Origin of the sequence: Planomicrobium soli (assembly GCF_003014655.1) — a bacterium.
Classification (GTDB): domain Bacteria; phylum Bacillota; class Bacilli; order Bacillales_A; family Planococcaceae; genus Planococcus; species Planococcus soli_B.
On the sequence record NZ_PYAT01000002.1, the window covers coordinates 115,343 to 230,685 of the forward strand.

Annotated in this window: 105 protein-coding genes, 1 pseudogene and 1 riboswitch (2 of these 107 running past the window's edge); of the genes and pseudogenes, 36 read left to right on the forward strand and 70 right to left on the reverse strand. The window is 43.4% G+C overall.

What is annotated here, in order from left to right; genetic code table 11:
* Positions 1-579, forward strand: the end of a protein-coding gene (locus tag B0H99_RS02820) for an EAL domain-containing protein (RefSeq protein ID WP_106532122.1). The gene continues 642 nt to the left of window position 1, outside the view; only the last 579 of its 1,221 coding nucleotides appear in the window; its start codon lies beyond the left edge, outside the window; its stop codon occupies positions 577-579.
* A 48-nt stretch (positions 580-627) separates the two neighbouring features.
* Here B0H99_RS02820 and B0H99_RS02825 read toward each other — a convergent pair whose 3' ends face one another.
* The 8 genes from B0H99_RS02825 to B0H99_RS02860 form a co-directional block, all read right to left on the reverse strand.
* A complete protein-coding gene (locus tag B0H99_RS02825) occupies positions 628-1,728 on the reverse strand; it encodes a sugar ABC transporter substrate-binding protein (RefSeq protein ID WP_106532123.1) in 1,101 nt (366 codons plus the stop codon).
* A gap of 17 nt (positions 1,729-1,745) precedes the next feature.
* Positions 1,746-3,305: a response regulator gene (locus B0H99_RS02830; RefSeq protein WP_106532124.1), complete on the reverse strand. Its 1,560-nt coding sequence runs from the start codon at positions 3,303-3,305 to the stop codon at positions 1,746-1,748.
* Positions 3,298-4,746, reverse strand: a complete 1,449-nt coding sequence (locus B0H99_RS02835) for a sensor histidine kinase (RefSeq protein WP_106532125.1) — start codon at positions 4,744-4,746, stop codon at positions 3,298-3,300. Before B0H99_RS02835 ends, B0H99_RS02830 begins: the two co-directional genes overlap by 8 nt.
* The gene (locus B0H99_RS02840) at positions 4,743-5,720 is read right to left on the reverse strand and encodes a sugar ABC transporter substrate-binding protein (protein ID WP_106532126.1); all 978 of its coding nucleotides are present in this window, start codon (positions 5,718-5,720) and stop codon (positions 4,743-4,745) included. Before B0H99_RS02840 ends, B0H99_RS02835 begins: the two co-directional genes overlap by 4 nt.
* A 165-nt stretch (positions 5,721-5,885) precedes the next feature.
* Positions 5,886-7,061, reverse strand: a complete 1,176-nt coding sequence (locus B0H99_RS02845; protein ID WP_106532127.1) for a sugar ABC transporter permease — start codon at positions 7,059-7,061, stop codon at positions 5,886-5,888.
* Positions 7,062-7,074: 13 nt separating this feature from the next.
* Positions 7,075-8,595, reverse strand: a complete 1,521-nt coding sequence (locus B0H99_RS02850) for a sugar ABC transporter ATP-binding protein (protein WP_106532128.1) — start codon at positions 8,593-8,595, stop codon at positions 7,075-7,077.
* Between the two features lie 89 nt (positions 8,596-8,684).
* Positions 8,685-9,824: a sugar ABC transporter substrate-binding protein gene (locus B0H99_RS02855; protein WP_181313554.1), complete on the reverse strand. Its 1,140-nt coding sequence runs from the start codon at positions 9,822-9,824 to the stop codon at positions 8,685-8,687.
* Between the two features lie 201 nt (positions 9,825-10,025).
* The gene (locus B0H99_RS02860) at positions 10,026-10,889 is read right to left on the reverse strand and encodes a PPK2 family polyphosphate kinase (protein ID WP_106532129.1); all 864 of its coding nucleotides are present in this window, start codon (positions 10,887-10,889) and stop codon (positions 10,026-10,028) included.
* A gap of 241 nt (positions 10,890-11,130) precedes the next feature.
* Between B0H99_RS02860 and B0H99_RS02865 the strand changes: the two genes are divergently transcribed.
* A complete protein-coding gene (locus B0H99_RS02865) occupies positions 11,131-11,976 on the forward strand; it encodes a DUF4097 family beta strand repeat-containing protein (RefSeq protein ID WP_106532130.1) in 846 nt (281 codons plus the stop codon).
* An 80-nt stretch (positions 11,977-12,056) separates the two neighbouring features.
* Here the strand turns inward: B0H99_RS02865 and B0H99_RS02870 are convergent, their stop codons facing one another.
* The 7 genes from B0H99_RS02870 to B0H99_RS02900 form a co-directional block, all read right to left on the reverse strand.
* Positions 12,057-12,557 (reverse strand): SRPBCC domain-containing protein, encoded by a 501-nt coding sequence (locus tag B0H99_RS02870; protein WP_106532131.1) that lies wholly within the window; start codon positions 12,555-12,557, stop codon positions 12,057-12,059.
* A 286-nt stretch (positions 12,558-12,843) separates the two neighbouring features.
* Positions 12,844-13,842: a 4-hydroxythreonine-4-phosphate dehydrogenase PdxA gene (gene pdxA, locus B0H99_RS02875; protein ID WP_106532132.1), complete on the reverse strand. Its 999-nt coding sequence runs from the start codon at positions 13,840-13,842 to the stop codon at positions 12,844-12,846.
* Positions 13,829-15,124 carry a four-carbon acid sugar kinase family protein gene (locus B0H99_RS02880; protein WP_106532133.1) on the reverse strand — a complete coding sequence of 432 codons (1,296 nt, stop codon included), beginning with the start codon at positions 15,122-15,124 and terminating at the stop codon, positions 13,829-13,831. Before B0H99_RS02880 ends, pdxA begins: the two co-directional genes overlap by 14 nt.
* A gap of 14 nt (positions 15,125-15,138) precedes the next feature.
* Positions 15,139-16,131, reverse strand: a complete 993-nt coding sequence (locus B0H99_RS02885) for a 2-keto-3-deoxygluconate permease (protein ID WP_106532134.1) — start codon at positions 16,129-16,131, stop codon at positions 15,139-15,141.
* Between the two features lie 158 nt (positions 16,132-16,289).
* The gene (locus B0H99_RS02890; RefSeq protein WP_106532135.1) at positions 16,290-18,002 is read right to left on the reverse strand and encodes a sigma-54-dependent transcriptional regulator; all 1,713 of its coding nucleotides are present in this window, start codon (positions 18,000-18,002) and stop codon (positions 16,290-16,292) included.
* A 282-nt stretch (positions 18,003-18,284) separates the two neighbouring features.
* Positions 18,285-18,860, reverse strand: coding sequence for a hypothetical protein (locus B0H99_RS02895; protein ID WP_106532136.1), 576 nt, complete (start codon positions 18,858-18,860; stop codon positions 18,285-18,287).
* A gap of 70 nt (positions 18,861-18,930) precedes the next feature.
* Complete coding sequence (locus tag B0H99_RS02900) at positions 18,931-19,371, reverse strand: Ohr family peroxiredoxin (RefSeq protein WP_106532137.1); 441 nt, start codon at positions 19,369-19,371, stop codon at positions 18,931-18,933.
* Between the two features lie 208 nt (positions 19,372-19,579).
* Here B0H99_RS02900 and B0H99_RS02905 point away from each other — a divergent pair, with 208 nt between their 5' ends.
* The 3 genes from B0H99_RS02905 to B0H99_RS02915 all read left to right on the forward strand — a co-directional run bounded on the left by B0H99_RS02905 (position 19,580) and on the right by B0H99_RS02915 (position 22,640).
* Positions 19,580-20,269, forward strand: coding sequence for a hypothetical protein (locus B0H99_RS02905; protein WP_106532138.1), 690 nt, complete (start codon positions 19,580-19,582; stop codon positions 20,267-20,269).
* A 303-nt stretch (positions 20,270-20,572) separates the two neighbouring features.
* A complete protein-coding gene (locus B0H99_RS02910; protein WP_245894363.1) occupies positions 20,573-21,706 on the forward strand; it encodes a CapA family protein in 1,134 nt (377 codons plus the stop codon).
* A 310-nt stretch (positions 21,707-22,016) separates the two neighbouring features.
* Positions 22,017-22,640, forward strand: coding sequence for a cell wall hydrolase (locus B0H99_RS02915; protein WP_106532139.1), 624 nt, complete (start codon positions 22,017-22,019; stop codon positions 22,638-22,640).
* A gap of 294 nt (positions 22,641-22,934) precedes the next feature.
* Here B0H99_RS02915 and B0H99_RS02920 read toward each other — a convergent pair whose 3' ends face one another.
* Positions 22,935-23,384 carry a DUF6376 family protein gene (locus B0H99_RS02920; RefSeq protein WP_106532140.1) on the reverse strand — a complete coding sequence of 150 codons (450 nt, stop codon included), beginning with the start codon at positions 23,382-23,384 and terminating at the stop codon, positions 22,935-22,937.
* A 155-nt stretch (positions 23,385-23,539) separates the two neighbouring features.
* The gene (locus tag B0H99_RS02925) at positions 23,540-25,465 is read right to left on the reverse strand and encodes an alkaline phosphatase D family protein (protein WP_106532141.1); all 1,926 of its coding nucleotides are present in this window, start codon (positions 25,463-25,465) and stop codon (positions 23,540-23,542) included.
* A gap of 258 nt (positions 25,466-25,723) precedes the next feature.
* Between B0H99_RS02925 and B0H99_RS02930 the strand changes: the two genes are divergently transcribed.
* Positions 25,724-26,872 carry a YeiH family protein gene (locus B0H99_RS02930; protein WP_106532142.1) on the forward strand — a complete coding sequence of 383 codons (1,149 nt, stop codon included), beginning with the start codon at positions 25,724-25,726 and terminating at the stop codon, positions 26,870-26,872.
* Positions 26,873-26,913: 41 nt separating this feature from the next.
* Here the strand turns inward: B0H99_RS02930 and B0H99_RS02935 are convergent, their stop codons facing one another.
* The 5 genes from B0H99_RS02935 to pgeF all read right to left on the reverse strand — a co-directional run bounded on the left by B0H99_RS02935 (position 26,914) and on the right by pgeF (position 32,055).
* Positions 26,914-27,537, reverse strand: a complete 624-nt coding sequence (locus B0H99_RS02935) for a LysE family translocator (RefSeq protein ID WP_106532143.1) — start codon at positions 27,535-27,537, stop codon at positions 26,914-26,916.
* A 71-nt stretch (positions 27,538-27,608) separates the two neighbouring features.
* Positions 27,609-28,712: an NAD(P)/FAD-dependent oxidoreductase gene (locus B0H99_RS02940; RefSeq protein WP_106532144.1), complete on the reverse strand. Its 1,104-nt coding sequence runs from the start codon at positions 28,710-28,712 to the stop codon at positions 27,609-27,611.
* Between the two features lie 17 nt (positions 28,713-28,729).
* The gene (gene metC, locus B0H99_RS02945) at positions 28,730-29,911 is read right to left on the reverse strand and encodes a cystathionine beta-lyase (RefSeq protein WP_106532145.1); all 1,182 of its coding nucleotides are present in this window, start codon (positions 29,909-29,911) and stop codon (positions 28,730-28,732) included.
* Positions 29,908-31,029 (reverse strand): methionine biosynthesis PLP-dependent protein, encoded by a 1,122-nt coding sequence (locus tag B0H99_RS02950; protein ID WP_106532146.1) that lies wholly within the window; start codon positions 31,027-31,029, stop codon positions 29,908-29,910. The genes metC and B0H99_RS02950 overlap by 4 nt, the downstream gene beginning before the upstream one ends.
* Before the next feature lie 76 nt (positions 31,030-31,105).
* Positions 31,106-31,211: riboswitch (SAM riboswitch) on the reverse strand.
* Between the two features lie 85 nt (positions 31,212-31,296).
* Complete coding sequence (pgeF, locus tag B0H99_RS02955) at positions 31,297-32,055, reverse strand: peptidoglycan editing factor PgeF (RefSeq protein WP_106532147.1); 759 nt, start codon at positions 32,053-32,055, stop codon at positions 31,297-31,299.
* A 71-nt stretch (positions 32,056-32,126) separates the two neighbouring features.
* Between pgeF and B0H99_RS02960 the strand changes: the two genes are divergently transcribed.
* Positions 32,127-32,654 (forward strand): DinB family protein, encoded by a 528-nt coding sequence (locus B0H99_RS02960; RefSeq protein ID WP_106532148.1) that lies wholly within the window; start codon positions 32,127-32,129, stop codon positions 32,652-32,654.
* A gap of 59 nt (positions 32,655-32,713) precedes the next feature.
* Here the strand turns inward: B0H99_RS02960 and B0H99_RS02965 are convergent, their stop codons facing one another.
* From B0H99_RS02965 to B0H99_RS02985, 5 genes are all read right to left on the reverse strand, one after another.
* Positions 32,714-33,772, reverse strand: coding sequence for a Gfo/Idh/MocA family protein (locus B0H99_RS02965; protein ID WP_106532365.1), 1,059 nt, complete (start codon positions 33,770-33,772; stop codon positions 32,714-32,716).
* A gap of 9 nt (positions 33,773-33,781) precedes the next feature.
* A complete protein-coding gene (locus B0H99_RS02970) occupies positions 33,782-34,756 on the reverse strand; it encodes an ABC transporter permease (RefSeq protein ID WP_106532149.1) in 975 nt (324 codons plus the stop codon).
* Positions 34,749-36,260, reverse strand: a complete 1,512-nt coding sequence (locus tag B0H99_RS02975; protein WP_106532150.1) for a sugar ABC transporter ATP-binding protein — start codon at positions 36,258-36,260, stop codon at positions 34,749-34,751. Before B0H99_RS02975 ends, B0H99_RS02970 begins: the two co-directional genes overlap by 8 nt.
* A gap of 422 nt (positions 36,261-36,682) precedes the next feature.
* Positions 36,683-37,669 carry a substrate-binding domain-containing protein gene (locus tag B0H99_RS02980; RefSeq protein ID WP_106532151.1) on the reverse strand — a complete coding sequence of 329 codons (987 nt, stop codon included), beginning with the start codon at positions 37,667-37,669 and terminating at the stop codon, positions 36,683-36,685.
* A 120-nt stretch (positions 37,670-37,789) separates the two neighbouring features.
* Positions 37,790-38,779, reverse strand: coding sequence for a LacI family DNA-binding transcriptional regulator (locus B0H99_RS02985; RefSeq protein ID WP_106532152.1), 990 nt, complete (start codon positions 38,777-38,779; stop codon positions 37,790-37,792).
* A 201-nt stretch (positions 38,780-38,980) separates the two neighbouring features.
* Here B0H99_RS02985 and B0H99_RS02990 point away from each other — a divergent pair, with 201 nt between their 5' ends.
* Complete coding sequence (locus B0H99_RS02990) at positions 38,981-39,949, forward strand: sugar phosphate isomerase/epimerase family protein (RefSeq protein ID WP_106532153.1); 969 nt, start codon at positions 38,981-38,983, stop codon at positions 39,947-39,949.
* Between the two features lie 112 nt (positions 39,950-40,061).
* Here B0H99_RS02990 and B0H99_RS02995 read toward each other — a convergent pair whose 3' ends face one another.
* Positions 40,062-40,532 (reverse strand): hypothetical protein, encoded by a 471-nt coding sequence (locus B0H99_RS02995; RefSeq protein ID WP_106532154.1) that lies wholly within the window; start codon positions 40,530-40,532, stop codon positions 40,062-40,064.
* A 230-nt stretch (positions 40,533-40,762) separates the two neighbouring features.
* On the opposite strand from B0H99_RS02995, the gene B0H99_RS03000 reads away from it, so the two are divergent.
* On the forward strand, positions 40,763-41,674 hold the full coding sequence (locus tag B0H99_RS03000; RefSeq protein ID WP_106532155.1) for a GNAT family N-acetyltransferase: 912 nt from the start codon (positions 40,763-40,765) through the stop codon (positions 41,672-41,674).
* Positions 41,675-41,770: 96 nt separating this feature from the next.
* On the opposite strand, the gene B0H99_RS03005 is transcribed toward B0H99_RS03000, so the two are convergent.
* Both B0H99_RS03005 and B0H99_RS03015 read right to left on the reverse strand, forming a co-directional pair.
* Positions 41,771-42,967 (reverse strand): M14 family zinc carboxypeptidase, encoded by a 1,197-nt coding sequence (locus tag B0H99_RS03005; protein ID WP_425440376.1) that lies wholly within the window; start codon positions 42,965-42,967, stop codon positions 41,771-41,773.
* 309 nt (positions 42,968-43,276) lie between these two features.
* Complete coding sequence (locus B0H99_RS03015) at positions 43,277-44,077, reverse strand: SDR family NAD(P)-dependent oxidoreductase (RefSeq protein ID WP_106532157.1); 801 nt, start codon at positions 44,075-44,077, stop codon at positions 43,277-43,279.
* Between the two features lie 194 nt (positions 44,078-44,271).
* On the opposite strand from B0H99_RS03015, the gene B0H99_RS03020 reads away from it, so the two are divergent.
* Positions 44,272-45,579, forward strand: coding sequence for an acetamidase/formamidase family protein (locus B0H99_RS03020; protein ID WP_106532158.1), 1,308 nt, complete (start codon positions 44,272-44,274; stop codon positions 45,577-45,579).
* Positions 45,580-45,628: 49 nt separating this feature from the next.
* Here B0H99_RS03020 and B0H99_RS03025 read toward each other — a convergent pair whose 3' ends face one another.
* The 4 genes from B0H99_RS03025 to nhaC all read right to left on the reverse strand — a co-directional run bounded on the left by B0H99_RS03025 (position 45,629) and on the right by nhaC (position 49,658).
* Positions 45,629-46,189 (reverse strand): DUF6155 family protein, encoded by a 561-nt coding sequence (locus B0H99_RS03025; RefSeq protein ID WP_106532159.1) that lies wholly within the window; start codon positions 46,187-46,189, stop codon positions 45,629-45,631.
* 78 nt (positions 46,190-46,267) lie between these two features.
* Positions 46,268-47,497 carry a MalY/PatB family protein gene (locus B0H99_RS03030; protein WP_106532160.1) on the reverse strand — a complete coding sequence of 410 codons (1,230 nt, stop codon included), beginning with the start codon at positions 47,495-47,497 and terminating at the stop codon, positions 46,268-46,270.
* A 107-nt stretch (positions 47,498-47,604) separates the two neighbouring features.
* On the reverse strand, positions 47,605-48,084 hold the full coding sequence (locus B0H99_RS03035; RefSeq protein WP_106532161.1) for an NUDIX hydrolase: 480 nt from the start codon (positions 48,082-48,084) through the stop codon (positions 47,605-47,607).
* Between the two features lie 146 nt (positions 48,085-48,230).
* The gene (gene nhaC / locus B0H99_RS03040; RefSeq protein WP_106532162.1) at positions 48,231-49,658 is read right to left on the reverse strand and encodes a Na+/H+ antiporter NhaC; all 1,428 of its coding nucleotides are present in this window, start codon (positions 49,656-49,658) and stop codon (positions 48,231-48,233) included.
* Positions 49,659-49,911: 253 nt separating this feature from the next.
* On the opposite strand from nhaC, the gene B0H99_RS03045 reads away from it, so the two are divergent.
* Entirely contained in the window at positions 49,912-51,690 is a 1,779-nt protein-coding gene (locus B0H99_RS03045; protein WP_106532163.1) for a choice-of-anchor I family protein, read from the forward strand.
* 67 nt (positions 51,691-51,757) lie between these two features.
* Here B0H99_RS03045 and B0H99_RS03050 read toward each other — a convergent pair whose 3' ends face one another.
* Positions 51,758-52,390: a CPBP family intramembrane glutamic endopeptidase gene (locus B0H99_RS03050; protein WP_106532164.1), complete on the reverse strand. Its 633-nt coding sequence runs from the start codon at positions 52,388-52,390 to the stop codon at positions 51,758-51,760.
* Positions 52,387-53,199 carry an alpha/beta fold hydrolase gene (locus B0H99_RS03055; RefSeq protein ID WP_106532165.1) on the reverse strand — a complete coding sequence of 271 codons (813 nt, stop codon included), beginning with the start codon at positions 53,197-53,199 and terminating at the stop codon, positions 52,387-52,389. Before B0H99_RS03055 ends, B0H99_RS03050 begins: the two co-directional genes overlap by 4 nt.
* Positions 53,200-53,546: 347 nt before the next feature.
* Between B0H99_RS03055 and B0H99_RS03060 the strand changes: the two genes are divergently transcribed.
* The 3 genes from B0H99_RS03060 (at position 53,547) to msrB (ending at position 56,127) form a co-directional block, all read left to right on the forward strand.
* Positions 53,547-54,233, forward strand: coding sequence for a hypothetical protein (locus tag B0H99_RS03060; protein WP_106532166.1), 687 nt, complete (start codon positions 53,547-53,549; stop codon positions 54,231-54,233).
* Positions 54,234-54,442: 209 nt separating this feature from the next.
* The gene (locus tag B0H99_RS03065) at positions 54,443-54,973 is read left to right on the forward strand and encodes a TlpA family protein disulfide reductase (RefSeq protein ID WP_106532167.1); all 531 of its coding nucleotides are present in this window, start codon (positions 54,443-54,445) and stop codon (positions 54,971-54,973) included.
* A 38-nt stretch (positions 54,974-55,011) separates the two neighbouring features.
* Positions 55,012-56,127, forward strand: a complete 1,116-nt coding sequence (gene msrB / locus B0H99_RS03070) for a peptide-methionine (R)-S-oxide reductase MsrB (RefSeq protein ID WP_106532168.1) — start codon at positions 55,012-55,014, stop codon at positions 56,125-56,127.
* Between the two features lie 98 nt (positions 56,128-56,225).
* Here msrB and B0H99_RS03075 read toward each other — a convergent pair whose 3' ends face one another.
* The 5 genes from B0H99_RS03075 to B0H99_RS03095 form a co-directional block, all read right to left on the reverse strand.
* On the reverse strand, positions 56,226-56,657 hold the full coding sequence (locus B0H99_RS03075) for a VOC family protein (protein WP_106532169.1): 432 nt from the start codon (positions 56,655-56,657) through the stop codon (positions 56,226-56,228).
* A gap of 242 nt (positions 56,658-56,899) precedes the next feature.
* Positions 56,900-57,685 (reverse strand): hypothetical protein, encoded by a 786-nt coding sequence (locus tag B0H99_RS03080; protein WP_106532170.1) that lies wholly within the window; start codon positions 57,683-57,685, stop codon positions 56,900-56,902.
* 179 nt (positions 57,686-57,864) lie between these two features.
* Positions 57,865-58,398, reverse strand: coding sequence for a YcxB family protein (locus B0H99_RS03085; RefSeq protein ID WP_106532171.1), 534 nt, complete (start codon positions 58,396-58,398; stop codon positions 57,865-57,867).
* Between the two features lie 27 nt (positions 58,399-58,425).
* A complete protein-coding gene (locus B0H99_RS03090) occupies positions 58,426-58,815 on the reverse strand; it encodes a DUF4181 domain-containing protein (RefSeq protein ID WP_106532172.1) in 390 nt (129 codons plus the stop codon).
* Between the two features lie 115 nt (positions 58,816-58,930).
* The gene (locus tag B0H99_RS03095) at positions 58,931-59,992 is read right to left on the reverse strand and encodes a ketopantoate reductase family protein (protein WP_106532173.1); all 1,062 of its coding nucleotides are present in this window, start codon (positions 59,990-59,992) and stop codon (positions 58,931-58,933) included.
* Positions 59,993-60,352: 360 nt separating this feature from the next.
* Here B0H99_RS03095 and B0H99_RS03100 point away from each other — a divergent pair, with 360 nt between their 5' ends.
* The 7 genes from B0H99_RS03100 (at position 60,353) to B0H99_RS03130 (ending at position 67,765) form a co-directional block, all read left to right on the forward strand.
* Positions 60,353-60,745 (forward strand): hypothetical protein, encoded by a 393-nt coding sequence (locus B0H99_RS03100; protein WP_106532174.1) that lies wholly within the window; start codon positions 60,353-60,355, stop codon positions 60,743-60,745.
* A gap of 746 nt (positions 60,746-61,491) precedes the next feature.
* Positions 61,492-61,968, forward strand: coding sequence for a hypothetical protein (locus B0H99_RS17740; RefSeq protein WP_181313555.1), 477 nt, complete (start codon positions 61,492-61,494; stop codon positions 61,966-61,968).
* Between the two features lie 835 nt (positions 61,969-62,803).
* Entirely contained in the window at positions 62,804-63,814 is a 1,011-nt protein-coding gene (locus B0H99_RS03110) for an STAS domain-containing protein (RefSeq protein WP_106532175.1), read from the forward strand.
* A 144-nt stretch (positions 63,815-63,958) separates the two neighbouring features.
* Positions 63,959-64,870 carry an oxidoreductase gene (locus tag B0H99_RS03115; protein ID WP_106532176.1) on the forward strand — a complete coding sequence of 304 codons (912 nt, stop codon included), beginning with the start codon at positions 63,959-63,961 and terminating at the stop codon, positions 64,868-64,870.
* Between the two features lie 104 nt (positions 64,871-64,974).
* Positions 64,975-65,328 (forward strand): hypothetical protein, encoded by a 354-nt coding sequence (locus tag B0H99_RS03120; protein WP_106532177.1) that lies wholly within the window; start codon positions 64,975-64,977, stop codon positions 65,326-65,328.
* Positions 65,329-65,485: 157 nt separating this feature from the next.
* On the forward strand, positions 65,486-66,397 hold the full coding sequence (locus B0H99_RS03125; protein ID WP_106532178.1) for a DMT family transporter: 912 nt from the start codon (positions 65,486-65,488) through the stop codon (positions 66,395-66,397).
* A gap of 480 nt (positions 66,398-66,877) precedes the next feature.
* Positions 66,878-67,765, forward strand: coding sequence for a fructose bisphosphate aldolase (locus B0H99_RS03130; protein WP_106532179.1), 888 nt, complete (start codon positions 66,878-66,880; stop codon positions 67,763-67,765).
* An 82-nt stretch (positions 67,766-67,847) separates the two neighbouring features.
* On the opposite strand, the gene B0H99_RS03135 is transcribed toward B0H99_RS03130, so the two are convergent.
* Positions 67,848-69,050 (reverse strand): aminotransferase-like domain-containing protein, encoded by a 1,203-nt coding sequence (locus B0H99_RS03135; RefSeq protein ID WP_106532180.1) that lies wholly within the window; start codon positions 69,048-69,050, stop codon positions 67,848-67,850.
* Between the two features lie 183 nt (positions 69,051-69,233).
* On the opposite strand from B0H99_RS03135, the gene B0H99_RS03140 reads away from it, so the two are divergent.
* Positions 69,234-69,722 carry a BsuPI-related putative proteinase inhibitor gene (locus tag B0H99_RS03140; RefSeq protein WP_106532181.1) on the forward strand — a complete coding sequence of 163 codons (489 nt, stop codon included), beginning with the start codon at positions 69,234-69,236 and terminating at the stop codon, positions 69,720-69,722.
* A gap of 177 nt (positions 69,723-69,899) precedes the next feature.
* Positions 69,900-70,115 (forward strand): TM2 domain-containing protein, encoded by a 216-nt coding sequence (locus tag B0H99_RS03145; protein WP_245894365.1) that lies wholly within the window; start codon positions 69,900-69,902, stop codon positions 70,113-70,115.
* A 48-nt stretch (positions 70,116-70,163) separates the two neighbouring features.
* Here the strand turns inward: B0H99_RS03145 and B0H99_RS03150 are convergent, their stop codons facing one another.
* The 7 genes from B0H99_RS03150 to B0H99_RS03180 form a co-directional block, all read right to left on the reverse strand.
* Positions 70,164-72,140: an FtsX-like permease family protein gene (locus B0H99_RS03150; RefSeq protein WP_106532183.1), complete on the reverse strand. Its 1,977-nt coding sequence runs from the start codon at positions 72,138-72,140 to the stop codon at positions 70,164-70,166.
* Entirely contained in the window at positions 72,133-72,900 is a 768-nt protein-coding gene (locus tag B0H99_RS03155) for an ABC transporter ATP-binding protein (RefSeq protein ID WP_106532184.1), read from the reverse strand. Before B0H99_RS03155 ends, B0H99_RS03150 begins: the two co-directional genes overlap by 8 nt.
* Before the next feature lie 290 nt (positions 72,901-73,190).
* Positions 73,191-74,207: a sensor histidine kinase gene (locus B0H99_RS03160; RefSeq protein ID WP_106532185.1), complete on the reverse strand. Its 1,017-nt coding sequence runs from the start codon at positions 74,205-74,207 to the stop codon at positions 73,191-73,193.
* Positions 74,200-74,910 carry a response regulator transcription factor gene (locus B0H99_RS03165; protein ID WP_281258856.1) on the reverse strand — a complete coding sequence of 237 codons (711 nt, stop codon included), beginning with the start codon at positions 74,908-74,910 and terminating at the stop codon, positions 74,200-74,202. The genes B0H99_RS03160 and B0H99_RS03165 overlap by 8 nt, the downstream gene beginning before the upstream one ends.
* Positions 74,911-75,049: 139 nt before the next feature.
* Positions 75,050-75,652 (reverse strand): DJ-1/PfpI family protein, encoded by a 603-nt coding sequence (locus B0H99_RS03170; protein ID WP_245894366.1) that lies wholly within the window; start codon positions 75,650-75,652, stop codon positions 75,050-75,052.
* 145 nt (positions 75,653-75,797) lie between these two features.
* Positions 75,798-76,151 carry a helix-turn-helix domain-containing protein gene (locus tag B0H99_RS03175; RefSeq protein WP_106532187.1) on the reverse strand — a complete coding sequence of 118 codons (354 nt, stop codon included), beginning with the start codon at positions 76,149-76,151 and terminating at the stop codon, positions 75,798-75,800.
* Between the two features lie 66 nt (positions 76,152-76,217).
* Positions 76,218-76,877 (reverse strand): hypothetical protein, encoded by a 660-nt coding sequence (locus tag B0H99_RS03180; protein ID WP_106532188.1) that lies wholly within the window; start codon positions 76,875-76,877, stop codon positions 76,218-76,220.
* Between the two features lie 227 nt (positions 76,878-77,104).
* On the opposite strand from B0H99_RS03180, the gene B0H99_RS03185 reads away from it, so the two are divergent.
* Positions 77,105-77,659, forward strand: a complete 555-nt coding sequence (locus tag B0H99_RS03185) for a sigma-70 family RNA polymerase sigma factor (protein WP_106532189.1) — start codon at positions 77,105-77,107, stop codon at positions 77,657-77,659.
* The gene (locus B0H99_RS03190; RefSeq protein ID WP_106532190.1) at positions 77,656-78,636 is read left to right on the forward strand and encodes a DUF4179 domain-containing protein; all 981 of its coding nucleotides are present in this window, start codon (positions 77,656-77,658) and stop codon (positions 78,634-78,636) included. Before B0H99_RS03185 ends, B0H99_RS03190 begins: the two co-directional genes overlap by 4 nt.
* A gap of 46 nt (positions 78,637-78,682) precedes the next feature.
* Here B0H99_RS03190 and B0H99_RS03195 read toward each other — a convergent pair whose 3' ends face one another.
* From B0H99_RS03195 to B0H99_RS03210, 4 genes are all read right to left on the reverse strand, one after another.
* Positions 78,683-79,024: a hypothetical protein gene (locus B0H99_RS03195; RefSeq protein WP_106532191.1), complete on the reverse strand. Its 342-nt coding sequence runs from the start codon at positions 79,022-79,024 to the stop codon at positions 78,683-78,685.
* Between the two features lie 189 nt (positions 79,025-79,213).
* Positions 79,214-80,014 (reverse strand): hypothetical protein, encoded by an 801-nt coding sequence (locus tag B0H99_RS03200; RefSeq protein WP_106532192.1) that lies wholly within the window; start codon positions 80,012-80,014, stop codon positions 79,214-79,216.
* A gap of 615 nt (positions 80,015-80,629) precedes the next feature.
* Positions 80,630-82,063 (reverse strand): glycosyltransferase family 2 protein, encoded by a 1,434-nt coding sequence (locus B0H99_RS03205; protein WP_106532193.1) that lies wholly within the window; start codon positions 82,061-82,063, stop codon positions 80,630-80,632.
* Between the two features lie 12 nt (positions 82,064-82,075).
* A complete protein-coding gene (locus B0H99_RS03210) occupies positions 82,076-82,918 on the reverse strand; it encodes a glycoside hydrolase family 16 protein (protein WP_106532194.1) in 843 nt (280 codons plus the stop codon).
* A gap of 690 nt (positions 82,919-83,608) precedes the next feature.
* On the opposite strand from B0H99_RS03210, the gene B0H99_RS03215 reads away from it, so the two are divergent.
* From B0H99_RS03215 to mug, 3 genes are all read left to right on the forward strand, one after another.
* Entirely contained in the window at positions 83,609-84,997 is a 1,389-nt protein-coding gene (locus tag B0H99_RS03215) for a bifunctional metallophosphatase/5'-nucleotidase (protein ID WP_106532195.1), read from the forward strand.
* 283 nt (positions 84,998-85,280) lie between these two features.
* Positions 85,281-85,412, forward strand: a complete 132-nt coding sequence (locus B0H99_RS18120) for a hypothetical protein (protein WP_281258857.1) — start codon at positions 85,281-85,283, stop codon at positions 85,410-85,412.
* A gap of 18 nt (positions 85,413-85,430) precedes the next feature.
* Complete coding sequence (mug, locus tag B0H99_RS03220) at positions 85,431-85,958, forward strand: G/U mismatch-specific DNA glycosylase (protein WP_106532196.1); 528 nt, start codon at positions 85,431-85,433, stop codon at positions 85,956-85,958.
* Between the two features lie 82 nt (positions 85,959-86,040).
* On the opposite strand, the gene B0H99_RS03225 is transcribed toward mug, so the two are convergent.
* The 4 genes from B0H99_RS03225 to B0H99_RS03240 form a co-directional block, all read right to left on the reverse strand.
* On the reverse strand, positions 86,041-87,447 hold the full coding sequence (locus tag B0H99_RS03225) for an LVIVD repeat-containing protein (RefSeq protein WP_106532197.1): 1,407 nt from the start codon (positions 87,445-87,447) through the stop codon (positions 86,041-86,043).
* An 867-nt stretch (positions 87,448-88,314) separates the two neighbouring features.
* On the reverse strand, positions 88,315-89,292 hold the full coding sequence (locus tag B0H99_RS03230) for an Abi family protein (protein ID WP_106532198.1): 978 nt from the start codon (positions 89,290-89,292) through the stop codon (positions 88,315-88,317).
* Between the two features lie 119 nt (positions 89,293-89,411).
* On the reverse strand, positions 89,412-90,902 hold the full coding sequence (locus B0H99_RS03235; RefSeq protein WP_106532199.1) for a BCCT family transporter: 1,491 nt from the start codon (positions 90,900-90,902) through the stop codon (positions 89,412-89,414).
* A gap of 630 nt (positions 90,903-91,532) precedes the next feature.
* On the reverse strand, positions 91,533-92,048 hold the full coding sequence (locus B0H99_RS03240; RefSeq protein ID WP_106532200.1) for a hypothetical protein: 516 nt from the start codon (positions 92,046-92,048) through the stop codon (positions 91,533-91,535).
* Positions 92,049-92,231: 183 nt separating this feature from the next.
* On the opposite strand from B0H99_RS03240, the gene B0H99_RS03245 reads away from it, so the two are divergent.
* Positions 92,232-92,603 (forward strand): YhfM domain-containing protein, encoded by a 372-nt coding sequence (locus B0H99_RS03245; RefSeq protein WP_106532201.1) that lies wholly within the window; start codon positions 92,232-92,234, stop codon positions 92,601-92,603.
* Positions 92,604-92,749: 146 nt separating this feature from the next.
* On the opposite strand, the gene B0H99_RS03250 is transcribed toward B0H99_RS03245, so the two are convergent.
* The 5 genes from B0H99_RS03250 to B0H99_RS03270 form a co-directional block, all read right to left on the reverse strand.
* Positions 92,750-93,259: a pyridoxamine 5'-phosphate oxidase family protein gene (locus tag B0H99_RS03250; RefSeq protein WP_106532202.1), complete on the reverse strand. Its 510-nt coding sequence runs from the start codon at positions 93,257-93,259 to the stop codon at positions 92,750-92,752.
* Positions 93,260-93,416: 157 nt separating this feature from the next.
* On the reverse strand, positions 93,417-94,487 hold the full coding sequence (locus tag B0H99_RS03255) for an ABC transporter ATP-binding protein (protein WP_106532368.1): 1,071 nt from the start codon (positions 94,485-94,487) through the stop codon (positions 93,417-93,419).
* A complete protein-coding gene (locus tag B0H99_RS03260) occupies positions 94,484-96,226 on the reverse strand; it encodes an ABC transporter permease (protein ID WP_106532203.1) in 1,743 nt (580 codons plus the stop codon). The genes B0H99_RS03255 and B0H99_RS03260 overlap by 4 nt, the downstream gene beginning before the upstream one ends.
* Positions 96,227-96,263: 37 nt before the next feature.
* Positions 96,264-97,295, reverse strand: coding sequence for an ABC transporter substrate-binding protein (locus B0H99_RS03265; RefSeq protein ID WP_106532204.1), 1,032 nt, complete (start codon positions 97,293-97,295; stop codon positions 96,264-96,266).
* Positions 97,296-97,814: 519 nt separating this feature from the next.
* Positions 97,815-98,354, reverse strand: coding sequence for a DUF1697 domain-containing protein (locus tag B0H99_RS03270; protein ID WP_106532205.1), 540 nt, complete (start codon positions 98,352-98,354; stop codon positions 97,815-97,817).
* Positions 98,355-98,575: 221 nt separating this feature from the next.
* Between B0H99_RS03270 and B0H99_RS03275 the strand changes: the two genes are divergently transcribed.
* Positions 98,576-99,082, forward strand: a complete 507-nt coding sequence (locus B0H99_RS03275; RefSeq protein ID WP_106532206.1) for a DUF2798 domain-containing protein — start codon at positions 98,576-98,578, stop codon at positions 99,080-99,082.
* Between the two features lie 301 nt (positions 99,083-99,383).
* A pseudogene (locus B0H99_RS17980) lies at positions 99,384-99,506 on the forward strand (short chain dehydrogenase); the annotation flags it as partial.
* 207 nt (positions 99,507-99,713) lie between these two features.
* On the opposite strand, the gene B0H99_RS03285 reads toward B0H99_RS17980, so the two are convergent.
* Complete coding sequence (locus B0H99_RS03285) at positions 99,714-101,453, reverse strand: ABC transporter ATP-binding protein (protein ID WP_106532207.1); 1,740 nt, start codon at positions 101,451-101,453, stop codon at positions 99,714-99,716.
* A gap of 204 nt (positions 101,454-101,657) precedes the next feature.
* Here B0H99_RS03285 and B0H99_RS03290 point away from each other — a divergent pair, with 204 nt between their 5' ends.
* The 3 genes from B0H99_RS03290 to B0H99_RS03300 are packed head-to-tail and all read left to right on the forward strand — an operon-like array spanning position 101,658 to position 106,406.
* Positions 101,658-103,034 carry an ABC transporter permease gene (locus tag B0H99_RS03290; RefSeq protein WP_106532369.1) on the forward strand — a complete coding sequence of 459 codons (1,377 nt, stop codon included), beginning with the start codon at positions 101,658-101,660 and terminating at the stop codon, positions 103,032-103,034.
* A 13-nt stretch (positions 103,035-103,047) separates the two neighbouring features.
* Positions 103,048-104,562 (forward strand): ABC transporter permease, encoded by a 1,515-nt coding sequence (locus B0H99_RS03295; protein ID WP_106532208.1) that lies wholly within the window; start codon positions 103,048-103,050, stop codon positions 104,560-104,562.
* 35 nt (positions 104,563-104,597) lie between these two features.
* On the forward strand, positions 104,598-106,406 hold the full coding sequence (locus B0H99_RS03300; RefSeq protein ID WP_106532209.1) for an ABC transporter substrate-binding protein: 1,809 nt from the start codon (positions 104,598-104,600) through the stop codon (positions 106,404-106,406).
* Positions 106,407-106,596: 190 nt separating this feature from the next.
* Here B0H99_RS03300 and B0H99_RS03305 read toward each other — a convergent pair whose 3' ends face one another.
* Positions 106,597-107,139: an NUDIX hydrolase gene (locus tag B0H99_RS03305; protein ID WP_106532210.1), complete on the reverse strand. Its 543-nt coding sequence runs from the start codon at positions 107,137-107,139 to the stop codon at positions 106,597-106,599.
* A gap of 235 nt (positions 107,140-107,374) precedes the next feature.
* Here B0H99_RS03305 and B0H99_RS03310 point away from each other — a divergent pair, with 235 nt between their 5' ends.
* The gene (locus B0H99_RS03310) at positions 107,375-107,893 is read left to right on the forward strand and encodes a sigma-70 family RNA polymerase sigma factor (protein WP_106532370.1); all 519 of its coding nucleotides are present in this window, start codon (positions 107,375-107,377) and stop codon (positions 107,891-107,893) included.
* Positions 107,886-109,220, forward strand: coding sequence for a DUF4179 domain-containing protein (locus tag B0H99_RS03315; protein ID WP_106532211.1), 1,335 nt, complete (start codon positions 107,886-107,888; stop codon positions 109,218-109,220). Before B0H99_RS03310 ends, B0H99_RS03315 begins: the two co-directional genes overlap by 8 nt.
* Positions 109,221-109,412: 192 nt before the next feature.
* On the opposite strand, the gene B0H99_RS03320 is transcribed toward B0H99_RS03315, so the two are convergent.
* From B0H99_RS03320 to B0H99_RS03345, 6 genes are all read right to left on the reverse strand, one after another.
* Positions 109,413-110,270, reverse strand: a complete 858-nt coding sequence (locus B0H99_RS03320) for a YitT family protein (RefSeq protein ID WP_106532212.1) — start codon at positions 110,268-110,270, stop codon at positions 109,413-109,415.
* Between the two features lie 330 nt (positions 110,271-110,600).
* Positions 110,601-111,578 (reverse strand): SPFH domain-containing protein, encoded by a 978-nt coding sequence (locus tag B0H99_RS03325; protein ID WP_106532213.1) that lies wholly within the window; start codon positions 111,576-111,578, stop codon positions 110,601-110,603.
* A 33-nt stretch (positions 111,579-111,611) separates the two neighbouring features.
* On the reverse strand, positions 111,612-112,382 hold the full coding sequence (locus B0H99_RS03330; protein WP_106532371.1) for a TPM domain-containing protein: 771 nt from the start codon (positions 112,380-112,382) through the stop codon (positions 111,612-111,614).
* A gap of 5 nt (positions 112,383-112,387) precedes the next feature.
* Positions 112,388-113,416, reverse strand: a complete 1,029-nt coding sequence (locus B0H99_RS03335; RefSeq protein WP_106532214.1) for a TFIIB-type zinc ribbon-containing protein — start codon at positions 113,414-113,416, stop codon at positions 112,388-112,390.
* Positions 113,417-113,464: 48 nt separating this feature from the next.
* A complete protein-coding gene (locus tag B0H99_RS03340) occupies positions 113,465-114,184 on the reverse strand; it encodes a PspA/IM30 family protein (RefSeq protein WP_106532215.1) in 720 nt (239 codons plus the stop codon).
* 245 nt (positions 114,185-114,429) lie between these two features.
* Positions 114,430-115,343: the 3' portion of an SDR family oxidoreductase gene (locus B0H99_RS03345; RefSeq protein WP_106532216.1), read on the reverse strand. The gene runs 106 nt beyond the window's last position; 914 of the gene's 1,020 nt are visible here — the last part of the coding sequence; the start codon falls outside the window, past its right edge; its stop codon occupies positions 114,430-114,432.

Below are 115,343 nucleotides of genomic sequence, written 5' to 3' on the forward strand. Positions count from 1 at the left end.
CAGCTCTACTTCGCCTGGAAACATGGCGGCCATTATTATCAAGGATTTTATTTAGCAAATCCGGATTTCAACTTTTTATCAACTGATTTTGTATCAGTCGATGTCGGCGAAAAAGTAAAGGCGTTTGTGCAGTTGGAAAAATCCCGTGTTGAAAGTCGGTTGGCATTTACGCTGGCTTGTGAGGAAAAAATAAAAAAACTCTCAACTCAATGGCAAGGGCCTGAAACGGCTGATGCTTTTATAGAAGTGGCGAAAAATTCCTTCGATGATGAAAGTTTCCGTATTTATATCTGCGACAGCAATGGCCAGCAGGTTTCTTCAAACTTTAGAAAACGGCTCCAGGTGTGGGAAACAGAAAAGGATCAACAAGGTTCTCATTGGGCGTTTCGCCCCTATTTCCTGGAGAATACGATGCATATGAAAACCTGGCACAAAGGCATCCTATCTGACACGTACTCGGATATAGAAACCGGTGAGATGGTCCGTACTTTCAGCTATCCGTTGTCCGACCAGTTTTTTTTATTTATTGATATCAGTTACGCTTTTCTGTTGGAAAATGATTATTTGTATTTCCAGTAAGATAGAAAAGAGGTGCAGAGGAATCGATCGGTCTCCTCTGCGCCTCTTTTACTTTTCTTCTTTTCCGTAAACGTCTTCTTCCGAATGAAATCCGTCCGCGATAATGGTGCTGTCAATATTGGCTTGGTCGACGGCAATCGGAGGCAGCAAAATTGCCGGCACTTCCACTTTTCCGTTGTTGATCTCTTGTCCAGCGGTTACGCTGCCTCCTTTTGCCAGCCGGACGACAAGTTCAGCTGATTCTTTTGTCAGCAATTTTATCGGTTTGTATACCGTCATGCTCTGAGTGCCTTCAACGATCCTCCGCACACCAGCGAGTTCCGCATCTTGCCCTGCAACCGGAATTTTCCCCGCTAGCCCTTTTGCTTCAAGTGCTTTGATAATGCCTGCTGCTGTAGCATCGTTCGCTGCAATAACTGCGTCAATTTGACTGCCGTTAGCTTCAAGTGCGGCTGCCATATTCGCCTCTGCATTGGCAGGCGACCAATCTTTTGTCCATTGGTCATATGTGACTGTGATTTTCCCGCTCTCTATGAAAGGCTTCAATACGTTAAATACGCCTTTTTTTAACAGATGGGCATTGTTGTCCGTGTCTGCGCCGCCAATATAGACATAGTTCCCTGCCGGAACCAGTTGGGTCATCGCCATAGCCTGCAATTCTCCCACTTTTTCATTATCAAAGGAAACGTACAGATCAACATCGGCATTTTTTATCAAGCGATCATATGCAATAACCTTGATGCCGGCTTTATGGGCTTTGTGGACAATCGCTGCAGTGGCTTCCGCGTTATGCGGCACCACTACCAAAAGATCTACGCCTTCACTGATCATGGATTCCGCCTGGGAAATTTGCAGAGCATCGTCTCCATTTGCTGCCAGTATCTCGATTTCCGCCCCTAATGCTTCGACTTCTTTTTTAAACAAGTCCCTATCTTTCAACCACCGCTCCTCCAACAAGGTATCCATGGAAAAACCGATTTTAATCTTTTCATTTGCAGCTCCAGCCTTTTTCACCTCAGTAGATGGTTCGGGGGAAACTTTTTGCTGGACTACTCTTTCACCAATTTCGTCCTCCTGGCATGCGGATAAAGCAAATATCAAAGCAAGCAAGAACAGCACAACTTTAAAGCCAATAGAAAACCGTCCCATCGGACTCCCCCTTTCTGTTATTTCTCCACAACGGGCAGACTTTTTTTGCTTAGCAGAGTTTTTCTGTATTCTTTAGGGGAAACCGCTACTATTTTCTTAAAGACTTTGCTAAAGTAGTTTGGTTCGTGATAGCCCACCTCAAATGTGATTTCCTTGATGCTCTTTGCGGGATCGCCAAGCATTTTTTTCGCTTTCTCAATTCGGCATTCTGTCAGAAAATCGATATAATTGACGCCCAATTTTTCTTTGAACATTTTACTGATGTATATTGGGCTGAGTCTCACTTTTTGAGCCAAGGCCTCCAGCGAAATATCTTTATGGGAATGTTCCATGATGTATTGTTTGATTTGATAAATGGTATCCACTTCGAGATTGCCATAATGAACAAAGTAGGACTGCTTCATGCGCTCCAGCAACCGGCTCGTTTCCTGCCGAAGTTGCCAGTAGTTTTGTGCATGGAAGGAAAATAACGGTTTATCGGCCTCGATACCGATCTCGTCCATAACCCTGGAAACAATCCACAGCAATTCCAGAACATGCTGCTGCGTTTGCAAGAGGTCCGCTCCTTCGTTCTCATAGCATTGAATCAAGTCAAGTGCATAAAGGGTGACTTGTTCCCACTCCCCCAGCCGGATTTGGTCGAACAGCTCTTTTTCTCCAAACTTTGCCAGATGCCCGCACTTGGTATTTCCTGCAGCCGGGACATCCGAATAAAAACGATATTTCACTGAAAGACTTGAATCCATTGTAGCAATCAAAGACTCCTGGTACGACTGCCGAATCTGGTCAAGTGAACCACAGACATTTCCGATGCCGATAAACCAGCCGGTCTCTCCGTCCGCTTTTGCAACAGATAGAATTTCATTCGCTAAAGAAATGGCTTGCGAACGAAAAGATTTCCCTGCTTCCCGGAATACGATAATGGGCAGCTGGCGGCCATATAAAGCACCGACCCAGCCGCTTTTTGTTTGGCGCACTTTTTCTTTGATAGCCGAATAATGGTTTGCTGAGCCTTCCATCAGCAATACACTCATGACAAATTTTTCATTCGTCGACTGGATATCAAGCATTTCAACCAACATATCCAAATGCACTTCATGGACATGATCAAACAGCAATTGTGTGACCACATCTGTTTCAACGAGCGTCAGCGCTTTTTGCAGCGCATCCTGCTGCAATTTATTGACGGCCAAAACTTTTTGCTCTTCTTCGTTTTGGTTCAGTACTTTGCCGACTGTTGCGATGATTTCACTCGCTTTGCTCGGTTTCAATAAATAATCTTTTACGCCAAGCTTAATCGCTTGCCGTGCATAATCAAACGTGTCAAAAGCTGTCACCATGACAAATTTGATAGCGGGATTTTCGGCACTGATCTTTTCAACCGCTTCCAAGCCGCTCATGCCTGGCATCTTAATGTCCATCAAGATTAAATCCGGCTTGAATTCCCCTACCATTTCCACTGCAAGTTTACCGTTTTTGGACTGTTCAATGACGAGATTTGGATAAGCTTTCTGCAAAATCATCTGCAGCCCTTGACGTTCGATTTGTTCGTCATCCACAATTAGGAGTTTAGTCATTTCCGTCATTTCTCCTCTTTTTCGGTATTTTCAGCCTCACGTTCGTCCCTTGCCCTATGACGCTTTGAATTTCAATCACGTCTTCCTGGCCATAGAAAAGGCGGAGCCTCTTAACAACATTGCTGAAACCAATTCCTGTCGACTGACCCTCGGTTTGTCCAGAATCGCCTCTAAGGATTTGCTGGATTTTTTCTTTCGCCATTCCTTGTCCGTCATCTTCGATCTCAATCGTTACTATGTCCCCGCTGTCTAAAATGCGAAACCAAATATTTCCGCCGTCCTCAGCTGGTTCGATTGTATGGATGACGGCATTTTCAATAATCGGCTGCAAGGTCAATCCTGGGATTTGGACACCTAAAAAAGATTCTTCGATTTCCATATGCAAGTGCAAACGTTCTGTAAATCTTGCTTTTTGGATTTCCATGTATTGTTTCAAAACAATCACTTCTTCGTGAAGCGTCACCGGCTTATCCAAGCGTTTCAAGTTATAGCGCAGCAAGCCTGCCACACTTACAAGTAAATCACTCGTTTCTTCTGCACCTTCTAAGTAGGCTTTTTTGGACATGATATTCAGTGTATTGAACAGGAAATGAGGATTAATCTGATTCTGCAGGCTTTGTAGTTGGCTTTCCTTCAGCAACAACTTGTTTTGTTGAAGTTCATGTTCAAGCTGCGCTTTTTCCTGTATCTCCAAGAATAAATTGTTGATATTGACCCGCATCCGGTCAAACGTTTCAGCAAGAAATGAAATTTCATCGTTGGATTGAACTTTGATTGGCAAATCGAACCTTCCTTTTGCCAATTCATTAGCGGACTGAGTCAACTTCTCAACCGGTTTTGTAATGCTTTTTGAAAACCAATATGACATCAGCAGCAACAAAAAAGTTATAAGCAATAGCAGCCAAATTCCCAGGTTTTTTAGTTCATTTGATTGCTCGATGATTTGCCGGTAAAGGCGTTCATATGTTTTCAATTCAGTATCGATCAACGTCAGCGTCGTTTCAGATATATAATTCGAGATGCGCGTCGCTTCGGAAAACTCGTTTGCTGAAGCTTCGGTTTCCTGCTGGTTCTGATACATAAACGACCGCTCTGTTGTTTCCATCAAACTGTCTATTAAGTTCATATAATTAGCCATCACGAATTCGTTGTCTTCATTTTTCAGGATGAGGATATCGCCTTTCGCATTTTGGACGTCTGCTTTACTGGCATTCAACTGATTCAGATTTGCTTCAGACGGCTGGAGCAAATAGTCATTCAAGTCGGTAATAAGTGCTTGGCTCGCGACCGTCACTTCGTTCAAGCTTAAATATCGCTGCAATATAGCATTGTATTGATCCTGCGTTTTCTGATTGTAATACGTTAGTGCAGTCCAAATAATCGCCATGATGAACAACACTACTAAGGTAAGCGACCATATTTTTTTCTGGATTCTGTTCATCGCGCTTCCTTCTCTTTCAGCATCCGAATATCGGTAAGAACCCCTTCTTTATCGAAAGGAACCGATTCATCCCTCAGCCATTTAGTGATCAACTCAACGCTTACAGTTCCCATCATTTCCGGGGATTGTCCGATAACGCCATCAAGCTTTCCTTGTTCCAGCAGCGGCAAAGAATCCGATCCATCATCGAATGAGTAAATATAAAACGGCTCGACCTGGAAGCGTTTGCCGATTTCTTGAACCATCACCCCTGTAAAATCAGCATTGACTGCAACAAAAGCATCGGCGTCAGGGACTCTGTTCAATATATCTTGTGTTGTTGCTATAATCTGCTCTCTTGAATCGAGGGTCTCAGCATTGACCAATTGAACATCCGGATAGTCTTTCAATATATCCGATATGCCGCGGAGCCGCTGCTTTTGATAATGTTCTTGCTGGCTGTCGCTCATCAACACAACTTTGCCCGCTGAACCCATATCAGCCAGCAATTGCTTGGCTATCATTTGCCCAGCCAAATATTGATCGGAACCTACATAAGTCCTTCGTAAGCTTTCTTCTATTGGTGCATCATTAGCTATCGTAATAATTGGGATATTATAAAAAGATGCTTTAATCTTCGTCAATTCATTGAATGCTTGTGAATTCATGCCTTGAACAATAATGCCATCCACTTTCGAATAAATTGCAACCTCGATTTTCTCCAAAAAGTCTTCTTGGTTATTGCCATAGCTTCCCCATACTTCCAGGCTGACGCCTTCTTTTTGCGCTTGTTCCCGAGCCCCTTGTGCTACTTGGTTCCAGAAAGGCGTATCCAAGTTTTTGGTGATAAGGATCAAGCGATGCTGATTGACTGGTTCAATGGCATGTTCAGGCATTTCCCAATCCGAACGAAATACTTTTTCCGCCGACTGAAAGGTAAAATAAAAAAGGACGACGCCTAAGAAACTCAATAAAACTATGCCTGTTTTTCGCAAGTTGAGTGTCTCCTTTTTTGAATAGTTAGTTATTTTCATCATACCACACGCTAAAGCATGCACAAGACCTTCTTAGCCTTTTAGTCCTATAAATGGTTTAGACAGAAAGAATTTGATGCCACTAAAAAACAGAAAGACCAGATACAGCCTTTCTGTCCCCAAAATCTATCCTCTTTTTCTGCGGGTCATGACATCAAATATTACCGCTGCGGCCAGTACACCACCCCGGATAATGTATTGATAGGAAATCCCAACCCCCATCAAGTTCATCCCGCTTGTTAAGGATGCCATAACGATCGCCCCAATGATTGCTCCAGTTACCTTGCCGACGCCTCCGGCAGAAGATACACCACCGACATAGGCCGCAGCAATAGCGTCAAGCTCAAATAGTGTGCCGGCAGTCGTGGTGGCTGACTGAAGACGGGAAGTGAATAATATACCTGATAGCGCAGCCAGCATTCCCATTGAACCGAAAACGATATACGTGATTTTCTTAACATTGATTCCGCTCAAATGGGCAGCTTCCGGATTGCTTCCGACTGCATAAATATGCCGGCCAAGAACGGTTTTCGTTGTTAGGAAATGATAGATGACAACTACTGCCAGCATAATGACGACCGTCCACGAAAACCCATTATAACCTGCTAAAATCCAAGTGATATATGCTATAACAGCCGATACAAACACTAGCTTCAATGTGAAAATCCCTTTAGATACTACATCGAATTGATACTTGATTTTGTTTTTGCGATTAGAAAATTCACTGTAAATATAAAGCAGAATTCCGACCAACCCGATGATCAATGACAGCAAATGCAAACCGTTCACTTCAGCAAGGGATGGGATGAAGCCGTTGCCGAGCGCATTGAATTTCTCGTCATTTACAATGATTGTACCGGTTCTCTCTGTAACTTGAAGCAAAGCTCCTCTAAAAATAAGCATGGCCGCCAAAGTCGCGACAAATGCCGGAATGCCGATTTGAGCAATAAGAAAGCCATTGAACAAACCTGCAAAAATCCCGAAAACGAGAATTACAGGAATGGTGATATACACCGATACACCCATTTGCGTCAGGAAAATCGCTGCAATTGCCCCGAGAAAACCTGCCGCAAATCCGACCGATAAGTCAATGTGCCGGATTACAATGACGAGTGTCATCCCGACAGCCAACACCGCGATATACCCTGCAGAATCCAGTAGATTGCTGATATTGCGCGAAGACATGAACAAACCATCCGTTAAAATCGAAAATGTCAGCAAGATGACGAATAGTGCAATATACATCCCGTAATCCCGTATATTTTCTTTTATTAAAAATTTCGCTTCATTGAATAAAGCCACCGAATATCCCCCCCTATTGCGTCGCAAGCTCCATAATTTTTTCCTGGCTGGCTTCATTGATCGCCAGCTCGCCTTTAATTTCCCCTTCGCCCATGACATAAATGCGATCACTCATACCGAGCACTTCCCCAAGTTCCGAGGAAATCATGATAATGCTCAGGCCTTCGCTGATCAACTTATTCATGATCGTATAAATCTCGAACTTCGCCCCTACATCGATGCCTCGCGTCGGCTCATCAAGAATCAACAGTTTCGGTCCTACAAACAGCCACTTGCCGATCGACACCTTTTGTTGGTTGCCTCCGCTTAGATTGCCGACATTCTGTTCCAGTGAAGACGCTTTAATGTTGATCGATTTTTTATACTCGCCTGCCACTTTGATTTCCTCGTTGTCATTAATAATGCCGTTTGAAGAAATGCCTTTCAGGTTCGCTACAGTTACATTATTTTTTATGTCTTGAAGCAAGAACAGGCCATTGCCTTTACGGTCTTCCGTTACATACGCAATACCGGCTTTGATGGCATCTCTTGTATGCGGCAGCTTTTTTAGCTTGCCGTTCCACAATAATTCTCCGCTCAGCTTGTAATTTTTAGGATTCCCGAAAATGCTTAGTGCCAGTTCGGTGCGGCCAGACCCCATCAATCCCGCAACACCAACTATCTCCCCTTTTTTAATATGGAAATCCACATTTTTCACGACATTTCTGCCGAGCTCCACATCATAAGCGTTCCAGTTGAACAACTGAAGAATGTCATCACCGATTTTCTTGTCAGGCCGTTTTGGATAGATGTCTTCGATTTCTCGCCCAACCATGTTTTTAATAATGACACTTTCAGAAATCGGCGCTTCAGTTCCATCCAATGTGCAAATGGTTTTTCCATCCCGCAGCACCGTCGCTTTATCTGCAATGGATATAACTTCTTTCAATTTATGTGAGATCATGATGCATGTAATTCCTTGTTTCTTCAAATCCTTCAACAGGTTTAACAAGTTTTCGCTATCGTCTTCGTTAAGGGCGGCAGTAGGTTCATCCAAAATGAGCAGCTTCACATCTTTGCTCAACGCTTTCGCAATTTCTACCAGCTGTTGCTTTCCGACACTCAAATCCTTCACATGCGTCTCCGGATTGACGTTCAACTTAACTTTCTGAAGCAATTTCTTGGACTGGACAATAGTTTCATTCCAATCGACAAAAGACCCGCGCTTTACTTCATTGCCGGCAAAAATGTTTTCATAGACAGTCAAATCCGGGAAAAGTGCAAGTTCCTGGTGGATGATCACTACACCTGCTTTAACACTATCATTTATATTATTGAACTCTTGCGCCTTCCCTTCATAGATAATATCGCCTTGATATGTACCATAAGGGTAGACGCCGCTCAATACTTTCATCAGTGTAGACTTTCCGGCTCCATTTTCACCGATCAAACAGTGGATTTCGCCTTTCTCCACTTTAAAGTTAACGTCACTAAGCGCTTTAACGCCTGTAAACTCTTTTGAGATTCCTTTCATTTCCAAAATGTGATTGTTCACCGTTATCCCTCCTTCACGCAACCGTAAGAGCAATAGCGAAATAGTGATAGACGGATCCATCACTATTTCGAGTATTGCTATGGGCATTTTTATTGCAATCCAGTAAACTCGCTTGCTTCATAATAGCCGGAATCCACAAGCTCTGCTTTTACATTCTCTTTGTCGACAGTGATGACATCTGTTTGTTTCGCTTTTACTTCAACAGCTCCATTGTCGTAAGAACCTGTTGTTTCTGGCTCGTTCCCTTCAAGAACGGTTACAGCCATATCCATTGCATCTTTGACCAATGTGCGAACGTCTTTGAAGACCGTCATCGATTGCTTCTCATCAATAATGTATTGAACAGAAGCTTTTTCAGCATCTTGTCCTGTAATGACGTAATTTGTCACTTCATCGTCTGATGCAAAAACATCTGCGATTGAACGGGCTGTCCCATCATTCGGCGCCAATATGGCTATATCACCTTTCATATCTGCACCTACACCAGTCAAGTGAGTTTGAGCTTTGTTTTTCGCTTCATTCGGATCCCAGTTTGTTGTTACCTGGCCCAACACTTTACCGAGTTGATCACGGGAAAGTTCTGCAGTATCTTTTAATGCTTCTGCTTCGCTTGAGTTTGCGATTTTAAAAGTACCGTCCGCAACTTTCGGCTGCAGAACACTCCATGCTCCTTGGAAGAATAAGAATGCATTGTTGTCAGAAGAAGCCCCAGCATACAAGTACAATGGCACGCCAGAACCTTCGGCGTTGTCGACCAAGTATTGAGCTTGCGCCGCTCCAACAGCCAAGCTGTCGAAAGTTACATAGTAATCCACTGCTTCAGTATCTGTAATCAAGCGGTCATAAGCAATAACGGTAACATCATCTTTTTTAGCGGATTCCACTGCTGCAGCAGCAGCTGCCCCATCGTGCGGAGCGATGATCAAAACTTTGATTCCTTTGTTCAACAAAATATCCACATTTTCTTTTTCTTTTGCAGAAGATCCTTGGCTGAACAGAATTTCAGTTGAATAATCCGTTTCAGCAAGTGCATCTTTAAAACGCTGTTCATCTTGTACCCATCTCGGTTCATCTTTAGTAGGCAATACGATTCCAACGTCGACTTGGCCACCCCCGCCACCGCCGCCTTCACTGCTGCTTCCGCTTCCTCCTCCGCCGCACGCTGCTATAACAAGAACTACCGCCATAAGCACTAGCAGAAGAGAGAACTTTTTCCGTGTATTGACCATTTCCATTCCCCTTTCGATCAGTAATTTGTTTTGCTACAAGTTAATTATATCCCGGCCCTAAAATTATGTAAGCGCTATCAATAGCAATCTTTTAGCATCACCTATACTTTCTTAATATTTAAAAAGCTATGGCAAAAGATTGCTATTTCGACACAAAAAAGCCGCAACGGCAGGGAATTCCCGTTGCGGCTTAAATTTATTTTATTCTTCCTCTTCCAGAAGCTTGATTGCTTCATCCAGTTTTTCTTTTTCCTCGCCGGATATTTCAGGATATTGCGGATCGATTTTTTCCAAAAGCTCCACCATGACTTCTGCAACGATATACCGTGAATACCACTCATCATCAGCAGGCAAAACATACCATGGCGCATATTCGGTTGAGGTATGATCCAATATATCTTCAAAAATGTGCTGATAGCCGTCCCAATGCTGCCGCTCTTTTATATCGCTAAACGAAAATTCCCAGTTCATATCCGGATTTTTCATGCGTTCAAGCAGGCGTTTCTTCTGCTCTTCTTTCGATACGTTGAAAAAGAATTTAACAACGGGAAAGCCGTTTTCCACTAAGTATTTTTCAAAATTATTGATTTGTTTGTACCGAATCGACCAAATTTTTTCATCGATCAATTCATCTGGCAGCGGCGTTGATTCAAGCAAATCATGGACACGCGGTGCAATGACCTCTTCATAATAAGAGCGATTGAAAATGCCGATTTCTCCACGGGCTGGCAATCCTTTATGGAAGCGCCATAAATAATCATGTGCCAGCTCTTCGTCAGTCGGTTTCTTGAATGAGGTAACCTTAAGCCCTTGGGCAGTCAAGTTGGAAAAAATATAACTGATGGTTTCATCTTTTCCTGCAGCATCCATTGCTTGCAGTACAACCACGATTCCTTTTGACTCTTCTGCTTGCAGCTTCAAGTGCAGTTCTTTCAGTTTCTCGAGGGTTTCAGGAATCAGTTTTTCTCGCACTTCCTTTTCACTCTGTACGTTTACCTCTGATGTTGTATAAGTTGTTAAATCCACTTTTTCGTCTTGCTTCACTAAGTATTTACTTGTATCCATTAGAACCCCCCTTACTTTTTTTAAGCATCTGTCGCTCTTGTTATTGCCGAAACTATAAGATTAAAAACCTTTTAACAACTTTTTGCTCGTTATATCTTCCTTCTCCTCGCTTCTTTTCCATCTTTTTAACACTTTATTGATAAGAGTTACGATATCATTTATACTTTTTTAACCATACGAAATGTTTCAGTAATTTCCATTTATCCTAGGCAGCAGCTTATATAAAAGAGGAGGAAATTATATGATAGCTTTAAAAGGCATTACCCTTCTTATCTTAAGCCTATTGCTCGCTGCTATTGCTTTTGGCATCTTTAGGTACAATCCCTTTACTTTAGCTAATGAAACATCAAAAGAAACAATAATTGATGAAGAGGTAAGAAATATAGAAATCACCACCGAAAATACAGCAATTCTTCTCCTCCCGTCTGAAAATGCAAGCACCGAGATCAAAGTTACTGGAGATAGAAAAAATTTTAATTTGAACACCTTTGTACAAGAAAAAAACTTAGTGATTGAAACTGAAAATAAAAATCCATCCTCTAGTTCAACTACTGAAAAGCTTCCACTATTGACTGTTTATGTTCCACAGCCGAACATAGTGTCGCTTACACTAATCAACATAAATGGAAGCATAGAAGCCCGTGATGTTGAAGCATACGAGATTGGAGCGGAAACTGACAAAGGAGATGTGGATTTTCAGAACTTGTATATGAAGTATATAGTTGCTAAAACAAGCAATGGCAATATAAAGATGAAGCATGCAGAGGCTCAGCTGATAAAAGCAGTGGCCATGGGAGATATCCATGTAGAAAATACGTTTGGTTCGTTTACGGGAATATCCTCAAATGGAAACATCGATGTAGTTTTGGATGAAATTATGAATTCCATGGACTTAAATGCGGAAAATGGCAGTATTTCGGTTCAGACTAAAGAATCTTTGTTAGATGCAAAAGTTGAATCTGAGGCACAAAACGGAGTAATCGATATTTTGGGAGAAAGCGATGCTAATTTAGTATACGGAGAAGGCTCTTATCTAATTAAATTGAAAGCAAATAACGGAGATATCCTTTTTACGAACGAGGAGTAAACACTTCTCTTCTATAATATATAACGTTAAACGGGTTGGACATTTATAATACAAAGTCCAACCCGTTTCGCTGCTTAATATCAAAATTCGTTTAAATATGCCTCCAAACGATCAAATGTCTCGCCCATCCCTTCAATAGCTCCCATTTCAACCACTTTCTGCAGTTCTTCTTGAGTAGAGAAAAGCGTGCGGCTAATAATTTTTGTGCCGTTGCCTTCCTCTTCGAAATCCGTGGTGATTTTCATAACAGGCATACCTTCTGCGTCATTGCCATTCTCGTCAGAAAAAGCGTCTGTGTAAACAAGCCTTTCCGGTTCTACGATTTCCTCGTATACACTTTTGCCCCACGCCTCCTGCCCATCATCCGATCGCATGCAATAATGCCAGACTCCTCCAGGACGAACATCCATTTGATAAACAGTAGTCTTCCAGCCGATTGGCCCCCACCAATTTACAATATGGTCTCTTTCTGTGTACATGGAAAAAACCAGTTCTCTCGGGGCCATAAAAAACCGCTCCATAATCATTTCATGCCCTTCAACTCTTGTAACTGCAGCGTTCGATTCGTTATTAGCGGTCATCGAATATTCCTCCTCATTACTTGTTTAATGCTAGAGGCAAGCAGCGGTTAAGACGGATTTTCCTCCTTCCCTTGTTTTTGAATTTCTTTTAAATAATTATCCAATTGATCAAACCGATTTTCTTAAAGGTGCCGATAAATTCCCGGCCATTCCTGTAAATAATAATTTCAATAGTGTTTTCATGACTTAAATATACTCAAAAAGAACTCTCCCTTCAATTAATATTCAGATTTTTCAAAAGAAAACCGTTTAGGGTTCTTTCCCCTAAACGGTCTCAAATCTCACTTCAATTTTTCGGCGCAAGTTCAACTGCTTGGCGCAGAGCCTCAACTAAGCTTTTTTCATCTGCAATGCCTGTTCCCGCAATATCAAATGCCGTGCCATGATCAACGCTTGTACGTATGATCGGCAAACCAACAGTAATATTAACACCCGACTCCAGTCCAAGAACTTTGATCGGTGCATGCCCTTGATCATGGTACATCGCAACAACAATATCAAAATCGCCTCGTCTGGCGCGGAAGAAAAGCGTGTCTGCAGGAAGCGGCCCTTGAACATCGATTCCTTTGGATACCGCTTTTTCTACTGCAGGAATAATTTTCTCTTCTTCCTCCCCATAGCCGAACAAGCCATTTTCACCCGCATGCGGGTTTATCCCGCAGACTGCGATTTTCGGGTTTGCAATTCCGGCTTTTGACAGCGTATCGTGAGCCAATTGAATAACATAGAAAACGCGCTCCGGATTGATCATGTTAACGGCATCGATAATGCCGACATGTGTTGTCACATGGATGACTTTCAAATCAGGGGCAGATAACATCATCGAATAATCTTTCGTGCCGGTCAATTCAGCCAAAATTTCAGTATGTCCCGGATACATATGCCCGCCTTTTTGCAATGCTTCTTTATTTAACGGTGCAGTACAAATAGCATCGATTTCTTTGGCATTTGCCAGGCTAATTGCTTTTTCCAAGTATTTGAATGCAGCATTTCCGGCCTCGGCCGATACTTTCCCGATCGGAAGGTCAGCCGATAATAAATTCAAGTCGAGGCAATCTATACTTTCTTTCTCAAACAATGCTTCAGAAGGGTTGTTTATTCGGCGAATCTCTTTCGAGCTGCCTGTAAATTGTTTTGCCCGTTCTAAAATCGATGCGTCGCCGATGACAAACGAACGGCTTGTCTCATGGACAATATCGTTTTCAAAACTTTTTAAAATGATTTCAGGGCCAACGCCGGCTGCGTCTCCCATCGTAATTCCGATAATCGGTTTATTTGCTTGCATGCAACCCCGCTCCTTTCAAATAATCAACGGCGTTGACAAGAGATTTTTTATCGCCAAATCCTCCTGCCTTCGTAATCGCCACTAATTCTCTATTGTTCCATCTTACCATTCCAAGAGGCACTCCCGCTTCTACTTCAAAGCGCAGCTCCATATCCGGAATGTCCAATACATTGCAAATATCTTTGGCAGTATCGCCGCCTGTCATAATAAGGGCATCGAATTGGACCAAATGCAAAGCAGATTCGACCAAGCGCCCTAAACCTTTTGAGATTCCTTCCCCGGTTCGGTTTACTGACCAGCCGTTTGCTCTGGCCCAATCACCGACATTATCCCGGTTTGTTTGAGAACCGCTAACATAAATAACGGCACTGTCCCACTCTTCAGACTCAGTCAAGCTTACCAGTTCATGGCCAGCTTCCATTGGATCTTTCAATAGTTTCAACGGATCTATTTCAATCATTTTCGTTCCAGACCTGGCTTTCAGTACTTCTAATTGCTCTTGGGTTTTGGCTGATAAGCTGCCAGAAACAACCAATACGTTACCAACAGGATGCTCCAATGAATTCGCTTGATCACTTTGAACCAAATCCATGTATAGATGGTTGATCAACCCTGCAGAGCCGGCCCATCCGATAGAAAGGCTTAAGTTTGCTTCGATTTGTGCAAGCACCGGGAAATCTTCGTCTTTCACAACGTCGCAGACTATCCATTTTACGCCTGCATCCACTTGTTCAAGTACCCACTTTTCGGGGTTGGCTGCATGTAAAACGTTACGGCTTAAAACAGCCGTTCGAATCTTTTTTTCGGCAAGCAACTCCGGGATATGGCTATGCAAAACCGGCGTTTTTGGATCTTTGGCAAATTCAGTTTCTGACACGGGAATTCCATTGACGTATAAATTTCCGCCATCTACAGTCCGCCCCATACTCGGAAATGCTGGCGCGACAAATATTACATCCATTGCCGCTGCATCTTGCATCGCCTTCAATTCAGCGGCCACACTGCCACGAAGCGTAGAATCCACTTTTTTATAGAAAGATGTAACACCGAGGCTTTTCAAACGTTCAATCTCCTGATGAACAGCTTGGTAAGCCTCTTTTGGCTTTAAAGCCCGACTGGCGGTATCCACGATCCATACGTCTATGTCTGAATCTGATGCAATTACATGTTTTGCAGGATCCGCCAATAGAACACGGGATTTCAATCCTTTTTGCGCCAATCGAACGCCGCTGTCATTCGCTCCTGTAAAATCATCCGCAATGATGCCGATCTTAGTTGCCATAGTCCGCCACTCCTTTAAACACCTTTTCTCATCAGGTTTCCGTTATTAAAGCTAAAGCCCCTTTTTTCCAAGCGTTTCACTAAAAACGCAATGTATAGCGGCAGTAAAATCGCTGTTGTTACAGTTGAAGCTGCAACCTGTACAGTTGCAATATCAACCATCGAAGCGAAACTTGCATTTGCCGCCGCGATAGCTGCCGGCGTCGCTACCGCATTGCCGGCTGTCGAACCTTCTGCAGCTCCAACAATCGGATTCCATTTTAATGCTTTAAAAATAAAGTATCCGGCGGTCCCTGTGATGAATACTGTCATTAAACCTAACACAATCCCTCCAAGTCCGCCTTGGATAATTGCATTGAAGTCAATGCCCATTCCAAGAGCAAAGGCAAAAAACGGGATAAGTATCGAACTTCCTTGATCTAAGAAAGAACGCATATCTTCATCCAAGTTTCCGAGAACCATTCCGATCAATATTGGCAACAAGACGGCAATGAATGTAATCGGTGAAAACAATCCTTCAACAAACCCCATAAAACCGAAAATAACTAAAGCCACCATAGTTAAGAATGGTCCATCATTTAATGCCAGCAAAGAGTAAGCGGCACGGTCATCTTTTCCGCCATATTGGCCGACAAGTGCCATGTACAATCCGCCGTTGCTGTTGGTCATAGCAGCAATAACAGCAATCGGTGCTATGCCAAGCCATAATCCATTGTCACCGGCAAACATATAAGCGATAAGCCCGACTGCTGCACCAACCACCCATTTAGTCGTTAATAAAGTTGCTCCTTTTGCAAGGGACACACCAAACATTCTTACATTGATTTGTGCTCCGGTACAAAGCAGGAATAATGCAATGAGAGCGCTTGCACTATCGACAAAAAGTGCCTCTGTAAATCCGCCAATCCGCAGTAGATTCGGTGCAAAAGTATTTATTGTAGCTGCCAAAAGCAATGGAACGACCATCATTCCGCCTGGAATCCGATCTAGCGTTGCTTTAATCTTCATTATTTACTCCCTCTTTTCTTTAATATGTTTTAGAAAACGCTTTCACCTATCACTATAAAACATTCGTTTTAAAAAGCAACGCTAATTATCTGATTTTTAATAAATAAAATAAAATAGTTTAAAAATGCAACACTTGATCAACTAAAAAAAGCGCAAACTTATTCTTTAAGTTTGCGCCATAAGGTTGCCCGATTGATGCCTAATCGTTTGGCAGCTTTGGTTTGATTGAACTCTTCTTCTTTTAGAACATGTTCAATCACTTTCTTCTCTATTTCTTTTAGCGTATCTGTTTTATCGAATGCCAAGCTTCCTCTATTCTGACGAACAGGAGAATCGTTTGGCACCTTGAGCAAAGCACTTTTTTCAATCACGTAATCCCTTTCGATAACGGCTAATTTTTTTACATATGCCTTTAATTCGTCCAGATTACCGTTCCATTGCATTTTTTTCAGCTCGTCCATTGCATCATCCCGCACTTTTACTGCCTGTGTTCCGAAGGACTGATGAAATTCCGTCAAAAACTGGCGGACAAGAAACTCGACGTCGTCTTGCCGATCAGCCAATTCCGGCAATGTGATGGTGAAAGATTCATGTATTCCTGCTTCCTGTAAAGATGCAGCGGTTGAATCTAAAAACGAGAAGATTAATTGCACATTCCTGCCTTCAACTATCGACAGCAATTCGGGAATTTTGCGCATTGCTGTATGATCTGCATGCGAAGGAAACTCCAAGACCAAAGTAGACATTTGGAGAAAGGCGATTTCCTCCAGTGCATCTCCAAGCACATCAACAGGCAACACAACAAAAGCTCCTTTTTTCCGATGATAAGCATGCACATACCGCGCTAAAGACTGTTTTCCTGTTCCTGGCTTTCCAATAAGTACAAGCGGCTTATTACCAACTACCGGTTTCTCAAGCAACTGCTTGATCGCTCTCATCTCTGGGCTTTCCGCCACTAAAGAAGGCAGATGATTGACTTCCTCTATTATCACCCCGTTCAACTTTTGAACAGAATCAAAAAGGCGTTTAAAAAAGAACGAAATAACTTTTCCATCGCGGTCACTGAATGTATCTACCCGGACGCTATAGGGCTGTTCCCCGTCGTAGAAATTCTTTAAGGTAAAAGAATTTGCATGAGCTGCCTGTTTATATAAATCTTCCATTTCTTTCTTGGTGAGAGGTGTGCTTTCAAAGGAAGTCCAATTTTCAAACAGAACATGCCCTTCTTCTGTCGCAATAAGAACATCCTGTTCCCGCTTTTTCAATACTTGCCGCATAATCCTGAGCAATTGCTGGTTCTTCTGCTGCGACCTAAAAAGCCGGCGCGCTTCTTCAAGAGATTCCAAAATGGCTTCCCGGCCGGATTGAATCAATAAACCATTTAATCCAAATTCGGCAGCGGCGTTGATGGTCACCACATCTCCTAATATCCGTGTAAAGCCCTTCGCTTTCAGCTCAGCCAAAATCGGATCTACTTCGGAAGCATTCGTGATGGTCACGACTTCCAATTCAATTTCCAGTAAACTGACGATTGATTTGGCTCCCAATGTAATATTGGAGAAGCCGACCAATGCCTTTTTCTCTTTCGAGTGGCCGCTTGCCAGCATGATAGACCGCAATAAATCATATCCTGATATATGGACATCGATAACTGGCAATGCCATCGATTCACGGATCAGACTGGCTGTTCCTCCGCGGCTAATTATGATATCGATTCCTTGCTTTTCCATCTCATACGCCAATTCCAACCCTTTTTCCAAATTCCCTACTTTTGCAACAATCTCCAAATCGACATGTTCTTTCTTTAACTCTTCAATCATCGGAACCATCGCATCGTATGGTGATATGAAGCCTATGCTGATTTTTCGCATCACGACAGTCCTCCTCTGCAATTCTTTTCCTAATTATAACCATGTAAAGGAATGGATAAGCAATCATAATCAGCCATGAGGCATAAAAACCATCACTGGTCCGACATTTTCTGCGGCGTTTTTGATTAGAGGGCTTGCTTGAAAAATGGCATATTTTTCCGCAAGTCGTCTCAGCCCCTATACCAATCAGATAAACCTGTTTCTTCTTTTTTCTTATATGTCCCTAAATGCCAAAATGAAAAGCCGCTCACACAAAAAGATTTTGCGAGCGGCTTTCGTTTCCTATTGGTGCTGCATCGTATCCACTACCTTTTCCGATTTCACTCTAGCAAGAAGAGCATTCGCTAAAGCAAATCCTGCTGCTATTGCTACAATCATCGTTATAAGCGAACCCATCACTGTCAATTTAACGGCCATCAGGAAAAGAATGCCGACAGTTATCATTGACATACTGGAAACCGATGTCCAAAGTACACGATCTCTGACTTTACTCAACAGTTCCGCAGATGGAGTTGACTCTGAATCGGCCTCCGCAGCACTTAAAATGCCTTTCAAGCGCCGCAAATTGATGACTGGACCTAAAAAGCTATTGGCAAGTAGCGCCGCCAGCGATACATTGATCCAAGCTATGCCCCAGCCCCATGTTGAAAACACCAAATAAAACGCAGGCACCAAAATGATTAACGTACTTAACGGAAACAATGCGTCAATTTTGACGGCCAATTTCGACCATAAACGGATTCCGGCAGTGTCTTTTGCATGCAGCATGGAAATCATTGAAGCAGCTAAAATCGCGATTGCCATAAACATGATAACTGCTCCCAGTATATGAAGAAATAAAACGATATTGTAAATCATTTTTCTCTTCTCCTTTAAATTCATAAGCATACTTTAATAACCGCTTCCTACCATTAATGTTGACTTAGGTTCAAGCAAGCGCCTCATAAACTGCAGCTGCAATAGTCGTTTCAACATTGTTGCTCATTGCTTTTGAAAACGGGCATACTGCATAGGTTTTGTCCGCTAAAGTCTGCACCTCCTCTTTGTTCAATCCTTTAATCGCCACTTCCAGCTGAACGGCCAATTTGAAGCTGCCGTCTGCCGGGTCAGGATGAAGTTCAACGGTTGCAGTTGTCATCGGTTCCCCTGTTATGCCTTCAGCTCCCATAATTCTGGCTAATATGAAATTGAAGCTCGTACAATAGCCTAGCGCTAAAAATTGGCCTGGATTGCTCCCGTCCCCGCTTCCCCCCAATTCTTTCGGATGAGCAACTTTCGTAGAAAATGAACGATCCGTCAAAAAACTGATTCCTTCCGGTCCGCCGACATTGGTCGCTGCTGCCTGAAAGACAAAACCAGAACCAGCCATTTTCAACATCTCCTCTTATGGTATAAATTCGATTCTATTATACGCCTTTGAACGTTCATCCTCCATAAAAATTCTAAAATTTCAGAAATTATTTTTATGGAGGTTTTAAGAAAAATAAATTTTTTAATTATTTAGTCTAATCTATTTTTTTGTGTTAAGATAGCTTCATTCATCTCATCCTTATAAATCAGGCTAAGGGGGCCATCACATGACTCAAAAACTGGATACACAGAAAAAACTGATAGATACATTATTGGAAGTTTCAGAGAAAAATGGCCACTATATTGTTGCCGAGCCTTTTAATATTTACTTGCGCGATCTTCAATATTCGTTCATCTATAAGAATTATTCAGTTGAACAAATTGAAGAAATGATTGTTATGAATTCAATTCCCTCCATCTTATGGGAGGAAGCTGAGAATCCACCGGTTGAAATTGCCAATCCCCTCCTTCAAGAAGTGACGGAAAAATATAAAATAATCCATAAAATTATGGAAGTAGTCGATACGAAGAATATTAATTTTCTTGGTCAAAATTACAACATCTTTTTCAAAGTCGATACAGACGAAGATTTGATTGAGAACTTTTCTGTAGATCAATTGGGGAACATTCTTGATCTAGTAGAAAAGCATGATGAAGTTAGTTCTCTTAAAGAAAAAGATCGACAGCCGGAAAAAGAAATGGACGCCTGGTGGCGAAAAAACAGCCCCTCGCGTGCTCTTAAGATTTTGCCTACCGACAGCATGGAAACGGTATACGGCAAAGCGAAAGCAGTACTTGAAAAAACTCCGCGCAATTCGCCAGCATATTCCAAGATTTTTGACTATATGAATGATCTTTACGAAATGATAGAAGCCAGCGAAAAAGAACACGAAAGCTGCGATGAAACACTCACATAAAGAAACGTCCTGGAATTTAGTTTCCAGGACGTTTCTTTATGTCATGATTCAAGTGTATTGATTTCATATATGAATCACATTAAGCAGTCTATAATTTTCACTCCAGTTACTCGCTATCAAATTTCAGCATCCCCTCATCAAGGACATATTGACTAATGACATTAAAATCTTCTGGTCTTTTCTACTCCTTTAGAGTACGATATGAATGAAGTTGTACATAAAATAAGCCAAAAAGAAGAAAATTGATAACTTACCACCTCTTCCTGTGAGTTATCTTACCTATTCTTCCGTAGGAGTGAAACTGTGAAGCTGGTCAAATTATTTCTTTTATCTTTTCTGCTGCTTTTTCCCATGCTCGGAGCCTGCACGATGAACGACGGAGATGCTTCAAATAAAAGCACGAAACTGAACACCCGTAAAACCCCTGTAAGTATTACACCCGAAGAAATATCAAAGACAACAACCGCTTCTTTGTCCGCTGTAGGCGACATACTGATCCATGATTCGTTGTATTGGGATGCTGAAACAGAAGATGGATATGATTTTAATCCGATGTTTGCAAAAATCAAATCTCACATGGAAAAATCAGATATTACCGTCGCCAATTCTGAAAGTATTATCGGCGGAAGTGAAATTGGCGTATCTTCCTATCCTTCTTTCAATAGCCCATTTGAAGTAGGAGATGCATTGAAAGCTGCTGGAGTAGATGTTGTTACAATGGCCAACAATCATACGCTGGACCGTGGCGAGAAAGCGATTGCCAATGCTATCGGGTACTGGGACAAGATTGGAATGATCCATACCGGCTCGGCATTATCAGCAGACGAAAGCGCTCGAATTGCAACAAAAACTGAAAACGGCATCATTTTTTCTTTCCTTTCCTATACGTATGGGACAAACGGCATCCCGACACCTATAGGGAAAGATTACTTGGTCAACCGTATCGACAAAGAAAAGATTAAAGAAGAGCTAAACCGTGCTAAAAAGCAATCCGATGTGGTGGTCTTAAGCCTGCACTTTGGCCAAGAGTATGAACGTATGCCAAATCCCGAGCAAAAACAATTAGCGCAATTCGCAGCTGAACATGGGGCAGATATCATATTAGGCTCCCATCCGCATGTACTGCAGCCGGCAGAATGGATTGAAACCGCTGATGGCCGGAAAAGCTTCGTAATATACTCACTTGGCAATTTCATTTCCCATCAAGAAGCGCTGTATCGAAGAATCGGCGGCATCGTCCACATTACTGCTGAAAAAACGGTTGATGCCAATGGAACAAGCATCCATTTGAAAGAACCGGCATTTACAGCTACTTATGTTAAAAGTGATGACAATAAAAATTTTGAAATCGACTTATTGGCGAATGTAGATCCCAAATTAAACGAAGACATTCAAAAACACCTTTCTACTTGGACAAACGATATTGCCTTCGAATAAGTTATGCAAAAATAAGCGTATTGGAATTAGTTCAATACGTTTTTTTACTAGAAGCACTTTTAGTATCGCTTCTTCTAATGATTAACATTGATAAATTATCAGAATTGAATATAACAGCTTGTCAAAAATAGTTATTTATACTTAGTAATATTCGTTTTTCTTTGATAATAGTTTTATTAAAAAGGTTAAACCTGCCTTTTGTACTTTTAATTAGGCTAAATCAAGTAAGTCTGTTGGATATAAATATGATATTCAAACTATTATACTGATACAAGGTTCTATTGTTGGAAAGATGGAAAGGAGAGAAAGAATGAAAAGGTTAAAGATAGTTGTAATGGGATTAGTATTAATCGGATTTTTTGGTTTTTCTCAACTTGAGGCTTCGGCGAACGCTTCTGACATGCACAACGGTTCTACTGGACAAAACGTGAACAATTTGCAATCGACTTTGAAAAAGATGGGGTATTTCCATACAGGTGTTACAGGATATTACGGCCCTATTACTGAAACTGCAGTTACAAAATTCCAGCGGGACTTTGGCATCCCTGCTACTGGCTACACCGGACCGCTTACGCGCGGCATGATTGAAAAAGTACATAGGATGGCACGCGTCGTCCATGGGGAAGCACGTGGTGAAAGCTATACCGGGCAAGTGGCGGTAGCTGCGGTGATTTTGAACCGTGTCGATTCTCCACATTTTCCAAACACGATTTCCAATGTCATTTTCCAGCGCAACGCCTTTACGGCAGTAAATGACGGCCAATATTGGCTGACGCCGAATGCTTCTGCTTATCGGGCTGTTAAAGATGCCATGCTAGGCTGGGACCCTTCTTCAGGAGCGACATATTACTATAATCCGGCCCACGTTTCTGACAACTGGATTTTCTCGCGTACCGTTATCAAACAAATTGGCAAGCACCATTTTGCCTATTAAAAAAGCTGCCCCTATGGGCAGCTTTTTTAATAGGCTGTCGAGAAACATTTTGATAGCTTTTTCATTTCGCTCCAGGCGGAAGCTTTCCGCGGGCACGGCCTCAGCTGCTTCACTCGCGCTGTTCCGCTGGCGTCGCCGCCTTGCGCTCCATTTAGAAATTAGAATCCACTTGAATTGAAGCAAAAAACCAATTAAAAAGAAGCAGGGCGAGAACCAATAAGAGTCGACTTCTTAGAGGGAACAGTACTTTATCCATCCTAACCTCGTGATAAAGTTCCTTAAGAAGCTTTTTTCCTATTGTCCGACTAGATCTCTAATCTGATCGACGATGTTTTTGATTTCTCCTAGAGATTTGAATGCTTCATTATTTTCCAGCACAGCGGGATCCAGTGTGCCATCTTTTATGTTGTTCAAATACAAATCGATGCCTTTGATAGCATTCTCATTTTGGGTTACCACTTGTTGGTGAAGGTCAGCCGCCATTTCCGGCGGTTGCAGTTCATTAAACTCTTCTATATTGGTTTTCATTACTTGCAAACTGGCTTCCAATTCCGTAGCCGCTTCTTTGTTGCTGACTGCTTGCTGTGCAAGGGCAGGTGTATCTTTTGCAAAAATCGTTGCTTCATTCGCAAATTCCGTTACTTCAGTGGCGTAGGTCAACGTATTATTCGCTCCTTCTATAACAGAGCACCCGCTAAGAAATGAAATGACAAGGATTAAAAAAGCGATAGATGTTTTCTTCAAGAAAACTCCTCCGTTCTAGTTGCTATTCAATTGAAGTATAGCATGAACAAACTCACTTAGTGAAAATAGGGCATTCCGCTTTCCCGGATTTCATTAAGCCATCCTATACATTATCCATCGTCATTGTACGGGCTAGGATATCCCACCCGTTCAGGTCAGGGCGATTGTGTATCTTTATAGTCGCTGGTTGCCGCTTTTGTCGCAGGACGGTCTTTGTTTGCCCCTTTATCCAGTTTTCGCAGAATAAAAAGAAGTGCGCCTATTGTGCTGATGAAAAAGGAGAGTTCTGTTACCTCTTTTTTTATTCCTCTGCTGTATATTATGTTGATTTCCACTTTGCCGTTCGGGATTTCGCATTGAAACAGCAGTGACTTCTCAGTTGAATGTGTTTCAATAGTCTTTATTCCGTAGGCTTTCCAGATTGCCTTTGTATTGTATAATTCCAATACCGCATACCCATGGGATGTTCCATCCAACAGCTTGATCCACGGATTGTACCGTTTCATTATTTTCTCCAGCGTACGAAAAGTAATATTCCGTACATTCTTATTTTCTTGCCCTTTATCGGGAGCAATTTCACTTACCAGTTCTACTGCAGGAGCCACCGGCACTGAACCTGATGCATTCTTCAATCGGCCAAGAAATTTTTGGGTCGGATGCTGGATATGCTCGTGCGGATTCAAAGAAGTGACCGATCCGACCATCAATTCGACACCGAACTTTGACGCTTTATCTTGGGAACTATAGTCCGTCTGAAGATAAGAAGCTTCGAACGTATGAAAATCTCCGGTCAACGCAATGAAATTTTGTATATTTTCACTGGCTATTTTTTTCGCAATCATATCCCTTTCAGCAGTGAATCCGTCCCATGCATCAAGGTTCAAGTCTCTTTCTCTTATCTTAAATGGGGTTATTTGCACTGAATTCCCCCAGATATTCCAGAGGCTTTTAGATTCACTTAACTCATTTAGGAACCAGTCCCGCTGCTCTTTTCCCAACATCGATCGTTCTTCTTTCTCATCCGCCTCATTCAGTTGCTTTGGTCCGCCCATCGGAGCGCTTCGAAAAAGCCGCTCATCCGTCATATAAATGGTGGCAAGGTCTCCGATTGTCAGTGTGCGATAAATCTTCAAAGCGTCATCGGGCGATAATCCCGGATCGTAGGTTACTCTGGATGGCATGTACTCCAACCACGCTTGGCTCGCAGCATGTCGCCTTTTCCGGTCCGGTTTAAAGCTGTGGTCCGGGGCGACCGCCGGATAATACGTATTGTCGGCAAATTCATGATCATCCCAAACAGCTACTATTGCGTGGTTCTCGTGGAGCTTCTGCAAATCCGGATCACTTCGGTAAATTTTATAAAGTTCACGGTAGTCAGCTAATGTGAACGCTTTGTGTGTACCGCCCGGAACAGCAAGCTCCCTAACATGATGGGGTTCCCTTTTCAGGCTTTCGTACACGTAATCCCCTAAATGCAAGAAGAAGTCCAGTTCTTCTTCTGCCAGACAAGACAAAACATTAAAGTAACCGTTCTTATAATCCTGGCATGAAATATAGCCGATTGATGCAGGGCGGTATCCTTTGTCAGCAAGTGTTTTACAGCGGCCCGTTCTGCTTACAAATCCGCTCTTAGTGATAAAACGATAATAATACGTTTGATCCGGCAGCAAAAAATTGTTCAGATCAATGCGGACCACATTGTCGCAGTCCTGCCATATCGGGGCGAATCCACTTAAATCGATTCGAGAAAACTCATTGTTTGTGCTCACTTGAAATTCAATAAACTTCCCTTGCTTGATTGCGCTTTTTACAAATAAAGTTGTTCCTTTTTCTTCAATTTCTTCATTAGAAAAACCGGATTCTATATCCGGATCGACTCTGGTCCAAATGATCATTCCTGAAGAAGTGGGATCGCCTGAAGCTACAGATTGCGGAAAACCATCCCCCACGTTATTAATGGCTTTATATGGCTCGATGTTTCGAGACAATCCATCAATTATGAATAGGTCTCCTGCCAGAAAATCTTCGGAAAATCGGTAAGAATTTTTTGATGTTTCACTGTCTAAACCTTCTTCATTCACCGTTTCCACCTCCAACTTCTTATAAGCCTAATTTACAACAGAATATAAGGAGAGTCCAACTAATTTCAGAATAGTTAGTTAAATTTACAATAGTCCTTTTCATAGGTTTTATTTGCTGCCTTTACTTTTTTAGCTAGTTTCAAACTAAGACCTCTTTTCCTCTTTTGCCTTAACTGCGGAAAATTATCAATCTATACGGGGGTTCGATATAATAAGAACAATTAGATTTAAATTTGCAGGATTGTCGAGGAGAAGAACATGGCCACTAGTACAAGAAACGACAAGGTAATCGGGCTTATCCCGGGGTTGATTGCTTGCTTTATCGTTATGTTGATAGGAATTGTTGGAGCCGCAGGGATTGGAGAGCTGCTATTGGCAACAGGGATTTTAGCTGATGGCAGTGCGAGCCCTATTTCCGGAATTTTTGTAGCAATTCTGCTGGGGATAATAATCCGCAATACCCTTGGATTACCGGATTTTTTTAAAACCGGCATTAACTTTTCGGTTAAATATGCCTTGCGCGCCGGTATTATTTTACTCGGATTACGACTAAGTTTGATAGAAGCTTTGAAACTTGGCGCTTGGGGCGTGCCGCTGATTGTCGCATGCATTTCGGTCGGACTGTTTGTTACTTTGTATTTCACAAGTAAACTTGAACAATCCAATCGGCTTGGCACATTGATTGCAACTGGGACCGGCATTTGCGGAGTAACTGCAATCATGGCGACCGCGCCCGTCATAAATGCAAAAGAAAACGAGATTTCCTATGCAGTTGCCAACATTACGATTTTCGGTTTGATCGGTATGCTGTTTTATCCGTATTTGGCTCATTTCTTTTTTGCTGATGAACCAATCAAAGCTGGCCTGTTCCTTGGAACAGCCATCCATGATACCGCGCAAGTGACCGGTGCCGCCCTCATCTACGGACAACTATATGATTCAGCAGTTGTTGTAGATGTCGCGACCATTACAAAACTGACGCGCAATGTTTTTATTATCGCTGTTGTGCCGTTTATTTCGTTCTTATTTTTCCGCAACAAAGCAAAAAGTGGCGAGAGTAAAGCAGAGTCCCTGCCAAAATGGTACAAGCTATTTCCCGTATTTATTCTAGGATTTTTGTTCCTTTCGCTCATGCGAACTACTGGTGATGCTACCGCTTCTTCAAGCGGTGCCGCCTTCAGTCTAATCAGCCCTGCAGCGTGGGAAAGCTTCTACAGCTTCTGGAGTTCGTTCGGTTCAACGTATATGCTAGGCCTTGCTATGGCGGGTGTCGGCTTATCCACCAATTTAAAAATCTTCAAAGGCCTTGGCATCAAGCCATTTTATATCGGGCTTATTGCGGCGTTATCTGTCGGCGCCGTTAGCTTGCTGCTCATTTCTTTATTCGGGGATCTGATTTCAATTTAAAAAGGAGCCGTTCAAAACGGCTCCTTTTTGTTAGTTCTATATTATTTCTGACTAAATGCAATATTGAAAGCAATAAGCGCAAACAATGTGCCTTGGACTTTATTGATGCGTTTCGAAATAGATGGGCTCTTTTGCAGAAAAGCGCTGATGCTTCCGGCAAATACGCTGATCAAAGAAAAGATCACCAGTGCTTGAAGCAAGAAAATCAGTCCGTAAATGAGCATTTGGCCTGGGACGTTTCCCCATGAATAATTGATGAACTGCGGAAACAGTGCGAGGAAAAATAATGAAACTTTCGGGTTTAACAGGTTCATGATGACACCTCTTTTATAAAGCGCTTTGTAACTTAAGGAACTTTCGCTGCTTAAATCAAACCCGGAACTTTTTTCCCGAAAAGACTTGTAAGCCAAGAACAAGAGATAAGCTGCACCGACGTATTTTACTAATGCAAAAGCGAATGCAGATTGGTAAACCAAGGCGGATAATCCCACAGTAGCGGCTGTGATATGAAAAAGCAGACCGGTGCATAATCCAAGTGAAGTGGATACGCCCGCTTTTTGCCCTTTTGCTATGCTCTGCGCCAGTACAAACAGATTGTCAGGCCCTGGCATCAATGTGAGCAATACTGCGGCTCCTAAAAAAGCGGTTATCGATAGAAATTCCATAGTTGTCCTTACCTTTCCATTAACAGAATTTATGCCATTATAGCAAATAAATCGGCCCTAAGGTATAAGTTTCAGCGCAGCGGATGGCAAAGAGAAAGGTCAACTTCTACAGGTTGGTTTGTCGCAAGGGCAGCTGCCACCGTTCCGATATACGGTCCCATGGCTAAACCGGACGGGCCTAGCCCCGTCGCCAGCACTAACCCTTCATAAGGCTCCACCTTTCCAAGTACCGGCAATGCGTCCGGACCCATTGGACGAAAGCCGATCCGGACGTCTTCCAATACACCAGTTGCAAGTCCAGGAGCTACTTTCAACGCTTCAGAAAGCACTTCATGAATGCCCCCCGCCGTTTTTCGGTAGTCGAAACCGGAACCTGTTTCACGGGTCGCCCCCGCCACAACTCGGGAATCGTCAAACGCTAACATATAATGGCTGCTTTCAGGAATGATGACCGGCCAATTGGATGTGTCTGTTCCAGGGAGCTTGATATGGGCAATTTGACCGCGCTGCGGTTCCATTTTCAAAGAGATGCCGAGAGGTGCTAAAAGAGCCGGTGCCCAGGCACCAGCTGCCACTATCACAGCATCCGCCAATATGGTTTCCCCATCCACCTGAACTCCTGTCACACGCTGTTCCTCATGCAACAAAACCGCTTCCCCTTTTATGCGCTCAGCACCGTTCTTTTGAGAGGCACGAAGCAGCGCCTCCTGGAGCAATCGGCCATCTACGCGTGCGCCTCCTGAAACGAATACCGCCTCTAGCCCTTCGTCTAATGGAGGGAAAAGCTTTCGGGCGTCTTCAGAATTCACCCTCAAAATCTCCCCTATTTCCGGTGCCTCTTCTTTATTCGCTTTCAACTCTTTTTCAATCTTATCCAATTCTTCCGGCAAAGAGCTAATGTAAAGAGCGCCTGTTTTCTTATAACCGAAATCTGTTTCTTCCTCTTTTTGCAGATCAGCGATAAGGGAAGAGTAAAAGGCAGCGCCCCGCTTTGCCAATTGGTACCAGTCATCGCCCCTCTCGCTCGGTCCCCAAGGGCAGACAATTCCTGCTCCAGCAGATGTCGCTTTTCCGTCATGTACTTTATCTATAATCACCACTTCTATTCCTTGTTTTGCCAAACAATAGGCGGCGCTTGCTCCGACAATTCCGCATCCAATTATCACTATTTTCACAGGAGCACCTCTCTATCTCATCTTTGATTTAAAAAATCCAACTCTCCTGTTTCTTGCCGAACTTTATGCAGTGCTTGCTTGATGTCTGCTAATAAATCGTCCAAATGCTCAAGCCCGACTGATAACCGCAGTAAACCGTCCGTGATCCCGCGTTTTTCGCGCTCTTCTTTTGGCATCGCGGCATGAGACATTGTCGCCGGATAAGATAAGATCGACTCGACCGCTCCTAAACTGACAGCAAAAACGGGAATCCGCAAATTCTCCGTAAAAATCTTTGCAGCTTCTTTCGATAGCAAGCGGAAAGATAGAACGGCTCCAAACCCTTTTGCTTGGCGGACATGGATAGGATGGCCTGGGTGAAAAGTAAAACCGGGGTAATACACTTCTTCCACCAAGGAATGCTTATGCAAGTATTCCGAAATCGCCTGAGCCGATTCAGATGATTGTTTTAGGCGCGTTCCCAAAGTCTTGATTCCTTGAATTAATAAATAAGAGTCCTGAGCACCTAATACTGCTCCAAATGAGTTTTGGATAAAAGCGAGCCGGTTGCCCAGTTCTTCGTCTTTAGTTACAGCGAGCCCCGCGACGATATCGCTGTGGCCTGACAAAAATTTGGTCGCGCTGTGCAAGACAATATCTGCACCAAGCTCCAAAGGGTTTTGGTAAAGCGGCGTCATGAATGTGTTATCGACGAACGTCAAGCAATCATTCGCTTTTGCCAGTTTCGCCGCAATTTCGATATCGGTGATGTTCATGGTCGGATTGGAGGGAGTTTCGATATAAACCACTTTTGTATTTGGCTGAATCGCCTCCGCCATTTCGCCGAGGTCGGTCATATTGACAAACGTGTAGTCGATGCCGAATTTGTTCAACACTTCTGTTATAAATCGGTAGGTGCCGCCGTAGACATCTTCCGAAATCAGCACATGGTCACCAGACGACAGCAGCATAAAGGCAGAAGAAATCGCCGCCATGCCGGAAGCGAATGCGAAACCACGTGTACCGCCTTCAAGCTTGGCAATCGTTTCTTCAAGTGTAAGACGCGTCGGATTGCCCGAGCGGCTATAGTCGAACGGACCGAATTTTTCAAAGCTTTCCTGGTGAAAAGTAGAAGATAAATAAATCGGGACGTTGACCGCCCCTGTTGTTTTGTCCACACCGGCTGAATGGATGAATTTCGTTTCCAAATGATCGGTCATAATTGAAGAGCCTCCTTTTCAAACTTGGAAAAAGCTTGCTTTAAATCAGCGAATAAATCTTCCACTTCTTCGATTCCTACAGAGAATCGCAGCAGACGGTCACAGATTCCCCGTTCCACACGTTCTTCATAAGGGATTTCAGCATGCGTCTGAGTGGCGGGATAAGTGATGAAGCTTTCAACCCCACCAAGGCTTTCAGCAAAAGTGATGAGGCTTAGATTTGTCAAAAAGAGGTCCACCCATTCCGCTTCCTTTAAGCGAAACGAAACCATCCCGCCTTTCCCCGGATAAAAAACATCTGTAATAACCGGCTCGTTTTCCAAAAAGGCGGCAATTTTTTTTGCGTTTTCCTCATGCTGGCGCATTCTTAACGGCAATGTTTTCAATCCGCGCACTAGGAGCCAAGAATCGAAAGGCGAAAGGACGGCACCTGCTGCGTTGTGCATAACATTCAATTTCGCGCAGATGGCCTCGCCTTTTGCGACCACAAGGCCGGCCAATACATCGTTATGCCCGCCAATATATTTTGTTGCACTATGTATGACAATATCAGCCCCAAGATAGAGCGGCTGCTGCAAATATGGAGTTAAGAACGTGTTATCTACGATGAAAAGCAGATTGTGCTTCTTGGCCAGCTCGGCATAAGCAGCGATATCAATTTCCTGCATGAGTGGATTTGTCGGGGTTTCGATAAACAATGCCCGTGTATTTGAACCAATCACTTGCTCAGTAACAGCAGGATCTTCGAAATCGGCATAAGTTGTTCCGATATTATAAGCTTCTGAGAAATGGCCAAGCAGACGATACGTTCCACCGTAGACATCTTTAGGCACTAATAATTCATCTCCTGGACGGAACAGCGACAAAATAAGTTGGATAGCCGCCATTCCGGAACTACAGGCAAATCCGGCATCGCCGCCTTCAAGCTTTGCAATGCCTTCTTCTAATATTGTCCGTGTCGGATTTTTCGTCCGCGTATAATCATAGCCTGTCGACTTCCCAAGCCCTTGATGCTCATATGCAGTTGATAAATAGATTGGCGGGTTCACCGCTCCCGTTGCTGCATCGCTCCGATTTCCTAATTGAACCAATTGTGTCTCTATACTCTGTTTTCCCATCTTCATCTTCCTTTCACTATAAAAGCAGGGGGCCTTCTTCAAAAAGAAGAAAGCCCCCTGCTCAGGAAATACCGTCTTCTCATCTTTTAGGCACATGCCTATTGGAGTTAGCACCGTGTCCTTTATCAGACCGGTTGCTGAGACTTCAAAGGGCCAAATCCCTCCGTCTCTCTTGATAAGAAATAAATATAAAGTTAGATAATACTGAATGTTTAACACATTAAACTATATTTCAAGAAATAGCAAGAGGAATTGGAAAATTTTATCCTATTTTTTCATAATGAAACTCAAATGCCTTCCACTATTGCGGTTTTGGCGGTAAGAAAAGCCTTCTGGACTTACAAAGGTGCATGTCCGGTCGACCGTAATTTGTTCCAACGGGATGCCGGCCAGCTCGCATTGCTTTTGTACGGCGAGCTGATTGTCGATATGGTATTTTCGCGTCTTCCCATTAAAATAAATAAATTCTTCCGCATATCCGAGATTTTTAAATTGCAGATAAACGTCTTCGTCGACTTCGAACTTTTCCTGGCTCAGCGCCGCTCCTATTTGGACGTGAAAATCTTCTGGAGGGCAGGATTCCGCTTGCTGAAGATATTCAAACAGCTTTAACGTAATTTCTTTGACTGTTCCTTGCCAGCCGGAATGGACAGCGCCGATCAGACCGGTAGATTGATGACAGAAAAGCACGGGTACACAATCGGCCGAAAAACTGGTCAACAAAATATTCGAATCATACGTGTAAAGCGCGTCCGTTTCTTTAATCGCTGTCTCGACTCGCTCAGCGCCCATCCCCTTATGAGCAAGTGTCACCTTTTGGAAATTCGCGCTATGGGTCTGATTGGCACAAATAAAATCCTCCAACTGGATATTCAAAGAGGCCGCCAAATTTCGGCGGTTGCCAAGTACCGCTTCCGGATCTTCACAAACGTGGAGCGCCATGTTGCCAGCTTCCGGTTCTCTTTCGTCTTTCATGGTCATTCCTGAAATGAATCTTTCATTCTTCATGTACATTATTGTTTTCATATCCTCACCTTGTTTTAATATAAAGGAGAGCGCCGCTCATGTATAGAAAAAGACTGGAAAGGAGAAAAAACATGAACTTCAACTTGCAAGAAGCGATTGAAATTCTGGAACGCACACCTGAAGCTTTGGATGCTTTATTGTCCGGACTATCAGCCGGCTGGCTAAACAGCAACGAAGGTGATGGAACATGGAATCCGTCCCAAGTGATCGGCCATTTGATTGAAGGTGAGAAGAATGACTGGATTCCACGGCTCGAAATGATTCTCCAAGAAGGAGAAAGCAAACCTTTTCCTCCATTCGACCGTTACGCCCATTTACGCGAAGACCCCAAAAGGCCGGTAGAAGAAAAGCTGCGGGAATTCAAGGAACTCCGGCTGGAAAGCATCGTTAAACTTAAGAATCTTGTAACTTCAGAATCGCAACTTGAGCTGACTGGTCTGCATCCGGACTTCGGACAGGTAAAGCTGCGCGAACTCCTTTCCACCTGGGTCGTCCACGACTTTACCCATATCAGCCAGATTGCCCGTGTGATGGCCGAAAGATACCGGGAGGACGTCGGGCCATGGGAAGCTTATTTGGGCGTACTGAAGAAGAGATAAGGCAATAACTAATATAGGTTCGTTAAATTACGCTAAATTTTAAAAAGAAGAGCCTCTCCCTACAGCGTTTGGAGAGACTCTTCTTCGATTGTAACCACGCGGTTTGTTTCAGCTGCTTCAATAATGCCCAAAATGACTTTTAACGATGCGAGAGCATCTTCCCCGGTAACAATCGGGGTTTCATCCAGGCGGATGGCCTCAACAAAAGCATCAATGACGCCACTAGGTGTTTGGTTGTCGTTCGTTTGAATCGCTTCAAGTTGATAATTGGTCTTTTCGCCATTTTTCATCAGTACTTCAATCTGGTATTTGTCGTTATGGTAAATTTTTAATATTCCTTTCTGGCAATAAATGATTGTGCTATTGTCTTCTTCCCCGTAATACGTCCATGAGAAAGATGCTGTGCCAATCCGCCCTTTCTTGGTTTTCAGGCTGCAGACTAGGTTGTCGCAAACTTCAATCGGCTTGCCGTTTTCATCTACTTTGTCGAGTGCGCCCTGAAAAGCGCTGACCTGTTCAATTTCATCATCCAGCAAATAATGCAGCAAATCCACTTTGTGGACGCCTAAATCTCCGGCAACCCCATGGCCAGACCTCTCTTTTTTAAAGAACCAGGTAGAGTTTGTTTTATTGAATCCCCAGTCTTCCGGTCCTGAATGGCCGAATGTCGTCTGGAACGTCAGCACTTTTCCAAGGTCACCGCCTTGAAGAATTTCCCGTGCTTTTTGATGGGCCCGTGTAAAACGCTGGTTATGGTCGACCATCAATTTTTTGCCCGATTTTTTCTGTGCGTCGATGATTTCTCGGGCATGTTCCACTGTCAGCGCAATCGGTTTTTCGCACAAGACATGTTTGCCGCTAAGCAATGCTTTAGAAGAAAACAAGTGATGGTGTTCATTCGATGAACAGTCGCTGATTGCCTGGATCTCCGGATCTTCAAACAATTCGTCCACGGTTTTTGCAACTTTGCCTCCAAACATAACTGCCAATGCTTCGGAGCGATCCAGGTTTCGATCGTAAAACACGATTTCACTTACGTGTGGATTTGCTTTATATTCCGGCGCATGACGCGCTTTTGTTATCGATCCGCACCCGATAATCCCTACTTTTATACCCATGTACACACCCTACTCTCTTTTTTGGAATACAACTGCAATGATGATGATCAATCCTTTCACAAAACCTTGAAGATGCGGGGAGACGTTCGTTAAATTCATCATATTGTTCAATATGCCTAAAATTAATACGCCAAATAGCGTACCGATAATTTTGCCTCGCCCACCTGTCATTCGAGTACCGCCGATAATAACAGCAGCGATAGCATCCAGTTCGTATTGAGACCCTGAACTCGACGAGGAAATGGAATTCAAACGCGATGTTTCAATAACCGCTGCTACCCCTACTAATGTACCGATCAACGTATAGACGCCAATTTTCATTCGGTCCACTCGGATTGCCGAAAGGAGTGCCGCTTTCTCATTGCTTCCAAGCGCATAGACATAGCGCCCAAAGCGGGTTTTATGCATCAATACAAAAACCAAAGCGGTCATTGCAAAAAAGATCAGGACCGGCACGTCGAATATCCACAGGTCACTATTTGCAATCATTGTGAATCCAGAAACTTCCCCGGACACACTGCCCCCGTTTGCGATATAAAGCGCAATCGAGCGGGCACCCGCCATCATGCCAAGCGTGGCGATAAACGAAGCGATCCTTCCTTTGGCAACCATAAGCCCATTCAAAAAACCGGCGAACGAGCCGACAAGCAGCGCTGTAAACACTCCTACAAGAATACTGCCTGAAGCGTTCAATGCCAGAACCGAGATAACACCGGCTAATGCGAGCACCGAGCCAACCGATAAATCGATTCCCCCCGATAGCATAACTACGGTCATGCCCATCGCGATAATGCCGATGATGGAAACTTGCATCAAGATATTCAACTGGTTGTTCATATCAAGGAAACGGGGATTTAAAATAGATGATCCGATGAACAAGATGATAAAAGCAATGATGACACTGTATTCCGACCATAGCCAAGACAATCGGCTCTTCGTCGTGTGGGTTTCCCGTTGGTATTCTTTAACATCTACGTTAGCCAATTTGTGCGACCTCCCTTTTCGAACCCGTTGCATAGTTCATGATCTCTTCTTCATTTGCTTCATCTGCCGTAAAACGGGCCGTTATCTCCCCATGGAACATGACGTTGATGTTGTGGCAGATGCGCATCACTTCCGGAGCTTCGGAAGAAAGGATGATGACCGCTTTTCCAAGTTTTGCAAGTTCGACAATTTGCTGATAAATTTCCTGCTTAGCGCCGACGTCGATACCTTGGGTAGGGTTATCAAAAATCAACAGTTCAGTTTCTGCTTCCAGCCATTTCGCAATGATGACTTTTTGCTGATTTCCTCCACTCAATTTATCAATGGCGATACGCGGATTGTGCACTTTAATATTCAAAGCTTCCTTATAGAACTGGAACTTCGTCCGCTCTTCCTTGTCTTGGATAAAGCCCCCTTTTTCAAAATTGCCCATAGAAGATAAACTCATGTTATGAAGTACACTCAAATCCTTAATAATGGCATTTTCCTTGCGGTCTCTTGGCACCAATCCCATTCCCGCTTTCAATGCTTTGCGCGGGTGATCTATTTTCACCACTTGGCCGTTGATTTTAACCTCGCCCGTGTATTTTTTTCGATAGCCAAATAAGCTTTCAAAAAGTTCCGTTCTGCCATCACCCGCGAGACCTGTAAAACCGACAATCTCGCCTTTGCGAACAGCAAAATTTATATCCTTAAACGCATTGCTTGTTAGGCCGTTCACATCTAAGACCACTGGTCCGAAAGGATGTTCATGCAAAAAGCGCTCTTGAGAAATCGCTTTCCCTACCATTGTTTTCGTAATCGTTTCAATGTCTTCATGTTCCATGCTTCCTGTCCGCACCAATTCTCCGTCGCGCAAGACGGTGTAGCCATCGCACACTTCCTTGATTTCCTTCAGCTTATGGGAAATGTAAATAATCGATACGCCTGAGTTCTTTAGGTTTTTCATCAGCCCAAACAACCTGTTCACTTCGTGCTCCGCTAACGATGTCGTTGGTTCGTCCATAATAATCAACCGGGATTTGTGCAGCAGCGCTTTGGAAATTTCAATCAGTTGCTTGTAGGATGTCGCTAAATTTCGGACGTATTCTTTCGGGTCAATGTCGACACCGAGTTTTGATAAAATTTCATGTGTTTGCCGGCACATTTCTTCTACTTTCAAAAAGCCGAATTTATTGCGCAGCTCAGATCCTAAAAACATGTTTTCATAGACGCGAAGATCCGAAACCATATTGAGTTCCTGGTGGATGAAGCTGATGCCATGCTCTTGCGAGACCCGGGGATTCAGCATCTTCACTTCTTCGCCGTTAATATAAATCGCTCCGCTGTCGGGCTGGTGGACACCACCCAGTATATTCATCAACGTGGATTTGCCTGCACCGTTTTCACCTAGTAAAGCATGGATTTCACCTTGCTCCACTTGGAGCGTGACCCCCTTTAAAACCGGGACACCATTGAACGATTTTTTAATTTCTTGCATCGTTATAAAAGGATTTGAAGTCATAGCCTTGATCCCCCTCATATAGGAAAACAGGAAATACAATGAAGAGCATTGTATTTCCCAGATTGTTGATAACTCAATATAATAAATGATTAAAGAAATGTCCTAATGAATATTCCGCAAACCAGCTGCGCTTTCCGCGGGCTCGAGCCGAAACATGCGAGGCTATGGCTTTGCGACGAAGCGCGAAGCGTTGCAGGAGCACACGTTTTCTCCGCTGTTTTGCTCCATAGTTAAAGGTTAGGTACAAAGCAAACTCCTCTAATTTCAGCGGAGGGCGGCGACTCCAGCGGGACCAGCGCGAGCCGAAGACCCTAGACGGAGCAAAGCGGAGGAAGCGGCTGAGGCCGTGCCCGCGGAAAGCGTCCGCCTGGAGCGAAATGAAAAATCTTCTATGAGTTTTTCAAAAGCCTAAGGAAATACAATTAGAATTTAGATTCTGGATCATAGAACTCATCAACGTTTTCTTTTGTTACTTGAGTCGCTTCTTTCACAACCATTGTCTCAGCCGGTTCCTCGCCTTTAGCAAGATCAGCTGCAATTTTCACTGCGTCTTCAACCATTGTCGGCGAATACAGGAACGTCGCTTTCATGAGGCCATCATTTTTGATGTCTTCAAATACCTGCTTCGCACCGCCCGCACCTGTTACGAATTGGATATCCGTACGGCCTGCTTCTTCAATTGCTTGAAGAACACCTAACGCCATCCCGTCATCCTGTGTGAAGACTGCATCGATTTGCGGGTTTGCCTGTAAAATGTTCTGCATAACTTCCAATGATTTCTCAGTTGAAAAATCGCCGCTTTGGGAAGCGATGATTTCCAAGCCCTCAGAAGCTTCGACTGCTTCTTTGAAACCTGATCCTCGCTGTTCAGTGACTGAACTTGGCGGCCCTGAAATTTCAACAACTTTACCTTTTCCGCCCAATTGTTCAACAAAGAATTTACCGGCATTGACGCCGATTCCTTCGTTATCACCTTTTACTACAACTGTAGCTGCATCGTTTTCAAGTTCACGGTCCACAATAACGAGCGGAATGCCCGCGTCTTTTATTTTTTGCCCCACCGGAGTCAATGCTGCAGATTCAATCGGAAGCATTACGATGACATCTACATCTTGAGCGATCAAGTCGTCTACATCGTTCGCTTGTTTGTTCGGATCTGCCGCATTGGTCATGACATATTCAATCCCATCGCTTTCCTGCAGTGCCTTTGCTTGCTTTTCTGCGCTGTCAATCAACGCGCCCATCCAACCATGCGTTGCAGAAGGCAAAGAAATACCAATTTTCACTGTATCGTCCGTTTCTCCTCCACTGCTGCCGGAACCCGAACTTTCGCTTTCACTGCCGCTTCCGCATGCTGCCAAGCCAAACACCGTGACTACTGCCAAAAACAAAATCCATAATTTTTTCACTTTATTCACCCCTTTGTTTTTTTAAAAAGCTCCCCTTCAATGTAAACGTTTACATTCACAACTAAGGCCAGCGCTCCATCATTAATCCCCCTTAATAACAGAGCGCTGGTCTTAGCTGCATTAACCCGATGTTGACTCCCGAATGATAAGTTCGTGTTCTAAAATGACACTGTCGACCTGCTCCCCTTTAAGGAGATCGATTAACATCCGCGCCGCAATGGTCCCCATTTTGTACATCGGTTGGGCAATTGTTGTCAGTGTCGGATTGGTCATGTTCGAAAAGTCGATTTTATCAAAACCGACTACCGCCATATCTTCCGGAACATCCAAACCTGCTGCATTGATTTCTTTCAAAGCTCCGATCGCTAGCAAATCCGATACTGCGAAAACTGCAGTCGGCCGGTCCGGCAATGCCAGAACTTTTTTCATTGCCTGTTGTCCATGCTCGAACCCGAGCTGCTGGGTGTATAGGATGTAATCATCGATTACCGGAATCCCGTATTCCGCCAATGCCCGCTGGTAACCTGCTCTTCGTTCACGCGCATACGAAAATTTTTCGTCCGTATTTATCAAGGCAACTTTACGATGCCCGATTTGGATCAAGTGCTTGACTGCCCGGTATGACGCTTCCTCACTGTCGATTGTTACGTATGGAATATCGATGCCACCTCCATATTCGCTGCATTGAATGATTGCATACTTTTCCGCCAACTCTTTTAACGTCTCCACGTTTACTGCAGGATCCATTGAAATGATGCCATCCGCCATTTTCTTGCGTACCAGGTCAAAATAGATATCTTCTTTTTCCGGCTTGGAATCCGTTTCGCACAGTAGGATGCTGTAGTTCTGGCTGAGCGCCATATTTTCAATTCCTTTAATGATTTCAAAATAGAACGGATTAGAAATAGTCGGAATTAAAATCAGCATGATCCGGCTTTCGGAATTTCTTAAATTTCTTCCAAGCATGCTCGGTTCGTAATTCAATTCTTTGATCGCTTCTTCCACTTTCTGTTTTGTTTTTGAAGCCACTTTGTTCTGGCCGTTCAAGACGCGCGATACTGTGGCGACAGAAACTCCCGCTTGCTTCGCTACTTGCTGGATATTTGCCATCTTCTTTTCCTACTTTCCCGGATTTCATTAATGTTTAAAATGAAATCGATTACATTTTCATAGTATTATCTTCAGAATTATCTGTCAATATAAATTTTAAATTTAAATAAAGGGTTGATTTACTTGAATATTATCTATATCTTAAAAATGTAACGGTTTACATTTCAGTATATTCTGATATTTTACTATGGGGGGATTCTTTTGAAACTGGGCGTTTTTACTGTATTATTCTCCGATAAGAATTTCGAGGACATGTTAAGCTTTGTTTCTTCTAAAGGAGTGGAAGCGATCGAACTGGGCACAGGCGGCTATGCAAACGAGGTTCACTGCAAAGTAGATGAACTGCTGGCTGATGATGAAAAACTCCACCGCTTCAGGCAACAAATGGCCGATGCCAACTTGACGATCAGCGCACTCAGCTGCCACTCCAATCCGCTCCATCCGCAAAAAGGGATAGCCGGTCCCGCCGATGAATTGCTGGTTAAAACGATGCAGCTGGCTTCTAAACTCAGCGTTCCGGTAGTCAACACGTTTTCGGGTTGTCCGGGCGATCATGAAAATGCCCTATATCCAAATTGGCCGGTCTCTCCCTGGCCGCATGATTTCCAGGAAGTGCTCAAATGGCAGTGGGAAGAAAAGCTTATCCCCTACTGGAAGGAAAAAAACAGGTTGGCCGAGTCACTTAATGTCAAAATCGGCTTAGAGCTTCATGGCGGTTTTTCCGTGCATACACCAGCGACGATGCTGCGGCTGCGGGAAGCATGCGGTCCGGCAATTGGCGCAAACCTCGACCCAAGCCACATGTGGTGGCAAGGCATCGATCCGGTTGAAGCCATTAAAATTCTAGGGCGTGAAGGAGCCATACATCATTTTCATGCGAAAGATACCATCATCGATCAGCCCAACATGAATCGCAACGGCCTGACCGATATGACCGACTACTCCCAGATGCAAGACCGCTCCTGGTATTTCCGCACTGTCGGTTTTGGCCATGATTTAAAGACGTGGGCAGACATTATCAGCACACTTCGGCTTTATGGCTACGATTACGTCGTCAGCATTGAACACGAAGACGGCTTAATGTCGATCAACGAAGGCTTTACAAAGGCCGTTGAAAACTTAAAGCCGCTCATTGTCAAAGAGTCCGTCGGCGAGATGTGGTGGGCTTAATAGAATAAAAAGGCCCCACTCCAGTTATTGAGTGGGGCTTTCGTATTTCAGAATGTATTTTGCTGAAAGGGAAAATAATTGCCTCCTATTAAAAAAGCAGAGTTCGAAAATCTTAGTCCTGAATGACGTCAATCAGTTCCATATGAACATCTACAAAATAAGTCTCGAGTAATTCCGCAATTCGGCCATCCAGCTGATGGTATTCCCAATCTGCTTGTTCAACGACCGCATAAAACTCACCTTCTTTGACTTCACCGTTTTCCAGCGCCTTGAACTTTTGCCACATTTCCTGGCCATAATTCTTTTCGATAGCAGCATAATCATAAGCTCCAATTGCCTCAAGAGAGCCTACCAAGGCATCCAAAAAACTTGTGACGCCTACTTCTTCGATATGCCCGGAAAACCAGTTCATCAAAATTTCATGGCCGCCGCTTTCAAGCTCTGAATAGTATTGAAAAGCTAAAAATGCTTCATCAGCAGGCTGATTTCTTGTCGGATAATCGTATTCGCTGATGGTCGCTATCACCGCATTCCAAATATCATCCTTGGTCACCAAATCTCTTCGATACATTTTCGGCTTCATTCTATTCCCTCCAATTGAATAACGCATGTCTATATAACCCATTATACCAATTTTCGTTAGTTTGAGTTGTCCCACTAAAAGGGTAATGTTCACTATTACAAAAAAGGTGGGATATGTATGCGTATGGGTTGCATGAGCAGCATCATCATTTCAATTGTTATTTCTATTCTTCTTACATTATTGATCAACTTCATTTTATAGAGACAAGTATGGGCAAGGAGTGTCAGCGGATGGAACAGTCAATCCGGAGACTAACGCTCGAGGATTTCCCTTTTCTTGAAGCGATGGAAACCGGCATCGAAGATGATTACGTCAAACGGATTTTTGAGCGGCTTGTCACCACGGAGAACAACCGGCTATATGGGCTGTTTTTGGACAACCAACTGACAAGTGTCTGCGGCTATACAATTTTTGCGGATTGCTACGCGATGATTGGGCGGATACGGAGCGACATCCGCTTTAGGGGCCAAGCTTTGGCCACTCAATTGACAATCTATGTTAGGGATGAGGCGTTCAAGCTTCCCCGTATTCAATGGGTTGGCGCGAATACACAGGAAGAAAATGAGGCTGCCCGGCGCGTTCTTGAAAAAACCGGGTTCCGTGAATGCTCCACTCTTTATAGTGCCACAACACAAGATCTATCGAAATTGGAGTCCAATGGGGTTCCATGGCAAGAAATTTATGGCCTTGACCAGAAAAAATCATGGATTTATAAACTTTATATACAAACAGGCAAAGTCTTTCCGTATGAATGCTATTATCCATTCCCTGCTTCTAAGGATTTATTTTCTGAAGATAAGCTTGCAGAATGGTCGTTTTATGAAAACGAAACCCGTACCCGTGTTCTGATCACGAAAAAGGATTTCAAGAAATACCACTATCTCCATGCCATTTATCCATGGAATGATTTAATGGAACAGGATGGGCTATGGGAAACCATTTCGAAAAACTATAAAAATTTATCGAGCGAAACCGAAGAGAAAACGTATATCTGGATGGATTTGACGAAAGACCAAGTACAATCCTTTCCGGAAGAACATGCTTTTGAATTGCCTTCCCCCTGGATGCTTTATGGCGTCTGGCGAAAAGAAAATACGAATTATTTGCATGATAACAAAGAGAATATTCCTTTATCTCAATAGCAGACCAATTAAACCCTACATTCAATAAACGCCTGCATCTTTAAAAGATGCAGGCGTTTAAGCTCTTTGTTCTATTTTCCAAAAACACACTACTGATCAGTTAGCCGGCCTCGAAGAAGTCAATGGAATTTTTTCGTAATCTTCAGGGTTCAGTTTTTCCACCGAGCCATCCGCGACACTTTCTACAATCGCTGAAAGTCCCCGTTCAACAGACTTCACCAATTGCCCTTTTTCCTTTTGTCCCAACGATTGCGTCTGTCCTTTTACTTCAAACAGCACCGTGCCGCTGCCATTTAATGCATAGGAGCCAAGAGCAGTGCCTGGAAGATCCAAGCCTTGAGAATAAAGCGAGATATTTGTGAATTTCGAGTTTCCGTATGACTGCAGCTCATTGTAAGCCGCAACGTTCAACTGTCTTGATAAATCATAATTATAGTTGTCCGCATATTCTGCGTACTTCGCACCTTCAGGAGTTGATGGATCTGGAACAAATTGAGCGGATAAAGAAAGCGTTACAGGATCGTTGGTTCCTGCTACATAGTACATTCCTTGATGGTGCAGATCGATAAAGACATCTACATTGCCAAACTCAGTTTGCAATGACTTGTAAACATCACGTGATGTTTGGGATTCAGGCGTGATGAACCAGCCCGGCAAATTGGAAGCTCCCGGGAAATCCGTTGCTTCCGGAACATAGCTAAGATCCGGATTGAAATCGCGGTTAACGTCAAATCCGGGGTTTTTACCGTAGTCATAGCTTTGGCTCACTCCTCGGTCCAAGTAGTTCCATGAAGGCTTGGCACCGGCCAATTGCGGGTAATCTTCGACGACATCAGCCCAAGTCATGCTGTTCCGCCGCTTATCGGCTTCGGATGCATCCGGATTCAGCATTGGCATGAATACAAGTGTCACTTCTTCACGAATTTTTTTAGCTTGAGCCGAGTTTCCAGATAAAGTTTTCAACAAGTTAAGCAAAGCGACCGTACCTGTTTTTTCATTGCCATGGATTTCGCTTTGAACAAGAATCACTTTATCTCCTGTCCCCACTCTTGCCGTGTAAATATTCCGGCCTTCAAAAGATTGTCCGGCTACATCCACTTGTACTGTTCCTTTGCTCGAAGCTTCGATCTGCTTCAAGCTTTTTTGCAGCTCAACATAATCGACAAATCCGGAAATGCTGTAATCGTGATGATGCGTTGCCGGTCTGGTTTCTGTCTCTGCTGCATAAACTGGCATTGCCAATGCTGCACATAATCCTGCTATCCCAATCGTACTCGCCCATTTCTTCTTCAATCCTACCCGCTCCTTTTAAATTAAAATTCCCTTTAATTTCCTTGTTATTTTTATTTTTTACTCTTTATTCCATTAAGTATTGCACTTAACATACCAAACTCAAAACGAATAGTAAATGTATTTTGAATTTTTAATCTTTTAGTAACGGATTTAAAAATGAAACTCTCTTTTTCTGCCCCAAAGGAATTACATCGGTTTGAACCTTTAGACTTAGCAATAGTTTTCTTTGTTTTATTAAATAAGAGAATTTTAGAGATCAGCAAAAAGCCTTCTCAACAAATCGAGAAGGCAAAATCGTTTTTCTACCCATTATCTCATCACACTGCCGCCTGAAATTTTTAATGATTCTCCTACAATATTGCCTGATGCGTCCGTCAACAAGAATGCAATCGAATTCGCCACTTCTTCCGGCGTCGACAATCGGCCGGATGGAATTTCGCTTGCCGCCTGTTTCATTCCTTCTTCAAATGAAATTCCGTTTTTCTCAGCTCGCCGCCTAATGCTGTTCCAGGCCATTTCAGTGTCGACATAACCCGGACACACTGCATTGACACGAATGCCGTGCTCAATCGCTTCAAGAGCCATCGACTGCGTCCAGCCGACAACTGCAAACTTGCTGGCAGCATAAGCTGTGCCGCCATGGGTACCTCGCAGCCCCGAAAGTGAAGCCAAGTTAACGATGCTCCCCTCCTTTTTCTCAAGCATCTTCCGGTAAACCCTTTGCGTTAGCAGGAACGTATATTTGAAATTCAATTCCATGACGCGGTCGAGCGTTTCTTCATCCAGCTCCTCGACCACATTTCCGCCGCCAATTCCCGCCGAATTGACCAAGCCATAGATAAAGCCAAACTTATTCTCGGCTTGCGCCACCAGGTTTTCGCGGTCTTCTTGTTTTGCCAAATCCGCCTGCTGAATAAAAACTTGCTCATTGCTCGCCGCCTGGAGCAATTCCTTTTTCAATTGCTCCAGTTTTTCCTTATTGCGTCCAGTTATGGTGACCCATGCTCCCATCTCTACCAGAACCTTGGCCGTTTCATAGCCGATTCCGCCTGTGGCTCCAGTGATCAGCACGTGTTTACCTTTTAACGCTTCAGTTGAAAAAATAGACATTTAGCCGTCTCCTCTCCTACTTGAATGCTCATCTTTTCCCTTTCAACCAGAAAAGTAAAACATGCGGCATTTGCCCAGTCAATTCTTGGATTCATCTAATTTGCTTTTGCTGTTATCAGCCCATAAGCACTTGGTAAAGAGGGTCTGTCCGTTATATAATTTGAATAGTCGAACTATTATGGAGGAGGGTTAACATGAACAAAACTAAAACTGCAGTCGAAACACTATTTGTTAATCAGTTTGTTGATGGAATTTTAGACCCTGAAAAAGAAATGCTCGGTCCAGTCAAAGACGGCGGATATATTATTGCAAATACTGCGCCAGGATGTTGGGGACCGATGATTACGCCAAGCATCAAAGGCGGGCATGAAGTGACACGTCCAGTTTATGTACAAGGGGCAGAACCTGGGGATGCCATTGTCATCCGGATTAATTCTATTAATGTGACTTCCCAAGCCACTGCTTCCGGCAATGACAAAGTATATGAGGACCGAGCAGATGGCGACGGTTTCGTGGCGGCAAAATGTCCGGAATGCGGCACGAAGAATCCAAAGACGGTCATCAAAGGAATCGGCATGGAAGCCATCCGCTGCGCTAATTGTGGAGCGGATGCTACACCATTTGTTTTTACAAATGGCTATACCATGTTTTTTGGTGAAAAAGGGGATGTTGGCCTTACACTTCCGCAAGATGCAGCCGAAACGATTGCGAAAGATGGCCGGGAATATATGAAGACGCCGGAAGCATCTGTTCAAAATCCGGTAGTCACATTTGCACCACACGATATGGTCGGAACCATGGCACGCATGCGTCCATTCCTTGGCCAATTAGGGACAACGCCATCACGTCCGACACCGGATTCCCATAACGCTGGAGACTTCGGCTCTTTCTTGGTCGGCGCCACCCATGATTATACAAGTACTCAGGAAGAACTTGAAACGCACCGGACAGACGGCCATTTGGATGTCAACCGCGTGCGCGCCGGCGCTGTCTTGATATGCCCTGTTAAGGTGCCAGGCGGCGGTGTTTATCTTGGGGATATGCACGCCATGCAGGGAGACGGCGAGATTGCCGGGCATACGGCGGATGTGTCTGGCATTGCCCATCTTCAAGTCCATGTCATTAAAGGAATGAACATTAAAGGTCCGATTTTGCTGCCCAATGTTGAAGATTTGCCTTATACAGCCAAACCGTTCACTCAAGAAGAACGCCAGTCCGCCCAGCAAATCGCAGATAAATGGAACGTTGCAAAAATCGAGCAATCGTATCCAGTCTCTTTTATCGGATCTGGACCAAACTTGAACGACGCCACTGAAAACGGATTAAACCGAGCCGCAGAATTTTTCGGGGTAAGTGTACCGGAAATCATGAACCGCTCGACGATTACGGGAGCAATTGAAATCGGCCGGCACCCGGGCGTCATCACAGTGACTTTCTTGGCTCCAGAGCAGTATTTAAGAAAAACCAATTTATTCGATCTAGTTAAAACCCAATATGGTTAATATAAAAAACCAGCCCTCTTTATTACAGGGCTGGTTTTATTATGCACGATTAGATTGTTACACCTTGCTCCTGGTCTTCCACCCATCTGATTGAATGATACTTGTCCGTTAAGATAGCCGGATAGTCATTTTCAATTGGCGCAGCTGTTTCAAGGATTTTGTGCAAGCGTTCATTGAATTGATGGAATAGGAGTTCATCATTCTCACATTCGTCTACAATTTTTGTATACATGGTAACCATTCTTGAATAAAATTTTTCTTCTAATTCTTTGTGGGTGGTGGCAAATCGGGTTCCGGCTTCAACAAAATGAAGCATCAAATCGACGCTGAGTTCTTTGTTGCCAGTCGATTTGTAATAGTCGTCTATCGTCCTTTTCGCCTTGGATAACCGTGGCTGCGAGTCTTCCTCGTCCGGGCTAACATAAGCAGTTACCGTTCGCTTCGACTCTTCATACAGAGAATGGGCTTCTTCTTCAGCTTTTACTTCCGCGGATAAATGCTTTCTGGCTTTCTTGCTCATTTGCGATAGATCCATAATGAGTTTCATGAGTTCTTCCCGCTCATAAGTCTCTAAATGTTTCTTTAAGTCGTCAGTAGTCAACTTTGCCATAAGTTCTCGCCTCCATTTTTCTGCACTTACTAGATTCGGCGCCGCCCACACTAAACCCTTCTTGAAATTTATGCTTTGTTAATTGGTTGGGTTGCCATTTGCTTTCCCTTTGGCTTTTCCTGAGACATCCTCGAATTCCCGAGCGATTCGTTCCAGTGCTTCCTTAATCAGCGGGCGCGGCGATGGAATGCAAATGCGCTGATACTGCTCGCCTTCCTCCCCGAACATACTGCCATCTTCTAGGACGACATTCGCTTTATTGTAGATGCGGTCATGAATTTCTTCAGGCGATAAATTGTACCCGCTGAAATCGAGCCACAACACATAGGTGCCTTCTGGAATCCGGACCTTCACTTCTGGCATATGCTCTTCAAAAAAGGTTTTCACAAAGTCCATTGTGCCGTCTATATACTCCAAAAGCTGCTCCAGCCACTCTTCGCCTTCGTTGTACACAGCAATCAAAGCAGCAATTGTAAAAGGAGAACCAAGCTGCATACCCATTTCGGTCGCAAAAACCGCCATTCGATCCGGATCCGTCACAATAACATTCGTGCAATGAAGCCCGGCAGTGTTGAAGGTTTTGTTGATGGCAGTCAAAGTTAAAATATGGCCTGTTTGTTCAGCAACGGTGGCCATAGGAAGGAATGTTTGGCCTTTGCGGATCAGATCTCCGTGAATTTCATCCGCAACGATGAGCACATCATGGCGGTAACATATATCCGCCAACCTTTTCAATTCATTTTCTTTAAAAATGCGGCCCGTTGGATTGTGGGGATTGCACAAAATGAACATTTTCGTATGCCCGTCTTTCGCTTTTTCTTCGAAATCCTCGAAGTCGATAGAATAATAACCGGTGTCGTCTGCTTTCAAGGCATTATTGACCACAATGCGGCCGTTGCCTTCGACCACTCCTGTAAACGGCGGATAGACCGGACGCTGGATGATTATCCCATCCCCTGGTTGGGTAAAAGCTTTAACTGCAACATTTAAGGCATGGACCGTACCCGGGCTATAGACGATTTGTTCTTTTTTAATTTCCCAGTCATAGCGCCTCTTGAACCAATTCTGGATTGCTTGATAATATTCTTCCGGAAAGACCGAATAGCCGAAGATCCGATGGTCCACTGTTTTATGTAAGGCATCGACTAGCGGCTGCGGCACTGGCAAATCCATGTCCGCGGTAAACAGCGGAATCGTTTCTTCGTCAAAACGCTCGGTTATGCCGAACGCTTTGATCATGTCGGCTCCATCCCATTTTAATGAATACGTTCCTCTTCGATTGACGATTTCATCAAAATTATACTTCATTCATATCCTTCCTTTCGGGTTGATTGCTTTTCTTTTATGTAAACATAGTTGATTCATTTATACCCGTTTTTTGTTTTGTGAAGCCGACGATTTCCAAAGGATTTTCCTCATCGCTTTGGCGGCAAATCGAACTGGTAATGCTTCGCCAGAAATTCATCGATAACAACTCGATGGCTGCCAATCATATTTTCCGGCAATTCATCAGGGTAAAAAAATTTAAAACTGAGAGACTCCGCCTCGTCGACCCTTAATTCTCCTTCATAATCGTCTGTGTAATAGGCAGCTGTAACTGTATAGAATTCGTCGCCATTTGCGGCAACCGCAAAATGATTAGGTCCGGAATAGACATTGATCAACTGCAGCCGTTTGACTGTTAAACCTGTTTCTTCGTACACTTCTCTTTTCGCCACATCTTCTGTTGACTCTCCGAGTTCCATTAAGCCGCCGGCCAGTCCCCATTTATCTTTCGGAAATTTCCTCTCCTCAAGCAACAGCCTGCCTGATTCGTCCACAATGACTGCAACTGCACCGACCAGGATCAACGGACGGTGCCCGACAAGTGACCGCAGCTCTTCTACATACCCCATATCAAAAACGCTCCTTTGGTTTTCTGCTATTATACTCTTCTATAGTGTAGCTTACCCGACAGTTTTAGGCATGAATAAACCGCAAACCAGCCACCTGCTCCTGGTTAGGCAGATGGCTGGTTTGCATAGATTATATATGGAAAATGTTAAGCCCGTGCTTGTGCCGATGCAATTTTCTCCCGTTTGACTTCCGCAATTTCTTCTGTTGACATTTTAGTAATCGTAAACCCAGTCAAAGCGTAAATGATTGAAAGGATCGGCACTGTAAAATTGAAAATAGCATAAGGCGCATAATCGAAAGCACTGACTCCTAATGTTCCAAAGATAAAGACGCCACATGTGTTCCAGGCAAAGAATACAGAAGTTAGCGTACCGCCATCTTCTAGCGCCCGGGACAAGTTCTTAGACTGGAGCAATTTGTCTTTATAGGACTGGGCGTACATTCTTGAAGGCACGACGATGGAAACGTATTGTTCGGCACATGCTGCATTTGTGCCGATAGCGGAAAGGACAGTTGCTGCAACCAAACTGCCGCTGGTTTTGGCAACTTTTAATATTTTATTCATCATAGCCCGAAGCATCCCTGTATGTTCCAAAATGCCTCCGAAGGACATGGCTGCCAGTACCATCGATACGGTATACATCATATTGTCCAATCCGCCCCTGTTAAATAACTCATCGACTAGCACGTTGCCTGTCTCTATGACGTATCCGCTTTGCAGCGCGCTTACCGCATCCGAAACGGAACTTCCCTGCACAAACACTTGTGCCAGGAAACCGAGAAGAACTCCGACAACCAGTGCAGGAATGGCTGGCACTTTTTTAGCTACCAACACAAAGACAATCAACGGAATAATCAACAGAAAAGGTGAAATTACAAAACTTTCTCTTAGAACAGCAGCCGTTTCAGCAATGCCTGCTGTATCAGTTTCTTGAGACGAGAAGTTTCGGCCCAAGTACCAAAAGACCGCCAATGCGATCAGCAGTCCCGGAATAGTCGTATACCACATATGTTTAATGTGAACGAATAAGTCTGTACCTGTTAATCCTGCAGCCAAGTTGGTCGTATCGGATAAGGGAGACATTTTATCTCCAAAATACGATCCTGAAATAATCGCCCCTGCAACCATTGGCGCTGGAATTCCCATGCTAAGTCCAATGCCCATCCCCGCTACTCCGACTGTTCCCATTGTTGACCATGAACTTCCAATAGCAAGCGAGACAATGGCGCATATCAGTGTAATCGAAACAAGGAAAAATGCAGGCGTTAAAATCTGCAAACCATATAAAATAAGTGTAGCTACGATTCCGCCACCAATCCATGACCCGATAATGAGACCGATCAAGATAATGATGATAATGGCTGGCAAAGCGAGGCGTATCCCTTTATATATCCCCTCTTCGATTTCCTTCCATTTATAGCCTGAACGCCATGCAACCAACGCAGCCACAACCGCTCCCGCAATCAACGGAATATGCGGACCTTGTTTAAGTACGACAATCGTTGCAAGCATTACGGAAATCATGACAATCAGCGGTAATATAGCCCTTCCAAAAGTCATTCTCTTTTCCATGCCGTTTCCTCCCTCTCCCCTTTTTATTGAAGAATGTAAACGCTTTTACACTGCTCTACGCTGCTACTTGCACATAGTTTAGAAGGTATTCTTGATAAAAAATTCATTCTCCTTCTTATCAGGCTTTTTTCTTTTACTTATTTTTAATAGATGCTGACCGATTGTTTACAAATTCCATACAGATCTTTCACGCCAGCTTCAAGTTTCCTTGGTATGGTTTGAATGAAAACAAAAATCGATAGGAGCTGAAAACGTGAAAACAATCCATAGGTTTATTCCTGCAGCTGCAGTTTGTGCACTCTCACTCTCTCTATTCGCCGTCCCTTCGCAAAGCATTGCATCAGAGACCCTCATCCATTTTGACAAAGGCAAGCAGGGGTTGAATGTCGAATTGGTGGGCCGTTACAAAAGCGGTGCAAAAATTGATGAAGGCGGTACCGAAATTGTCGTTTACGATCCGACGACTTTCCGTGCTTTTTCTGTAAACGGTGCTGAAAATGCGCTCGATATTCTGGACATGAGTGTGTTAAAAACCAAAAAAACAACTGATATCCCACTGATGACCCGAATTCCGTTGAGCGAACTGGGTGTCGAGGCATCGGATGTCACGAGTGTCGCCATTCATCCGGACGGTGGTTATATCGCTGTAGCAGCCCCTGCTCTCCGTAAAGAAGAACCGGGATTTGTCGTCTTTATGACGGTGGACGGCAAACCAATTGCTAATGTACGAGTAGGCGCTTTGCCGGATATGCTGACATTTACACCAGATGGCAGTACACTGCTGGTCGCGAATGAAGGCGAACCGACTGAAGATTATTCTGTAAATCCTGAAGGTTCTGTCAGTTTTATCGACGTTGGTTCAGAAATTGAAAACATTGGCGCTGATGCTGTTTCAACTGTAACCTTTAATGAAGAAATCATCGAGGACGGCGTCCGAAAAGTCCATCCGGACAGCACTTACGCCGAGGATCTGGAACCCGAATACATCACTGTAGACGGAAATGGCAAGTACGCTTATGTGGCTTTGCAGGAAAATAACGCGTTCGCAAAACTGGATATCGAAAAGAAAGAATTTATCTCGGTAAAAAGTTTGGGCTACAAAGATCATTCACTTCCTAAAAACAAATTTGATGCATCAAACAAAGACGATGCTATAAATATCCGCAATTGGCCGGTCCTGTCAATGTATCAACCAGACGGCATCACCAGTTTTGAAGCGGATGGCAAAACTTATATTTTGTCAGCAAACGAAGGCGATCTGCAGGACTGGGAAGGTTTTTCTGAAGAAGCACGTGTTGCTGATTTAAAAGACGACTACCAGTTGAACGCCGATATGTATAAAGGCTATAACCAAAACCGTTTGGATAAGCTAGTGGAAAACGGCCTTTTTGATGAAAGCCAGCTGGGTCGGTTGATCACATCGACAGCACAGCCGAAAAATGAAAACGGCAAGTATGAGGCAATATATGGCCACGGCGGACGCTCTTTCTCTGTTTGGGACGCCGATTCCATGGAACTAGCGTATGATAGCGGCGACGACTTCGAACAAATTGCTGCCCAAGCTTTTCCCGATTTTTTCAATACCAGCAATGATAAAGATAGTTTTGATAATAGAAGCGACGATAAAGGGCCTGAACCGGAAAGCGTCATTACCGGCAACGTACAAGGCAAAAACTACGCGTTTATTGGACTTGAGCGGCAAGGGGGAATTATGGTCTACGATTTATCAAAACCTGCCGCCCCTAAATTTAACACTTATTTCTCAAGCCGTATTTTTAACGGTGAAGGAGCGGCAATCTCTGAAAAAAGCGGAGATGTAGCTCCTGAAGGATTGACCTTCGTCGCTTCAGACCAAAGCCCGACTGGCCAGGCCCTTCTTCTGGCTGCCCATGAAGTATCCGGCACTATTGCCGTTTATTCTTTGGAAGAAAAAGTGAAGGGTGGAAAAACCGCAGCGAACAATCCAATTTCAGAGCTGGCAAATTCAATTTTAGTGGCACCTAAAAAATTGGCTACTTTTCTTTCGAAATAACCCTAAAAAGCTGAATGGACTAGTCGTTTTGGCCAGGAGATTCAGCTTTTTAGTTTGCATCAACTTCTCATCTTACTATAAACCAATACACACACATGATTGCAATATCTGCAATCGAATGTCCAATGATGGTAGCTGTAATAGAACCTGTTTTTTCCCGTATGTAAGCCCAGAATAATCCGGCGAGTAATACTGGCATAACTGCAACCAGTGTATAACCCGATTGGAACAGATGCAATACCGTCAGGACATGGTAAAGAGTGTAAAATATCGAAGTCATGATAATTGCATAGCTTGCCGTGCCATTTATCCGAAGCTTTTCATACATGTATCCTCTCCAATACACTTCCTCTAAAACTGGATTAACGAAAACGAATAACAATATGAAAGCAATTTCTAAAGGTCCTGCAAAACCCCAGTCCAACAACAGCACACGAAGTTTATTGATATCCAGTAAATACACATGGAGCCAACTGACGCCTCCGTAAACAAAGAGGAAAAAAACCAGTCCGCTTCCGACGCCTACTAAGAATGCCTGTCTATCCAGCTTCATCCGCTCTCTCGGAAAAGCTTTATCAATAAGCGGCACCAAACAAAGCCAACCGAAAAACAACAGAAATGTCACGACGACATTCTGAAAAAATTGCAGACCGATAAAAATCATGAGCGTAGGTCCAATCAAACGAACGGCATTCTTCATGGGTTCCCCCCATCCCGGCGCTGTTCTTGTAAATACTGTTCATTGATGGGCTTCAAGTATTGATGTACAGCCCCATTAAATGCTTGAAAAGATCCGATCGGCACTTGATGGGTTCCTTTGTCGATGTAAATAACTTCTGTTTGGGGAGCTGCCTTTAAAAAAGGAATCTGGTAATGGTGCATCGGTTTTTCGAGAGTGCCAAAGATAAGCAAAATTGGCATCTTCATCCGATGGATAGAGTAGGTGGATTTATAGTCAAGGCCGTTCCTGCAAAATTCATACGCGCGCTGCGGGTCCGTTTTCTTCGCTAACTCATAAATCTTTTCTTCATCTTCAGGGTAATAATGATTCAGCTTAGCCTGCAGTTTTGCAGCAAGCGGAATCTGGCGGAATTTTGCCATATACATGACTGATTTGATGAAGAAGATCGGAGAGAAATTATTCAATTCGGAATATCCGCCAGACAAAATCATTGCCATCACCCGATCCGGATATTTTAAGGCAAACTCCTGGGCAACCAAGCCGCCATGCGAATAGGCACAGATTACCGCTTTTTCAATACCCAGCTTATCCAATAATAGCTTCAGATGATCGGCAAGAAGGCCAATCGTAATCGACTGGTCGCCTTTTGAACTTTCTCCATGTCCTGCTAAATCATAAAAAATAGTCTTATAGTATTTTGCAAGTTGTTCTTGGTGCATAAAAACATTATGACCCATTACAAAGGGATGAATAAAGACAATCGGCATTCCTTCGCCTTTACTCCAATAATAGATAGAAAGGTTATCATCGATTTCAGCATATGGCATAAACAGAGTCCACTCCTAATCAGAAATAAATTCAGTAGTACTCCCGGGATACCCGATTTTTAGCATAGACAAAACAAAACAAACGCTTTAGTTAGGTCCAAAAAGAGAAAATGGAGATAAATCAAAAAAAGTTATTAAAATATTCAGAAATATATAGTAATTATTTGTTTTTTATAATATAATCGGTGCAGAGACATTGAACTACTTTTCTTTTGCGGCCGCTTAGAAAGTAGAGTTTTAATGAATCAAAAGGATTAGTTTCTTGCTGCTGTTAGCCAAATGCCTGTGTTTAGTTTTGATCTTGTCAAAAACCACCTCAAACTTACGAGACGAAGGAGAGAAAAAACATGAAAAAACTGGCAATGATTTTAATAGCGTTTATGTTTATGTTCGGCTTTACTTCAGGAGCAATAGCAAGTACAGGAGGCGGTCACGATTACGATCATGGCCATGACGATAAAGTCACCTACAAAGATGGCATCACGACCGTTGTAACTAAAAAGAAAGAAGTTACACATGATAAAATCGTCAAAACAGAAAAATTCACTGATTATTCAACTGAAAAGAAACACGACAAATCAACTTTTGAAAAAGTAGATGTAGATGTAACAAAAGAAAAACATCCCGTGCATAATTGGTATAGAGACGTGACGACAAAAACCACATATGAAATCACAAAACATACCACTTGGGATGAAGTAACAAAAACGGAAAAAGTCAAGAAAACAACGACTCCTGTAAAAATCATCAAAACAACGGTTACTACTAAAAAATACAAAGGCAAGCCAAGAAAAGGCAATTTGATCAGCAAAAAAACAAAAGTATACTATGATAAGGTTTATGGAAAAGAGCACGTAGAAGTGTACGTAGTAGACAAAAAAACGTATAAAGAAAACGAAAAAACCTACTACGATAAAAAAGTCATTGATGTAGAAGTTACTAAAGGCAAATGGGATAGAAAAGATAAAGACCACGGTCACGATAAAGACAAAGACAAAGGCAAAGACAGAGGTAAAGGCAAAGGCAAACATTGATAACGTAAAAGCCCCTGCATAAAGCAGGGGCTTTTTTTACTTCACTCCACCGACACATTTCAGGTAGTTTGAATTTCTTTTAAGATGCTTCAATATCATTTGTAGGAAGTCCACTATATGATAGATGTAGAATCAGTAATCTTTTTTACATAACTTAAACTGCCGTCTGCCTAACCTCCTCTCCTATTCCAAAGTAAAGGATGTTTTTTATGAAAACGTTATCATATCTGCTTTTAATTTCACTTGTTGCCTTTGTGCTTAGTTCTTGCTCAACAGCCGCCCCTACTGCTACGGCAAACGCCGGCCAAATAAATGACGGCAAAGCGGCCCCTCCTTTTGAATTGCTGGATCTGCAAGGAAATACGCATCAACTTTCCGAATACACCGGCCAAAAAGTATACGTAAAATTCTGGGCTTCTTGGTGTTCGATTTGCCTTGCAGGCATGGAAGAGCTGAATACTCTGGCAGGCAAAGACACTGATTTTGTTGTACTGACTATCGTATCCCCAAGTTCGAACGCTGAAAAAAACAGTAAATCGTTTGCCAAATGGTTTAAAGGCGTCGAAAACACCTCGAATATTAAAGTGCTTTTGGACGAAGACGGACCGATTTTTGAACAATACGGCATTATCGGCTATCCAACTTCCGTTTTCATCGGCTCGGACGGTGTTTTGGCTAAACGCCAGCAAGGACACGTCAGCAACGAACAGATTATAGAAACATTTGATTCAATTCAATAAAACAAATCTTGTTTACACAAAGGAAAGGACCGATTGGAATGAAGACCAAATGGCTAGTAATGTTGCTGTTCCTATTATTGGCATTGACCGGTTGTTCATCACTGCCATCGCTTACGTCAAACTCTGGAGTCGGCGATGCAGCGGCCGGCGCCTCAAAATTTCCGGACAATCCGAATGCGCAACTGGAATTTGACACTGATAAGCTGGAAGACGTTTGGCTTGCCGGCGGGTGCTTCTGGGGAGTCGAGGCTTATATGTCCCGCGTTTATGGAGTCTATGACGTGACTTCCGGCTACGCCAATGGCAGCACGAAAAATCCGACATATGAAGAAGTTACACGAAAAAACACCGGACATGCTGAAACCGTACATGTCCGCTACGATCCGGAGCGTGTAGATTTGGAGAAGTTAATAAGCCAGTATTTCGTCATTATCGATCCAACGATTCTGAACCAGCAAGGCAATGACCGCGGCGAGCAATACCGAACCGGGATCTATTATAAAAATGAGGAGGACCGAGCTGTTATTGACAAAGTAGCAGCGAAAGAAGCTAGCAAATATGATGACCCTATCGTAACGGAAGTCGAACCATTGGAACACTATTACTTGGCAGAAGAATATCATCAGGACTATCTTGAAAAAAATCCGGATGGTTACTGCCACATTGAATTTGATTCGCTGGAAGACCAAGATATCCCCGCTTTGATCGATCCTGCCAAATATCCAAAACCAAGCGATGAAGTATTAAAAGAAAAGTTGACCGAAGCCCAATACAACGTCACGCAGAATGACGATACCGAAACCGCCTATTCCAACGAATATTGGGATAATTATGAACCCGGAATTTACGTAGATGTGGCGACCGGAGAACCGTTATTCTCCTCTGCCGATAAATACGATTCCCAATGCGGCTGGCCGAGCTTTACCAAACCGATTGAACCAAATGTTGTAACTAAACATAAAGACTCCAGTTTCAATATGGTGCGCATTGAAGTAAGAAGCCGTTCGGGCGACAGCCACCTTGGCCACGTGTTTGAAGATGGACCGAAAGATAAAGGCGGCTTGCGTTATTGCATAAATAGCGCTTCGATTCTTTTTATTCCGCAGGAAGAAATGGACGAAGCGGGATATGGCTATTTGAAAAGCATTCTATAATATAAAAAAATGAGCCTCTCTCTATCTGAGAAGGCTCATTTTCATGAAATTCAAAAGAGAAAAGCCGGACATAACGCTCACTTATATCCAGCGATTCGTTAACTTCCTGTATAAGATCCATCATCATAACTGAACTGCCATTCGATTCCAAGTTTGTCTGTTAATGCGCCATATGCCGGACTCCAAAATGTTTTTTGCAGCTTCATAGTCACTTTGCCATCTTGGGCCAAGCGATTAAAGTCGGCAGTCATTTTCTCTAAATCGTCCGAAACTATGGTCAAATTAATGTTCTTCCCAAAAGGAACAGTTGCCCCCGGCATGGCATCTGAAAACATGACTTCACTTTCGTATATATTAATAGCCGTATGCATGACCAAGTCTTTCGCATCTTCCGGCATTTCATATCCTTCTTCCGGAGGCATATCTCCAAACTTCATAATCTCAGGCATCCCTGTTCCGAAAACATCAGTATAATACTCCACAGCTTCTTGGCAGTTTCCGTTAAAAATCATATATGCAACTATCGGCATTGCCAACTCTCCCTTTCTTTTTCTTATTTTATAGTGCGAGCGCATTTTTAAAGGTGAGCGGCCTTTTAGAATACGCCTGGATAAATGATAAAAAATAAACAGAACAAACGTTCTTATATAAACTGATTATACCTTACCGCTCGTTTAATTGCTATACTTTTCTGAAAATTAAAGACAATAAAAAGCCTCCATTCCTTTTCCTTGAACGATGGCTTAATGAGCTATGAAATTTCTTGTATGAGTCACTTTGGATAGCGGATATATTTCCGTTGGCCTTCAATAATTCGGTTATTTTTCCATACGCTATAGCTGTAATTCAGCAGTTCCATCTTTTCAAGATCTTCGTTTACTATCATATTTAATTTGGCTAAGCTAAGTTCCATCACTTCTTTATTTTCCGTTATGCCTTTGACAAAATCCAACTGATTCCTTGGCAGCTTTTTTCTGTCATTCGTTGTTTCCAGGAAATTCGAAAAGGCACGAAGCTCTTCGTGATTTGCTAACAGAGTCGTTAAGGTCAAGTACTGATACATATTAACCCGATTTGCTGTTTCCTGCACTTTCGTCAAGTCTGTTTCGGTAAGTTGTTCGCGAGCCAGTACGTCATACTCATAATAATGTCTGAAGTCTTTAATCAATCGGTTGAACTTTTGCTGAACATCCCAGAGCCCAGCAAATGCATCCCTTCCCCGCCTTGCTTTCACTTCCTCTTTGGACACTGAGGTATTTAAAGGATTTATATAGTAGGAGCTTTCCACTTTCAGCCGCGCTTCACCAATTTGGAATATATTCGAACTTAGGTTAGCAAAAAGCGCCAATTTCTGCTGCGCTTCAAACGCTTCTTCCTTAATTTCTTCTCCTATTGTTACATAAGCCGTTCCTGCCGGTTCATTGTTCTTCAAAAAGCCAGCCATAAAATAAGGCTTGCCGTTGACTTTCCAGTAAACTGGATTGATAAAGACACTTTCGGTCCAGTTGCGGTATTTTTTCACTTTCTTCATCAGCAGTTTGGTTGTTCCCTCATCCATCATATCCCTGCTTTCTATCCGGCTTGATGTCTTTGAAATTCCTTTTAAATGCATATATGAAACGTCTGCCTAACAAAAATCATTGGTTCGATATTCTTTTCTTTTGAATAATAAAAGTTTTTGAGTTATTAAAACCATTCTTCGTAATAAATAAAAAAAGCAGCCTAAGCCACTTCTTACTAATTTTTCATGCCGGATTCAAGCGAACCGATTTTTTTCAGTAGATAACTCTTCAGTTCCGCTCTATTCCCTACATCTTTTTTCGGAATTATAAAGGCACTTACTGCAATGTTGTACAAATAGAAGTTATCGGTATCTTCAGCCAAATGCTCAATACCTAACCAATATACCTTTTTTTCTCCTTTACTGCTTTTTTCCCGAAGTCCTTCATCCGAGAAAATCATCTTATGATTTCCCAGCATGCCTTCGTTCTTACCTTCTCGGATCATCTTTTTCGCTGTACGCTTTACGTTACGGTACACAAAAACCGGATAAAAAACCGCCCATAGTACACTGAATACAAAAAAAGGAACAAATAAGAACAGAAAAGGCAGGTCCAAAATATAAGAAAATAAAATTGGTATCAGTAAATAAATGATGGGAATGATTACTCGTTGAATGGTAATCGTCTTTTGTGTTGATTTGGAATTTTTAATATGAAATAAATTAAAGTCTATGTATGCTTCTTCGGTTACACTGTAATTGATTTCCATAGGTTAGTTTACTCCTTTAAGTTTTGTTCATAGTTCCCCAATCAATAAAATAAAAAAGACTGCCAAGCACAGTAATGATTCTAGCCAGTCATGATAATATGCTTTTTCTTCCCGGTGCAGCACCCGTTCCTCGATTCCGCGGTTTAGGCTAGTTAAAAAGAACAAGGCAAACAAGGGACTTATCTTTATAACGCCCGAAAACATTTCTGCTTCTTTTTCAACATTTATCCAAAACATAGCATAAATGAACCCAACCAAGAGGATGCCATCGATGGCAACGCTAATTCGGCTGCGGTCTTGGTGAAACATGAAAGTCGATTTCGCTTTTATATTGAGCCGCTTCTTAAAGTAAAAATGGCTGATAATCAAATAAACTAAAAATGCAATGACTAAACCTGCAACCGTTGCTGTATTCACTCACACCCTTCCTTTTCTTTTGTTTCTCTTGTTTATATTATTCTCTTTATAAATTTCATTTACCTGCACTATTAACAAAAGAGGATGCAAGTTACTTAGCATCCTCTTCGAAGGGTCATTTTCTAATCATTCTGTACATACCAGCCGCTACTGTTAAAGCAGCGAGGATTCCGTAAACGCCTTTCCAATTCAGCGGAATGTCTTTTTGGCCGGAAGTCATCGGTTCCTGATTTTGAAAGATATATGCCGTAAGTTGATTGATTGCGGGCATTTCCACAGGACTTGTCTGAATTAGTTCAAAAAATTCATTAGCTAAGTGTTTGATTTCATCCGGTTTGGTTTTTAAATCTTCAACGGCATTGTGAAACGTTTCAGTTTTTGCAAGTTTGCTCAGCAAAAAAACGAAAATTGGCTCCGGCACGTATTTTAGCCGCTTAATGCCCGGAGGAGAAAGATGCACTCCGGCACTTTCCAGGGCACGAAACGCCTCATGAAGTGCTCGGACACTAAGAACTCGTGCATCCCGTGTCTCTGCAAAATGCTTAGCCTCCATATTACATGCGTAAACCGCCGGTACAAACGTCGGTACAAGTAGTGCAACATGCGTTTTCAGCCACGCATCCATGTCACGCCGGATCTCCGTTTGATAGCCGCGCATCGAATTTAGGATTTCTGCGGCATCTCTCATTCTTTGAGTCACTCTGCCATCGGGCTCCCCAATCGGCAAAGTTATCGGTTTTTTGTCGTTTACCGGCAGCATCCGAACAATATGGCCATCGAGATACCCGCCTGGCAAAGGAAAGCCAATCATGACCCGTTCCTGCCCTAAAGCGGCTACAAGCTCGTTTTGTCCCGCTGCGTTATTCATCATGAATAAAAAAGTGGAGACCTTATGGTTAGCGGCAAGTGACGGCAAAATACTTGATATCCGGTTTTTTCGCACTGGGATGATAACAAGGTCATAAAAATCCTCTTCACCTAAATGGTCCACTACCGGAAGGCGGATAACCGTTTGTTCTTTTGTTGAGACATCTTCAATGACAATGCCATACTTCTTCAAATCTTCCTGCCGTTGTCCGTGATCCAAAATGGATACTGCATGGCCTGCTTCCGAGAGGCGTTCAGCAAATAAACTTCCAAATGGCCCAACTCCATAAATAAGAATTTTCTTTTTCATAAAGGCCCTCCCTTTCCTATGTAAAGGCCATGCATTTGATTTGCTTTCAGTATATTGGATTCGATAATTTTTATAAACAGCTAGTTGCACCCAGAACCAAATTGGGATGCAAAATTAAATACATTAAATTTTCTAAAAACTATAGTATTTTTTTGCTTTTTGTTATAGAATGAGCTCAGAAAGAATCAAATTCCTAGTATTTTTAATAAATTACAGAAATCTTCTATTTCTGTTTTTTAATACTACATAGAAAAAAGGAGGTCATAATCTCTCAAAGTGCATAATAAAGAAAGTTTAAAGCTCTATGCCCCACCGCCTAGAGAATGAACAAAATCTAATTATGAAATGGAGAGAAAGAGGATGAAAAAATTCTTTACGATTATGATGGCGATTTTTCTAATATTCGGTGTCAGCTCTACTGCAGCTCTGGCACATGGCGATCATGATGATCATAAATATGACTACGGTGATAAAAAAGATAAAAAACACGACTACGACAAAGATGACGATGATGATAAGTACAAAGACGGCAAGAAAAAGTATAAGCACAACAAGCATTTCTATTGGCACAAACACTACTATTACAAGCATGGCAAAAAACATTTCTACTGGCACAAACACTATTATTATAAACACCATAAAAAGCACAAAAAACACCATGACCACGACGATGATGATGATGACGACGACGACGATGACGATGACTACAAAAAAGGCCATGGCAAAAAGAAACGCGGACACCATCACCATTAATCAATAAAAAGGAACAAGCGCCCTTCATTAAACAAGGAGCTTGTTCTTTTTTATGTTTGAAAATAGCTGTTCTTAATTTTTTCAAAACTCCGCTTCGGAAAACCTTGCAGCTAACTAAACAAAATTCAAATTACTTACCAATTGCATATCAACGCCAAATTCATATACTTCTGGCTAGAAGTAAAAAGCTGTTTAGTAGCCTTTGTCCCCGTTCCTGTTCAGGTAACATAACCCATTTGATATGACTATTATGTTAAATCATCTCCTAGAGTAAAATAGGCATCTAAATATATAAATCGCTAATGAAATTCAAACTATATAATTGTCGATTGATATAAGGACTTCTTTCTTTCTCTCGCATTTTTATAGATAAGTTGCTTCACTGGTTATATTTACCTGAAATTTTAGAGAGATCAATAATAATCGGTCATATTCGCACGTTCCTCAGATTTATATCTGGGTTATATAACCTGAATTTATTAAGTATTCAGAAAACTATATTAATTTTTTGATATTTAGTATAAGATAATAACTCATACATCAAATTTCTATTATTTCTTATAAATAACTTCTATGCCAAATTTCTGTTATTTACAAGAAATAATAGAAACACCATATTTCTATTATTCAATCCATTTGAAAGGGGTGCTTAATCTCTTAAAGTACATAACGATGAAAGTTTATCCCTCTATATCCCAGCCGCCTAGAGAATAAACAAAATCAAATTATGAAATGGAGAGAAAAAAATGAAAAAATACCTAACGATTTTAATGGCTCTATTCCTAACGTTCGGCTTCTCGGCTAGTGCTGCCTTTGCTTCTGGTGATTATTCTGAGGGCAAAGACTATTACGGCGACAAAGACAAAGATTATGGTAAAGACAAAGACTATGGTCATGGCAAAGGCAAGGGACATGATAAAGGCAAAGGTAAAGGGCACGATAAAGGCAAAGGCAAAGGACATTATTACGACAAAGATAAAGACTATGGAAAAGGCAAAGGCAAAGGGCATGATAAAGGCAAAGGCAAAGGGCATGATAAAGGCAAAGGCAAAGGACATTATTACGACAAAGATAAAGGCAAAGACAAAGGCAAAGATAAAGACAAAGGCAAAGATAAAGGCAAAGACAAAGGCAAAGATAAAGGCAAAGGCAAAGGGCACGATAAAGGCAAAGGCAAAGGGCACGATAAAGGCAAAGGCAAAGGACATTACGACGACAAGTAATTTCAGATATTATTAAGTAATAAAAAGGAACACCTACCTTATTGAATAAGGTGGGTGTTCCTTTTTAATGTTTTAAGGTATTTCGTATTAAAAGTTGGTTCTAAGAAAGCGGGATTTGAGTAGCTGTAGAAAACTTCTTCAGTGACCAGATCATAAAAACAGTTGAATCGGTTCCGGATGTAAATGATTTTAGCTGGATTGTTAATCTCAAATTTATTGGAAAAGTGCACCACCAAGAATTTTCCCGAAAGTCCTGTTGCTTCAGCGAACTTGCTTAGAAGTAACATGGACAAGTTTATTGCAAAGACAGTATGAGCCGACACCAGTTTTCCTTAATTTTTTATAGAATTCATCCGGATATTCACAACTTCAAGAATCGCTAAGATTATAAGGTCTGAGTACGCTGCAGCAGTTGCTAGATTCGTTTGGAATGCAATGCGTTCATAGATTGTATCAACCTCTTCTTGCTTTGCCCCTCAATTTTTCAATAATTCTCTTTCAGCCTTACAATTGAGCCATCATTTACACACACCAAATTCTTTAAATGCGGTTTCGCAGACAATTTAGCTCCATAAAACATCAGTGATATTCTTAAAATTCATAAATAACATGGCTCCTTCGACTATTTATTCCACCACTCTTTCAATATACACTTTAGAAAGAAAACGATTATCAAAAACCATATAATTCTTTGAAAATCGCTTATTTCCCATAGAACCGTTTTAAATAACCGGAATAATGGGAATACGATAGTAAACTAATTTTCATTCTGTAGCGACAAGTTTAGGAAATACCCTATATAATTAAGGTTAGATTAGAGCGAAGGAGCAAAACCATGAAAAATGAATTTACCGTTGGTGGAATTGAATTGAAGTGGGATCATGAGTCGGGAGAAGTATTATTTGAAGGCGGAGATGTCGTCTTTTTCTGGATCTCGGCAATGAAGACCTTTTTTGATTCCATCCGTGAAATATCCGGGGTTGAAGCGACAAACCTTGTGCTAGAAACTACCGGTTTCCGGCAAGGCGTTATTGTCGGCGAAGGATTCCGGGACATGAAGAATATCAATGCCTCTAATGTAGTCGGCTGGATCTCGAATACATATATGTCTGCCGGTTGGGGGAAAGTTAAAATTGTGGAAATGGATGAAGCAACCAATCATTTCACGTTGCACATCCAAAACGACTGGGAATACAAATTAAACAAATCAGACAATAAACAAATAGAAGGAATTTTCGTCCCTTCCCATTATGCCGGAGTGTTTACCGGCCTTTTCGGCCATGATTTCTGGTACAAGACCCATCAATACCAGAGTGACGAAAATCCGTACAGCGTTGTTGAATATTTCCCTTCCGAAATAACCGTACAACAAAATATCCATGAATTATCGCGGCGCCAGGAAGCAGAACAGATCAAACAGCTTGAACAGCTCGTTGATAAAAACACGAAAGTGCTGCAAAACTTAGTGAAAGAACTTTCTTCTCCGATTATTCCAGTGCTTGAAGGCATTATTGTCGTTCCAATGATTGGGAGTTACGATGAAGAACGGGCGGAAGATTTAATCATTAAAACACTCCAGCATCTACCAAAGCACCAAGCGCGTTATCTGCTACTGGATCTTACCGGACTAACAAAGCAAATTTCCGAACATACTGCCGAAATGATCGACAAATTAAGCGCTTCTGCCCGCTTACTGGGAACAGAAGTCATTTTGGTTGGCGTCTCCCCGGAACTGGCGCTGCTTATTTCACAGACCTTTACAAACTTAAAGAAATACGAATGCCTGCAATCACTTCAGCACGGCATCTATTATGCACTTGGAAAAAGCGGCCGTCGTATAGTGTAACTTTACAGCCGAAGTACAAAAAGCCGTCTTCAAAAACCGAAGGCGGTTTTTATACGACTGCTTCTTTGCAAAAATTGAAGTATCAAAGCAAAGCTTGTTACCTTTTAAGAGCTTGAGGAAATGAAAAAGTGAGGAGCTGATAGAATGGCACAAGAGCTATTAACCGGAAAAACCGCAATTGTTACGGGCGGAAACAGCGGAATTGGCCTAGAAGCGGCGAAAGTGTTTGCCGAGCGCGGAGCCCGGATCATCCTGGCCGTGCGAAACGAAGAAAAAGGGCGCGCTGCGTGTAACACAATTCTGCAGGGGCAACCTGAGGCGCAAATAGAAGTTATGAAACTCGACCTTGCTGACCTTTCAACGGTACATGGCTTTGCTGAACAGTTCGAAAGCCGTTTCGAGTCACTCGATTTGTTGATCAACAATGCCGGAGTGATGACTCCCCCGCTTACAAAAACGAAAGACGGTTTTGAACTGCAGTTCGGCAGCAACCACCTTGGCCACTTTGCGCTTACGGGCCTGCTTTTGCCGTTGCTTTTAAAAAAACCAGATTCTCGTGTGGTCACCGTCAGCAGCTTGGCCCATAAAGGCGCCTCTATAGATTTTGACAACCTTGACGGCTCAAAAGGTTATAAGGCAATGAAGTTTTATGGACAAAGCAAACTGGCGAATTTGTTGTTTGCGCTTGAGCTCGATAAACGATTGAAAGCTCATGGCATCTCTACAAAAAGCTTTGCTTGCCATCCAGGCATTTCAGCAACTAACCTATTTAAATTTGGCAAACGCGATGCCCCTGAGTTTTTAAAAGGACTGGCCAACCGGCTCCTTCAGCCGCCTGTCATGGGCGCGATGCCAACCATCTACGCCGCCACTGAATCCACCTTGAATGGCGGCGAGTACATCGGCCCTGATGGCAAAGGCCAACGGAAAGGATTTCCGGCACTCGATACCCCTCACGCATCTGCAAACAACGAAGCGGCATCGAAAAAACTGTGGGAAGTCTCAGAAGAACTAACCGGCGTGAAATTCGATTTCACAGGCCAAGAACAATCATAACTTCCCGAAAACAGATCAAGTTTCTTTGAAATCAAGAATTACTTTATTGAAATCGGGTATAGCAATAAGGCACAACTGCTTTTTCATAAAAAGGAGGTAATGTCTTGGAATATCAACTTACGATTCGGTTGACAAGTGAAAAGAAAGGCTATTTCTGGCTTTTCGAAAGCGAAGAAGACACCATATCCATTTTTAATGAAGTCGTAAAAACATTTGAGCAATACGAGCCGAATGATGTAGATCTGTTTATGAGAGAAAAAAGAAAAGAAATTGAAGAAACTGGCGAAACGCATGCAGTTCAAATCGATGTAACAAAAAATGAAAAGCATGTCGTAGTCCGGTCTGCCGCTTACAATGAGATGTGGTATGAAGGAAAGCATTTTAATGATATCTTCAACACGTTGACTGAACGGCTCGGGCGTGCCCAAGAATTAGAATTTGATTCTACCGCCACTTAATTTTCAAAAAACTAACCCCTTTGGCTGTTCCAATTGCCAAAGGGGTTTTGCATGGAAAGAAAGCCATCGATTAACATTCCCGCTATTAAAGCATATAATAAGCTTTGTGTGTTAATAGAGCGTTACTGAAGCCAAGGGCTGATATGGAGGAGATTTTTTGAACACAAAAGCTTTTTCGCTGGCATTGTTTTCGATTCTTATATGGGGTTCATCGTTTGCAGCCATCCGCGTCAGTTTGCAGGGCGGATATGATGCAGGCCAGAACGTACTTGTCCGCTTTGCGGTTGCGTCACTTCTTTTTCTGATTTATGCACTATGGCCGGGAACAAAATTCCGTTTGCCGCATAAAGGCGATATTGTCCGGATTCTTTTGCTCGGCTGGCTCGGCATTAGCGTCTATCATATTTGCGTGACATTCGGCATGGAGACAATTTCAGCCGGTACCGCCGGCATGTTGGTCGGCTCAGGACCGATATTCACAGCATTGATTGCGATGTTCGTCCTGAAAGAACGGTTGACGGGACTTGGGTGGCTTGGCTTGGGCGTTGGTTTTATTGGCATTCTCTTCATCGCTTTCGGTTCAACAGGAGCTTCGTTGACGTTGACAAGCGGCGCAGTGCTTGTACTGATTGCTGCTTTTGCCACCTCAATCTTTTTCGTTTTCCAAAAGCCGTTGTTCACCCGCTATTCAGCGATTGAATTGACCGCTTATTTTACGTGGGCAGGCACCCTGCCGTTTTTCATCTTTTCACCAGGAATTTTTACAGCGCTGCAAAATGCAACGATGGAAGCACATTTTTCCACTTTATACGTAGGCATTTTTCCAGCAGCAATCGCCTATGTCGCATGGGCAACTGCGCTATCAATGGAAAATGCCAGTGCAGTGTCGAGCCTTATCTACTTGGAACCCGCAGTGGCCATTATCGTCGCCTGGTTCTGGTTACAGGAATTGCCGACTCCCCTGGCACTTATAGGCGGTATGATAGCCATTGGCGGCGTCATTATTGTGAATGCACTTGGCAAGAAAAGACGAAGCGTTTCGGGGAGAACCCTGGAATCGTCTACATAAAAAACTTTAAAAAGAAAGGGCCTTTTTAAAATTTCAAAAGGCCCTTTCTTTTTACTTAGCACTTTTTTTGAAATGAACTTCAATAATTGTCCCAAGGGTTCTCTATATAAGTTTCTTCATCAGGCATATTTGGATATGCTGCATCTACACTTTTGTGGTGATTGTTATTATCTTCAACACCTATAAACTTTCAGGCTTTATCTACTGCATTTTCATTGTCATTATCTTTTGTTCGTTTAGATGAATTATATTCTTCTGAAGCATTTGATTTCACGACTATTTCCTCCTTTAGTTAGTTTTGAAGCCTTTCAGCAAGACCTTATCGTATTATTTCAGCTATTCCCTTTCCGCTATTTCTGCAATCCTATCGCTTACAGAATAGTTCAATTTTTCAGCACACATAAAGCTCTTTTTTTGTTACACTAATTGTGTAAGGCTTACTGTTAATTTTTATGAAAAATTATCTAAGGAGCTGGGACAATGAATCAAGAACAATTCGATCTAGTAAAGAACGGAAAAGGGTTTATCGCTGCACTTGACCAGAGCGGCGGCAGTACACCAAAGGCATTAAAGCTTTACGGGGTTTCTGAAGACCAATACTCCAATGAAGAGGAAATGTATGACTTGATCCATGAAATGCGGACGCGGGTTATGACCGCCCCTTCCTTCAATTCCGATTCGATTCTTGGGGCCATCCTGTTTGAGCAGACAATGGACCGTGAAGTCGAAGGCAAGTATACGTCTGATTATTTATGGGAAGAAAAAGGCGTCGTGCCCTTTTTGAAAGTCGACAAAGGGCTGGCGGATGAAGAAGATGGCGTTCAATTGATGAAACCTATTCCGAACTTAGATGAGTTATTGCAGCGGGCAAATGAGCGGCATGTTTTCGGAACGAAAATGCGTTCCGTTATCAACGAACCAAATCCTAATGGTATCCGGCGAGTGGTCGAACAGCAATTTGAGGTCGCCAAGCAAATTTTAGCAGCAGGACTTGTGCCGATCATCGAGCCTGAAGTTAATATCCATAGCGAAAACAAAGAAAAATGCGAAGAGATCTTAAAACAAGAACTCTTGAATTACTTAGATGGACTGAGCGAAGATCAAAACATCATGTTGAAGCTATCGATTCCGACTGTCGACAACTATTACCGCGAATTAATCGAACACCCTCGTGTCGTTCGGGTTGTCGCCCTTTCCGGTGGATATTCCCGAAAAGTAGCGAATGAAAAACTGGCAGCCAATCAAGGCTTAATTGCCAGCTTTTCCAGAGGATTATCAGAAGGAGTAAGCGCGAGTCAAAGTGATGATGAATTCAACGCAGCGATTGAAGATTCGATTCAGACGATTTATGAGGCTTCGATTACTTAATCTAAAATAAAGGCGTGCCCGATAACCAACCTGGTTATTCGGACACGCCTTGTTAATTTGCTGTAAGCAAAGCTGCCTCAGATTATGTGTCTTTTCGAAAGTCCAAGGCAACCACTTCTCCAAGCAATTGAACACCCTTCACAATTTCCTCTTTACTCGCATAGCTGAACGACAACCTCAAATACTCATTCCCCTCTTCTTGGTTCAAGAAAAAGTATTTACCCGGCACGAAAGAAACGCCTGCATTCAAGGCTTCCGGCAACAAATCCGTTGTGTTGGCGCCTGGAACTTTGACCCAGACAAAATAACCGCCTTCCGGCACGTACCAGGAAACCGATGGAGGCAAAAAATCTTTTAATGCAGAGAGCATTGCCATACATTTTGATTGATAAGTAGAACTTAAAGAGACCAGACGTTTGTCAAAATCAGAGCCTTCAAGAAATGCCGCTAATGTGGATTGGGTAAATGGATGGCCTATATCTTTTTTGAACCATCCCAATGTTGTTATGAGTTCTGCTGGACCTGCTACCCATCCGATCCGCATACCAGGAGCCACAACTTTCGAGAAAGACCCGATATGGAGAACGCGGTCCTGTTTATCCATCGCTTTCAACAAACGCGGCTCCTTTGCAAAGCCCAGTTCACCATATGCATCATCCTCTAAAATAAAAAAGCCGTACTCTTCAGCAAGCAGCAGCAAATGTTTTCGGCGCTCCAAAGACATTGTCGTCCCCGTCGGATTCTGAGAAGTCGGTATCGTGTACAAGATCCGTGGAAGCGGCAGTCCCTGCTCTTTTCTATTCGATAACAATTCCGCGAAGCGTTCGGTCTGAAGGCCTTGTTCATCTACTGGCACACTTATAAAGTGGTCTGTGTAATTCTGGAACACTTCCAGCGCCTCCATATAAGTAGGCGCTTCAATTGCAACGACCGCATCTTTGTCTAGCATTACGCGCGCAATCAAATCAATCCCTTGGCAAGCGCCGGCTGTAACAAGCAATTCATCTTCTGCAACAACTACATCACGCCCAGCTAATCTTTCTTTAATCATCTCTTTCAGCTTCGGAACTCTCGGGCTCCCGATATATTGGAGCGGTAAGTCGCCCTCTTCACTGAGCAGCTGGACTACCGCAGACTTTATTTCTTCAGACGGAACAAGCGCCGGTGCCGGATAGCCTGAACTAAGGCGAATGCAGCCTTTTGGCAATACAGATAACCACTGGCCAGGCGGATCATTTTCAAATGCTAGCGAGATTTCTTTTGAAAATGGAATTTGCTGTTTCATATCAGTTGCTCCTCTCTCATTACCGATTGGACCTTGTGTTTATTCTACAGATTATCACTCGATTTGCCACTTATGACTATAGGTTATAAAACAAGCTTTTTTGTCTTGCGTTAAACTGTAACTTTTGGACGCTTATAACGTTCTCATAATAAATAGCACCGTTAGACTTAAGGAGGAATAATGATGAAAAAAAGAACATGGCTTAAGGCATTAGTAATTCTTGGGCTTATACTGCTTCTTACAGCATGTGGTACAAGTGATGAAGATGCAAAAAATGAGCCGCCAGCGGAGGAGCCGAAAACAACTGAAGGGTCTACAGGTGGAATCTTGGCAGGGGAAGTAAATCCGACTGTTGAACAAGTAGAGGGAGATACGTACCGCTATACATTGAAAAACCAGACAGAACAAGTAAAAACGTTTCAATTCACAAGCGGCCAGCGTTTTGATTTCTCTTTAACAAATAAAAACAATGAACAAGCTTTTCTCTTCTCTTCTATCGCTTCATTTACACAAAGCATGGGTGAAGAAACCATCAAGCAAGCAGAAGAATTAAAATATGAATTTGACATTCCCGAGGCAGATTTAGAGCCGGGCACATACAAGCTTAAAGTATGGCTAACACCGGAGGAAGGGCCAGCCTTTAAAGCAGAAGCGGAGCACGTAGTAGAATAGAAGTATTCAAAAGAGCCGCATTAGCTGAAAAATGCGGCCCTTTTGCAGTTACCCTATCGCAACAGCGTTCTTTCTCTCCTTCTTGAACTTAAATCACTTTTAACCTTTTACTGATTTCACTGCAATCAGAGGTTAACTCTAACCAATACAGGGAAAAATAAGTTTAACGCAGAAAGGATGATGAAGATGAAAAGCAAACTGGCGGCAGGGCTTCTCGGAATCTTCTTAGGGGATTTCGGAGTCCATAAATTTTACTTAGGGAAACCTAAGACTGGGCTTTTATATTTAGCTTTTTGTTGGACAGCCATTCCCGCTATTATAGGCTTTATTGAAGGTGTCTCCTACTTGTTGCAATCCGAGGAAAAATTTCAGGCAACTCATGGCAAGCGCTAAGCGAAAAAAGGAATTCAGCAGTATGCCGAATTCCTTTTTTCTTCGGGTTCATTTGACGATGCTGTAGTACACTCTCGAAGTGACCCGGTAAATCATCCAATAAATCGCTGCAAAGGCGATGACAACACCGATAAACGACAAGAGCCAGGTCATTTCATTGGTGATGCCGAATATCAGCAGCAATTTCCGGACAATCGGATAAGCAAAAACCACATGGATTGTCGCGATGACGATCGGCAACAGAAACATCCAGACAATCTGCGAACGCGTCGACTCTTGGATCATCTCTTTATCAAGGCCGACTTTCTGCATGATCTGGAATTTCCCACGATCGTCAAAACCTTCGGATACTTGCTTGAAGTACGTGATCAGCACCGTACCGATGGTGAACAACAAGCCCAGGAAAATACCGAGGAACAAAAAGCCGCCGTTCATGCTGTACCATTCTACACGCTGGTTTTCCCGCGACTCGTAATGGCCATCCGAAGCCCAACTGTATTCTTCGCTCAACTGATCAGCAAGTTTTTTCTTATCTTCCTCCGTGCCAGTTGTATTCCAGCCGATTTTCGCATTGATCGCCATATAACTATCTCCTGGCACCTCTTTTTCAAAATCCGCTTTGATTTGCTCAATTTGCGAAATGTTTGGCACGACAAGTGCCAGCGATTCTGTCAACGCCATCTCCTCGCTGAATTCGTTTTCGATCGGAGTCAATTGGAAAGTCTGCTCTCCAATGGCCAATTCTTCTTTTTTGTACGTTCCAGTCGAGTGGTAGTAAAGTGCTTCATCGTCTGCCAGTGAATACGATTTCCCGGTCATTTTATTGAAATCTTCAAGAGGCAGGACATCCATAAAGACAGGCAGTTCTGTTCCTGGACCGCTTTTTTCAAATACAAATCGATTGCCGTTCAGCCTGCCGAACAGGTTTTGATAGCGGTAAGTCTCCATTTCCGTCACTTCAAGGCCCAGTTTTTTTGTCTCTTCACGGAACTGGTCTTGAAGCTCGAAAAAGCGGGGATTTATGGCATCGACGTTTTCAGGGTCTCCATGAAGCGTCATATTGTTTTCATATGGAAAACGGTTCTCCAATGTTTCTTCTGACCCGATAAAAATAGTCACAGTAGTGGAAACCGCAATAATGACCATTGATGCCAAAATACAAATATTCGCCAAGCCCACCGTATTTTGTTTCATGCGATACAACATGCCCGAAATAGAGATAAAAGCGCCAGGACGGTAATAGATTCGCTTATTTTTCTTCATTGCCTTTAAAATGAAAATCGATCCGGACACAAATAAGAGATAGGTTCCGATAATAACAAGCAGCACAGCCAAAAAGAATTTGGATATCGCGCTAAGAGGGTCTGGGATGGTCAATGAAATGCCGTAGCCCCAGGCAAGAAAAATCAGCGAAAGAAGAAAAAGAATGATTGAGCCTTTTGGTTCCTTCTCTCCTTCTTGCTTTCCTTTCAGTAATTTGATCGGATTCGCAAACGTGAATTGGCTGACGTTATAAAGATAGGTAATTCCAAAAATGCCAACGAATAATGCAACTGTTGCCGCAGCGGTCATCAGTGAAGTCGAATAGCCGATATTTGAAGGCAAACGCAGCAGATAATTCAACAGCATGAAGACCAGGCGACCAAAAATCAGTCCCGCCATCAAACCTGCGGCAATGCTTAAAATGCTTGTAAAAAAGGTTTCGAAAAAAAGAATTTTCGCGACGTGTTTCTTCTCGAGCCCCAAGATGCCGTAAAGGCCGATTTCCTTTTTTCTTCTCTTTATGAGAAAGCTGTTTGTATACAAGATGAAAATAACCGAAAAGATGCCTATGACAATTACTCCAATGCCAAACAAAGTCGGCAACGAACTTGAACGCTCCTGCACAAACTTATTTGTCATTAAAGAAGCCATCAAATAAAACATCATAATAATTGCAGTTGAAGACAGCAAGTAAGGAATGTACAATTGCTTGTTCGACCGGATATTGCGCAGCGCCAATGAAGAGAAAAAGCGGCTATTCATTCCGTTCACCACGGTTGGACAAGACGGTCAATGACTGCGAGATGCGGTCCATAAATTCATCAGCTGATGCATCCGCCCGGTAAATTTCATGGTACACCGCGCCGTCCTGAATAAAGAGGACGCGATTTGAAAAACTCGCAGCCCGCGTGCTGTGGGTCACCATTAAAATTGTCTGTCCGGTTTCATTGATGCCTTTAAGGATTTCCATCAAGTTTTGAGACGCTTTCGAGTCAAGGGCGCCTGTCGGTTCATCCGCCAAAATGATTTTCGGCTGCGTGATGAGTGCCCGCGCTACAGCAACCCGCTGTTTTTGCCCGCCTGAAACCTCGTATGGGAATTTGTTGATATGGGCTTCGATTCCAAGGTTTTTGACAATGGGTATCAACCGGCGCTCCATTTCCTCAATCGGCGTTTTCGACAGCACCAATGGCAAAAGGATATTGTCTTTGATTGTGAAATTATCCAGTAAGTTAAAATCTTGAAAAACAAAGCCAAGCGTATTTCTGCGGAAAGCGGAAATTTCTTTGTCTTTGATTTTTGATAACGGTTCACCGTCCAAATAGACTTCTCCGGAAGTAGCATCATCAAGCGTGGAGATAATATTCAAGAGCGTCGTCTTTCCGGAACCCGATTCCCCCATGATCGAAACAAACTCTCCTTCTTTCACTGAGAAATTGACGGCTGCCAGCGCTTCTGTCTGCTGGTTTGAAAATCGCGCTGTGTATACTTTTTTAAGATTTTTGATTTCTAATAAGGTCATTGCTAACCCCTCCTTGCTCTCAATGATACGACAGGAAAAAACGGGCTGCCTGTACCTAGCCTTACAATCAGATACACAATCTTACGGTTTCGTAAGATTGCTGATTTTTGGCTGATTCATGTAAAAAGTTCCATAAGTCATGTAAGAAATGCGTTAGTTCATGAAAGAATCTCAAAAGTTCATGTAAAAGCTCCATTAGTTCACATAAACGACTGCTTTCATCAATCTATTTAATAAAATCGAGCGAGTCAGCAAAAAATGCTCCGAAGTTCTTCGGGAGCATTTCTTCTTTAGTCAAAAACCGCTAATTCTTTTCTCGACATGTCGATCGACACGCGGGTGCCTCGGCCGAATTCCGATTGGATATCGAGCGTGTGGCCCAGCCGCTGGCATATTTTTTTGCTGAGAAAGAGTCCGAGACCCGTCGATTTTTCATGGAGGCGGCCATTTAAGCCTGAATAGCCTTTATTGAAAATCTTCGGCAAATCTTCGGTGCGGATGCCAAGGCCGGTATCTTCAATAACAAGAACATGCGCATTCTTCGGGTCTTTGAAAATAGAGATTGTGCCATGCGGCGTATATTTTAAACTGTTCGACAAAATTTGTTCCAGCAGATTCTGCAGCCATTTCCCGTCGGACAATGCCTGGATTCCAAGCGGCTCGTAATCGAGCTTGATGCCTTTATAGATGAAGAGGATCGAATATTTCTTGATCGCTTTTTTTATAATGTCATCAAGATCCACCTCGGCAAGATCCATTTCTGCCCCAGATTCTTCGAGCTTTATATAATTCAGCGCCATATGGGTGTAATCCTCAAGCCGCACCAATTCTTGAGAAATCTGCTTTGCCTCTTTTGCTTGAGAACTTTGGTTCAGTAAGCTGATGGCGGAAATTGGTGTCTTGATCTGGTGGAGCCAAAGCGTGAAATAATCAAGCTGATCAGCTTGCCGGTCTTTATGCAAGTTCTCAAGCTCACGCAAGTCGAGAAGCAGCTCCTCAAGTTTTTCAATATACAACCGCTCTGCAGGGTCAGCGTTTTCAGCAACCTCTTTTATATTCGACGCACTTACAGCCTGCAGGCTTTGAAGCAGGAAATAACGTTTTTTAAAACGGATATACTGGACGATTAAGTATGCGAGAAAGAAAAAAGCCGCTAATTCCGTACAATATAAAAAGAGATCGAAAGGCAGCCTTCCCAATACAAAAACCAGCCCGAAAATTCCAATGGTGCCGAAAAATACGAAAAACTGCGCACGCACTGCCAGCAAAAAGCTTTTTAATACTTCACTTTTTGAAGGTTTATTCATGGGCTGCCTCCTTATTGAGGGCATACCCGATCCCTTTTTTGGTTACAATGAAATCCAGCAGCTCGGCTTTTGCCAGCTTTTTGCGCAGCCTTGCAATGTTGACTGCCAAGGTGTTGTCGTCGATGAACGATTCATCTTCCCATAATTTGACCATGATTTCTTCCCTTGTAACGTATTCGCCTTTTTCCAAAAACAGCAGTTCAAGAATCTTCAACTCCGTCCGCGTCAAATCCACTTCCTGCTGTTCATAGTAGAGTTTAGATTCACCGGGCTTCAGGACCGTTCGGTTGAAGTTCAGGAAATTATCCGATTCGTTAAAATCGTAAGTCCTTCTTAACAGCGCTTGTGTTTTCGCAACCGCTACCGTAAGATCAAACGGCTTGGAGATGAAGTCATCCGCCCCCATCTGGATGGCCATGACAATATCCATATTCTCATTTCGAGAAGAGATGAAAATGATTGGCACTTGTGATGCCTTGCGAATTTCTTGGCACCAATAATAGCCGTTGAACGAAGGAAGCGAAATGTCCATCAGCACAAGCTGTGGCGCATTGTCTTTGAATTCCTCCATTACCCGGCTGAAATCTTCCACTAGGAACGCTTCATAATTCCATTTTTTCAGCTCTTCTTTCAACACACCGGCAATCGTCAAATCGTCTTCCACAATCATAATTTTGAACATCGTCTCATTCCAATCATTCATCAGATTCTTGTTTGCCTGTTTTATCTACATTATTCCTTCTCTCAGTTTATCGAATTTCTGCTGGGCTCACCATCAAAAACAAAACCACCCCTGTTTGTGGCTGAAACTCCACAATCAGGGGTGGTCGGACCGACTCACCTCAACTATTTGTTTTCATAAAGTCATGGAAACCTTGCTTGAAAAAGCCGTACCATTCATCGATTTTCTCTTGAGGGGCTGCATCTAATGCCTCCAGCACTTCCTTGCCGAACTCCATATATGCTGTGCCGTTTGCTGTAATAATTTGGCCACTTCGCACTGCTTGCTGCTCGAGATAGCCGGCTTCATTGCTATAGTTTGACCCACCTATTTCTTTAACATTTTCCAGAAAGTTGCCAGTGTGTTCAATGTTATTCAATAGCCCGTTCTTGCTTAAAAATACCGTCGCGTCACAAATCGCGCCTACTACCACTTCCCGCTCCATCGCCTTTTCAAGAAGCTCCATCACCCGCTGGCTCGCTTCTTTCCGCCAGGAAGTTCCGCCGATCAAAATCAAACCGGCAAAATCCTCGGGAGCTTCCTCAATTGCGTAATCCGGAAGAACAGTAAAACCGCCCATCGACTTTATAGGTTCTTTGGCCAAAGACACCGTTTTCACATCAAACTCTCCTACTCCTTCTAACTCTCCCATTAACGCTGCAGCAAGCGGTGCGCCTTCCCAGTCTGCATATCCGTCCAATACCACAAATAAAACTGTTTGCATGTCCATCCTCCTCCTATTTATTTAACTATTCCGACTTTATTTTATGCTGTATTATAACATGGCAACACCCGTTCGGAACGCCTAAGTGAACAAAAAGCCGCATGCAAATTCTCTGCATACGGCTGACTTTACCTTCTTTCATATACTATCTTAAGTTGAACTTTTGCTTTATCCTATTGGTGATGTCAGCTTCTTTACTTTGTATAAACTCATTGGCGATTTGTTTAACCATACTATTAATCTCTTTCGTCATTTCTTTTTTTATAATAAGTTGATCAATCACTTTGCCATTAGGTGTAAATTCTCTGCCTACTAATTCATCTAAGGAAACGTTATACAAATTTGCTATCTTGATTATCATTTTAAGATTCGGTTCTGCGTTGCCGGTTTCATATTTCGCATAAACCGCTCTAGTAATTTTCAAATGGTCAGATACGAACTGCATGTTAAGTTTATTCTTTTCTCTAAGCAGCTTAAGATTTTCAAATAATTTTGGCATGAGCGTACTCCTTCTTTATTCTATTTGTCTTTTCTTTTCATCTCATTTATGTACTTATAATTTTTCTTATACTTCGTACTGATAAGAGATTGTTCCATTTTCAAGCCATTCGTAAGGAATCTTTTCACTTTCTAACAGTTCCACTAGAACCTCATTTCTTCGAACAGATTGTGCATTTTGATTCGTAATAATATACTCCATTTCTCGATACTTAATTTCTGAGTTTTTTGTCTTTAAAACATTTGTTAACTGGTAAGCTAAGCTGAATTGTTCTCTAAGATAGGATTTCATTGCCAGGAAACGCGGTTCATTTGTCTCCATCTTTTTTTGCAGTTCGAACATGTTTTTCTGTGCTTCTTCGATATGGAAATCAGTCAAAGAATTCTCATTATATTGGGTAATTAAGGACCTGATCTGCTCATTTAATGCCAACTCTATTTCAGCACTTTCTTGTATGTATTGATGAACTTCTAATTGATTTGTTGATACAAAGGAACTGTTTGCAGTCCAGGGAAAGAGATGCGAAGAAAAAGCATACAGATTCCATAATAAAACTAATAGACTCACTATTCCTCCAACTTGCACTAATGGCCGCTTGTATTGTTTTCTTGGTTTCTCACCTTCAAACCGTTGCTCCCGATAACTATAAATCGGATTATGATTCGATTTTTTTTGTTCAACTTCTTTCATCTTTTTACGAAATTCTCGTTGCCGATTATTTAACATAGTCTCTCCTTTAGCCTAGCTACACTTAAATTATAACAAATTAAGGAATTTACATGAATATATTATATTAATTTACAGTAAATAAAAAAGCCTAAATTACTACAGAATTATTCTTACAGGGGGCATGAAATTATACAATTGTATTTCTTATAAAATTTTTTAAAGAAAGCGAGAGGTTTTCCACAGCTTCTTCGTTGTATAGATTAGCAGAGCAAGGAGGGGTTCGGGTGGAAGACTTTATCGGGCGGTTAAAAAGAAAAGACGAAGAAGCGCTCACTTTTATGATCCATACATATATGCCTTTTTTAAAAGGGATTTGCCAGCATATTCTAACAAAAAGCTGCGGACAGCAAGCAGCCGAAGAATGCTTGAATGATGTATTTTTGACGATATGGCAGAAAGCTCATCAGTTTGAAGGAGACGCAGCTGATTTCAGGAAATGGGCTGGCATAATTACAAAGTACAAAGCAATCGACAGTTATCGGCGCCACATAAAGCAGCAGCAAAGAGAATCCACGACAGATAAAGTCCGAAACGATGGCCGCACCTGCGATACGGAGGATGCAGTACTCGAAAAGGAGTCACGCGAGGAAATGCTTTTTCGGTTGTATAAATTGCCGGAAGCGGATCGGGAACTTTTTCTGATGAGATATTATCTAGAATTGTCAAACAATGAGATTGCCGACGCTCTTGGCATTACTGTGTCAGCAGTTGAAAACCGGCTGTACCGCGGCAAGCGGAAACTGGTTCATTTATTCGAGCGAAAGGAGCGGTTCATATGAACGATTTGAACAAGTTATTGATGACGGATATTGAAGAGATTCCGGAAGCCGCCGTTTCAAATTTCGAGAAAAAAGAAATGAAAAAGCGTCTGCTTGACCAAAAACGGAAACCTCATTGGATTAAGAAACTGGCAGTTGCCGCAAGCATTTTCATAGCTGCTTCAGCAACGACAGCCATTGCCTTTCCTTCCGTAGCCTCACAAATTCCAATACTGCAAAACATCGTTTCCTATTTCGATGAGGACGAGCTCATCTTCAACCATTTTAGCGAAGTGGCGCAGCCGCTAAACTTGACAGACACCAGCAATGGCTCAACAGTGTCGATTGAAGAAGCTGTTTATGACGGAACTTCCGTGACAATTACTTTCGCGTTGAAAACCGAAGAAAACTTAGGAGAATTCCCGCTAGCAAATGGATCTCTTGAAGCGTTTGGCGCTAACGGTTCCGGCTCTTCCATCGCGATGAACAAAGTAAGTGATACAACCTATGCCGGAATGATTACAATGGCACCGGATTTTGTGTTCGGTTCGCCCAATACACTGAAGGTCTCCTGGAAGCCTCAGTCATTCGAAGATTTCGATACCCAAACACAACTGACCGGCGACTGGTCATTTGATTTTAAACTTAGAGCCTTGGATAGCAAATCCGTAAAAATAGATGAAAACATACTATTTGAAGGCGGCCAGTATAAGTTGAATGAACTTCTCCTGACCAAACTGTCGACAGTACTGGTTTTCAATAAAAAGGACGTCAATGATAACCGTTATATGGCCAGTTGGCAGTTAGAAGATAATCTAGGCAATATATATCCTATGCAGTTCGGCACTGGAAACCCAAAGAAAAATCAATTCACATTTGAAGCACTCCATCCAGAGGCGACTTCTATAATCATTAAGCCGCAAATTAAGAAATTCAACCATTTCGAGGATGAAGGCGTTCCGATTGATGCGCCTTCTGTAATTGTCGACTTGGACTAAAAGTAAAATCCCCTTGGATACGATGGTATCCAAGGGGACTCTCTTTTTAAACCGTTTGGTTCCGCATTGGGTGCGGCTGTGTAATATCTACTGCGTATACTTTGATGCGGTTGACCATCAAATCGCGAATGCCATAGATTGGCCGCTCATTTTGCTGAGTCTCATCGATATACGCATTTACCTGTTCTTGAATAAATACACCCACAGGCTTTGTTTTAGAATCTTGGTCTAAACTTTCCGCCGAGTATTGAAACGACGTTTCAAAATACAGATTCGATACTTCGAGCACTTTCAAGGTATCTCCTTCCGCATGAATCCCCACCACTTTGTAGTAGTTTCCGTATTCGTCTCGGACCAAATCATTTTCCCGGATTTGTTGCATGCTCATATATTCCAAGCTCCTTTCCGAATTCAATTCAAGATAGAATTATGTACCATCCTCTTTTATATACACTAAAAAACAAAGAGGCAAACCGATTATAGGCTACTGACTTCAACCCCTTCGAATATTCAGTTACCCCATCACTTTGGCTTTCTTTTATACTCCAACAAAAAGACAGGCGATGTTTTAAAACATTCACCTGTCTACATTATACGTATACTTATTAGACCAGTCATCTGCCCAGTCCTTTCTTTTTCTAGCACTTAGCTCCCTCTTGGCTTCAACATAATTGGCATATAGGGTATTTATTTTTTCTACTTCTTTGTTTGACAGAACAATCATTTTGTTAATATGCCTAATCGATTTTTTCATCTCATAAAATGTTGTAATGCCAGCTTCTGATTCCCATATTTCCAGTACGTACCGGATGGCTTGTATTCGGTGGCGAATTGCTAAATCTCCAAAAAACTTAAAATCAGCTTGAAAACCAAATGACTTAGCGGTATTTTCATTGGCAAAGAGCCGAAGAGACTTTCGCAATTCTTCATACTCCACCATTAAAACTTTCATATTTTGAGCATCGCTCAAAGTGAAGTTGCCTTCTTTTGCCCATGCGGCTACCCAATAAGTTTCCCAGAGGCGATTAAAAGCCCGCATAAAATACACGGTATTCGAATCTGCATAAACAATGTAACTTTCCGCTTCTTCCAGCTTTCCATTAACATTCACTTTCAACTTCTTTGCAGACATGACGTCACTCTGTTCTTTATCAAGCAAAATGTGAGCTTTTCCAATCACTTCGTTTGGTGCCTGATCGGCTGCATTTGCTTTCTCCTTCGATGGCAATAAAACCAAAAACGCAGTTTCATCCTTCACAGCCGTTGGTTCTGGGGATTCAAATGGCTTCGCTATATTATTCTCACTGAGCGCCAATACACTAAAGATCACGAGAATGAAAAGACACGGTTTGCCTGCCCATGCTTGCTTAGCCGGCATGGCGACCCCTTCTTTCTTGTTAGCTCCTTCGGATGCAGAAGTGTACTTCTTTTTCGTCTGTCTGATTGCAAAACCTTTGGATTGGAGACGGTAAGATGATAACCGAACAGTTCGCTATCATTTCACAGATATGTCCACCCTCCTTTATCATAGTATATGTAGTTAGAAGGCATGCAGTTATGTGTTTAGACACTCCCATTATATTCCTGCCCTAGTGGATGAACAATATCAAAATTCAAAATTATCTAAAACAGTTATTATTTAATGCATACTCTTACTTAAAAAAACAAAACATTTTGTTTCTTTCTGGGTAGTAAAACCCAATAAGTGTAAAGTTCGCTTTAATAGCAGCCCGCTTTTGTTAACTTAGCTTTTTTATAATGAGAAGAACTCAAAGTATTTCACCTAGTCTTCCTGCTATTAAAAACGGAAGGCGATTGCTTAAGAAAATACCTATATAAAAAAAATACCTATATAAAAAGAGACTCGTCCAAATTCCAGGAATTTGACGAATCTCTTTTCTATTCAAATATTCAGTCTCCAGAACATATATTGATGGGCTTTTCTCCAAATTTCTACTCATTTTCACTAGAATTTGTGAAATGATTTCATGGGTTATTTTGAAGATACCACCGGATTTCCAGAGACGGTAATTGTGGTAGCTGCTTCTTGCAATGGCAATGTGTTCGTTAAGATTCCTGGCTTTGTATAAACAATATCATTAGCATAGATGAACACATCTCCACTTCTTTCCATCTTATTCCACTTATGATTTCTTTGGAAGACAAAAGCGATCGATCCATATATGAAGAAATACATATCTAAAAGGCGGTAAGTAACGAGTTCGACAACTGAAAATAGGAATATTCTTATGTAGTCCATTTTGCTGTAAGCATATCCGTATTTTTTTGAGACAGCGTAAGCGCCCATTCTTTGGAGAATTTGCATTACAGCTGTAGCTGCTAATAACGCGGCAGTCAAGCCCAGCAACTTCCCGGTAATAATTGACCAAGCTAAAAGAAATGTTGTTACAATACCGATATATCCAGGCAACAATGAATCGAGGAAAATGAAAAAGACAAGCTTGAATCCAAGATCCCGCTTTCTTCTTTTACGGTAAATCATAAGTGAATCCAAAAATCCTTTTTGCCAGCGGATTCTTTGTTTCTTTAAATCACCGTAATTATCCGGAACTTCTGTATAACACTCAGCTTTTGGTATGAATACCAGTTTCCCTTTTTTATAAACGTTTTTAATCAACTTCTGCACATTGAGGGTGATTTCCATATCCTCCCCAACAGTCTTCTTATAGCCTCCGATTTCGTATAATGCGAACGCTCGAAACGCGCCAAAAGCTCCTGATACAACGGACACAACACCCAGTTTCGACTGCACGAATCTCTTCACATAAAACGACAGCATATAATCGGATAGTTGATATCTTACGAGTCCTTTTCCTTTAAAGGATGGCTTTGATTGTTGATACATTTGCCCAACATGGACCATTCCGCCCCCTGCAAGCACGTTTGGATCTTCCATTGCTTCGTTAACATGGATCAATGCATTTTTCTGCAGAATACTGTCCGCGTCCAACGTGATGATAATTTCTCCAAGTGCATAGTCTGCCCCAGCGTTCAACGCATCTGCTTTGCCCCCATTCAGCTTATCCAATACTTTTACATTCGGATAGGTAACGGATACATATGTGTTAGTGATTGAATTATAAGTTAGTTTGTTTTTAGGCTCCAAATCCACTTCTTTTAAATCCAACAAATCATGCAATAATTTCATAGAATTATCACTTGAACCATCGTTAATAATAATCAGTTCAAAGTTCTTGTAGTCCAAATTCTTGAATCCGGTAAAACAGCTGGCTAAAACCTTTTCTTCATTATATGCAGGCACCAGTATCGACATCTTTCTTTCGGTAAGATCTTTGCGAACTGTTGTATCTTTCTTCGTTTGTTTTAAACCCATAATCAAATACATGCCTTGAATTGAAAAGAAAACTACCCATAATAATATTGCCAGTATATAAACTACTTCCATTCACCTATCTCCTCATTCCTTTTTGTTTTGGTAATAACGAATCCAGTCCACATTCATTTGGGCAGGGAAAACCGTTGAATTGTCGGGTTCTCCAACCCAGTCCCCCCCTACTCCAGTGTTGATGAACAGGTACATGTCTTCTTGCGGCACGTACACTGTACTCGTGTGTGTGACGATGCCATCGACAAAAAACACAATTTCATCTGGCGTCCATTCAATGCCATAGGTATGAAAATCCGTTGTTAAATCAGGAAATTCCTTCATGGCATAATCTTTTCCATAGATGCCGTTCACATCGTAATGAATCGTATTCCATATCTGTCCCGGCTCTTGGCCCAAAACTTCAACCATATCAATTTCTGGAAAATCGTTGCCTTGATTGTTCCAAAGCCAAATGGCCGGCAACAAACCCGTCCCTGCAGGCAGCTTTGCTCTTACTTCCAGTTTTCCGTACTTGAACACCACCTTTTCTTTTGTGGTTATAGCGCCAGAGGTGTAAGGGAAGCCTCGAGACATTTCTTTTTTTGTATGAATTTTCAAGAGCCCATCACTTACTTCAATATTTTCTGGCTTGTAATGCTGCCTTCTTGCACCATATCCAAAAGCGTCATCCAACACGTTCCAACGCTCCGCATCTAAAGCTTCGCCTTCGAATTCTTCGCTCCATACGATTTCCCACGGATGTTCAAACCTGTTTTCATTAGCTGACTGATCATTGAAGTAAGAGTTTGAAAACATATCTCCCAATTCCGAATCTCCTCCATTCATGCAAACCACCATCATTGTTGTACAAACCATTTTTCCTGTTACTTTCACTTTGTTGGTCAACTCCGCATAAGGTTTTTGTGGTTCCATACAAAATCAGCTTTCAAAATTAATTCTTTCGAACTACTAAAAAAACAAAAAATATAACACCAACTAAATTTATAGGTATAAAGTTAAATTCAGGTTAAATAAATCTAATAATTAAGAATTATATTAATTATTAATCTCTCCAACAAAACTCCTTTCAAGCTAAACTTCATAAAAAAAACCAGTAAACGATGTTTTCACTTTTCGTTTACTGGTTTTTCGATTATGTTGACGAATTTCGAAATTTCTTGTGTAGCTTGTTGCAGCCATTTTTTCCTGGTCTTTTCCCCGTTTTATTTACTAAATGAGCTCTCTATACGCAGATATATAACCCGCTCCAAAGATGAAATTTGAGCGGGCCAGTATTATTTATTGCGCAATCAGCAAAGATTGCATAAACTCCTTTCGCTTCATCAGACGCTATGACTGGAGTATGATTTATCTTTTTTGAAACGATAAATATGGTAGTCAAAAAGAAAAGCAATTTGTCAGTTATAATCCTTTTTTAAAGTGCATCTTTAAAAGGTTAGAAGGATTAAGTTTGGTTTATAGATTTAAAGTGGTGCAGCCCTTTGGTTCCTGCTATTATTTCAGCCTATTATTAATTTTCCGTTTATCTTTCTTTTCGCCGAAACTTCATTGATTAGATTGGCGTAATACTTATGAAGACATTACATAGCAGGGGGAATCCACATGAAATTGAGAATCCTACATACGAATGACGTCCACAGCAATTATGAAACTTTTGCAAGAGCTGTGACGTTGATCAAAGAGCTGAAAGACGCTAATACCTTACTACTCGATGGCGGTGATTTCGCCGATTTTAAGAGCATCGAACTGCAAGGCACAAGAGGCACTGCCGCACTTGAATTATTGGAGGAAGCGGGTTATGACGCATTAACTATCGGCAATAATGAAATGTTCAACGGCATCGAGACGCTTGAGCATATGGCCACTAACAGCACGATTCCCTTTATCAGCAACAACCTTGTCAAGAAAGATCAAATCGGAATTCAAGGCGTCGTAAGGAGCACGATTTTAATCAAGAACGGCATGAGGATTCTCATTACCGGCTCTTCGCCGGATCTGGGTGTCTTTAACGATGGCCTTGGCATTCACGTTTACGAGTACAAAAAGATGATTGAGGAAGAGATCGGCCGGAACAAAGGCAACTATGATCTGTGCATTTTGCTTAGCCATATCGGGACAGAAGCGGATGAGTTGCTTACAGCTGCCATTCCGGAAATTGATATCATCATTTCGGCGCACGACCACCAACTGTATCCAAAAGCCAAAATTGCAAATAGCGTTATCATGAACAGTGCTGGCAATTACGCCGAGCATGTTGGAGTGATCGAACTCGAAGCAGCAAACGGTCAGGTTACACTAATCCACTCTGAAACCCTGTCAACAAGAGATGTTCCAATGGATCTTCAAATCCTCGAAATCTTAAAACAAAACAAAGCAAAAGCGATCGCTGCCTTAAGCAAACCGCTTTATAAATTAGATCAGCCGCTTTGGCATGATGTGATAGAAGAAAATCCGATTGCCAATCTCGTCGCGGATGGATTGCGCGATATGATGCAATGCCATATCGGGCTCATCAACAGCGGCATCGTCAACGCAGGCGCGTTCGATTTCTTGTCTCATAAGAAGCTGATCGAGATTTGCCCTTCCCCGCTCAATCCGACCTCCTTCGAGTTGCAAGGAAAAGATTTAAAAGAAGCTATCGAGCAATCGCTGGATGCACAGGTTTGCTTATCGGACGGTAGAGGACCAGGATTCCGCGGGAAATTTGCAGGCAAGCTGCATGTGTCTGGAGCAGAAGTGGTCCACGACAGCAAAAGCGTCCAAGAAATCTGGATCAACGGCGAGCCAATTGAAGAAAATCGCTGGTATACAGTTGCAAGTTCCGATTACCTGCAGCGCGGATCGGGTTACCCTTCCCTTGCGAACAACCGGAATGCCTCTTATCGCGCAGAAGAAATCCGGGATGTGATTCAGATGTACGGAGACAAAAAAGAATTTTTGGATATGGCAACAGAAAAACGCTGGAGAGTCACTTTGAATACTTATGCATAAAAGAACCTGATGATTAGTTAGTCAGGAAAATACAAAAAGCAATGAGCCCTTTTATCACTAAAGGGCTCTTTTTTGACTTCACGTCTTTCTTGTCCTAGCGATGCACCTGCCTTGCTGGCTATCTCATTTTTAGACTTCTGAAAGTGGGGTATACCGTAAAGGAGGAAACAAATCATATAAGAGCTGATTTAACAGTGGGCATAAACGAAATTTTTAAAAATCAGCAAAAAAAAGGCAGGCGACCATAACAGGACCGATTCAGGTCGGTAAAGGCTTTGAAACCGTGTCTTCGGATAACCGGATTGGTGATGTCCAGGCAATATTGATCGATCCATCTACCGGCGATATTTACGGCGCAGCAGACTCTCCTCGCCCCGGGGACGCAGAAGGGCTCGATGAACTGCCGAAAGACTAATCAAGGAGGCTGCCCAATATGCATTTAGAACCAATACCTGACCATTTACAGAAAGGACTGAAAATCCTTTTCGTCGGTTTCAATCCGAGCATCCGTTCTTCCCAAACAGGCTTTCACTATGCCAATCCGAACAACCGGTTCTGGAAAATCCTGTTTGAAGCGGGCTTGACGCCGCGAAAATTCTTGCCTGAAGAAAACCACGAACTGCTTTCGCTCGGTTATGGCCTGACGAATATTGTTGCCCGTCCTACGAAAGAAGCGGCTGAGATTTCCAAAGTGGAATATGCAGAAGGAGCTGCCCTTCTAGAGGAGAAAATCAGAAGATACCGGCCAAAAGCCGTCTGTTTTGTCGGCAAGGGCGTCTATCAGGAATACAGCAAAAAACGCTCCATTTCCTGGGGGGTCCAGGAAGAACCGGTCATTCCTGGAATTATTGAATATGTTGCACCATCATCCAGTGGATTGGTGCGGATAAAACAAAATGAAATTGTCGACATTTACAGAGGATTGAACGAATATATCACTAAAACGCCGCCTGTTGTTTAAGGACGGCGTTTTTCATTGCCGCTACTAAACAAATAACGCCGCACTCGGAAAATCCAAGTGCAGCGCTAGCTATTTGATTGTTTTATTTAATTTCTTTTGCTTGTTGAGGAGCATTGTTCTTGAGCAGGACTTTCAGGCCTTGGCCCATATCAGAAGCCAAAACATAGTTGCGATCCACGAAGACGCCCCAGACATCGGCTTGGTCAGGTTTGTACTGGCCGATTTGCTTCGGCTTGCTCGGGTCTGTAATATCTACTGCGTAGACTCCACCTGCATAATGACTTAGATAAAGTGTGTTGCCATGCACTTTCGGGTCATGGACCGTATTTGCAAACGTCGCTCCGTCTTCCACTTTCTCAGTTAGATCTGTCTTGAATTCACTTAACAGTTTTGGATTTGCTTTATCTTTGATATCGAAAATGCGTGTATAGCCGTATGATTTCTCATATCCGTTTCTCACAGGAGTCGATACTTCGCGCGTTTCAATCAGCACATTTCCACCTTTCGCAAGTGCCGATGAGTGAGCAGCGCCTTGCTGTTCAGAAGAAAAGTCCGTGCGCCCGACATAAACAGGGTTCTCTGGATCTTTGATATCAAAAATGACTGTCCCTAAATCCCACATGGATACGTACGCGAATTGCGCATTATGGTCAGTAATAACGCTGTGATTAAAGACTGCTCTCGATTTTCCATCTGGTGCGTTCCAGTTATAGCCGTTAAATGAATCAGGTACTTCCGGCAAGGAACGCGGATCGAACTGCCACAATGTTTCCGGTTTCGCCGGGTTGGTAACATCGACAATCTGGAAATCTTTTTGTTTTCCACTACTGTATAGGTCTGCGTATGGATTCGATGTGAACACTAAAGCGCGATTTCCTTGCATCGTCAAATAGAGCTCGTGTGTGCCGCGAGTCGATTTAAAAGTCTCCCAATAACCAAGCTTTTTTGGTTCAGAGGGATTGGTTACATCGTAAAGCAAGAAACCGCCCGAAGTATTAGGCGCATTTCGATTCAGCTGCTGCACACTGACTACAGCCAAGTCGCCTTTAAAATGAGGTGTATTAATGCTTTTGACGATAACTTTTTCCTGCCAGGTTCCCGGCACATCATTATGCCCAAAAACGGCTACCTCTTTAGGATTTGAAGGATCTTTCAAATCAAAAACCCGTACTCCACCATTTGCTCCGTTTGCCGTATGCGTTCCCAGATAAGCAAAGCCTTTATGCGCATAGACATCGGCTGTATTGTTTTGCACACCCGCCAATTCCTTGATTTGCGCTGCCGCTCCTTCTTTAAGGAAAGAAAGATTTTTAGAACCACTGATGCTTGGATCACTCAAATTCACTATTTCTTCGTTAGAGAATACGCTCCGCTGCCCTTTGGAAAGGTCACTGCCGTCGAGTGCGTCATGGGCAAAAGCAGTTGGCACTACTGACAACGCAAGAAGTGCAGCAAGAGAAGTTTTCAGAAACGGTTTTTTTAAGTTCAATTAAATTCCTCCTGTCATATTTATTACCAAATTCAGTATATATATACAAAAAAGAACAATGCAATACTTCATCGTGTAATTTTTTAAAATATTCTAAAAATAATACTTATGTCTTATTATATATAGGGCCTCTAGATATAGAATAAAAGATGGTTGCGTTCTAGTTTTGATGCTTTATAGAAAAAAAGAACCATATTCCTTCTATAGAAGGAATATGGTTCTAGACAAAGTCTACAATTGATGAATAGAGAAGCATTAAACCAACCGGCCTGGCCACTTCGCTTTCCGCGGGCACGGCTTCAGCCGCTTCCTTTGCTCCTGCGGTTACTCGTCGCAAATGCAAAACATTCGCTTACGCTCAGTCCAGGGTCTTCAGCTCGTGTCGCTCCCACAGGAGTCTTCGTGGCCAGCCCGGTTGGGCGTCTCGCTTGATTCCAGAAGATGATTCAGACTGCTTCTCCCACTTTAAAAATAGCTTTTGCGAGACACCTCGTCTTCCCATCTTGCTTAGGCTCCGGAGCGCAAGGCGGCGAGCAAATTGGGCGAAGGAAGTTCGACCAATTTGTTTGCGACGAAGCAGCGAAGCGATGCAACGTCCTTTCATGTTTCGAAGCTAGCGCAGCGATGCAGAAACAGGAGCAACGGTTTTCCCTGCGGGATAGCGAAGTGCCAAAATCCACTCGGGACTTGTTCCGAGTTAGTTTGGCGCGAGCCCGCGGAAAGCGTCCGCCTAGAGCGATGGAGCCGGCACGGCTCCACTAATATGCATATTTTATTCTATAAAACAAAAAAGTATTCTTTTGTCTAAAGACTCATTCCTTCTGAAGAAGGAATGAGTCTTTTTATATACTTCGAACAAATTATGCTTTAGCTGCCTTTTTCTGAACTAGGGTATACTTCCGGAAAACCAATCTTTTTCTTTATAGCCTTATAAGCTTGCCCCGATATCGTCTCCTGCAATTTTTTGATAAGGTTCTCCAATTCACTGGAAAAAAACTCATATTCTTCCTTGGCTAATACTATCTTTAGTAAGCCCACCATTGAAAACACCGTCCCATTATTCAAATCCTCTTTCTGCATTTCCATCATGGCTTCCACTTCGCGAAGCTCAACGGGATGGTCAAGGCGGTAGCGGTAAAGCACTTCCTCATGCGCCGATTTGTTGCGATATGGAAAAGCGACACTCAGTATAGCGTCGAGTTCGCTTGCTTTTAAACGGATTGGCCAATACTCCTCACTGAACTCTTCCGCAAAGTCCTGTGCAATTCGCGCTCTGAGATCTTCGTCTATAACCCGATAGAAATTTATAATTTGTCCGAGCGACAGGAAATTAATCAGCACCCACAGCGGGACGTTCCGATGCTTATCAAAAAACTCACGGATAGCCGGGTATCTGACGCGGTCCCTTTTTTTGTGGCTTTTGATGAGGTTGTAAAGAGTTGAAATGATGCGATCGCGTTCGTGGTGGTGATGGCTGTCCGGGCTGTAGTTCGATGACTCAAGAAAGCTGTCTTTCTCCTTGAATTTCTCGGAAAAGCGGTACGCAATCTTCGATTTAATGTTTTTCTCGAACTTCAACAGTTCATTAAGCAAGAGCATCCGCAATTCCCGATCAAAGCGGTACAACGCATAGATATGCCCGAACTCAGTGCCCGCTCGGTATTGCTCAAGACCATATGGATTATTCCGCTCATCACGCTCAAGGAATGGCTCTTTGTAGCCATCGATCAGTGCATAGTAATTCTCGCGTGACAGGATCCGTTTCGCTGCCGCCTTATCTGGAACTGCCATGCCTCGTTTTTCAAGTAAGGCAATCTGCTCGTCATGTGAAGCAAAAACTTTCAAATATCTCAATCCTTTACAGTTCTTTCTTTTTACTCTAAGCTAATTCTTGCTTTCATGCCATCTTCAATCGAAAAAGCACCGCTTCCTGTAATGAGGAAACGGAGCTTTCAATCCATTATTTATTTGCGCTGCGGACGGGGTGCTGTCTGGACATCTTTCAAAAAGGAAACGCCCATCAATATAATGACGAGTGCAAAAGGCAATGCAGCAATGATTAACATATTCTGCAAACCTTGCGTCCCGCCAAAATAGACGACGACTGCTGCGACTGCAGACTGGAGCAACCCCCAAGTGATTTTCACAGAATTGGTCGGGTTCAACATGCCATTCGTACTTAGCATGCCAAGCACAAATGTCGCCGAATCCGCCGAAGTGATAAAGAATATTGCAATGACGACAATCGTCACTATGGACATGAACGTCCCAAGCGGGTATTCCGCAAGCACGCCGAATGTCGAGGTCTCCAAAGTAAAGCTGGAGATTGTTGCGATCCCTAACTGCTCAAGCTGCAATGCGGAAACTCCGAATACGGAGAAGAAAATGAAACACACGAGCGATGGCAATAACAAAACACTGAACATAAATTCTTTTACCGTCCGGCCTTTAGAAATACGGGCGATAAAAATTCCGACAAACGGCGCCCATGAAACCCACCAAGCCCAGTAGAAGATTGTCCAGCCGTTGATCCAGCTGCGATTTTCATCATCAAGTGGAGCCAGCCGTAAACTCATTCTAAAAAAGTCGGTAACATAACTTCCGAGTGTATGTGTGAACATGTTGACAATATACATTGTCGGACCCACGATAAACAAAAGAATCATCAGCGCAGCAGCCAGAACCATATTGATATTGCTTAAATACTTGATGCCTCTGCCAATCCCAGACCAGGCCGACCAGATGAACAATATTGTCGCAACGGACAGCACAATTAACTGGACAGTGAAATTATTCGGTGTACCAAACAGGAAAGCCAGTCCGCCGGTGATCTGTCCGGAACCGAAACCAAGCGTCGCTGCTACGCCGACCACTGTGGCAAAGACCGCGAGTACATCGACCGCTTTTCCAAGCGGCCCTTTCATGAGTTCTTCCCCAAATAACGGAATTAGTGTCGCACTGATAAGGCCAGGCATTCCACGGTTGAACTTGAAATAAGCAAGGATCAACCCGACTATTCCATAAACGGCCCAGGCATGTATCCCCCAATGGAAAAAGGAATACTTCAACGAATCGAGTACCGCAGCATCAGATCCCTCTTCCGCTACCGGGCTGCTGATAAAAGCGTGTGAAATCGGTTCAGCGGTAGTCCAGAAAACCAATCCCATCCCCATTCCTGCGCTGAAAAGCATTGCAAACCATGACAAACGGCTAAATTCGGGCTCGTCATCCTTCTTTCCCAGTTTCACGTTGCCGTAGCGGGAAAAAGTTATATAAACACAGAAAAGAAGAATGGCGATAACTAGCAAAAGGTAGAACCAGCCGAATTTCGCAGTCAGTTCGCTTGTCACATCGGTCGTAACGGATTTTAAATTTTCAGGAGCAAAGACTCCCCATAAAACCACAATTACCGAAATAATTATTGAATAATAAAATACTTGTGTAGCTTTCTTCATATTTCACCTCTTAACTAAATTAGATTGCACACAATAGTCTCCATACTAACATAGATGCCAAAAGCATAAAAATGAATGCTCCACTGTCAGTTTCCTTAAGCTATGGCTGCTTGAAGAAGACAAGTGCAATTCTCCCATAAAAATATTCCTATCAAAATAGCACCTCAATCTGCAGTTTAAGGCCATAAAACCTTGCAGATCGGGGTGCTGTTTCTTAGTTTTAAGAAACGTAATAATTGTCGAATCCGATGAATTGTTCGAGTATGTATTACTTTATAACCGTATTTAAAAGACTTCCCCATTATTGAAATTGCTAAACTTTGTTCTATAGCAAACTGAAGAGGAACATTTATTAAACACTACTGTCGAAAGTCATTGTCGACTTTCATACTCTCCTATTCTGTTAGCCTATAAAAAATCCCCCTGCCCAAAGGCAGGAGGATTCATGGAAGGAATATAAAACACTAATGTGGTCGTCGACCGCCGTTTGCTCTTGGTTGGTTATCGGTAACAGGTAAAGTCGTAATGGGGAATGGATCATTGGTTTGCCATTGCCATCAGAGTAATTGCACCGAAGTACAAATCAAGTTTCCTTCCACGCCTTGGAGAGGAGTCTCACCGCTCCAAGGATCAGAAATACTTCTCGCTGTCGAAATCCAGTTCAATGGAATAGTTTTTGTTGTTGATGGCATTCGAAAGCCGATTGGCGTTCCGTTCCAGTTCGACCGCCTTCAAGCGGTATTCCTCAGGATCGAACGTCGCCCGCCTTACAAGCGGAATCCCTTCCCCGTAGCCATACTGAATCTCTTCTTTTACAGCAGCCCCGAACATTTTAAACTTTCTCGCTTTGGCGCGCAGCTGCGTCGCCAATTCAATTGCTTCCACAATTGCCAGGGTCTCGCCGTTGAAATTCACTTCGTTTTCAATATTCGCCCGGTACATCAATTTATCCAATAGCCGAAAATCTTTCCGGAGCTCTTCAATTTCTTGTTCGACTTGCACGAGCGAGCGGCTTTGTTTCGGCACTCTGCTGCCCTTTTCAACTTCCACAAACGCCACGCGATCCATTTCTTCTTCCAATTCATGAATTCGTTTTGCTAGTACACTTTTCAATTTCACAGCTTCTGCAAGCGATAGATTAGACACGGCCAGGTCCCCTTATACTCGTAATTGTTCTGCTAAATCCAGCTTATCAAATCGCCTATTTATTAACAATTGCTTTTTGTAAGTTTTTAATAATAAGGATAAGTTAATTGATTCTGTTCATAATCGAAAAAATGTGTAACTTTATTCAATTGAATTTGTCTAATCATTCATGGGGGGATTTTGTTGAAAAAACTGTCTTTATTCTTCGTATTTATAGTTTTCTTTGTGCCTTTCAATAGTGGATGTTCATCAGAAAACATCGGAAAAGTAGATGTATACGAAATGGAAAGCTTTTCAGCCATCAAAAAAAATTCGTTAACATCATATACAGACCCTAAAGTTGTAAGCAATATAGTAAAAGCGTTCAAAAAGGCTAAAAAAGAGCCAGGTGTAGTTGAGATGGTGGACCCTGAGTATAAAGTTGAATTTGGTGAAGAATCGTATTATCTATGGATAAGCAGTGAGCATGGGACGATAATGAACCTAGAAGATACGCATACCACCTTTACCCTTTCAAAAAGTTCAGCAAAGACAATTTATGAACTAGTAAAATAACAAGTTTTTCAGTTAGGCAAGAACCTTAAAAGGACATTAATTTGGTCATTTTTTCGCATTGTTTTTAACTGAGTTAACAATAAAAATAGAAACTTTCATCAATCAAAAGAAGCTCTCAGGCCGCTGGATTAACCTGAGAGCTTCTTTTAGTTTTGCTGATTAAAATCGACCGTATCGTTCAATTCGTTATCGTCTTTATCCAATCTTTCATTGGTTGTGAGTTTTTTGGCGAACTTGGTGATGGTCTTTAGCGGATTGCCCGATTCCCAGTACTCAGCTGAGTCCGCGCTCACCTTGATCAAGACGACGTTCGGATCATCGTAAGTGGTTTCCAATAGCTTATCGAAAGCCGGATTCCAGTATTCTTTTTTCCGCTCCAAATCTTCGCTGAATTCAGCGTTTCCACTGATGGAAACATACGACTTTCCGGAATACGACACGTTGACTATCGGGTTTTCCAAGATTTCCTGATACTTGGCTGTATCTTTCATCGTAAGAAACCAAAGATCGCCGTCAAATTCCGCTTCCTGCGTTTGCATCGGCCGGGATACCGCCTTGTTGCCCGCAATCGTTGTTAGCATGGCCACATCGATGCCTTTGATCAATTTGTTGACTTTCTGCATCGCTTCTTGTGTTGATGACGCATTTCCATCCATTCTTGTTCTCCTCCTTCAAAAACCTTTTGCTTTGCTAAATCCGTGGCTAATCGTATTTATACAACTTTCCCTATTTTCAAAGGGGCAAAACTTATAGCATCGCTGCACACATCGAAAATCCGAACTTCATAATAAGCTCTTTTCTTTAACAGCTGTTTTATACAGAAGCAAGCACTTTTTCCTTTTTTACCGCCGTCCTTAATCCCACCGTTACTTCATCGCCGACATGGAACCGCTGTGAATAGACAGATTCATGGACCGTCCATGTCTCGCCAGACACATCGACCGTATAATGGATTTCATGGCCTTGATATTGGACAAATGTTACGCGGCCATGCACTCCGTTGATGGCAACAGTCGACAGCTGCAATTGTTCAGGGCGCACAGGATACGTACCATTCTTTTTGAATGTTTTTGCGACCCCGAGATCCGGCCATAGGCAATGCGGGTTGATTTTCGGGATGAAGCTGCCCTCTTGCCATTGCCCTTTCACTAAATTGCATTTCCCGACAAACGTTGCGACAAATTCCGTTTCCGGCCGCGTATAGATCAGTTCAGGCGCAGCAATCTGTTCGATCCGCCCTTTGTTCATAACCACGATTTTATCCGCGATAGCCAACGCCTCGCTTTGGTCATGAGTGACAAATACAATAGAAGCTCCAGTTTCCCGGTGAAGCTTCTGGATCTCTTTGCGCATTTCCATCCGGAGTTCCACATCCAGCGCGCTAAACGGCTCGTCCATCAATAGCAAATTCGGCTTCGGCGCAATCGCCCGTGCCAGCGCCACCCGCTGCTTTTGACCGCCTGACAGTTCAGAAGGATAACGGTCCGAAAAACTGTCCAAGCCGACAAGCTGCAGCACTTCATTCACTCGCGCCTGCAAGTCATGCCTGCCTTCTTTTTTCCGGTTCGGATGATGATGCAGTGGAAATTTGATGTGTTCCGCAATCGTCATATGTGGCCATAGCGCAAACGATTGAAAGACCATGCCGATGTTCCGTTTTTCAGGCGGTGAGACGCGTTTAGCCGATGCCACTGTGGAATCATCCATGACGATGTAGCCTTCTGTCGGTCCCATAAAGCCTGCAAGCAATTTTAAAAGCGTTGTCTTCCCACAGCCGGATGGGCCAAGAATCGCGATAAACTCACCTTGTCCGATTTCCAAATCCACTTCCTGCAACGCCGTAAACGATCCATATTTTTTGGTAACACCCAGTACTTCGATCATTTTGCTTTCAGCACCTTTCTGTCCCATAGTTTTCCAATTCCCATAAACAGCAGTCCGCCAAGCAGTATTCCAAGCACTAAGACTGTAGAAAAGGCAGTCGAATACGTCGAATAACCCGCTTGCTCATAACCGAAAATGACAACCCCAACCGTTTCGGTGCCACTCGACCACAAGAGGCTCGATACTGTCAATTCGGTCAGCGCCATCAAAAATACGAGAAGAGCGCCGCTTAAAATTCCCGGAAACAATAGTGGCAATAAAACCTTCCGCCACCTGACCCACCCCTTTGCGCCAGAAGTTCTGGCCGCTTCATCCATTGATGGATCGAGCTGCAAAAACGCGGTATAGCTTCCCCGGATCTGCAAGACCATGAAGCGCGTGGCATAAGCAATGAATAAAATAAGCGCTGTGCCATAGACGCCGGGATTCCATCCAGGAACCGGCTCCATCCACATGAAGATCATGCAAAGCGCGAACACCGTTCCCGGCAGTGCGTACGGAATCGTGATAAACAGTTCCGCCGTCTTCGTGCTCCAATCCGGAAATTTGAACCGAAGGTAAGCGAGAATCGTACCAAGGACCAAACAAATTGCCATTGTAACCAAAGCGAGCTGCAAACTGTTCGTCAATGCCGACAGCGGCTTTACATCTGTCAAAAAGACATATTCGTAATTCTTTAGCGACAAGTTTTCACGCTTGAACGGTACACCGTACGCTGAAATTAGCGACAGCGCTCCCATCACGACAAGCGGCATCAAGCTTGTAACAAGCAAGAAACTCCAAAGGACACCTTCCACCACTATCTGCCGAACAGGCTTTAAGAAAATACGCGGAGCCATGTCGCCACGAACCGTTTCGGTGACCCGACTGCGTCGCAGTAAAAACCATTGCATCAAGGTGCCTAAAAGCGCGATGGCACCGAGCATCACCGATAAGACCGCTGCCCGGGAAAATGCTTTTGGTCCAAAGCCAACCACTTGTTCGTAAATGTAAGTACTGAGCACCCGGATATTTGCCGGCGTCCCCAAGAACGCAGGGATTCCAAAGTTATCCAGATTCGACAAGAACGCGATCAGCCCGCCACTCGCAATCCCTGGAAGCGCCAATGGCAGCACAACTTTTCGGAATGCCTGCTTTCTCGATAAGCCGGACGTTGCCGCCGCTTCTTCCAAGTCACGCGGGATTTTCCGGAATACATTGACTGTGAACAAATAGACCAATGGATAATGTGACAACCCGAGCAGCAGGATGATGCCTTCGATACTGTATAGGCTCGGTGCTTGCAGGTTTCCAGGCAGCAAGGCAAGAAGAGCAGTCACTGGTCCTGAACCGCCGAAAAATTGCGTCCAGGCAAGTGTTGTAATATAAGAAGGAATGATGAACGGCAGGAAGATGAACAGCTGCATTGCCCGCTTTCCCCTTATTTGCACATACGCCACAATCCAGGCAAAAGCCACCCCCAAAACGAGCGCCAAAACCGTCGAACCGAACACGATAACCAAAGTATTCTGAACTGTGGACCACGTTGCCCGTTCCCGCAAAATTTCCGTGTAATAATGAAGGGTCAATGAGCCATCATCTACAAAGCTGAGCCAGACCAACCGAAGAACCGGCAGCAAAAACAGCAGGAAGATGAACAGCAAACCGATTCCTTTATAGAAGTTTTTATTTTGAAAAAAGAGAGAGAAAGGGGGCAAGCCCTTTCTTCTCTCTTCGGCCATTGGCTGTTTGATGATCATAGCTTCAGCTCCTTGTAGCCTAGATCCGGAGCGCCGGTCATTGACCGAAAATCTCTCCGAACTTTGCTTTGTCGTCTTCGCGTGTTTCTAAAAGTTCACCCGTGTTCGCTTCAAGAACATTCATCTCGCTCAAAGTCTTCAAGCCTTCCGGCGCATCGATGCCTTCACGGATGGGTGTATAGCCGAGTTCCGATGCCAATTCCTGCCCTTCTTCAGACAAGATGAAATCTACAAACGCTTTTGCCGTTTTTTCATTATCGGTATTTGCAAGAATGCCTACCGGTTCTGTAATGACTGGCACACCTTCTTTCGGGTACACCAGTTCAACCGGGCTGCCTTCACTCTTCGCCCGTGCCGCAAGGTAATCGACGATCATCCCGTAATTCTGCTCACCCATCGCAACGCCTTCGAGCACCGCACCGTTCCCTTGCGTGATGGTAATGTCGTTAGAACGTAAATTTTCATAGAGTTCCCAGCCCATCCCGTCCTGCTTTGTCATGACACCCAAGTTGTAGGCCGCGGCTCCTGAGTACAGCGGGCTTGGCATGATGCCCTGCCCTTTCGTCGCTTCATCGGTCAAGACCGACCAACTGTCGGGAAGTTCCGTAACTTTGTTCGTGTTGACGACAAGGCCTGTCGCCATCACTTTCGTTCCTGTATAAGCTCCGTCCGGATCTACAAACGCCCCGTCAATCGCTTCCGCTTCCGGAGACTTGTACTTAAGCAGCAAATCTTCTTGTTTGAAATTCTCGAACGTTACTGAATCCGCTACCAGCAGGACATCTGCCTGGATAGCGCCCGCCTGGTTTTCCGCTTGGATTTTCGAAACCACTTCTTCTGTACCGGAGCGGAACGTGCTGACTTTCACGTCTGGATTCTTTTCAGTAAACGCGTTAACAAGGGCCTGTGCATCTGCATCCGGCTGCGATGTATAGAAATCAAGCGTACCGGAAACCGCCGAACCGCTTTTCGCCTCTACGCTGTCTTCTGTTTCTTCCTGCCCGCTTCCGCAAGCCGCCAAAAATGCCGTCATCGTAAGAATTCCCACACCTGAGAATAACTTGTTCATATCATTTCCTCCTCTTATTTCCTCTTTTACTCTGCTTTCAGTGTAGAGCTCGAATGTGAAGGCATTGTTAAGGAGACATTAAGGATTGTGAAAACAATAATACGTTGATATGGATATGGAGCAAAACAGCCTTATATTCAGTCGAAAAATTTAGGGGTAATTGCAAAATAGCATTTATGTATCTTTATTAAGAAAAAAAAGTTCCGTCAGTAAGTCATGACAGAACTGTTTATTGAGTGAATTTATTTTTCTCTTCAAAACAGAGAAACAGATATTGCATCACCTGCAAGTAACTGGCCAACTGAACGCCAAGAAACACTGTTCCACTTCTGAACTTTGGTTGTTATGGGTACAGGCTTCTTTAGCATATCGCAGTGTATCAAAATTTAAATGATTGCTGCCGCAAGGAACAATAAGACCAAAAACACAATAACCGATGGCTATTTTATCCTCTATAGTTCCATTCAGCCTTCGTATGTTCAATCTAATATGTCTTGATACTTTTCTCTGTTTGCCGCTTCATTCTTTTTGCATCATCGCGTACAACTTCCGTGCAGTGTTGATGTTCCGTATCGTTACAAGTTTATAGAGCGGGGTGCCAATAATTTTTGCCATTCCGCTTTTTGTAACGTTGTTCCGGTCGACCGACCAAAGAACCGCTCCTTGAACATAGTAGACCGTATCAATTTCTGGTTTGACGGTAAGTGCATCCAGTACGGATTCCGTGTCGACTTCTTCCCATAGGAACAGGACGTCACTTTTCATCTCTGTATCGTTGGTCCACTCTGCTGGTATCGCTTCGGCGATCGGCTTAAACTCATCAAAGCTGTAGACCAGCACTTTGATCTGCAAATCGAAATGAGAGTAGATCGCTTCTTCCAGGACAGCCGTTATTTCCTTTTTCGAACGATTAGTGTCGGTGAAGATGATGTTGCCGGAATTGATATATGTTTTAACAGAAGACATGCCTGCCTCTTCAAAAACTTGTTTCAGCTTTTTCATATCCACTTTATTATTTCCGCCCACATTAATTCCTCGGAGCAATGCGACATAAATCACAATACCCTCTCCTTTAACCGAATTTTTCCTAGCTCGATACAGACACAAAATGGACACTTACGAACGGCGCATCCGTTTTGTTATAGTAGCTCCTAGACCTGACTGACTACCGCTTTTAGTTTGAGTTTACACTTCTTTTACCGGTCTGCAACTGCGTTTCGCTTGCAACCATTTTGCGTATAAACAAGGTCGAGAATAAGTTTTTTGAAAGGAAGAAAAACATGCAACAAGAAAAAAGACTGCCGCGAAACGGCAAAGAAGGCTTCATATTCGGAGCCGTCATCTGTACATTGACCGTCATCCTGATGGTATCATTCAACGCCATTTACTTTGCCGGTACCTTCAATAAGGAAATTGCGTTCGCCATCTTAAAAGTCATACCGCTCGCTTGGGTGATTGTCATGGTTATTGAACCGGCTTTTATCGGCCGAATCGCGGAAGGCTTGACCAAAAAATTCACCGAGCCTACAGACAGCTTCAACTCTAAAATCCTATTCCGCATCCTCTTCACGGTTTTAGGAATGTCAATTATCATGACGTTTATCGGTGATATCATCAGCAATGGCTTCCACGCCGAACTTTTCAGCAACTGGCTGCGGTATTGGCCACGTAATTTTATTATCGCGTTGATTGCTGAAAGCCTTATCATCCAGCCGTTTGCGCGTTTCGTAATAGTGAAAATGCACGAAGCTCAAGATAAAAAAGCATTCGTTCCAACAAACCCTTAACTGCAATTAAGGAAAACAGCTGAATCATAATCACTGAAGCACATTAAGCATAAGAAAGAGCAGCATATTACATGCGGCTCTTTCTATTTTGTCCAATGGGTCAAAAAGAAATATATCAAGAAAATGAGGGCTGTGATGAGAGCTTGGATGAGAGTGGCATAAGCTCAGAAGCAGCTTCTCCTTCTTATATCAGAAAACCATCTACTTCAATACACTTAGACATTTTTGAATGTTTTTTAATAAATCTTCGTTCTTTTTTAAGCTAATAGGCGCAAATCCAAATATTTTCATTAGGCATTCTAAAAAACGCCTTTGCACAGCTGATGAAGTCGTTAAACTCGTAACGTTCTTGCTGACTTCTAAAGCGCAGTACATCAATGGTGAAGTGATCCGTATCAACTGCAGGTTCACGAATACGAAGTAGTTGGCTCACCAAAAACATCAAATGCAAACACCCCCGTTCTGGCTCCTCTCCAGAACGGGGGTGTTTTTCGATATGTGCTCATTTTAATTCCGATGGTACAGGCGATACGGGTATAATCAGATCTTTTAAGATTTTTTGTACCCCTTCAATCAAGTCAATATTGATGGTGTCGAACATAATCTGCTTTGATTCAGCCGCTTTTATTATCTATTGCTTCACTTGAGCTACCCAATGCCCCTCAGACACTTCGACAAGATGCGAATTCCGCAGGTTGTAGCGGTCATTTGAGGTTTGCTCCGTCATTAACGTCCGCTTCTTCTTCGACTCGATTTTCGGGTCGGGGATTGGAATAGCCGCCAACAGGGATTTCGTGTATTCGTGCTGCGGATTGGCATACAGCTCCTCGCTTTCCGCAAGCTCGACAATTTTCCCTGCATACATCACTGCCACACGGTCGCTGATGTGCTTAACCATCGACAAGTCATGCGCGATGAACAAATACGTCAGCCCTAGCCGGTGCTGCAAGTCTTCAAGCAACTCAACAATTTGCGATTGGATTGACACATCAAGCGCGGATAAAGGTTCATCACAGACGATAAAGTTCGGTTCAACAGCAAGCGCCCGGGCAATGCCGATCCGCTGGCGCTGCCCTCCAGAAAATTCATGCGGATACCGCAGAGCGTGTGAAGCGTTGAGCCCGACCATTTCAAGCAGTTCGATCACCCGTTTTTTCCGTTCTTCTTTGGACGCGCTCAGTTTATGAAGGTCCAGTGCTTGTCCGATGATATCCAGCACTTTTAGCCTTGGATTCAAGGAAGAATACGGATCCTGGAAAATCATCTGCATATGGCGCCGCATCGTTTTCATCTCTTTTTTAGACAATCGGTTGACCGACATGCCTTCATAAAGAACATTGCCATCGGTCGGTTCATGGAGGCGCAAAATTGCACGTCCCGTCGTCGACTTGCCGGAACCTGATTCCCCTACCAAGCCAAGTGTTTCACCGCGGCGTATGAAAAACGAAATGTCATCGACGGCTTTAACGGTATTGCCTTTGCCCATATCGAAATGCTGCTTGAGTGAGTTTACTTGAAGCAATGGTTTAACCGAATTGCCGCCGGCTGGCGCAAGCGGAGTCCGCTTCGGTTTTTTCTTTTCGTCAAGACGCGGCAAAGCGTTCAATAATTTTTTGGTGTACGGGTGCTGCGGGCTTTCAAAAATCGACTCGGTTGTTCCGGTTTCAACAATTTCCCCATCCTTCATGACCGCTACCCGGTCGCACATCCCCGCAACAACTCCAAGGTCGTGTGTGATCAAAATAATGGATGTGCCAAGTTTTTGCTGAATATCTTTCATAACATTCAAGATCTGGGCTTGAATGGTCACATCCAGTGCCGTGGTCGGCTCGTCGGCGATCAGCAGCGTTGGACGGCAAGCGAGAGCGATGGCAATCATGACCCGTTGCCGCATGCCACCCGAAAACTCATGGGGAAATTGATCATAGCGCGCCGCACTGTCACGGATTCCAACCAGTTTCAAGATATCAATAGCTTGTGCCTTCGCTTCAGCTTTTGCCATCTTCTGATGCTTGATCAGGCTCTCTGCGATTTGCTCCCCTATTCGTATAGTCGGATTTAGTGAAGTCATCGGATCCTGAAAAATCATGCCGATATCGCGGCCACGTATTTCTTCCATCTCCTTTTCCGTCTTATAAGCAAGGTTTTCCCCCAGAAAAGTAATTTCACCTTCTTTTAGGAAAGAAGGTGGCGAAGGCAATAATCGCATAATGCTGCGTGCAGTGACACTTTTCCCACTTCCCGACTCTCCAACGATGCCCAGTGTTTCTCCCTTTTTCACATCAAAACTTACACCGCGGACCGCTTCAAACTCTTTTTCTCCCGTTTGAAAGGAGACTCGTAAATCTTTAACTTCTAATATAGTTTCCATTTTTCCACCTGCCAATATGTATTGAATAATTGCATTTCCTTACAAGGAGATGTTGACTTCCAATTATATGTAATTTAAACTATACTATACCACTCGGAATTATGCAATTTAGCTGGAAAGGACGTCGTTTAGTTGATAAAAGCTGAAAAAGCACCAACTCGCAACAGCGATATTACGGGTTTGATTCGCCTTACATATGAAAAAATGAGCCTTCGCTCTTCTTATAATTTATTGCTGCTCTTACTGGGATTACCCGTAACGATATTTGTTTTTTTCTTCTACTTGTATCGAAAAAATAACGATGCTTATTATCTCTTAGTGAAGGAGAAGAAAGAATCCCTTCTAATAACGGGATACCGCGAGCGGCTGAAGCAGGAATTTCGGGAGCAGCTCGTGCAAAAACAAATTTTCTTCAACAAGCCGATCGTAGATCACGACATCGAGCAACAAGCGGAAAAGTGGGCAGATGAAGAGTTTGAAAAGAAAGTGACGGAAACTGCACAAGCCGCATTTGCCGAACAAGGGAAAAAGCGTGTTACTTTCCAGGAAACTTTCCAGGATTTGCTGAAAAGACCCAATTTTTTGCTCCTTTCTTTTGTTCCTGGCATTTTAATGTATGGCCTCATCCTGCTGTATAGCAACTTCTACTTGAAATACATATTCGAACGACTCGTCATGAGCATTTTCGTTATTTTTGGCGTAGTGGTTCTCGTTTTCACTATTTTGTATCTGTCACCATTCGATCCAGCCGCGAATTTACTCGGTGAATCGGCCACGCAGCAGCAGCTGGACAATTTCAACCGGATCTACGGGCTTGATCAATCTTATGTTGCGCAATTATGGAATGCCATCCAAGGCATCGTGACCTTCGATCTCGGTTCATCTTATGAAGGCAATGAAGATGTGGCAGCGACAATCGCCAACAAATTTCCTGTTACATTCACATTAACAATTCTCGCATTATTAATGGCTATCATTATCGCTATTCCGGTGGGAATCATCTCGGCAACACGCCCGAATTCTTTTTTGGATTACACATTAATGTTCGTAGCACTGATCGGTTTGTCGATTCCAAACTTTTGGCAAGGGCTGATTTTCATCCTCGGCTTCTCCATCAACTTGCAATGGCTGCCGGCGACATACAATCCGTCCAACTGGCTGTCGATGGTCATGCCGGTCGTTGTTCTCGGTACGGCGTTGACCGCTTCTGTCGCACGGATGACGCGATCTTCAATGCTTGAAGTGATCAATGAAGACTATATCATCACCGCGAAAGCGAAAGGCCTAAGCGAACGTTATGTATTATGGAAACACGCTTTCGGCAATGCGATGATTCCGATCATCACTGTCATCGGCTTGTTGTTCGGCGGCATGCTCGGCGGCGCTGCTGTTACTGAAAAAGTTTTTAATATCAGCGGAATCGGCAACTATATCGTCGACAAGCAATTCGTTCCCGATATTCCGAGTATTTTAGGCGGCGTTGTTTATATCGCCATCACCATTTCGATAGTCAATGTCATCATCGACCTGTTGTACGCGTTTTTCGATCCGCGAATTCGGTCCAAAATGAAAAAATATTAAAGCAGGTGTTATGATGTCGGTCATCCAAGAAATAGAAAAAACAAATACCGTAAAACGCGTGCTTAAAATGTCTTCCGAATACACACAGTCGGTTTTCGCTTCGGTTGTTTCACTTGTATTGACGCTTATTCTGCTGGCCAATAGCTTTGACTACAGCAACGGCGGCATCAAACCGGCCTTCTTTGCCATAACAATCGCTTATGCGGTTTTTACAGCGATCCAATTTGCTGTCACGCTGCTGATCAAACGGGACTTGGTCGTGTTCGGGCAAATCCAAAAAAAGACGCGGCGTTTGGGCTTTATCCAATTGCTTAGCCTCCTGACCGCGAATGTGTTCATTGGCATTTTCGCGTTCCATCTTCTTAAGCAGCAAAAAACAGCTGAGTACACATTTGCGGTCTATGCGGTGCTGATCCAGTTATTCATCATTGCTGTTTCAGCTTTGAATTTATTTAAACCGTATGTCGCGGACTTGTTTCCTATCGGAATGCTCGCATTGCTGTTCGTAGCAGTGCTCCACATTTCTGCACTGCTCCTCGTCGCAAAATATGTAACGGCTGATGCAGCACATCCGCGATTAGTGTTCCTGGCAATCCCACTTATCGCTACCGCGTTAACAGGTAATCTATTTGCACTCGTGCTCGGATTGAGCCTGATTTTCAAAATCCGGAACCAGAATCGTCCGGGCACCGGGCAATGGCATCTTGTCTGGGATAAAATCACCCGCAATATGACGGCCATGCTCGGCATGTTTTTCATTGTTTTCATCTTCGCCATTTCCGTCTGCAGTTTTCTGACATTCGATTACGCTTTGGCGGTTGAGAATAATTACGAAGCGTTGCTTGAATCGCCAAGCCTGGCGTATCCGCTTGGAACCGATGACTTTGGGCGCGACCTGTTTTCCCGCATTGTATTTGGCGCACGGATTTCACTTACTGTCGGAATCCTCTCCACCCTTATTCCGGTTATCATCGGTGGAATTTTAGGCGCTTTCGCCGGCTATTATGGACGCCGTACCGACAATGTGATCATGCGGCTGCTTGATGTGCTGTATGCCATTCCCGGCATCCTGCTCGCTATCGCCATCATCGCCGCTTTTGGCGCAAGCACAACCAACTTGATCATTGCACTTAGCGTCGGTTCCATTCCTACATATGCAAGAACGATGCGCGCTAATGTCTTGATGGTTTCCAATCTCGAATACGTCGATTCCGCCCGCGCACTCGGCGCCGGCGATGCGGAAGTCATTTTCAAACATATCGTCCCTAACTCCTTGGCACCAATGATCGTCAAAGCTACTTTGACAATTGGCGGAGCTGTAATCGCCACGAGCAGTTTAAGTTATCTCGGACTCGGCGTGGAACCTCATATTCCGGAGTGGGGAAATATATTAAAAATTGGCAGCACTTACCTGGAATCGCATTCCTACTTGGCTATCTTTCCCGGCCTTGCGATCATTCTGCTGGTTTTATCATTCAACTTTCTTGGGGACGGATTACGTGATGCCCTCGATCCTAAAATGGATTGAGTTTAATCAAATAAAAAAGAAATTAGGAGGAACTTATTTTGAAGAAAAGTTTATTACCACTACTGCTTGCCTTTGTATTAGTACTGGCAGGCTGCGTGAACACAAAATCCGACGTTGCTGAAGAAAAGGCAACCGACGGAGCGGCTGAAGGCGAAAAGCCGGTCATTGAAATTTTAAGCCAAAGCGCCAATGAAGACGATGTAAATATCGTCCGGGACCAATTGGTCAAAAACGGCTTCGACGTCAAATTGAACATTCAGCCGGATTACGGCAGCTTCACTGCACAAAAAGAAGCTGGAAATTACGACTTGGCTGTATCAAGCTGGACGACGGTTACCGGGAATCCGGACTATGCAGTCCGCGCCCTTTTCAAATCAGACGGTGCCAACAGCATCATGGCTGACGAAGAAGTCGATAAACTGATTGACAAGGCCAGCACACAGTCGGCTGATGAATACCAGCAAACGTATAAAGAACTTGAGGAGCGCCTAGTGCTGGATCAGGCTTATATCGCCCCTCTTTATATTTCTTATAAAACACAAGGCATCAACACTGAAATTTTGAAAGAGGATTCCGTTCGTCTGTCAAAATCCCGCGCGCTTGCATGGGAACCAATCGACTTTGTCGACCAATCCAAACGCGAAAACGATCCATTTATCGTGTCACAGGAAATTTCAACTTTAACTTCCCTGGATCCAATCAAAGGAAACGATGGTTCCATCAACCAATTGAACACAAATATGTATGTCCGTCTCGTAAACTTGACTAAAGATGATCAGATTACCGCTGAAGGTTCTTTGTCCCATAACTTCGCAATGGCGGAAGGAAACTCCGAGTACTACTTCCTTCTCCGTGATGATATCAACTTTGCGAAAATCGACGACCAGCAAGCCGTTGACACAGGGGAACGCGTTGGCGGCGATGATGTGATCTTCTCGCTCGACCGTGCATCAAATTCGAATTCCGTTCCGGATCACCGCACATACAGCTTGCATGAACATATCGCTTCAACCGAAACAGTTACGGATCTTGCTGAGCTTGACATCCCTACCGTTGACGGTGGAACTGTAAGAGAAGCTTTAGAGGCAGATCTGCAAAACGGCATTTCCGAACTGGTTGAAGGTAAAGAAGATGCCAATAATGCTGAAGGGAAATACCAAGTGATCAAACTGACAACCACTGAGCCATTCCCGCAAGTATTGAATTACCTGGCTCACCAATCAGCAGGGATTGTTTCTAAAAAACAAGTTGAAAGCATTAACACATACGACGTTGAATCATTCGACATCAACAAAGATATCCCTTACGGCGACCAAAACACTGTGACGGAAGGCGCGCAGTACGATAACCACTTATATGCAAGCGGACCGTATATCCTTTCTCATAAAAATGATTACGAAGCCGTATTCCGCAAAAACCCAGCTTATATGCCGGGAACAGAAAACGAAGCGAAAATCTCGAATGTCACTGTCCGCTTTATCGCAGATCCGGACAGTGCCCTTTCAGCCCTTCGAAACGGCGAAATTCATTTGAATTACTTGATTCCTGAAACGAAATACAATGTTGTTGAAGACGATCCAAAACTGGCTCTTCAAAAAATGGAAAGCAACGGCGTGCGCTACATGCTCTTCAATACGAAGGGACGCGAAGTTGCTGAAAGCGAAGACTTGCGAAAAGCAGTGCTTTATTCCATTAACCAAGATGAATTCATCAACTATTATCAGGGCAATAAAATCAAAGCTGTCTCTACTGTAAGCCCGCTTGTTGATACAGGCAACGAGCTTGTAGCAGATCCTGCAAAAGTGAAGGAACACTTGAGCAACTACCAGGACAGCAAAAACTAAATAGGAAAACCGCCCAAGGAAGAAGTTTCCGCGGGCGGTTTTTTTCATGTTCGTTCGTTACTTGCCACTGCTTATGGCATCTAGTCAGGCGTCAGAGAGTGTTGATTTTAATCCGACAAATTTGGAATTGGTTAAAAAAACTGGATGCAGAATGCTAATAAGATGAAGAAATCGGCTCATCTTTCTCATCCTAGAAAGTAATTCCCTCCTGTTCCTCCACCAACCCGAAAATCCGCTCCACTTCGCCCAGAACAAAATTTTCCCGGTGGATGAATAAAAACCCCGCATTCCCCTTCAAGGCAGCTTGGTTTTCGAGCCTGGCCTGAGCCGGTTCAATCCATACAGCCGAGGTTCCCGGTTCCCATTCATAATTATCCGGTTGGTCGCTGCTCTTTTCTTCGTCCAGTAGCTCACAGAGATAATAATGAGAATCCATTTGAAAATATAGATTCTTTTCAAAGCAGTCTTTCCGCTTTTCGGTAACAACCCCGATTTTATTTTTAACCTTACAGTTTATGTATCCCGTTTCTTCCGCCACTTCCCGTACAAGTGCATCCACATAACTTTCCCTTTCTTCCACGCCGCCTCCCGGTAATTCGTAAAATCCTTTTTTAGAATGGACAAGCAAAATCTTCCCGTTCCGGACGATAATAGCTCTTGTTGCCGTTCTGCGGATGATTTTTTCTACGCCTTTCAGCCGTTCTATGGTGCCAAGCAGCTTATTAAAATACATAGGAGCCTCCTCAGTTATATCGGACTTTTAAAACATATTTTCCTTATACATTCTATGGTAGCATATGGAAGTTAAATGCCATTGTTTTATAATAGAGTTCGCTGCACTTATTCAAAAGACAAGTACTTCCGGCCTTCAACCGGAATTTTTTCTAGCAGTAATAATTTTATTTTTCATGAACTTTTTCAGCGTTGCTGTGTCTAATGTATAACAAGAGAGAAATGAGGTGTTGGCTGTGGACGATATCGAAGTTGCCCGAAAAGCGATTCAAGGGGATGAAGAAGCGTTTGTCGCTTTAATGCAACTACATAAAGAAGCCTTGCTGCGGACGGCTTTGGCTTTCCTGAAAAATGAACACGATGCGCTCGAAGCCCTGCAAGAAACGACTTACCGGGCGTTCAAGAAAATTCATGCTTTAAAAGAGCCTGCCTACGCCAAAACGTGGCTGATCCGCATCATGATCAATTATTGCCAGGACCAATTAAAAAAAGACAAACGCTACGCCAGAAATGGACAAGCTGCAGATTCTTCCGTCTCAGACGATCTGGCACAGCTTGAACTGCAGGAAGCCTTGAACACACTGTCTCCCACCGAACAGCAATTGATTTACATGAAATATTTTCAGGACGTCAAAATTAAAGACATCGCAGCCATCGAGAAGATTCCTGAGGGCACCGTGAAATCAAGATTGCACAAAACATTGCGGACGTTGCGCAGGCATTTTGAAGGCAAAGGAGAGATTGATCATGTATGAAAAAGAAGAACAGAAATTGAATGATTTCAAAGACCGCTTGGAACAGGTCCCTCTCCCTTTAGATGCAGCGGACGGAGCGATCATGCAGGGACTCGAGCGGGCAAAGCGCGAAAAAATGCAAATCTATGCTAATCGAAAACGGACGGTTTGGAGCCTGGCTGCCGCTGCACTCCTAATTCTCACGTTAGTGACCACAATCCGTGTGTCCCCCGCTTTCGCTAACGCGGTCGCGGCAATTCCGGGACTGGAGAAATTTGTCGAACTGATTCAAAACGACAAAGGTTTAAGTGCAGTTTTTGAAAATGAATATTACCAGCCGATCGGCGAATCACAAACAATTGGAAGCGCAACATTGACGATTGATGGCGTCATTCTGGATGAATCCGGGATGAATATTTTCTATACGATCCAATCGGCGGTTGATATGGATGATATCACCATCCTTGCACCTGTTTTAGAAAATCAGCAAGAAGTTCCACCTTCCAGCATTTCATTCAATCATCCGATTTCCCAGGAAGATTCACCGAAAATTTATAGAGACATCCTGGGCTTTACGTTTGAAGAACCGGCGAGGTTTGAAGATTTGGCATTCACGCTTAATCTGAAAACGAAATTAGACGGCAAAGAGTTCGACTTTTCCGTACCGTTCACAGTGCCCGAGAATGTAAAACCCAGCGTCACTTATGAGATGAAGGAAGAAGTGGAAGTGGAAGGACAGAAATTCACCATAGAAAACGTGACAATCCATCCGCTGCGTGTCGGCGTCAAAATCTCATTCGATCCGGCTAACACAAAAAAGATCCTTCAGTTTGAGGATATGCGCCTAGAGGATGAGAACGGAGAAATCTGGAGCTCTATATCAAACGGGATTTCGGCGCACGGTGATATCGAAGATGGTGAATTGACTTATTTCCTTCAAAGCAATTACTTTGAAAAGCCGGAAGAACTGTATCTGCGAATCAATAGAATGCAGGCAGTTGATTTGGAAGATTCCTATTTCCTAGTGGACACTGATAAGGATTTATTGGTCCATAGCCCGAAAGACGGCAAGTTGCAGCTCACCAAGTCAAGCCGTACTGGATTTGAAATGACTTTAAAACTAGACCAAGAGCAGGACCCCACTTATGGAATTGACAAGAAGGTCTCCGATGCCAACGGTGTACTCATGGATTTGCGGCATTCTGGAATATCCGATGGGTATGATGGAGGCGTACAAACCATTGATATTGGGTTTGAGGACAATGGTTATCTTAATCCTGTAAAGGTAGAATTGTTTTCCTATCCAAACTACATCGATGGTGATGTTAAAATCGAATTAGAAAAATAAATGACAGCCTCTTGGTTTACTGAGCCTTACTGGCAAAGCAAAAAAAAGACCTCCCTTTGAGTTTTATCGGCTCCTTGGGGGGATCTTCTTATTTAGACGGCTATTATACTGACGGTTTGCTGCAACTGTCTGACCTTAACACCATCAGGCGATTTTTATTGCTTTCTATTTTCTAAGCGGGCTCAGTGCTCCTTAAGCCGAAACGCTGTTTTTTGGTTGTTTCTGATACGAGGTGTCTCTTCGGAAATTGCCCATGACTTCCATCGTCTCGCTGATGCTGACGAAAGCATTCGGGTCAATTTTCTTGATGAGCGGACGCACATGCGCAAGTTCATAGCGCGAGATGACAGAATAAAGCACTTTCACTTTGTTTCCTGAATAAGCGCCCTCGCCGTCTGTCACGGTAATGCCCCGCTGCAGATTCTCAAGAAGTTCTTTTTTGACAGACTCTCCCTTGTTTGTAACTACCATCAAGCTCAGCTTGATGTGGCGGGTATGGATTCGGTCAACGACAAGGCCTGTGATGTAGATTGAAGCCATCGTATACATCGCAAGCTCCCATGAAAAGATAAAACCTGAAACAAATACGACAAGGCTGTTCATGCCGAACACCAAAAAGCCAAGTGGGATGTCGCGCTTCAACGTCAGGAGCAGACCAATTACGTCAAAGCCCCCAGTCGAACCGAAAGCGCGGATGATGAATCCGACGCCAACACCGACAAGCACACCTCCGAATACCGACGACAGCAAAGCATCTTCTGTCAGTTTCACTACTGGGATATACAGCATGGCAATCGATGTGACCGCTACCGAATAGATACTATTAAAGATAAAGATTTTACCGAGTTTCATCCAACCAAGTACTAAGATCGGGATGTTCAAGACAATCAGCCAGATCCCGGCATTGACCGGCGTCATTAAACTGAAAATCATTGCGATTCCTGTTATGCCACCAGATAAAATTTCATGCGGCAGTAACAGCATATTGAATGCGAATGCAAGCAGGATTGATCCTGCGAAAATAACAGCAAGGCTGTAAAATTTGTTCATGTTAATTCTCCGTTTCACCTGAATTTATTGCTTTAAAAAAGACCGCACCTATTTTCGCTCGGCCATCTATAGTTTAAGCACAATGCTACAGATTATAGGGTATAGACTTAACAGAACGCAAGTTTAAATAACAGGTTTAAAAGAAACTATTTAGTAGAAACATTGCATCTTATTCAAAGATTTGCCTGAATCCAAAAAGGCGTTTCCGCTATCTTCTCTGAGTAGCGAAAACGCCTTTCTCTGTCAATTTTCAAAATAGCTTTCAGTATTTTGCAGTTTCCGATAAAACGTCTTTGAATCAGGAAAGTGCCTGCTTCAAGAGAATTTCAGTTATGCCAGCTTCTGCCCACAGTTCGGGCAGAACTTCGCGCCACTGACTTTCTCGCCGCAGTTTGGGCAGAAATTCGGCCCTTTGGCATCACCGCTTGCTGTTGGAGCGTCTTGACTGCCGGCATTTTGTTCGCTGCCGGATTCTTTTTGGTTGTTCATCATTTCCTTTGCAATGTTCATGCCCATCATCATGCCGGCCATATCGGAAGCGGTGTTGGAGCCAGATGATTTGCCCATCGCATCAGCGACAGAAATCTGCTGGTATTTTGAGACATCCCCAACCATGCCGATAGAGGCATTTTTGTTGATCATGTCCTGAATTTCCTGCGGGTAGTTGAAGCTCATGATCTGGAAGCCGGTAACTTTCATGCCATCGTCCATGACTTCCATATTGAGATCATCCAATATCCCTTTGCCGATTTCATGGGCATTCGCCTGCAAGTTGAACATGTTCTGGCCTTCCTTGGAGATCCATTTCATCAACAGCTGATCGAGTACAGCCGTCAGGCGGATCTTCACTTCCTCCACCAAGTAGCTGTCCCGGACTCCTGCAATCTTGTCAATCAAGTTCACGTAATCGTTGACCGTAAATTGGAACGTGCCGTTTGCGCGGATCGGCATGCCGCCTGGAAGCCCCGGCGCTGGAATATTGATCGGGTTTTTTGTGCCCCATCTGACAACAAATTCTTTCGTGTTGACGAAAAGCACTTCGACCCGCATGCCGCTGTTGAAGCCGAAACGGAAGCCTTTCAATGTCGACAAGAACGGCACGATTTGCGATTCGATGTCGTAGTCGCCGTCTTCTGTAAATATCCCTTCAACCCGTCCGTTATTCAAAAAGATGGCATCCTGGCCGGGACGGATGATTAATCGGCTGCCTTTTTTAATTTCCCGATTTTTCCACTTCCAAAAAATCATATCGTCCCTGAACTCATCCCATTCCACCACATCTGAAAATTGATTTCCGAAAAACGCCATACTCTTCATCCCTTTCTTTTATTCGATTAATCCTTAGAAACTGCGGCCGCCTCCGCTGAAGGAGCGGCCACCGGCAGTTGTTCCACCACCGCCAAAACCGCCACCGCCGCCTTTGTTTTGCGGAACTCTGCGCCGTGATACCGTCTTGTTTCGGAAACGGTCCATTTCGCTCCTGACCCGGGTGTTGTTCTGGTCAATATATGTCGATGAAGTAGTGGTGACCCGTCCACCGACGCCCGCAAGCATCGAACCGACAACTATGCCGCCGAGCAGCAGTGATACTGCCAAGTGAAACCAAGTCTTTAAGAAAATACTCTCCGGATTGACGCCCGGACGGTATTCCATATAGCGGCTTGATGTCTCCACTGTTTTCCGGAAAGCGCCGCCGTAGTCGCCGACCCGCAGATTAGGCACAATCCGGTCAAGCACAAGGTCGACCCGGCTGTCGTCAAGTTTTGTTTGGGCTGTGCCGAAGCCAGCCAAGTATACTTCCCGGCTACCCATATCGATCGTCAGTAAAACCGCATTTTCCTGATTGTTCTCCTCCGCCCACTGGTCAAAAAAATCGCCCATGTATTTTACGATTGTATCTCCGCCCGTGGAGTCTGTGGAGAGAAATAGAAAATCGGTGCCTTCTTTTTGGCTATGCTGCGCTGCAAAAGCTTCCAGCTCCGCTATTTGCGACTCGGTCAAAAGCCCGGCGTTGTCCATGATGTGCTGATCGGTTTGGGCAAATGCAGGCCAGCCTCCGATGGTTATAAAAAACAGCATCAATAATAGCGCAACCGGCATTTTCAAATTCATCCTTCTCACCAAAGAACACCCCCTACCGCATACGAAATAGCTTTCATCACAACAAATGCGGAAGCGGCGATGCCCGTGAACCAGCCGACAACTTTGGCTTTGCTGATCGGCGGTCTGCCGACCACTTTACCTGTCTGGCCATTCATCGCAAAAGTGTGTTCTTTGTTCTCGAAATCGTAATAAACCATCCATACCGGAAGCAGCGTATAGTACACCTTGTTTTTCTTAGCCTCAATGTGTTTATCCGTGTAGCTGACAGACGAATAACCCGAAACCGTTGTACTGATAAACGAGTCGATGTACGGCACGATCTTTGATTGCACACGCGAGAACAAGGCTTCATCGTCATAATCGTATTTCTCCGCAAGAAAACCGGCAAGGTAAGGCATACGAAAGTCTTTGAGGTCACCATAGTTATAAGGTTCGAGCTTATCCATCAGTTCATCATCCATTTTCTCTGACGCGTCTGCCGGCACTTTCAAATAACTGATGTCAATTTCCCGGCGGACGTCGTAAAAATCTGTCTCTGTATAGATGGTGTCCCCGCGCTGGTATTGGCGTATCCGCGTTGCAACTGCTGCCACATCTGCGGTTCCTTCAATATCATAGAGCCAGAACGGCACATACATCCCGGTCATCTTCTTGATTCGGTCTCCGCTCATAAAGCCCCTCGGTGTCAGACGGCCATTGCGCGTCCATTTGCGAAATGCGGCGACAGCTTCTTCTTTGCTGACGGTGAAAGGAATCACTTTCGCAGGAGCAAAGTCGCCGGACAGCCGGTCAGCAAGTACGACCGGTGCCCCACAGAAGCTGCAATGCGTCGCAGTCGTATTTGCTTCTGTCAAAATAACCGCGCCGCAGTTTTCGCAATGGTACTCTTTCGCTTCTTCCGGCTCGAACTTCCGCTGGATGTTCGCTTCCGGAAATGTTTCAATATCATCCTGCCTGCCGCAGCTCGGACAGGATAGCTTGCCCGAATCGCTGTCGAACGCCATGTCTGATCCGCAATTCGGACATTTATATTGAGTGACCATTCCATCTCCCTCCCTTCACACAGCCCAATACATAGTTCTGGTCTATACTCATTGCCCGTTTTTGCTTACTTGGCTTTTCAGCGCCGCGAGCTCATCGTCTACGTTAATGCCGTCTTTTAGTGACTCGGAATCCTTGTCTGCGCTTGTATTATCATCATACTTCGAAGCAAGGTCCTTGATATCCAGTTCTGAACTTTTCCGAAGTTCCGCCAGCGCCATCGCTTCGTCGAGCTCGAAGTTGATTTTTTCTTCCATCTGGTCAAACGCCGACATGCGGGCACCCGTGCTGCTTACCGACGAATGCAGGTCGTTCATCTTTTTCTGCGCTTTCGCAACCGCTGCTCTTCCTTTTAGTTCTGCGCGGCGCGATTCCAGCTCCCCAATATCCGACTCCAGTTTGCCATGCATCTGCCGCATCTGTACTGTGTTCGCAGAGGCAAGTTCGACAGCTGTTTTCCGGTCCCGTTCCTTCTCGGTCAGTTCAACTTTCCGCTGCAGGAATTTCCGTGCGTCGTCTTCATTCCCTGCTTCCAAAGCCTTCACCGCATAACGCTGCATATCATTGATCTCTTTTTGCAGTTCCTCAAGTTCCCGGCGCTCACGCTTCTCGGCTGCCATAATTGCAGCCGTCTCCGCCTTTACTTTTCCGAGGTCGCTGTTCAAATCACGCACATACTGGTCAATCATTTTCTCCGGGTTCTCCGCCTTATCCAGCATTGCGTTAATGTTGCTCGCCATAATGTCTCTGAACCGTTTTAGAATTTCCATTGTGATTCTCCTTTTTTATGGATTGGGGGACTGATACGCATTTCCTCTTTAAAGACGAATACCCTTTACCATTTCGGGTTAATCCTATTAAACTTTACTGCTTTTGGCGGCGAAAGGTTTCAAAATTATCCAAATTGAATAGAGTTTCCGGATGAAAATCAAAACCCCCTCACCTCAAGTTACATGGCTTACCAAGGTGAAAGGTTTATTTAATGTGGTGGTTTATCTCACTTTCTACTTCAAACTCAAACCGCGCGTTCCTTCCATTTCTCCAATACCGCTTTTTCCTTTTCCGCATCAAGCCCCGCTTTCCGGTCTCCCGCGGCGCGTCCTGATTCCCACTCGAGCGTATCGCGGACAGTGTCGCTCAATGGCCGGAATACAAGCCCATTGCGCAGCGCTTTCCCAATATCGATTGCTAAAAAACCGTCCATATTTTCCCGGTCCGGTATCCAAAGCGGCATTTCTGACCAGTACTGAACACCGTTTGAAAGGAGAAACTCTTCGTCCGCCCAAACCAGTTCGGCATCGCTCCCAGTAGCCGCTTTGCACTCTTCCAAAAATTGCTCCATCGTCAATGGTGATTCTGGGCCGGTCGCATTAAAAGTTCCCGCCACGTTTTCTTCGACCATGCGGAGAATCCACTCGGCCAAATCCCGAACATCTATAAACTGGACTTTCTTGCTTTTTCGTCCCGGCGCCAGTACCTTCCCGCCTTTTGCCAACCGGCTCACCCAATAGTTAAAGCGATCCGAATAATCATATGGCCCCACAATCAGCCCCGCCCGAACGATCAAGTTGCGTTCAGGATAAGCTCTCTTTACTTCTTGTTCACATAAATACTTCAATTCGCCGTAGTATTCGTAAGAAGCAGGAGCAGCGGCTTCTTTCTCCAGCTCTTCCACTTTCCCGGGTGGCAATAAATTGACCGAATGATTCTCGTCAATACCTGGATTCTCCAAGTTATTATAGACAGACGCGCTGGAGATGAACGTGTAATGGCCAACTGCACCGGCGAGCAGTTCGGCTGATTCCCGTACAGTCCATGGAACAAATCCACACGTATCGATCACCGCATCCCATGTCCGGCCCTCTAGCGCTGTCAAGTTGTTGTTCCGGTCCCCGATCAGCTTTTCCGCCTCCGGAAACAAATCCGGGT

What these genes read in the sequence shown, in the direction of transcription:
- B0H99_RS03025 (WP_106532159.1), bottom strand. Translation starts at nt 46,189, where the DNA reads ATGGCAAAGTTGACTACTGACGACTTAAAGAAACATTTAGAGACTTAT.
- B0H99_RS02860 (WP_106532129.1), bottom strand. Translation starts at nt 10,889, where the DNA reads ATGGATACAAGTAAATACTTAGTGAAGCAAGACGAAAAAGTGGATTTA.
- B0H99_RS02965 (WP_106532365.1), bottom strand. Translation starts at nt 33,772, where the DNA reads ATGGGTATAAAAGTAGGGATTATCGGGTGCGGATCGATAACAAAAGCG.
- B0H99_RS03140 (WP_106532181.1), top strand. Translation starts at nt 69,234, where the DNA reads ATGAAAAAAAGAACATGGCTTAAGGCATTAGTAATTCTTGGGCTTATA.
- nhaC (WP_106532162.1), bottom strand. Translation starts at nt 49,658, where the DNA reads ATGGAAAAGAGAATGACTTTTGGAAGGGCTATATTACCGCTGATTGTC.
- B0H99_RS02870 (WP_106532131.1), bottom strand. Translation starts at nt 12,557, where the DNA reads ATGACCGCTAATAACGAATCGAACGCTGCAGTTACAAGAGTTGAAGGG.
- B0H99_RS02995 (WP_106532154.1), bottom strand. Translation starts at nt 40,532, where the DNA reads ATGAAGCCGAAAATGTATCGAAGAGATTTGGTGACCAAGGATGATATT.
- B0H99_RS03000 (WP_106532155.1), top strand. Translation starts at nt 40,763, where the DNA reads ATGGAACAGTCAATCCGGAGACTAACGCTCGAGGATTTCCCTTTTCTT.
- B0H99_RS02835 (WP_106532125.1), bottom strand. Translation starts at nt 4,746, where the DNA reads ATGAACAGAATCCAGAAAAAAATATGGTCGCTTACCTTAGTAGTGTTG.
- B0H99_RS03060 (WP_106532166.1), top strand. Translation starts at nt 53,547, where the DNA reads ATGAAAAAACTGGCAATGATTTTAATAGCGTTTATGTTTATGTTCGGC.
- pdxA (WP_106532132.1), bottom strand. Translation starts at nt 13,842, where the DNA reads ATGCAAGCAAATAAACCGATTATCGGAATTACGATGGGAGACGCAGCC.
- B0H99_RS02985 (WP_106532152.1), bottom strand. Translation starts at nt 38,779, where the DNA reads ATGGCAAATATCCAGCAAGTAGCGAAGCAAGCGGGAGTTTCTGTCGCC.
- B0H99_RS03165 (WP_281258856.1), bottom strand. Translation starts at nt 74,910, where the DNA reads ATGAATGATTGGAATGAGACGATGTTCAAAATTATGATTGTGGAAGAC.
- B0H99_RS02855 (WP_181313554.1), bottom strand. Translation starts at nt 9,824, where the DNA reads ATGGTCAATACACGGAAAAAGTTCTCTCTTCTGCTAGTGCTTATGGCG.
- B0H99_RS03130 (WP_106532179.1), top strand. Translation starts at nt 66,878, where the DNA reads ATGAATCAAGAACAATTCGATCTAGTAAAGAACGGAAAAGGGTTTATC.
- B0H99_RS03095 (WP_106532173.1), bottom strand. Translation starts at nt 59,992, where the DNA reads ATGAAAAAGAAAATTCTTATTTATGGAGTTGGGCCATTTGGAAGTTTA.
- B0H99_RS03195 (WP_106532191.1), bottom strand. Translation starts at nt 79,024, where the DNA reads ATGAGCATGCAACAAATCCGGGAAAATGATTTGGTCCGAGACGAATAC.
- pgeF (WP_106532147.1), bottom strand. Translation starts at nt 32,055, where the DNA reads ATGAAAACAATAATGTACATGAAGAATGAAAGATTCATTTCAGGAATG.
- B0H99_RS03150 (WP_106532183.1), bottom strand. Translation starts at nt 72,140, where the DNA reads ATGAATAGCCGCTTTTTCTCTTCATTGGCGCTGCGCAATATCCGGTCG.
- B0H99_RS03200 (WP_106532192.1), bottom strand. Translation starts at nt 80,014, where the DNA reads ATGCCGGCTAAGCAAGCATGGGCAGGCAAACCGTGTCTTTTCATTCTC.
- B0H99_RS03155 (WP_106532184.1), bottom strand. Translation starts at nt 72,900, where the DNA reads ATGACCTTATTAGAAATCAAAAATCTTAAAAAAGTATACACAGCGCGA.
- B0H99_RS03265 (WP_106532204.1), bottom strand. Translation starts at nt 97,295, where the DNA reads ATGAACAAGTTATTCTCAGGTGTGGGAATTCTTACGATGACGGCATTT.
- B0H99_RS03020 (WP_106532158.1), top strand. Translation starts at nt 44,272, where the DNA reads ATGAACAAAACTAAAACTGCAGTCGAAACACTATTTGTTAATCAGTTT.
- B0H99_RS02900 (WP_106532137.1), bottom strand. Translation starts at nt 19,371, where the DNA reads ATGGCTGGTTCTGGTTTTGTCTTTCAGGCAGCAGCGACCAATGTCGGC.
- B0H99_RS03115 (WP_106532176.1), top strand. Translation starts at nt 63,959, where the DNA reads ATGGCACAAGAGCTATTAACCGGAAAAACCGCAATTGTTACGGGCGGA.
- B0H99_RS02890 (WP_106532135.1), bottom strand. Translation starts at nt 18,002, where the DNA reads ATGCGAAAAATCAGCATAGGCTTCATATCACCATACGATGCGATGGTT.
- B0H99_RS03170 (WP_245894366.1), bottom strand. Translation starts at nt 75,652, where the DNA reads ATGCAAACAGTTTTATTTGTGGTATTGGACGGATATGCAGACTGGGAA.
- B0H99_RS03290 (WP_106532369.1), top strand. Translation starts at nt 101,658, where the DNA reads ATGAGCCTTCGCTCTTCTTATAATTTATTGCTGCTCTTACTGGGATTA.
- B0H99_RS02915 (WP_106532139.1), top strand. Translation starts at nt 22,017, where the DNA reads ATGAAAAGGTTAAAGATAGTTGTAATGGGATTAGTATTAATCGGATTT.
- B0H99_RS03110 (WP_106532175.1), top strand. Translation starts at nt 62,804, where the DNA reads ATGAAAAATGAATTTACCGTTGGTGGAATTGAATTGAAGTGGGATCAT.
- B0H99_RS03215 (WP_106532195.1), top strand. Translation starts at nt 83,609, where the DNA reads ATGAAATTGAGAATCCTACATACGAATGACGTCCACAGCAATTATGAA.
- B0H99_RS03255 (WP_106532368.1), bottom strand. Translation starts at nt 94,487, where the DNA reads ATGATCGAAGTACTGGGTGTTACCAAAAAATATGGATCGTTTACGGCG.
- B0H99_RS03235 (WP_106532199.1), bottom strand. Translation starts at nt 90,902, where the DNA reads ATGAAGAAAGCTACACAAGTATTTTATTATTCAATAATTATTTCGGTA.
- B0H99_RS03180 (WP_106532188.1), bottom strand. Translation starts at nt 76,877, where the DNA reads ATGTTAAATAATCGGCAACGAGAATTTCGTAAAAAGATGAAAGAAGTT.
- B0H99_RS02935 (WP_106532143.1), bottom strand. Translation starts at nt 27,537, where the DNA reads ATGGAATTTCTATCGATAACCGCTTTTTTAGGAGCCGCAGTATTGCTC.
- B0H99_RS03050 (WP_106532164.1), bottom strand. Translation starts at nt 52,390, where the DNA reads ATGAAGAATGCCGTTCGTTTGATTGGACCTACGCTCATGATTTTTATC.
- B0H99_RS17740 (WP_181313555.1), top strand. Translation starts at nt 61,492, where the DNA reads ATGAAAAAATACCTAACGATTTTAATGGCTCTATTCCTAACGTTCGGC.
- B0H99_RS03285 (WP_106532207.1), bottom strand. Translation starts at nt 101,453, where the DNA reads ATGGAAACTATATTAGAAGTTAAAGATTTACGAGTCTCCTTTCAAACG.
- B0H99_RS03275 (WP_106532206.1), top strand. Translation starts at nt 98,576, where the DNA reads ATGCAACAAGAAAAAAGACTGCCGCGAAACGGCAAAGAAGGCTTCATA.
- B0H99_RS02960 (WP_106532148.1), top strand. Translation starts at nt 32,127, where the DNA reads ATGAACTTCAACTTGCAAGAAGCGATTGAAATTCTGGAACGCACACCT.
- B0H99_RS03075 (WP_106532169.1), bottom strand. Translation starts at nt 56,657, where the DNA reads ATGCCGATAGTTGCATATATGATTTTTAACGGAAACTGCCAAGAAGCT.
- B0H99_RS03035 (WP_106532161.1), bottom strand. Translation starts at nt 48,084, where the DNA reads ATGGGGTATGTAGAAGAGCTGCGGTCACTTGTCGGGCACCGTCCGTTG.
- B0H99_RS03145 (WP_245894365.1), top strand. Translation starts at nt 69,900, where the DNA reads ATGATGAAGATGAAAAGCAAACTGGCGGCAGGGCTTCTCGGAATCTTC.
- B0H99_RS02950 (WP_106532146.1), bottom strand. Translation starts at nt 31,029, where the DNA reads ATGGGAAAACAGAGTATAGAGACACAATTGGTTCAATTAGGAAATCGG.
- msrB (WP_106532168.1), top strand. Translation starts at nt 55,012, where the DNA reads ATGAAGACCAAATGGCTAGTAATGTTGCTGTTCCTATTATTGGCATTG.
- B0H99_RS03305 (WP_106532210.1), bottom strand. Translation starts at nt 107,139, where the DNA reads ATGTATTTTAATAAGCTGCTTGGCACCATAGAACGGCTGAAAGGCGTA.
- B0H99_RS03250 (WP_106532202.1), bottom strand. Translation starts at nt 93,259, where the DNA reads ATGGATGGAAATGCGTCATCAACACAAGAAGCGATGCAGAAAGTCAAC.
- B0H99_RS03065 (WP_106532167.1), top strand. Translation starts at nt 54,443, where the DNA reads ATGAAAACGTTATCATATCTGCTTTTAATTTCACTTGTTGCCTTTGTG.
- B0H99_RS02825 (WP_106532123.1), bottom strand. Translation starts at nt 1,728, where the DNA reads ATGGGACGGTTTTCTATTGGCTTTAAAGTTGTGCTGTTCTTGCTTGCT.
- B0H99_RS03175 (WP_106532187.1), bottom strand. Translation starts at nt 76,151, where the DNA reads ATGCCAAAATTATTTGAAAATCTTAAGCTGCTTAGAGAAAAGAATAAA.
- B0H99_RS03340 (WP_106532215.1), bottom strand. Translation starts at nt 114,184, where the DNA reads ATGGAAATTCTAAAACGGTTCAGAGACATTATGGCGAGCAACATTAAC.
- B0H99_RS02880 (WP_106532133.1), bottom strand. Translation starts at nt 15,124, where the DNA reads ATGGCAACTAAGATCGGCATCATTGCGGATGATTTTACAGGAGCGAAT.
- B0H99_RS03080 (WP_106532170.1), bottom strand. Translation starts at nt 57,685, where the DNA reads ATGGATGAGGGAACAACCAAACTGCTGATGAAGAAAGTGAAAAAATAC.
- B0H99_RS03330 (WP_106532371.1), bottom strand. Translation starts at nt 112,382, where the DNA reads ATGAATTTGAAAATGCCGGTTGCGCTATTATTGATGCTGTTTTTTATA.
- B0H99_RS02930 (WP_106532142.1), top strand. Translation starts at nt 25,724, where the DNA reads ATGGCCACTAGTACAAGAAACGACAAGGTAATCGGGCTTATCCCGGGG.
- B0H99_RS03085 (WP_106532171.1), bottom strand. Translation starts at nt 58,398, where the DNA reads ATGGAAATCAATTACAGTGTAACCGAAGAAGCATACATAGACTTTAAT.
- B0H99_RS03260 (WP_106532203.1), bottom strand. Translation starts at nt 96,226, where the DNA reads ATGATCATCAAACAGCCAATGGCCGAAGAGAGAAGAAAGGGCTTGCCC.
- B0H99_RS02885 (WP_106532134.1), bottom strand. Translation starts at nt 16,131, where the DNA reads ATGAAGATTAAAGCAACGCTAGATCGGATTCCAGGCGGAATGATGGTC.
- mug (WP_106532196.1), top strand. Translation starts at nt 85,431, where the DNA reads ATGCATTTAGAACCAATACCTGACCATTTACAGAAAGGACTGAAAATC.
- B0H99_RS03325 (WP_106532213.1), bottom strand. Translation starts at nt 111,578, where the DNA reads ATGGCGTTTTTCGGAAATCAATTTTCAGATGTGGTGGAATGGGATGAG.
- B0H99_RS02830 (WP_106532124.1), bottom strand. Translation starts at nt 3,305, where the DNA reads ATGACTAAACTCCTAATTGTGGATGACGAACAAATCGAACGTCAAGGG.
- B0H99_RS03160 (WP_106532185.1), bottom strand. Translation starts at nt 74,207, where the DNA reads ATGAATAAACCTTCAAAAAGTGAAGTATTAAAAAGCTTTTTGCTGGCA.
- metC (WP_106532145.1), bottom strand. Translation starts at nt 29,911, where the DNA reads ATGACCGATCATTTGGAAACGAAATTCATCCATTCAGCCGGTGTGGAC.
- B0H99_RS03205 (WP_106532193.1), bottom strand. Translation starts at nt 82,063, where the DNA reads ATGGAAGTAGTTTATATACTGGCAATATTATTATGGGTAGTTTTCTTT.
- B0H99_RS03030 (WP_106532160.1), bottom strand. Translation starts at nt 47,497, where the DNA reads ATGAAGTATAATTTTGATGAAATCGTCAATCGAAGAGGAACGTATTCA.
- B0H99_RS02905 (WP_106532138.1), top strand. Translation starts at nt 19,580, where the DNA reads ATGACTCAAAAACTGGATACACAGAAAAAACTGATAGATACATTATTG.
- B0H99_RS03320 (WP_106532212.1), bottom strand. Translation starts at nt 110,270, where the DNA reads ATGAACAAATTTTACAGCCTTGCTGTTATTTTCGCAGGATCAATCCTG.
- B0H99_RS03335 (WP_106532214.1), bottom strand. Translation starts at nt 113,416, where the DNA reads ATGGTCACTCAATATAAATGTCCGAATTGCGGATCAGACATGGCGTTC.
- B0H99_RS03315 (WP_106532211.1), top strand. Translation starts at nt 107,886, where the DNA reads ATGTATGAAAAAGAAGAACAGAAATTGAATGATTTCAAAGACCGCTTG.
- B0H99_RS03295 (WP_106532208.1), top strand. Translation starts at nt 103,048, where the DNA reads ATGTCGGTCATCCAAGAAATAGAAAAAACAAATACCGTAAAACGCGTG.
- B0H99_RS03100 (WP_106532174.1), top strand. Translation starts at nt 60,353, where the DNA reads ATGAAAAAATTCTTTACGATTATGATGGCGATTTTTCTAATATTCGGT.
- B0H99_RS02895 (WP_106532136.1), bottom strand. Translation starts at nt 18,860, where the DNA reads ATGATTTACAATATCGTTTTATTTCTTCATATACTGGGAGCAGTTATC.
- B0H99_RS02865 (WP_106532130.1), top strand. Translation starts at nt 11,131, where the DNA reads ATGATAGCTTTAAAAGGCATTACCCTTCTTATCTTAAGCCTATTGCTC.
- B0H99_RS03135 (WP_106532180.1), bottom strand. Translation starts at nt 69,050, where the DNA reads ATGAAACAGCAAATTCCATTTTCAAAAGAAATCTCGCTAGCATTTGAA.
- B0H99_RS03190 (WP_106532190.1), top strand. Translation starts at nt 77,656, where the DNA reads ATGAACGATTTGAACAAGTTATTGATGACGGATATTGAAGAGATTCCG.
- B0H99_RS02975 (WP_106532150.1), bottom strand. Translation starts at nt 36,260, where the DNA reads ATGACTTCAAATCCTTTTATAACGATGCAAGAAATTAAAAAATCGTTC.
- B0H99_RS03055 (WP_106532165.1), bottom strand. Translation starts at nt 53,199, where the DNA reads ATGCCATATGCTGAAATCGATGATAACCTTTCTATCTATTATTGGAGT.
- B0H99_RS03210 (WP_106532194.1), bottom strand. Translation starts at nt 82,918, where the DNA reads ATGGAACCACAAAAACCTTATGCGGAGTTGACCAACAAAGTGAAAGTA.
- B0H99_RS03015 (WP_106532157.1), bottom strand. Translation starts at nt 44,077, where the DNA reads ATGTCTATTTTTTCAACTGAAGCGTTAAAAGGTAAACACGTGCTGATC.